98 protein-coding genes, 1 tRNA gene and 1 other RNA gene (1 of these 100 cut by a window edge) are annotated in these 98,910 nt (G+C 28.7%); 82 read left to right on the forward strand and 18 right to left on the reverse strand.

Annotated elements, in window-relative coordinates; translation table 11 throughout:
- Positions 1 to 91 carry the 3' portion of a hypothetical protein gene (locus QX51_RS12055; protein ID WP_039680160.1) on the forward strand. 89 nt of this gene lie to the left of the window's left edge, so only the last 91 of its 180 coding nucleotides appear in the window; its start codon lies beyond the left edge, outside the window; its stop codon occupies positions 89 to 91.
- Between the two features lie 192 nt (positions 92 to 283).
- On the opposite strand, the gene QX51_RS20035 is transcribed toward QX51_RS12055, so the two are convergent.
- Positions 284 to 457, reverse strand: coding sequence for a ribbon-helix-helix domain-containing protein (locus QX51_RS20035; RefSeq protein WP_082007836.1), 174 nt, complete (start codon positions 455 to 457; stop codon positions 284 to 286).
- A 110-nt stretch (positions 458 to 567) separates the two neighbouring features.
- Here QX51_RS20035 and QX51_RS12060 point away from each other — a divergent pair, with 110 nt between their 5' ends.
- Entirely contained in the window at positions 568 to 1,563 is a 996-nt protein-coding gene (locus QX51_RS12060; protein ID WP_152607238.1) for a PDDEXK family nuclease, read from the forward strand.
- 482 nt (positions 1,564 to 2,045) lie between these two features.
- Here QX51_RS12060 and QX51_RS12065 read toward each other — a convergent pair whose 3' ends face one another.
- Complete coding sequence (locus QX51_RS12065) at positions 2,046 to 2,354, reverse strand: nucleoside triphosphate pyrophosphohydrolase (RefSeq protein ID WP_039680162.1); 309 nt, start codon at positions 2,352 to 2,354, stop codon at positions 2,046 to 2,048.
- 105 nt (positions 2,355 to 2,459) lie between these two features.
- On the opposite strand from QX51_RS12065, the gene QX51_RS12070 reads away from it, so the two are divergent.
- Both QX51_RS12070 and QX51_RS20700 read left to right on the forward strand, forming a co-directional pair.
- Positions 2,460 to 4,964 (forward strand): DEAD/DEAH box helicase family protein, encoded by a 2,505-nt coding sequence (locus QX51_RS12070; RefSeq protein ID WP_052233033.1) that lies wholly within the window; start codon positions 2,460 to 2,462, stop codon positions 4,962 to 4,964.
- A 145-nt stretch (positions 4,965 to 5,109) separates the two neighbouring features.
- Positions 5,110 to 5,790 carry an HI_0552 family protein gene (locus QX51_RS20700; protein WP_039680163.1) on the forward strand — a complete coding sequence of 227 codons (681 nt, stop codon included), beginning with the start codon at positions 5,110 to 5,112 and terminating at the stop codon, positions 5,788 to 5,790.
- 515 nt (positions 5,791 to 6,305) lie between these two features.
- Here the strand turns inward: QX51_RS20700 and QX51_RS12080 are convergent.
- Both QX51_RS12080 and QX51_RS12085 read right to left on the reverse strand, forming a co-directional pair.
- A complete protein-coding gene (locus QX51_RS12080) occupies positions 6,306 to 6,719 on the reverse strand; it encodes a MarR family winged helix-turn-helix transcriptional regulator (RefSeq protein WP_052233034.1) in 414 nt (137 codons plus the stop codon).
- 15 nt (positions 6,720 to 6,734) lie between these two features.
- On the reverse strand, positions 6,735 to 7,298 hold the full coding sequence (locus QX51_RS12085) for a hypothetical protein (RefSeq protein ID WP_039680164.1): 564 nt from the start codon (positions 7,296 to 7,298) through the stop codon (positions 6,735 to 6,737).
- A 178-nt stretch (positions 7,299 to 7,476) separates the two neighbouring features.
- On the opposite strand from QX51_RS12085, the gene QX51_RS12090 reads away from it, so the two are divergent.
- The 17 genes from QX51_RS12090 (at position 7,477) to QX51_RS12170 (ending at position 23,529) form a co-directional block, all read left to right on the forward strand.
- Positions 7,477 to 7,992 carry a hypothetical protein gene (locus QX51_RS12090; RefSeq protein ID WP_052233035.1) on the forward strand — a complete coding sequence of 172 codons (516 nt, stop codon included), beginning with the start codon at positions 7,477 to 7,479 and terminating at the stop codon, positions 7,990 to 7,992.
- Between the two features lie 18 nt (positions 7,993 to 8,010).
- A complete protein-coding gene (locus QX51_RS12095) occupies positions 8,011 to 8,394 on the forward strand; it encodes a DUF4430 domain-containing protein (protein WP_039680165.1) in 384 nt (127 codons plus the stop codon).
- Positions 8,395 to 8,503: 109 nt separating this feature from the next.
- A complete protein-coding gene (locus QX51_RS12100) occupies positions 8,504 to 9,688 on the forward strand; it encodes a cytochrome c biogenesis protein/redoxin (RefSeq protein ID WP_039680166.1) in 1,185 nt (394 codons plus the stop codon).
- 251 nt (positions 9,689 to 9,939) lie between these two features.
- Positions 9,940 to 10,308 carry an HIT family protein gene (locus QX51_RS12105; protein ID WP_039680167.1) on the forward strand — a complete coding sequence of 123 codons (369 nt, stop codon included), beginning with the start codon at positions 9,940 to 9,942 and terminating at the stop codon, positions 10,306 to 10,308.
- A gap of 181 nt (positions 10,309 to 10,489) precedes the next feature.
- The gene (locus QX51_RS12110) at positions 10,490 to 10,996 is read left to right on the forward strand and encodes an RNA polymerase sigma factor SigV (protein WP_039680168.1); all 507 of its coding nucleotides are present in this window, start codon (positions 10,490 to 10,492) and stop codon (positions 10,994 to 10,996) included.
- Positions 10,993 to 11,859, forward strand: a complete 867-nt coding sequence (locus QX51_RS12115; protein WP_242842738.1) for an anti-sigma-V factor RsiV — start codon at positions 10,993 to 10,995, stop codon at positions 11,857 to 11,859. Before QX51_RS12110 ends, QX51_RS12115 begins: the two co-directional genes overlap by 4 nt.
- A gap of 278 nt (positions 11,860 to 12,137) precedes the next feature.
- On the forward strand, positions 12,138 to 13,019 hold the full coding sequence (locus QX51_RS12120; protein ID WP_039680170.1) for a polysaccharide deacetylase family protein: 882 nt from the start codon (positions 12,138 to 12,140) through the stop codon (positions 13,017 to 13,019).
- Positions 13,020 to 13,304: 285 nt separating this feature from the next.
- Positions 13,305 to 14,249, forward strand: coding sequence for an L-lactate dehydrogenase (locus tag QX51_RS12125; RefSeq protein ID WP_039680171.1), 945 nt, complete (start codon positions 13,305 to 13,307; stop codon positions 14,247 to 14,249).
- Positions 14,250 to 14,392: 143 nt separating this feature from the next.
- On the forward strand, positions 14,393 to 15,694 hold the full coding sequence (locus QX51_RS12130; RefSeq protein WP_039680172.1) for an SH3 domain-containing protein: 1,302 nt from the start codon (positions 14,393 to 14,395) through the stop codon (positions 15,692 to 15,694).
- 347 nt (positions 15,695 to 16,041) lie between these two features.
- Complete coding sequence (gene xylB / locus QX51_RS12135) at positions 16,042 to 17,511, forward strand: xylulokinase (RefSeq protein ID WP_039680173.1); 1,470 nt, start codon at positions 16,042 to 16,044, stop codon at positions 17,509 to 17,511.
- A gap of 340 nt (positions 17,512 to 17,851) precedes the next feature.
- A complete protein-coding gene (locus QX51_RS12140) occupies positions 17,852 to 18,388 on the forward strand; it encodes a flavodoxin family protein (protein ID WP_039680174.1) in 537 nt (178 codons plus the stop codon).
- A gap of 21 nt (positions 18,389 to 18,409) precedes the next feature.
- Positions 18,410 to 18,796, forward strand: coding sequence for a MerR family transcriptional regulator (locus QX51_RS12145; protein ID WP_039680175.1), 387 nt, complete (start codon positions 18,410 to 18,412; stop codon positions 18,794 to 18,796).
- Positions 18,797 to 18,934: 138 nt separating this feature from the next.
- Positions 18,935 to 20,056, forward strand: a complete 1,122-nt coding sequence (locus QX51_RS12150; RefSeq protein WP_039680176.1) for an aldo/keto reductase — start codon at positions 18,935 to 18,937, stop codon at positions 20,054 to 20,056.
- Between the two features lie 69 nt (positions 20,057 to 20,125).
- A complete protein-coding gene (larC, locus tag QX51_RS12155) occupies positions 20,126 to 21,475 on the forward strand; it encodes a nickel pincer cofactor biosynthesis protein LarC (RefSeq protein ID WP_039680177.1) in 1,350 nt (449 codons plus the stop codon).
- 241 nt (positions 21,476 to 21,716) lie between these two features.
- Positions 21,717 to 22,238, forward strand: coding sequence for a hypothetical protein (locus QX51_RS12160; RefSeq protein WP_039680178.1), 522 nt, complete (start codon positions 21,717 to 21,719; stop codon positions 22,236 to 22,238).
- A 204-nt stretch (positions 22,239 to 22,442) separates the two neighbouring features.
- On the forward strand, positions 22,443 to 22,763 hold the full coding sequence (locus QX51_RS12165; RefSeq protein ID WP_039680179.1) for a PadR family transcriptional regulator: 321 nt from the start codon (positions 22,443 to 22,445) through the stop codon (positions 22,761 to 22,763).
- A 13-nt stretch (positions 22,764 to 22,776) separates the two neighbouring features.
- Complete coding sequence (locus QX51_RS12170; RefSeq protein ID WP_039680180.1) at positions 22,777 to 23,529, forward strand: hypothetical protein; 753 nt, start codon at positions 22,777 to 22,779, stop codon at positions 23,527 to 23,529.
- Between the two features lie 43 nt (positions 23,530 to 23,572).
- Here the strand turns inward: QX51_RS12170 and QX51_RS12175 are convergent, their stop codons facing one another.
- Positions 23,573 to 25,492 (reverse strand): FUSC family protein, encoded by a 1,920-nt coding sequence (locus QX51_RS12175; protein WP_039680181.1) that lies wholly within the window; start codon positions 25,490 to 25,492, stop codon positions 23,573 to 23,575.
- Positions 25,493 to 25,739: 247 nt separating this feature from the next.
- Between QX51_RS12175 and QX51_RS12180 the strand changes: the two genes are divergently transcribed.
- The 6 genes from QX51_RS12180 to QX51_RS12205 all read left to right on the forward strand — a co-directional run bounded on the left by QX51_RS12180 (position 25,740) and on the right by QX51_RS12205 (position 33,520).
- A complete protein-coding gene (locus tag QX51_RS12180) occupies positions 25,740 to 26,753 on the forward strand; it encodes a LacI family DNA-binding transcriptional regulator (RefSeq protein WP_039680182.1) in 1,014 nt (337 codons plus the stop codon).
- 205 nt (positions 26,754 to 26,958) lie between these two features.
- Positions 26,959 to 28,542 carry a histidine ammonia-lyase gene (hutH, locus tag QX51_RS12185; RefSeq protein ID WP_039680183.1) on the forward strand — a complete coding sequence of 528 codons (1,584 nt, stop codon included), beginning with the start codon at positions 26,959 to 26,961 and terminating at the stop codon, positions 28,540 to 28,542.
- A 60-nt stretch (positions 28,543 to 28,602) separates the two neighbouring features.
- Positions 28,603 to 30,645, forward strand: coding sequence for a urocanate hydratase (locus QX51_RS12190; RefSeq protein WP_039680184.1), 2,043 nt, complete (start codon positions 28,603 to 28,605; stop codon positions 30,643 to 30,645).
- Positions 30,646 to 30,688: 43 nt separating this feature from the next.
- The gene (ftcD, locus tag QX51_RS12195) at positions 30,689 to 31,582 is read left to right on the forward strand and encodes a glutamate formimidoyltransferase (protein ID WP_039680185.1); all 894 of its coding nucleotides are present in this window, start codon (positions 30,689 to 30,691) and stop codon (positions 31,580 to 31,582) included.
- Between the two features lie 6 nt (positions 31,583 to 31,588).
- Positions 31,589 to 32,854: an imidazolonepropionase gene (hutI, locus tag QX51_RS12200; protein WP_039680186.1), complete on the forward strand. Its 1,266-nt coding sequence runs from the start codon at positions 31,589 to 31,591 to the stop codon at positions 32,852 to 32,854.
- Positions 32,855 to 32,878: 24 nt separating this feature from the next.
- The gene (locus QX51_RS12205) at positions 32,879 to 33,520 is read left to right on the forward strand and encodes a cyclodeaminase/cyclohydrolase family protein (RefSeq protein ID WP_039680187.1); all 642 of its coding nucleotides are present in this window, start codon (positions 32,879 to 32,881) and stop codon (positions 33,518 to 33,520) included.
- A gap of 39 nt (positions 33,521 to 33,559) precedes the next feature.
- Here QX51_RS12205 and QX51_RS12210 read toward each other — a convergent pair whose 3' ends face one another.
- On the reverse strand, positions 33,560 to 33,937 hold the full coding sequence (locus tag QX51_RS12210) for a Fur family transcriptional regulator (RefSeq protein WP_039680188.1): 378 nt from the start codon (positions 33,935 to 33,937) through the stop codon (positions 33,560 to 33,562).
- A gap of 81 nt (positions 33,938 to 34,018) precedes the next feature.
- Entirely contained in the window at positions 34,019 to 34,825 is an 807-nt protein-coding gene (gene hdhA / locus QX51_RS12215; RefSeq protein WP_039680189.1) for a 7alpha-hydroxysteroid dehydrogenase, read from the reverse strand.
- Between the two features lie 283 nt (positions 34,826 to 35,108).
- Here hdhA and QX51_RS12220 point away from each other — a divergent pair, with 283 nt between their 5' ends.
- From QX51_RS12220 to QX51_RS12230, 3 genes are all read left to right on the forward strand, one after another.
- Entirely contained in the window at positions 35,109 to 36,803 is a 1,695-nt protein-coding gene (locus QX51_RS12220) for an FAD-dependent oxidoreductase (protein WP_039680190.1), read from the forward strand.
- A 142-nt stretch (positions 36,804 to 36,945) separates the two neighbouring features.
- Positions 36,946 to 37,509 carry an alkyl hydroperoxide reductase subunit C gene (ahpC, locus tag QX51_RS12225; protein ID WP_039680191.1) on the forward strand — a complete coding sequence of 188 codons (564 nt, stop codon included), beginning with the start codon at positions 36,946 to 36,948 and terminating at the stop codon, positions 37,507 to 37,509.
- A 154-nt stretch (positions 37,510 to 37,663) separates the two neighbouring features.
- A complete protein-coding gene (locus tag QX51_RS12230) occupies positions 37,664 to 38,494 on the forward strand; it encodes a hypothetical protein (protein WP_039680192.1) in 831 nt (276 codons plus the stop codon).
- A gap of 66 nt (positions 38,495 to 38,560) precedes the next feature.
- Here the strand turns inward: QX51_RS12230 and QX51_RS12235 are convergent, their stop codons facing one another.
- From QX51_RS12235 to QX51_RS12245, 4 genes are all read right to left on the reverse strand, one after another.
- Complete coding sequence (locus QX51_RS12235; RefSeq protein ID WP_039680193.1) at positions 38,561 to 38,950, reverse strand: hypothetical protein; 390 nt, start codon at positions 38,948 to 38,950, stop codon at positions 38,561 to 38,563.
- A 229-nt stretch (positions 38,951 to 39,179) separates the two neighbouring features.
- Entirely contained in the window at positions 39,180 to 39,728 is a 549-nt protein-coding gene (locus QX51_RS12240; protein WP_039680194.1) for a biotin transporter BioY, read from the reverse strand.
- Between the two features lie 149 nt (positions 39,729 to 39,877).
- On the reverse strand, positions 39,878 to 40,045 hold the full coding sequence (locus tag QX51_RS21815; RefSeq protein ID WP_079768056.1) for a helix-turn-helix domain-containing protein: 168 nt from the start codon (positions 40,043 to 40,045) through the stop codon (positions 39,878 to 39,880).
- Between the two features lie 160 nt (positions 40,046 to 40,205).
- Positions 40,206 to 40,997, reverse strand: a complete 792-nt coding sequence (locus QX51_RS12245) for a zinc dependent phospholipase C family protein (RefSeq protein ID WP_039680195.1) — start codon at positions 40,995 to 40,997, stop codon at positions 40,206 to 40,208.
- Positions 40,998 to 41,260: 263 nt separating this feature from the next.
- On the opposite strand from QX51_RS12245, the gene QX51_RS12250 reads away from it, so the two are divergent.
- The gene (locus QX51_RS12250) at positions 41,261 to 42,175 is read left to right on the forward strand and encodes a hypothetical protein (RefSeq protein ID WP_039680196.1); all 915 of its coding nucleotides are present in this window, start codon (positions 41,261 to 41,263) and stop codon (positions 42,173 to 42,175) included.
- A gap of 149 nt (positions 42,176 to 42,324) precedes the next feature.
- A non-coding RNA gene (gene ssrS / locus QX51_RS20045) (6S RNA) lies at positions 42,325 to 42,509 on the forward strand.
- Between the two features lie 55 nt (positions 42,510 to 42,564).
- Here ssrS and QX51_RS12255 read toward each other — a convergent pair.
- Entirely contained in the window at positions 42,565 to 43,581 is a 1,017-nt protein-coding gene (locus QX51_RS12255; RefSeq protein WP_039680197.1) for a hypothetical protein, read from the reverse strand.
- A gap of 174 nt (positions 43,582 to 43,755) precedes the next feature.
- On the opposite strand from QX51_RS12255, the gene QX51_RS12260 reads away from it, so the two are divergent.
- Positions 43,756 to 44,940, forward strand: a complete 1,185-nt coding sequence (locus tag QX51_RS12260) for an exosporium morphogenetic protein CdeC (protein WP_039680198.1) — start codon at positions 43,756 to 43,758, stop codon at positions 44,938 to 44,940.
- Between the two features lie 161 nt (positions 44,941 to 45,101).
- Here the strand turns inward: QX51_RS12260 and QX51_RS12265 are convergent, their stop codons facing one another.
- Genes QX51_RS12265 through QX51_RS12275 form a run of 3 tightly spaced genes read right to left on the reverse strand, consistent with a single transcriptional unit; the run spans position 45,102 to position 47,932 of the window.
- Complete coding sequence (locus QX51_RS12265; RefSeq protein ID WP_039680199.1) at positions 45,102 to 45,749, reverse strand: hypothetical protein; 648 nt, start codon at positions 45,747 to 45,749, stop codon at positions 45,102 to 45,104.
- Positions 45,750 to 45,766: 17 nt separating this feature from the next.
- Positions 45,767 to 47,086, reverse strand: a complete 1,320-nt coding sequence (locus QX51_RS12270; RefSeq protein WP_039680200.1) for a polysaccharide biosynthesis protein — start codon at positions 47,084 to 47,086, stop codon at positions 45,767 to 45,769.
- Positions 47,087 to 47,137: 51 nt separating this feature from the next.
- Entirely contained in the window at positions 47,138 to 47,932 is a 795-nt protein-coding gene (locus QX51_RS12275; RefSeq protein ID WP_039680201.1) for a histidinol-phosphatase HisJ family protein, read from the reverse strand.
- 102 nt (positions 47,933 to 48,034) lie between these two features.
- Here QX51_RS12275 and pdxR point away from each other — a divergent pair, with 102 nt between their 5' ends.
- The 12 genes from pdxR (at position 48,035) to QX51_RS12335 (ending at position 58,790) form a co-directional block, all read left to right on the forward strand.
- Entirely contained in the window at positions 48,035 to 49,456 is a 1,422-nt protein-coding gene (gene pdxR / locus QX51_RS12280; protein WP_039680202.1) for a MocR-like pyridoxine biosynthesis transcription factor PdxR, read from the forward strand.
- A 25-nt stretch (positions 49,457 to 49,481) separates the two neighbouring features.
- Complete coding sequence (locus tag QX51_RS12285) at positions 49,482 to 49,694, forward strand: DUF896 domain-containing protein (protein WP_039680203.1); 213 nt, start codon at positions 49,482 to 49,484, stop codon at positions 49,692 to 49,694.
- 32 nt (positions 49,695 to 49,726) lie between these two features.
- On the forward strand, positions 49,727 to 51,121 hold the full coding sequence (locus QX51_RS12290; protein WP_039680204.1) for an aminopeptidase: 1,395 nt from the start codon (positions 49,727 to 49,729) through the stop codon (positions 51,119 to 51,121).
- 352 nt (positions 51,122 to 51,473) lie between these two features.
- On the forward strand, positions 51,474 to 52,211 hold the full coding sequence (locus QX51_RS12295; protein WP_039680205.1) for a hypothetical protein: 738 nt from the start codon (positions 51,474 to 51,476) through the stop codon (positions 52,209 to 52,211).
- An 80-nt stretch (positions 52,212 to 52,291) separates the two neighbouring features.
- The gene (locus tag QX51_RS12300; RefSeq protein ID WP_052233036.1) at positions 52,292 to 53,101 is read left to right on the forward strand and encodes a metallophosphoesterase; all 810 of its coding nucleotides are present in this window, start codon (positions 52,292 to 52,294) and stop codon (positions 53,099 to 53,101) included.
- 363 nt (positions 53,102 to 53,464) lie between these two features.
- Positions 53,465 to 54,286, forward strand: a complete 822-nt coding sequence (locus QX51_RS12305) for an alpha/beta hydrolase (RefSeq protein WP_052233037.1) — start codon at positions 53,465 to 53,467, stop codon at positions 54,284 to 54,286.
- A 198-nt stretch (positions 54,287 to 54,484) separates the two neighbouring features.
- Entirely contained in the window at positions 54,485 to 55,360 is an 876-nt protein-coding gene (gene pdxS, locus QX51_RS12310; protein ID WP_039680206.1) for a pyridoxal 5'-phosphate synthase lyase subunit PdxS, read from the forward strand.
- A gap of 1 nt (position 55,361) precedes the next feature.
- Positions 55,362 to 55,937: a pyridoxal 5'-phosphate synthase glutaminase subunit PdxT gene (gene pdxT, locus QX51_RS12315; RefSeq protein ID WP_039680207.1), complete on the forward strand. Its 576-nt coding sequence runs from the start codon at positions 55,362 to 55,364 to the stop codon at positions 55,935 to 55,937.
- 51 nt (positions 55,938 to 55,988) lie between these two features.
- Positions 55,989 to 56,168, forward strand: coding sequence for a hypothetical protein (locus tag QX51_RS12320; RefSeq protein WP_039680208.1), 180 nt, complete (start codon positions 55,989 to 55,991; stop codon positions 56,166 to 56,168).
- A 434-nt stretch (positions 56,169 to 56,602) separates the two neighbouring features.
- Positions 56,603 to 57,376, forward strand: a complete 774-nt coding sequence (locus tag QX51_RS12325) for a hypothetical protein (protein WP_039680209.1) — start codon at positions 56,603 to 56,605, stop codon at positions 57,374 to 57,376.
- Positions 57,377 to 57,529: 153 nt separating this feature from the next.
- Positions 57,530 to 57,787, forward strand: coding sequence for a phage holin family protein (locus tag QX51_RS12330; RefSeq protein WP_039680210.1), 258 nt, complete (start codon positions 57,530 to 57,532; stop codon positions 57,785 to 57,787).
- Between the two features lie 76 nt (positions 57,788 to 57,863).
- Positions 57,864 to 58,790: a DUF1848 domain-containing protein gene (locus QX51_RS12335; RefSeq protein ID WP_039680211.1), complete on the forward strand. Its 927-nt coding sequence runs from the start codon at positions 57,864 to 57,866 to the stop codon at positions 58,788 to 58,790.
- A 49-nt stretch (positions 58,791 to 58,839) separates the two neighbouring features.
- Here QX51_RS12335 and QX51_RS12340 read toward each other — a convergent pair.
- Positions 58,840 to 58,925 (reverse strand) — tRNA-Leu (locus tag QX51_RS12340).
- Between the two features lie 276 nt (positions 58,926 to 59,201).
- Between QX51_RS12340 and polA the strand changes: the two genes are divergently transcribed.
- The 10 genes from polA to QX51_RS12390 all read left to right on the forward strand — a co-directional run bounded on the left by polA (position 59,202) and on the right by QX51_RS12390 (position 69,528).
- Positions 59,202 to 61,856 (forward strand): DNA polymerase I, encoded by a 2,655-nt coding sequence (gene polA, locus QX51_RS12345; RefSeq protein WP_079764668.1) that lies wholly within the window; start codon positions 59,202 to 59,204, stop codon positions 61,854 to 61,856.
- A gap of 8 nt (positions 61,857 to 61,864) precedes the next feature.
- On the forward strand, positions 61,865 to 62,467 hold the full coding sequence (coaE, locus tag QX51_RS12350; protein ID WP_079768044.1) for a dephospho-CoA kinase: 603 nt from the start codon (positions 61,865 to 61,867) through the stop codon (positions 62,465 to 62,467).
- On the forward strand, positions 62,460 to 63,017 hold the full coding sequence (locus QX51_RS12355) for a lytic transglycosylase domain-containing protein (RefSeq protein ID WP_039680214.1): 558 nt from the start codon (positions 62,460 to 62,462) through the stop codon (positions 63,015 to 63,017). The genes coaE and QX51_RS12355 overlap by 8 nt, the downstream gene beginning before the upstream one ends.
- Positions 63,017 to 64,696, forward strand: a complete 1,680-nt coding sequence (locus QX51_RS12360; protein WP_039680215.1) for an ABC transporter substrate-binding protein — start codon at positions 63,017 to 63,019, stop codon at positions 64,694 to 64,696. Before QX51_RS12355 ends, QX51_RS12360 begins: the two co-directional genes overlap by 1 nt.
- 29 nt (positions 64,697 to 64,725) lie before the next feature.
- Complete coding sequence (locus tag QX51_RS12365) at positions 64,726 to 64,938, forward strand: heavy-metal-associated domain-containing protein (protein ID WP_039680216.1); 213 nt, start codon at positions 64,726 to 64,728, stop codon at positions 64,936 to 64,938.
- 179 nt (positions 64,939 to 65,117) lie between these two features.
- On the forward strand, positions 65,118 to 66,167 hold the full coding sequence (locus QX51_RS12370) for a branched-chain amino acid aminotransferase (protein ID WP_039680217.1): 1,050 nt from the start codon (positions 65,118 to 65,120) through the stop codon (positions 66,165 to 66,167).
- A 183-nt stretch (positions 66,168 to 66,350) separates the two neighbouring features.
- Complete coding sequence (locus QX51_RS12375; protein WP_039680218.1) at positions 66,351 to 67,067, forward strand: LytR/AlgR family response regulator transcription factor; 717 nt, start codon at positions 66,351 to 66,353, stop codon at positions 67,065 to 67,067.
- An 89-nt stretch (positions 67,068 to 67,156) separates the two neighbouring features.
- Positions 67,157 to 68,377, forward strand: a complete 1,221-nt coding sequence (locus QX51_RS12380) for a sensor histidine kinase (RefSeq protein ID WP_161791925.1) — start codon at positions 67,157 to 67,159, stop codon at positions 68,375 to 68,377.
- An 18-nt stretch (positions 68,378 to 68,395) separates the two neighbouring features.
- Complete coding sequence (locus QX51_RS12385; RefSeq protein ID WP_052233039.1) at positions 68,396 to 69,133, forward strand: YhfC family intramembrane metalloprotease; 738 nt, start codon at positions 68,396 to 68,398, stop codon at positions 69,131 to 69,133.
- Between the two features lie 2 nt (positions 69,134 to 69,135).
- Positions 69,136 to 69,528, forward strand: coding sequence for a DUF3887 domain-containing protein (locus tag QX51_RS12390; RefSeq protein ID WP_039680220.1), 393 nt, complete (start codon positions 69,136 to 69,138; stop codon positions 69,526 to 69,528).
- Between the two features lie 129 nt (positions 69,529 to 69,657).
- Here QX51_RS12390 and alr read toward each other — a convergent pair whose 3' ends face one another.
- Positions 69,658 to 70,806: an alanine racemase gene (gene alr, locus QX51_RS12395; protein WP_039680221.1), complete on the reverse strand. Its 1,149-nt coding sequence runs from the start codon at positions 70,804 to 70,806 to the stop codon at positions 69,658 to 69,660.
- 321 nt (positions 70,807 to 71,127) lie between these two features.
- On the opposite strand from alr, the gene QX51_RS12400 reads away from it, so the two are divergent.
- From QX51_RS12400 to mgsA, 27 genes are all read left to right on the forward strand, one after another.
- Positions 71,128 to 71,682, forward strand: coding sequence for a helix-turn-helix domain-containing protein (locus tag QX51_RS12400; protein WP_039680222.1), 555 nt, complete (start codon positions 71,128 to 71,130; stop codon positions 71,680 to 71,682).
- A gap of 66 nt (positions 71,683 to 71,748) precedes the next feature.
- On the forward strand, positions 71,749 to 72,513 hold the full coding sequence (locus QX51_RS12405; protein ID WP_039680223.1) for a DeoR/GlpR family DNA-binding transcription regulator: 765 nt from the start codon (positions 71,749 to 71,751) through the stop codon (positions 72,511 to 72,513).
- Positions 72,514 to 72,750: 237 nt separating this feature from the next.
- Positions 72,751 to 74,019, forward strand: a complete 1,269-nt coding sequence (locus tag QX51_RS12410) for an MFS transporter (RefSeq protein WP_039680224.1) — start codon at positions 72,751 to 72,753, stop codon at positions 74,017 to 74,019.
- Between the two features lie 185 nt (positions 74,020 to 74,204).
- Positions 74,205 to 75,452: an MFS transporter gene (locus QX51_RS12415; RefSeq protein ID WP_039680225.1), complete on the forward strand. Its 1,248-nt coding sequence runs from the start codon at positions 74,205 to 74,207 to the stop codon at positions 75,450 to 75,452.
- An 11-nt stretch (positions 75,453 to 75,463) separates the two neighbouring features.
- Positions 75,464 to 76,771: an alkaline phosphatase family protein gene (locus tag QX51_RS12420; protein WP_242842739.1), complete on the forward strand. Its 1,308-nt coding sequence runs from the start codon at positions 75,464 to 75,466 to the stop codon at positions 76,769 to 76,771.
- A gap of 294 nt (positions 76,772 to 77,065) precedes the next feature.
- Positions 77,066 to 77,674: a hypothetical protein gene (locus QX51_RS12425; protein ID WP_039680227.1), complete on the forward strand. Its 609-nt coding sequence runs from the start codon at positions 77,066 to 77,068 to the stop codon at positions 77,672 to 77,674.
- 139 nt (positions 77,675 to 77,813) lie between these two features.
- Positions 77,814 to 78,503, forward strand: coding sequence for an endonuclease/exonuclease/phosphatase family protein (locus tag QX51_RS12430; protein WP_278246229.1), 690 nt, complete (start codon positions 77,814 to 77,816; stop codon positions 78,501 to 78,503).
- Between the two features lie 112 nt (positions 78,504 to 78,615).
- Positions 78,616 to 78,987: a VOC family protein gene (locus tag QX51_RS12435; protein WP_039680229.1), complete on the forward strand. Its 372-nt coding sequence runs from the start codon at positions 78,616 to 78,618 to the stop codon at positions 78,985 to 78,987.
- A 26-nt stretch (positions 78,988 to 79,013) separates the two neighbouring features.
- The gene (locus QX51_RS12440) at positions 79,014 to 80,354 is read left to right on the forward strand and encodes a C40 family peptidase (RefSeq protein ID WP_052233041.1); all 1,341 of its coding nucleotides are present in this window, start codon (positions 79,014 to 79,016) and stop codon (positions 80,352 to 80,354) included.
- A gap of 153 nt (positions 80,355 to 80,507) precedes the next feature.
- Positions 80,508 to 81,422, forward strand: coding sequence for a hypothetical protein (locus QX51_RS12445; RefSeq protein WP_039680230.1), 915 nt, complete (start codon positions 80,508 to 80,510; stop codon positions 81,420 to 81,422).
- Positions 81,423 to 81,659: 237 nt separating this feature from the next.
- On the forward strand, positions 81,660 to 83,000 hold the full coding sequence (gene rsxC / locus QX51_RS12450; protein ID WP_039680231.1) for an electron transport complex subunit RsxC: 1,341 nt from the start codon (positions 81,660 to 81,662) through the stop codon (positions 82,998 to 83,000).
- Positions 83,001 to 83,018: 18 nt separating this feature from the next.
- Positions 83,019 to 84,005, forward strand: a complete 987-nt coding sequence (locus tag QX51_RS12455; protein WP_039680232.1) for an RnfABCDGE type electron transport complex subunit D — start codon at positions 83,019 to 83,021, stop codon at positions 84,003 to 84,005.
- On the forward strand, positions 83,998 to 84,564 hold the full coding sequence (locus QX51_RS12460) for an RnfABCDGE type electron transport complex subunit G (protein ID WP_039680233.1): 567 nt from the start codon (positions 83,998 to 84,000) through the stop codon (positions 84,562 to 84,564). The genes QX51_RS12455 and QX51_RS12460 overlap by 8 nt, the downstream gene beginning before the upstream one ends.
- 17 nt (positions 84,565 to 84,581) lie before the next feature.
- Complete coding sequence (gene rsxE, locus QX51_RS12465) at positions 84,582 to 85,175, forward strand: electron transport complex subunit RsxE (RefSeq protein WP_039680234.1); 594 nt, start codon at positions 84,582 to 84,584, stop codon at positions 85,173 to 85,175.
- A 16-nt stretch (positions 85,176 to 85,191) separates the two neighbouring features.
- Complete coding sequence (gene rsxA / locus QX51_RS12470) at positions 85,192 to 85,767, forward strand: electron transport complex subunit RsxA (protein ID WP_039680235.1); 576 nt, start codon at positions 85,192 to 85,194, stop codon at positions 85,765 to 85,767.
- A gap of 17 nt (positions 85,768 to 85,784) precedes the next feature.
- Positions 85,785 to 86,780 (forward strand): RnfABCDGE type electron transport complex subunit B, encoded by a 996-nt coding sequence (locus tag QX51_RS12475; protein WP_039680236.1) that lies wholly within the window; start codon positions 85,785 to 85,787, stop codon positions 86,778 to 86,780.
- Between the two features lie 243 nt (positions 86,781 to 87,023).
- On the forward strand, positions 87,024 to 87,629 hold the full coding sequence (locus QX51_RS12480) for a Maf family protein (protein WP_039680237.1): 606 nt from the start codon (positions 87,024 to 87,026) through the stop codon (positions 87,627 to 87,629).
- Between the two features lie 7 nt (positions 87,630 to 87,636).
- Positions 87,637 to 88,308 (forward strand): RadC family protein, encoded by a 672-nt coding sequence (radC, locus tag QX51_RS12485; RefSeq protein ID WP_039680238.1) that lies wholly within the window; start codon positions 87,637 to 87,639, stop codon positions 88,306 to 88,308.
- A gap of 29 nt (positions 88,309 to 88,337) precedes the next feature.
- Positions 88,338 to 89,405 carry a rod shape-determining protein gene (locus QX51_RS12490; protein WP_039680257.1) on the forward strand — a complete coding sequence of 356 codons (1,068 nt, stop codon included), beginning with the start codon at positions 88,338 to 88,340 and terminating at the stop codon, positions 89,403 to 89,405.
- Between the two features lie 8 nt (positions 89,406 to 89,413).
- Positions 89,414 to 90,310 carry a rod shape-determining protein MreC gene (gene mreC / locus QX51_RS12495; protein ID WP_242842740.1) on the forward strand — a complete coding sequence of 299 codons (897 nt, stop codon included), beginning with the start codon at positions 89,414 to 89,416 and terminating at the stop codon, positions 90,308 to 90,310.
- Between the two features lie 14 nt (positions 90,311 to 90,324).
- Positions 90,325 to 90,813 carry a rod shape-determining protein MreD gene (gene mreD / locus QX51_RS12500; RefSeq protein ID WP_039680239.1) on the forward strand — a complete coding sequence of 163 codons (489 nt, stop codon included), beginning with the start codon at positions 90,325 to 90,327 and terminating at the stop codon, positions 90,811 to 90,813.
- Positions 90,814 to 90,824: 11 nt separating this feature from the next.
- A complete protein-coding gene (locus QX51_RS12505) occupies positions 90,825 to 93,872 on the forward strand; it encodes a penicillin-binding transpeptidase domain-containing protein (protein WP_039680240.1) in 3,048 nt (1,015 codons plus the stop codon).
- Between the two features lie 62 nt (positions 93,873 to 93,934).
- Positions 93,935 to 94,645 carry a septum site-determining protein MinC gene (locus tag QX51_RS12510; RefSeq protein ID WP_039680241.1) on the forward strand — a complete coding sequence of 237 codons (711 nt, stop codon included), beginning with the start codon at positions 93,935 to 93,937 and terminating at the stop codon, positions 94,643 to 94,645.
- A 4-nt stretch (positions 94,646 to 94,649) separates the two neighbouring features.
- Positions 94,650 to 95,447 carry a septum site-determining protein MinD gene (gene minD, locus QX51_RS12515; protein ID WP_039680242.1) on the forward strand — a complete coding sequence of 266 codons (798 nt, stop codon included), beginning with the start codon at positions 94,650 to 94,652 and terminating at the stop codon, positions 95,445 to 95,447.
- Positions 95,448 to 95,462: 15 nt separating this feature from the next.
- A complete protein-coding gene (minE, locus tag QX51_RS12520) occupies positions 95,463 to 95,747 on the forward strand; it encodes a cell division topological specificity factor MinE (protein ID WP_039680243.1) in 285 nt (94 codons plus the stop codon).
- A 96-nt stretch (positions 95,748 to 95,843) separates the two neighbouring features.
- Positions 95,844 to 96,959, forward strand: a complete 1,116-nt coding sequence (gene rodA / locus QX51_RS12525; RefSeq protein ID WP_052233042.1) for a rod shape-determining protein RodA — start codon at positions 95,844 to 95,846, stop codon at positions 96,957 to 96,959.
- 49 nt (positions 96,960 to 97,008) lie between these two features.
- Positions 97,009 to 97,422, forward strand: a complete 414-nt coding sequence (gene mgsA / locus QX51_RS12530) for a methylglyoxal synthase (protein WP_039680260.1) — start codon at positions 97,009 to 97,011, stop codon at positions 97,420 to 97,422.
- A gap of 81 nt (positions 97,423 to 97,503) precedes the next feature.
- On the opposite strand, the gene QX51_RS12535 is transcribed toward mgsA, so the two are convergent.
- On the reverse strand, positions 97,504 to 98,697 hold the full coding sequence (locus QX51_RS12535) for an FprA family A-type flavoprotein (RefSeq protein WP_039680244.1): 1,194 nt from the start codon (positions 98,695 to 98,697) through the stop codon (positions 97,504 to 97,506).
- Positions 98,698 to 98,910 lie beyond the last annotated feature (213 nt).

A 98,910-nucleotide genomic window follows, 5' to 3' on the forward strand; every position in this document is an offset into this window, starting at 1 on the left:
AGAAAGATATAAAAATATAAATAACCTAAAAGTAGCAAATCCAATACATAGAAATACATTGGATAACTGTGCCCTGGTGTACGAAATATGACACTAAGTGTCATATTTTGCTAACTCAGATTTTAAAGAAAAAAGGAAGAATATTTACAATCAAGAATAGATGCATTTAAAGCAAATAAAATATTTATTGAGCAAAATGATGTTTGTACAGTAAATATTTTGAAAAATAGACAGGATAAAATAGTAAATAATATTAATAAAAAGGAGAACATAATTTAAAATGTTACTCCTTTTTCTCATGTTCAAAATCCAAGTTATCATCCACATATGAATACAAAGCATTAACAATAAGATTATTAACACTTCTACGTTCCTTCTCAGCTAAAACTTCTAACTTAGACTTAAGATCCTTAGGTAATGTAAGAGAAGTTCTAATATTTACATCTTTATTAATCATAAAATCACCTCATTTTGTATTATAACCAAAATATTTCCGTGAATAACTACTCAAATATAACTAAATATAATAGTAGTATTACATATGCATCACTGTTACATGGAGGTAGAATGATGCCAGCACCACGATTAATAATTAAAAAAGAAATACTAGAAGATCTAATAAACAAAGGCTATAACCAAAAAGAGATGATGAAAGAATTGAATATAGCTAAAGGAACATTAGTTAAATTGCTTAAAGAAAATGATTTAAAAATAAAAGGAAAGCCAGATGAACTAATAGGTAAGGTATTTGGAAAGCTGACTATAATAGAAAGATTAGAAAACACTAAAGATAGGAGAAGGCTATACAGATGTAGTTGTGAATGTGGAAATATAACAGAAGTAAAAGCTAAGTATTTAAATAATGGTGATACTAGAAGTTGTGGATGTTATAAGAAGAACTTTGATGCTTATAAAGTGAAAAACTATAAAAATGCTTTGGAAAGAGTAGGAGAAAGGCATGGAAGATTAACTATTATAGATGTAGCTATGAGAAATAATAAAAAAGCTTATGATATGGTTTGTAGATGTGAGTGCGGAACTATTTGTAGGAAGAAATATTCTCAAATTTTAAAGGGTGAGATAGTATCTTGCGGTTGTTATGCAAAGGAGATAGCAAGTATTAAGGCAACTACAGTTCTTTTAAAGAGTAGAAAAAATAAAAAGGAATGGTACTTTATAAAGGACAATGAAAAGGTGTATTGTAGGTCTGGATATGAGGTTATTTATGCTAATTATTTGATTTGTAATAATATTAAATTTGAGTATGAGCCAATTACTTTTAAGATTGATAATAAGAGAAGGTATACACCAGATTTTTATTTGAAAGATGAAGATAGATATGTTGAGTTAAAAGGTATGCCCTATGATGTTAAGGATAGTTCTAATCAAAGAGAGAAGATAGAAATACTTAGAAAGGATTATATAATAGATATTTATTACTGGAAAGAGATTCACAATATATGTGAGCTATCCTATAAGCATTATACATATTATAAGATAAGGGCAGAGAGATTGGGCGTTAGGGTGGAAGATTTTTTAGGACAAATGATGTATATAAAGTAATGAAAAATACATAAAACAGGAATTAGTTTAATTTATATTACTTTTATTTTTTATGCAGAGTAATTAAAAAATAGACAGATAAAAGGACAGAAGAGACTTTTAAAAAACTAAATTTACTTACTAATATGAAATTCCTTCTTGGGCGACATGCATATGCGTGCACCCCCGTAAGAAAAAGTTGTTAATTGTTAATAAACTGTGCCCAACACAGATCGGAGCAAAGATAAGAACACTCCTAAAGTAAGGCAAATACTAGATTTCAAGGCCTTTTGTGCCTGAAAAGAAGTGTGCCTATACCTCAAAACCCTATACGCGCGCATATATGTGCATATGCGTATATACTATATTATAAAATAAAGTTACTATATAGTATATTTATAGGCACATAGGCACAGGGTGGGATGTAACCTAGTATTTAACTGGGTTACCAGCTGTGCCTATACCGTGCCTATCTCCGTGCCTATGATAGATAGGAACAGATTTTACCAAGTTTTCTTCAACACAATATTATCCTCAAACCCACCAGACTTAGCCTTCTTCTCAGCTCTCCTATTCAAAATATCCTCTTCAGAATACCCATACTTACCACCAATAGCAAAAAGAACCTCAACAACATCAGCAATCTCTTCAAGACTCTTATCCTCTACAAGTTCATCAACTTCCTCTTGAAGTTTCTTATACAAATACTCCAAAGCCACTTCATCGCTCACAACTTCAACCTCACAGTGATTACCACTATTTTCAATAATCTCAGGAATTCTATCTCTAACTAATTTATCAAAAATTTTCATATTTAACCTCCAAATATAATCATAAATAAAATTATAAAACCACCTAGAGAGAATGTCAAAATATGATAAACTATATCATATAACAAAAGATAAAGGGGACAGGGCATGAGGTTAAATTTAAACTGTATAACAGGTCACAACGACCATTTATATAAAAGAATACAGCAAAGCATTCATACAGCCACTTCAATAGATATAATAGTATCCTTCTTGATGGAATCAGGTGTGAAACTTTTACAAAAAGACTTAGAAGCTATTAAGGATAAAAATATTCCTATCAGAATTTTGACAGGAAATTATTTAAATATAACTCAGCCATCAGCACTATACTTACTAAAAGATATTTTAGGGGATAAGGTTGATTTAAGATTTTATAATGACACTAAGAGAAGTTTCCATGCCAAGGCATACATATTTGAAAATAATGAAGAAGGTGAGATTTTCATTGGATCATCTAACCTTTCCAGATCAGCTTTAACAAGTGGAATTGAGTGGAATTATAGAATAGATAAGAAAACAAGTGAAGATGATTACAACTATTTTAAAGCAATGTTTGAAGAGTTATTTTTAAATGAATCAATCATAGTAAATGATGAAGAACTGGAAAAATACTCAAAGAATTGGAAAAGACCAAAGGTATTTGCACAAATAGAAGAAAAGAAAGAGAAGATAAATTACTCTTATGATGAAGACAATAATATTACTAGCTTGTTTGAACCTAGAGGAGCACAGATAGAGGCACTGTACGAGCTTAAAAAGACTAGAGAAGAGGGAAATGACAAGGCACTAGTGGTAGCTGCTACAGGCATAGGAAAGACTTATCTAGCAGCTTTTGACAGTAGAGAATTTAGCAGAGTTTTATTTATAGCTCATAGGGAAGAAATTTTAAAACAAGCTTATGAAAGTTTTAAAAATGTTAGAGTAGATAAGTTTAACAACCAGAATGATGTAGTTACTAAAGTTGCGGAGTCAGTAACTACAACTAAAAATAATTATAACGAAGACGGATATAACATGGGATTCTTTATGAACTCAACCAAAGACACTGACAAAGACATAGTGTTTGCATCAGTTCAAAGTTTAGGAAAAGAAAACTATCTTAATGAGCAATATTTTACTAGAAATTACTTTGATTATATAGTAGTGGACGAGTTCCATCATGCCGTGTCTAAGAACTATCAGAATATAATAAATTACTTTACACCTAAATTTATGCTGGGATTAACAGCCACACCAGATAGACTAGATAACAAAGATGTGTTCAGTGTATGTGACTACAACACTGTTTATGAGGCTACTTTGAAAACAGCTATAGATAAAGGTTGGTTAGTACCTTTTAGATATTATGGTATTTATGATGAAAGTGTAAATTATGAAGAAGACGTTGAGTATAAAAATGGAAGATATAACGAAAAGCAACTGGAAGAAGCTTTAAGTATAAATAAAAGGGCAGAACTTATTTTTAATCATTATAAAAAATACAAGTCATCAAGTGCTCTAGGATTTTGTACAAGTAAGAATCATGCTGAGTTTATGGCAAAATACTTCAATGAACAAGGCGTAGTTGCATGTGCTGTTTATAGTGGTAGTGAAGGTGAATACAATGAGGAGAGAAGCATAGCCCTTAGCAAACTAAGAAAAGAAGAGATAAAAGTTATCTTCTCAGTAGACATGTTTAATGAAGGCTTAGATGTGAAAAGTATCGACATGGTTATGTTTTTAAGACCAACAGAGTCGCCAACAGTGTTCTTGCAGCAGTTAGGAAGAGGACTTAGAAAAGATAAAAATAAAAAATATCTAAACGTTTTAGACTTTATAGGGAATTATAAAAAAGCTAATTTAGTGCCATATTTGCTTACTGGGGAAAGTAAGAAAAGAGAAAGGGTTACTGGAGTTATACCAAGTGAAGAAGATTATCCAGAAGATTGTTTTATAGATTTTGATTTTAGGTTAGTTGATATATTTGAGAGAATGGAAAAGGCTAATAAAAAATTGGAAGAGCTTATAGCAGATGAATATTTTAAGATTAAAGAAGACTTAGGTCATACCCCATCTAGAGTGGAGATGTTTACTTATATGGATGATGATTTGTACGAAAATATGAAAAAGAAACCTAAGTTGAATATATTTAAAGATTATCTGAAATTTTTAAAAGAACAAAAAGAAATTGATGAGAATGAGGTTATAATAGATTCTTTAGCTCATGAATTTATTAAATGTATTGAAAATACTCGCATGGAAAAGTCATATAAAATGCCATTACTATTAGCATTTTATAATAATGGTCATATAAAATCAGTAATAGATAATGATGATATATATGAATCATTTGAAGCATTTTTCAATAAAGGATCTAATAAAGTGGATGTACTAAAAGAATATCCTAACTTTGGTAGCTGGGGCAAGAAGGATTATATAGCTAGATCAAAGCAACCAATTAATGCACTATCGAAAACTCATAGTGAGTTTTTCACTAAAGATCCTGATTTTGTTTTTTTAAGTAAAGATTTAGAAAAGTATTATTTAAATGACTTATTTATAAAACATTTTAAGGATGCTATAGATTTTAGAACTAAAGAGTATTACAAGAACAGATTTGATAACAAATAATAGTATGGGAAGATACTATGGAAATTAAAAAATAAATATATAATTATAAAAGGTATCTGATTTCTATTAATTCTATTCCAATCTTGTTCCAATGAGAAATCGGAACAGAAACTTATAAAAAGTCATTATTAAAAGGAGATTCAAATTGAACAAATTCAAAGAAGTATTTCAGTTTTTAGATCAATATGGGGGAACTAGCTTTATAGCAGATGAAAACAAGAATAATTACGATGAAGAAAGATACAATAACATAACTAATTTAAAAGCAATAGCATATGATGAATTCTGGAAAAGCCTATTTTCACAGATATCACCATATCTAAAAGATAGAGATAAAAAACAACTATATAAGATCCAAAATTGGAAAAATAGAAACAAGATATGCAATTATTTCACCATACAAATAAAGGATGCAGAGAAGTTAAATTATGCCTCAAGTATATCCATCGTGGCAGGTAAAGAAGGCATATACGTAAAGATTGAATATGAATACACAAGTAAAAATACTGTAAATCCAGTGTCTAATCATAACAAATATATTTTGAGTTTAGATAAATGGAAAGAAATTTATAATGTAAAGTTAGATAAATACTACATAAACTATGAAGATGAATCTGGAGACCAAAGAATAAGTTTAAATAACTTCATGGAATATAATGAATTAAGAACATCTTTAGAAGAAAAAATCAAAAATAATGAAAACATTAAAATTGTTATACAAAAAGAATTTGATAAAGATTATATATTAAGCTCTAATAATTTTGAACTAGAAATAGCACAATCTATAAATGAACTAAATTTTTTATATGAAAAATCAATAGAGTAAAATGGGAGAGTGACTATTACACTCCTGGTTACGCCACGTGAAAGAGTGTCAAATAGTGTAGACAAACTGAAAAGTATCACCTAAATGGGATTTGAAAAACTGGAAGACAAAAAAGAACAACAACAGGAAACTCTTCAAATAATATAGTTGACTAAAACTTATCAGATGAAACATTGAAGGAGCTAAAAATAGGAAAGTTAGCCCAAACAACAACGAAATTTTTATTTGAAGATAAAATTTATAAACAAGAAAATTCTTGTTTATAAACCTGTTTATTCAAAAAAGTAAGTATATAGCTAGTATACAAGGCTATATTAAACAAGAAAACAAGAAATTACCTATAGAGCATGAAAAAATAGGTAATAGATAAGCCCATGCGCCTATATGCACGCGCGCATAGGAAAAACGTGTTTTCTTGTTTGCTTGTTTATATGAAAAGACGTGATATATCTTAAAAATGCTAAAAAATAAGCTAATTTCTATATATAATAGTAATTAGCTTACTTTTGTTAAATCTATATATTATCACAAAGCTTTTTAAGAAGGCCAATCAGCTCTTCACATTCTTCTTCCTTAAAACCATTCATTACCTTATCATACCAATTATCCTGATATTTATTGATGGACCTAAGAATGGACAAGCCTTCCTCTGTAAGACATAGACTGAAAAATCTATTATCATCATTTCTTTTTATTTTTGTAACATAATTAAGCACTTCCAGCTTTTTTATATTTCTAGTAACTATGGCTCCATCCACATTTAATAATCTGGCGATATCTTTTAGATTGCAGTTTTTATTGTTATCTATTAACATCATACATCGCCACATGTTAAGGGTTATGCCGTATTCCAATAGTTTTGTTTCGGAGTGTTTAATAAAATCTCTATTTAAATCTGATAAATATTTACCTAATATTCTATATGACAATTATATTCCTCTTTTCTAAATACTCTTTTTTTCATAGATTATAGGATCAACGAAACCAAAAGTTATTTTACCATTTTTTCTAAACACTTCACTTACATACATTTTACCATTTTCAATTCGTTCATTTAACGTAAATTCTGTTTCAGCAGAGAAGTTACTTACGCTGCTACCCTCATAAACTCCATCTTTATACTTGTATATCATAGGTGTAAATTTAGAAGAAACCTTAAGTTCTTTATAGTCCATAACTAAATCTTCATTATCATTTCTAAAATCTGCTTTTGAGATATTTTCTGGAATATCATAAGATGTTAATACCACATCATTATCTTCGTTTAATGTAAATAAGAATAAATGAGGAAGAACGTTTTTAAACTTTCCTTGTTCATAATAACTTTCCTCAATAACAAAATATCCATCAAAATCATCTGGTAAGTTATTTATTTTATTATTACAAATACCATTTATATGTTTTGCTTTAGGATGTATCTGTTTTCCTGATTCTAACTCTTGATTTATTTGGTTTTCGTTGTCAAATACTCCACATAAGTCATTTATAAATATTTCTAATTTGTTCATAAAAATCACTCCTTAAATAGTTGATATTGTCAATTATATACCTGTATAATTGACATTGTCAAGTAGTTAATGTTTTTATTTTTAGTACCTATAATAATAAACCTAAGCTCTTTTATTTGACACGACAATACTTGACTAATAAAATTATATTAGAGTATGACAAGAATAGGAGAGATGTATGAATACAAAAGATATAGTACTTATAGGTTTACTAGCTGCACTTTTAAAATCAGTACAAGCTATATTAAGTTTTTTACCAAACATAGAAATAGTAAGTTTACTAATACTTATATTTGCTATAAGATTAGGCACCAAAAGAACCATATATATAACAGTACTATTCTCAACATTAAATATAATGATTTGGGGCTTTAATCTGGCTACCATAGGTTACTTTTTTGTATGGAGTGGATATGCAGTTGTTTGTGGATTTTTAAAAAATTTACTTAAAAAGGACATAAATGTAGCCATTTTTCTAGGAGTATATGGACTTGTGTTTGGAGGTTTATTTGCATTAATATACTTACCAATGGGATATTCCTATGCACTTTCTTACTGGATAAATGGATTTATATTTGATTTGGTACATGGAGTGTCAAACTTTATAGTAGGTCTTTGGGCATTTACTCCTGTATTAAATGGATTTGATAGAGCTATGAAAACAGTTTATAAAAAATCATATTCAACACAATAGTTTTAGGAGGAGATATTTATGAATAAGAAAATAACAGTAACTTTAGTTGCAGTACTTGTACTTTTATTAGGAGCGTTTGGAATAAAATCTATAAATAATAAAAATGTACAAGATGGAGAAAAAACAATAACTATAGAAGTTTTATCAGAGGCAGACAATATAAATAAAAAAGAAGAAATAAAAACATCTGAAGAAAAACTAGGAGCAGTCATATCAAATAAAGAAGGATATGAAATAAAAAGTGATGGAATGTTAGTGAAGGTAGAAAATATAGACTTAAGTAAAAGTACTAATGAATACTGGCATGTGTCTGTGAATGGAGAAGATGCTCAAGTTGGTGTAAATGACCAAGTAATAAACGATGGTGATACCATAAAATTTGAAAGAATTAAATTTAAATAAAAATAATATATACTGACTATAAAAAGGAAGATTGTTAATATATAGAAAAATGGGTATAAATTAAAGAATAACTAAAAGTTGAATAAATTTAACAATAAGGGAGAATCTGATGGAAAAAATAAACTTTATTGTAGTATTTATAGAAGGTCTAGTATCATTTTTATCACCTTGTGTACTGCCAATACTACCCATTTATTTAAGTATGCTATCTAATAGTAGCATAGAAAACTTAAACCAAGGAAGATTTACAAAAAGTTCATTATTTAGAAATACTTTATTCTTTACACTGGGTATTTCAACTACTTTCTTTATTCTAGGGACTTCAGTAAATGCTCTAAGCTCATTTTTCAATGACTATAAATATATGGTCATGATAATAGGTGGAATTATTACAATAATCATGGGACTATTCTACATGGATAGCATAAAATCTAATTTTTTAAATAGAGAAAAAAGATTTGAGATGAAATCTAAGGAAATGAATATATGGACATCATTCTTACTAGGTTTTACATTTAGTTTTGGGTGGACTCCATGTATAGGACCAATCCTTGCATCCGTACTTATAATGTCGTCTAATGCAAATAGTACAGTAGTGTCTTATTTATTAATAGCAGTGTATACCATAGGATTTATTGTACCATTTTTACTGGTTTCATTATTCTACAATAAATTAGTAAAAAGCATAGATAAGATTAAAAAGCATATGGATAAAATAAAGAAAATTGGTGGAATTATTATTGTAATATCTGGGATGATAATGCTATCAAATGGAATTAAAAGTAAAAGAGAAGCAGAGTGGGTGGAAAATCAAAATAAAGTTGAAAGTAGTCAAAATACTGATACTAATTCTGAGGAAGACAAAAAAATCGAAGCCCTAGATTTTACTTTATATGACCAATACGGAAAAGAACATAAATTAAGTGATTATAGAGGTAAGAAAGTATTCTTAAACTTCTGGGCAACTTGGTGCCCGCCATGTAGAGCAGAAATGCCTCATATAGAAGATTTATATAAGGAATATGAAAAGAATAGTAAGGATGTAATCATATTAGGTGTGGCATCTCCAAATGTGGGAAAAGAAGGAGATCAACAATACATAGAAGATTTCCTAAAAGAAAATAATTATACTTTCCCTGTGGTATTTGATGATGGAGGAATGCTTAGTTATCAATATGGATTTAGCTCTCTACCATCAACGCTTATAATTGACGAAGATGGATATATAACAAAATATATACCAGGTGCCATGAATAAAAGTACAATGAAAAGCTTAATAGAAAGCAAGAATTAATTATAATTTAATGTCAAAAGGAGGTATCAAAAATGATACCTCCTTTACTTAGGTTGAAATCCTAATGTTTATTAGAAAATAAATTGACTTTTCAAAGATATATGCTTCTAATAAATAAGAGTTTCTATTTATATTTTTCCACAAGAGAGATATTATAATACTATGGTAAAATCTTTAAAAGAGATTACTGATTTTTATTATAATTTAGGAAATAAATTAGGTTTATAATAAATAATTAAGGAGGCAGTAAAATGAGCTGTATATTTTGTGAAATAAAGGATTACATACTTGAAAATGACCTTGCATATGCTATTTTTGATAAATTTCCAGCAACAAAAGGTCATATGTTAGTAATACCAAAGCGCCATGTTGCAAACTTTTTTGATATAACAAAAGAAGAAAGAGAAGCAATTTTTGATTTAGTAGACAAAGGAAAAGAATTACTAGATGAAAAATACAATCCAGATGGATATAACGTGGGAGTGAATGTAAACCAAGCTGGAGGACAAACTGTTTTTCATGTTCATGTGCATTTAATGCCGAGATTTGAAGGAGATGTTGTTGATCCAACAGGAGGAGTAAGAGGAGCTATCCCAAAATATATGAAATATAGCAAATAATAAATGAAAAGACCATATTCAAGTATGGTCTTTTATAATTTGAATATATACTTGATAAATTTTAATATTCTAGTTTTAATTGGGAATAAAGATAATAATGAAAAAATTTAAAAAAATTATATAAATATAAAACTTTTTAAACTATATAAAACGTCCTATATATGAGAGGTGAAAAAAAGAAATGAAATTACTAAGCTTAGTAGAAAGAAAAAAAGAAAAACAAATAAAAAAATATATAGTTGAAAATAAAGAAGCCTTATATAGGTTTGCCTACAGCTATGTAAAAAATGAAGATGATGCGCTAGATATAGTGCATGATGCTATCTGCAAATCACTAGACAATGTAAACACTCTCAAAAATATAGATAGCATTAAATCTTGGATTTATCAAATAGTATCAAATTGCGCAATTGATTATATTAGAAAAAATAAAAAATACGTAGCAATAACTGATGACTTACAAGAAGAAAATACAATGAGGTATGATACATATGAAGATATAGACTTGCAAGAAGCTTTGGAGAGATTACCTGAAAAGTATAGAATTGTAGTCATACTAAGATATTTTGAAGATATGAAAATAGGAGATATAGCCCAGGTACTAAATGAAAATGAAAATACCATAAAAACCAGGTTGTATAATGGATTATCAAAGTTAAAAATAGAACTTATTGAAGAAGAGGAGTGAATATTTTGAAAAAAAATAATAAGTTGGAAAATTTGAAAAAAAATTACAATAATATAGAAATACCAGATAGATTGAATGATGTGGTAAATGATGCTTTAAACGGCAATCAAAAGAAATATAAAAGAAGTAGAATAGCTAGGTGGTCTTCTGTAGCCGCATCCATATGTGTAGTAATTGGTGCTGTTAACTTGAGCCCAGCCTTTGCAAGTACTCTTGAAGATATACCAGTAATAGGCAATATGATAAAAATTATAAACTTTAAAAATTATAGTGTAAATGAAAACGGATATGATGTTTCTATTGAAGTACCAAAGGTGGAAGGCTTAAAAGATAAAGACTTAGAATATAAGCTAAACAAAGAGTTTGAAGCAGAAGGCGAAAAGTTATATGATGAATATTTAAATGAAATAAAAGACTTAAAAGAGCTAGGTGAAGAAGGTAGAAAGTATGGCAAGTCTTGGTATGAAGTATTAAATGAAAATGATGATGTTTTATCACTGGTAATTTATAATTATTATGCTCAAGGTTCATCTAACACAACTAGAAAGTTTTATAACATAGACAAGAAAAATCAAACAGTTTTAACATTGGAAGGAATGTTTAAAGGCAGTGACTATGTGGATGTTATAAGCAAAAATATTATAAGTCAAATGAAAGAAAGAACAAAAAAGAATCAAGAGGATACGTACTGGATTGATGGTGAAATGGATAATTTTAAAAAGATAAAGAAAGATCAAGGTTTTTATATAAATGATAAGGGTGAACTAGTTATATGTTTTGATAAATATGAGGTTGCACCAGGTTCATCTGGATTAGTGGAATTTGTAATACCTAATAATGTTACTAAACAGCTTATGAAGTAATATAAATATATTAACTTAATAGTTTTTTATAAATAGAAAAGGGCATAATTGCCCTTTTTTTGATGTGAATTTATTTAAATAAAAATTAAAGATTGTGGATAACTCATATTACTCAGATTTTAAAAAGTTTTAAAAAAATTAAAGTTTTTTATTTCAGATTTGTAATAAAAAATCTATTGAATGGTAGGGCCTTACTGGTTTATACTTAATGAGTCGACAAATTTATACGAAAAGGTACTAAAAGTGATAAAAATTTATTGAGGTAGGAGTTGAGAGATATGAGTAGGAAAAGAATAAATAAAAAAAGGGCAGCATTAGTTTTAGTTTTAGGTATGACTATATTTGGAGTATTAAATAGGACATTGGCTTATGTGGATAATCAAAGACAAATTAAAGCGGAACAACAAAGAATTGAAGAAGAAAAAAGAAAAGCAGAAGAAGAAAAGAAAAAATATGTAGTTGGTGTTAGCCACGAGGGGAAAAAATATTCTTATGATGCAAGCAAAGTTGCAGAGAAACTTAGTAAATATGATTACACTAATGATGGTAAAAAGATAGTATTTTTAACTTTTGACGACGGAACATCAAAAACTAATACACCAAATGTGTTAGATATTTTAAAGAAAGAAGATGTAAAAGCTACATTTTTCTTAACTGGACAAAATATAGAAAATGGTGGGAATGAAGCAAAAGAGCTTGTAAAACGAGAGTTTAATGAGGGGCATGCTATAGCAAATCATTCATACAGCCATGATGTTAGAAAATTATACCCAGGAAGGGTTTTAGACATAGAAGCATTTAAAGCTGATTTTGAAAAAAATGATAAATTACTAAAAGATATTTTAGGTAAATACTTCTCAACTAGAGTAATAAGATGTCCAGGTGGATATATGTCTTGGAAAGGTATGGAGCCTTTAGATAAGCATTTAGAAAAGAATAAACTGGTTTCAATTGATTGGACATCTTTAAATGCAGATGCTGAGGGAAAAAGAAAAAATGCTAAAGAATTAACTGATTATGCAATTAAAACTTCTGAAGGAAAAGAAATGGTAGTTCTATTAATGCATGATACTTATGGAAAAGAAGAAACAGTTAAAGCTTTACCAAGCATAATAAAATATTTTAAGGATAACGGATATGAGTTTAGAACTCTTTCATAAATATAAAAAAAACCTATAAATAGATTTATATAAATCTATTTATAGGTTTTTTTTGCATACTAAGCAATAAGTCCAAAGACAGCCCCAAAAAATCTAGATGAACCAGAATTACTTGAGAATTTCAATGATAATTCAGAAACTGCTGAAGGAGGATTATTCCATGTCCATATAATTGATAGTTAAAAATCAAAAAACAAAAACCATACTGTATACAATTGTGCTATCATTAACTTAAATATTTTTTATATTGTAAAAATTTACATTCTATAAAGGGGGACAATATAAATGGAAATAAGATTAAGAAAAGTTGGGATAATAGGCGTTGGCCATGTTGGGGCTCACGTAGCATTTTCACTAGTAACACAGGGGATAGTAGATGAACTAATTTTAGTTGATATAAACAAGCAAAAGGCTATTAGTGAAAGACAAGATTTACTAGATGCAGCTACATACTTACCACATAGAATAAATGTAACTGCAGGAGAATACGAAGACTTGGCAGACTGCGACATAATAGTAAACAGTGTGGGAAAAATTAATGAGTCTAGGGATAGATTAGCAGAACTTCAAGAAAGTGTTGATGCAGTTAATTCATACATAGAAAGAGTTATGGATGCTGGTTTCAATGGAATAATAATAAATATCACAAATCCTTGCGACATAATAGCTAATCATATTCAAAAAGTTACAGGACTTCCACAGAATCAAGTTTTTGGAACAGGAACAGGTCTTGATAGCTCTAGATTTAGAAATGTGATGGCTGAGTGCACAGGAATAGATCATAAGTCAATAATAGGATATTCTTTAGGAGAGCATGGTGATTCTCAAATGATTCCTTGGTCAGCTGTAAATTTGGGAGGAAAACCTCTAAGTGAACTTGAAAAAGAAAGACCAGAAACTTTTGGAAGTTTAGATAAAAAAGATATAACATATAGAACTATAAAAGGCGGATGGTTTACTTACGAAGGTAAAAAATGCACAGAGTTTGGTATAGCATCCACAGCAGCTAGACTTATAAAAGGAATTTATCATGATGAAAAATTCGTAACAACTGCATCAACTTTATTAGAAGGTCAGTATGGAGAAGAAGGATTCTATATAAGTATTCCAGTAGTCATAGGTAAAAATGGTATAGAAGATAAATATGAGCTTAATTTAACTGAAGAAGAATTGAAAGAATTTAAACATTCTTGCAGAGTAGTAAAAGAAAATATAGCTAAAATAAAATAGATAAGAAAACCTTCGTTGAAGTTAATTCAATGAAGGTTTTTATATGTTTTATAAAGTTAATTTTTAAAATCTTACTTAAAACATATATATTTATATAAGGTATATATATAATATACCTATATAGGAATAATACGGGGGTAAAAATGATAAAGAAAAAATTTAAAAAATATTCAATTTCTTTTTTAGCAGGAGTTATGATAAGTAGCTTCTTTGCAATATCATCAACAACTAATGCTAAGGAAATAATCAATACAAAAGCATCATATGAAAAAGTAATTTCAAGAGGAAGAGCCACTATAGATGGTGTTAGTGTAAGAAGTATCAACTCTGCCAGTGGAAAATACTTAGGCAGCCTTTACACTGGTGACAAGGTGGAAATATTACAAAAAACAAGTAATGGTTGGTACAAAATCAAGTACAAAAATTCTTATGCCTATGTAGGTGATGATTTTATAAAACTTAATGGGACAAAAGCTATAGACAATGTTTTAAATACAGGAACAGTTTATAATGCAACAAAATTAACAGTAAGAGAAAGTTGCTCAACCAATTCAAAGTTTTTAGGATATTTACCAAAAGGGACAAAAGTGGAGATTGTAAGATCCACTTCAACAAACTGGCACAAAATAAAATATAAAAACTCTTATGCTTATGTAAAAGGCAATTATATAAAACTTACTTCAAGCTCCAAAGTAACTAATAGAGGAACTGTTAGTTCTACTACTTTAAGTGTGAGAAAAAGTGCATTAACTTCATCAACTAAATTGGGAACCTTAAGTAAGGGTGCTAGAGTTCAAATAGTACAAAAACAGTCAAATGGATGGTATAAAATAAAATACAAAGATTCATATGGATATATCAGTAGTAAATATGTGAAGTTAAGCAATTCAAACACAAATGATAGAAAAAATTTAAATGACTTCTTATTTGTAGGAGATTCCTTCACTGCAAGAATGGAAAATACAATAAAGAGTAAAAATGAAATAGTTTATGTTCATGCCCAAGGGGGGAGTAGACCATCTTATTGGCTAGACAAAGTAGATGAAATGCCTGATAAAAATAATATAGATAGTGTATCTCTGTTAATTGGAGTAAATGGGATAACTGTACCCACAAACATAAGGGATACAAAGGCGCTTATAAATCAATTAATAGTAAAATATCCAGACAAAACCATTTATGTTCAAAGAGTATTCCCTGTGGGAAAAAACTTTACAGGTGGGAATAGTACAACATACAACAAAGCTATTAATGAGTACAATAAACAACTAAAAGAGTTTTGTTCAACAAAGTCGAATGTAAAAATCATAGATGCTACGAAAGGTTTTATTGATAGTAAAGGATACCTTACTAGCACTACTGATGGATTACATATAGATAACTCTAAAGGAATCCAATTTTATAATAATATTTTCAGTGCTATAAAAAGTGCAGAGAAAAAGTAAATAAAAAACTAGTTTGTTCTTAGCGATGGAACTTCTTGCAATGCAATAGCATTTTTTTAATTGTAAGGAAATTATATGTTATCTGTTCTGTGGATAACGTATAATTTCTAACTTTGTTATTTAAGCAACGGGCGAAGCCGTTGGCGATATGAAGTGTTTCGCCGACACGTCGCTCAGGCGAAGCGAATTTTTTATGCAGTATCTTAAATCAATACATAATGGAAACTAAATAATAAAGTTTTTTTAGTATGTAATAAATATTGCTTACGCTTTCTTTACTACATCCTTTTTATTACAATAATAGATAAAGTGTAAGTTAGATAAAATCAACGCACAGGGGGAGAAATATGTATTACATAGGTATAGATTTAGGGACTTCAGCAGTAAAATTATTATTAATGGATGGTAGTGGAAAAGTGTGTAACATAGTATCAAAAGAATACCCACTATACTTTCCACAACCAGGATGGTCAGAACAAAAACCAGAAGACTGGTATGCACAAACTATGACAGGTTTAAAAGAATTAATAAAAGATGTAGATAAAAGCCAAGTAGCTGGAATAAGCTTTGGTGGTCAAATGCACGGACTTGTTATATTAGATGAGAATGATGAAGTAATAAGACCTGCACTTCTTTGGAATGATGGAAGAACAAAAGAAGAATGTGATTATTTAAATGAAGTAATAGGTAAAGAAACCTTATCAAAATATACAGCCAATATATCTTTCACAGGATTTACAGCACCTAAAATTTTATGGATAAAAAATAAAGAGCCAGAAAACTTTGCAAAAATTAATAAGATAATGTTACCTAAGGATTATATTGCTTACAAATTAAGCGGTGTTCATTGCACAGATGTATCGGATGCTTCAGGAATGTTAATTTTTGACGTGGAAAATAGATGCTGGTCAAAAGAAATGATAGATATTTGTGGAATAAAAGAAGAACAACTAGCAAAAGTGTTTGAAAGTTATGAAATTGTTGGAAATATAACTGATGAGATAGCAAAAGAATTAGAAATACCTAATACAGTAAAAGTTGTGGCAGGAGCTGGAGACAATGCAGCAGCAGCCATAGGTACAGGTACTGTAGGAGATGGAATGTGTAACATATCTCTTGGGACTTCGGGAACAATTTTCATATCTTCTAAGAAATTTGGTGTTGATTCAAATAATGCTCTTCATTCATTTGATCATGCTGATGGAAACTATCATTTAATGGGATGTATGCTAAGTGCAGCATCTTGCAATAAATGGTGGAGTGAAGAAATTTTAAATACAAAAGACTATGCAAAAGAACAAGAAAATATAAATAATCTAGGAGAAAATAATGTTTATTTCTTACCATATTTAATGGGAGAAAGATCACCTCACAACAATCCAAATGCTAGAGGAACTTTTATTGGAATGAGCATGGACACTTCTAGGAGCGATATGACTCAAGCAGTACTTGAAGGTGTTGCGTTTGCTCTTAGAGATTCTCTAGAAGTTGCAAAATCACTTGGCATAAATATTCAAAGAACTAAGATTTGTGGTGGAGGTGCAAAAAGTCCTCTTTGGAAAAAGATTATAGCAAATGTACTTAATTTAAAAGTAGATATGATAGAAAGTGAAGAAGGGCCAGCACTAGGAGGGGCAATACTTGCAGCTGTTGCTTGTAAGGAATTTAAAAGTATAGAAGATGCAGTTAACAAATTAGTAAAGGTTACAGAAACGATAGAACCAGATGCAGAGTTAGTTGAAAAATATGAGGAAAGATATAACAAGTTTAAACAAATATATCCAACGGTTAAAAACTTATACAATAAGTTACTATAAGTAAAAATATATTGTAAAACTTATTCACATTATGTGTTAATTGGTAAGATATATAATTGTACTACTAAATATATAATGTGATATATTATGTCTAAGAAAAAACAAATGTATATTATAATAGATTTTTAATAAACCCGCCCAAGTAGACAATATATAGTTTACTTAGGTGGGTTTTAAATTTTTCTATCTTTCTATATGTAATAATATAAAAAATTTCTTGACCTAGAGTTAACTCCAAGTACTATTATTAAATTGAAAGTAAGTTATGCATAATTTATATAACTTGAAAAGAATAATAATTTAAATTAAATAGAGACAAATTTTAGGGGGAAAAATAATTATGAGTAAAAAAGTTTTGATTTTGTCAGGAAGTCCTAGAAGGAATGGAAATTCAGATATACTATGTGATGAATTTAAAAAGGGTGCTGAAGCAAGTGGAAATGAAGTAGAAAAAATTTTCATAAGAGATAAGAATATAAATCATTGTACAGGGTGTTATGCTTGTAGTAAAGGTGGAAAATGTGTTCAAAAAGATGACATGGCAGAGGTTCTACAAAAAATGATTGATGCAGATGTAATAGTTATGTCAACACCTGTATATTTTTATACAATGGATGGGCAGATGAAAACTTTAATTGATAGAACTGTTGCTAGATATACTGAAATAGCTAACAAAGAATTTTATTTTATAGCTACTGCAGCTGTAAATAATGAAAAATTAATGGAGAGAACAATTGATGGATTTAGAGGATTTACTGATTGTTTAGATGGAGCGAAAGAAAAAGGAGTTATTTATGGAAAAGGTGCTTGGGAAGTGGGAGAAATAAAAGTAACTAAAGCAATGAAAGAAGCTTACGAAATGGGAAAAACGGTTTAATGAAATGGAAGGAAGATATTTATGACAATTACTGAAGTAAGCAAAAAATATGGTTTATCTGCAGATACATTGAGATATTATGAAAGAGTAGGTTTGATTCCCAAGGTGAATCGTAATAAAAGTGGTGTAAGAGATTATACTCAGGAGGATTGTAACTGGGTAGAGTTTATAAAGTGTATGAGGGGTGCAGGGCTTCCTATAGAAGTTTTAATAGATTATGTTTCGATGTTCCAACAAGGAGACTCTACTATTGATGCTAGAAAAGAATTGCTAGTAGATCAACGAAAAGTTTTAGCGAAAAAGATTGAAGATATGAATAAGACTTTAGCACGTTTAGATTATAAAATTGATTTATATGAAAAAGGCTTGATGATGAGTGAAAAAGATTTAAGAGAAAAACATAAATAAGTAATCAGGTTTTAAAGTGTCTAGTTATTAAGTAATTAGACACTTTATTCATGCTTATTTACAATATATTTTGAATTCATATTTACTTAAAAGAATAGTATCTATTATGTGAAAATAAATAATTAGGGGGAAAAAAGAATGAAAAAATTAGGATTTGGTCTTATGAGATTACCACTTATAGATGAAAATGACCAAGGGAGTATAGATATAAGTAGATTTACGTATATGGTAGATGAATATTTAAAAAATGGATTTACTTACTTTGACACAGCATATCCTTATCATAATGGAAATAGTGAAACAGCATTTAGAGAAGTAGTAGTAAAAAGATATCCTAGACAAGCTTATACAATTACAAACAAATTACCAATGTTTAATATTAATGATGCATCTCAAATTCCAGAAATATTTGATAATCAGTTGGAGAAATGTGGAGTAGATTATTTTGACTATTATTTACTTCATGGTCTTGATGAAAAGACTTATTTTCAATCAGAAAAAATGAAAGCATTTCAATTTGTTTTGAAGAAAAAATCAGAAGGTAAAATAAAACATATTGGACTGTCTTTCCATGATAGCGCTGACGTGCTTGATAAAATTCTTACACAACACCCTGAAATGGAATATGTTCAACTACAAATTAATTATATAGATTGGGAAGATGATGTGGTTCAATCAAAGAGATGTTATGAGGTGGCAAAAAAACATAATAAACCTGTAATTGTGATGGAACCAGTTAAAGGTGGCTCATTAGTCAATATTTCAAAAGATGCAGAAATGCTATTTAAAAAGGAGAATGAACAGTATTCAATAGCATCATGGGCAATAAAATATGCAGCATCTCTTGATAATGTAATGGTGGTTCTAAGTGGAATGAGTAATGAAGAGCAGCTTATGGACAATATGAGTTATATGAAAGATTTTCAACCTCTAAATGAAAAAGAATATGAAGTGATTGAAAAGGCTAAGGAAATAATAAAATCTAATATAGCAATTCCTTGCACTTCATGTCATTATTGCACTGAAAATTGTCCTAAACAAATTGCCATACCAGAATATTTCTCGATTTATAATAATTATAAAAGATTTGGAGAGTCTCAGTATAAAATGGGTGTATATAATTATGAAAATTTAAATGATAAATTTGGAAAGGCATCTGATTGTATAGAATGTAAACAATGTGAGGTACATTGCCCACAACACCTTACAATCACAAATTATTTAAAGGAAGTTGCAAAAGTATTAGAGGTTAAGGAATAAAAGAGGTGGAAAAAACTTTAGAAAAATTATAAAATGACAATAGAGACTAACAATACCAGGGGGAAGAGAATGAGTAATAATTTATATTTAGAATGTTACAGTGGAATTAGTGGAGATATGATGGTAGCATCATTATTAGATTTGGGGGCTAGTGAAGAAGTTTTAAATAAAGCTTTGAGCAGTTTACAAGTTGATGGTTTTAAAATAGCAATAAGTAGAGTATCAAAAAATGGATTAGATGCTTGTGATTTTAACGTGATTTTAGATGAGAAACATGAAAATCACGATCATGATATGAATTACCTTTATGGAGAAGAGGAACATAACCACAATCATGAAGTGCATGATCAACACCACCATGACCATGACCATAATCACGATCATGAGGATCATCACCATAATCACGATCATGAAAATAAACATGACCATGACCATAATCACCACCATGAACATCGTGGATTATCAGATATAATTTCAATTATTGAGAAGGCTAATATTACAAACAATGCAAAGAAAATAGCAATAAATATCTTTAATATATTAGGAAAAGCAGAAGCCAAAGCCCATGGAGTCAGTATAGATGAAGTGCATTTCCATGAAGTTGGAGCAGTAGATTCTATAGTAGATATTATTGCTGTGGCAGTTTGTTTAGATAATTTACAAATAGAAGAGGTAATAGTACCAGTATTATATGAAGGTAGTGGATTTATTCGTTGTCAACATGGATTAATACCAGTACCAGTGCCAGCAGTTTCACATATTGTGGCAAATAATAATTTAAAACTTCATCTTACAAATACACAAGGAGAATTAGTAACTCCTACTGGTGCGGCTATTGTGGCTGCTATAAAAACTAATGATAAGCTTCCTGGAGAGTTTTCTATTAAAAAGATAGGATTAGGAGCAGGTAAAAGAACATATGAAAATCCAAGTATATTAAGAGCAATGCTTATAGAAAGTAAAGATGAAAATAAAGACTTTGTAGTTAAGTTGGAAAGTAATGTAGATGATTGTTCTGGAGAAGCTTTAGGATATGTTATGGATCGTTTACTACAAGCAGGGGCTAGGGATGTTCACTACATGCCAGTATTTATGAAGAAGAACCGTCCAGCTTATCAACTAAATGTTATTTGTAATGAAGAAGATGTAACAAAATTAGAAAATATTATATTCGAAGAAACTACAACTATTGGAATTAGAAAACAAAAAATGGAGAGAAGTATTTTAAAAAGAGAAATTAAAAAAGTGAAAACTTCATTGGGAGAAGTAGTAATAAAAGAATGTTACTTGAACAGTGGAAAGAGAGTTTATCCTGAATATGATAGTGTTATAGAAATATGTAAAAAACATGATAAATCATATCAAGATGTATATCAAATTATAATAAAAGAATGTGGTGAAGGGGTAAATTTATGTTAAAAGAATATTACTGTCCGTACTGTAAAAGTAAACTAGAAGTTTTAGATGGATGAGGCAGTATTAGTTATTATTGCCAGGAGTGCAATATGGTTGTGTCTAGGAAAAAAATTTTAACTGAAGAAGAGATTTTAGAGGACGAATAGAAGTTGCATAAAATACTTTATATAAATAAAGGGATTTATAAACATCTATAGAATAATATGTCTAAAGAACTTATTCTGTAGATGGAGGAAAAATAATAGTGGATATTAAAGCAAAGTATACAAATGAAGAGTTAGATTTTACTTCAAAAAAAGAATATATAAATGAAAATATATTGACACAATATGGGCAACTAGCAGCCCAAAAGGCATCTACTCCCATATCTATATCTGATTCTTCAATACTTATGGATTTGGAAATGGAAATGTGTTTAAAAATATTAAATATTTGGGAAGTTTATAAATACAACTTAGATGGTAAGCAAATATTAAATGAAAATATATTTGTGGATAGAGAAAAGTTTATTTATAAAATATTACTTGGTAAAATATTAAGGTTAATACCTGGAGGTGTTACTATTATATCCATAGGTATAAACGATTCGCTTGCAAGAAGGCTTACTCAAGCATTAGGATATGCCATTTCAGAATTATGCTCATCATACATTAAATTAGTAATCGATAAAGATTGTGTCAATTTAGAAAAGGTTTTTACAAAAGAAGCCCTAGAAGATTTAATGGAAAGTTATTTAATGGAATATAATAAAACAGTATTAAATTAGATAAATATAAAGCAGAAGATTAAAGTTATAATCTTCTGCTTTTTTATATATGAGGAAAATTATATTTCTCTCAAATCTATGGAAAAATCAAATAAATATTAATTACTATGTTGCAAAACAAGATAGGTTGGAGTATATTATAAGTATAGTAGGTTGTAATACAAGTTACATTTCTATCTTGTATTGCAATATAGGAGGTACAAAATGAATTCAACACAAATGTTAAAGGGCATTTTAGAAGGGTGCTTGTTGGTGGTTATATCAGAAGAAGAGGTGTATGGATATGAAATGACTAAGAAATTAGAGTTATATGGATTTAATATGGTCAGTGAAGGAAGTATATATCCTTTATTGATAAGAATGAAAAAAGAAGGATTAGTTACCACAACAACAAAAGCATCAGAAAGTGGACCAAAGAGGAAATATTATTCTTTAACAGATAAAGGACAAGAGCAGCTAGCTGAATTTATGAAAATATGGAAAAACATATCTATGAGTGTAAATAAATTATTGGAAGGGAAGTAAGGAGGAGTAGACTATGAGTGAATGTTATAATAATAAAATATCTAAAGAAGGTGAAGAATTTATTTTAAGCTTGAATATGTATTTAGTAAGTACAGGAAAAAGTGAAGTTGAAATAAAAGAATTTATAGAAGAAGCTGAGCAACATTTAATTCTAGGTGAGCAAGAAGGAAAGAGTGTGAAAGATATTTTTGGAAATTCTCCTGAAGAATATGCAAAATCTGTGGCAGATGAATTATCATTTAGCAAAAAGGATTTAATCGAAACAGTTTTAATGTTTATTATAGGTTTTGGAACATGGATATTTTTAAGTGGAATAAAGAATGGAATAGTTACTATGTCTGTTATGGAAGTCATATCAGTACCATTAGTTTATTTGCTTACTATAATTATATTAGTTATTTTGGCTAGAAAATTTGCATTTAAAGATAAAAAGTTTTCAGTAGGAATATTTGTATTATTTTGTGTAAATATCTGTGCTTTAGTTATTATAGGATTAATAGGAAGAAATATGGACCAATCAATAGTTATTAATAAACTATTAGTAAGTATAATTATTGGAGCACTTTTTTTATTATCTTTAATAGCATCGAAAAAAATAGATACATGGTTTCTAATGTTACCTTTTATATTCTATATTCCTGTCATAATAGAGAGTTTTACAAATATTAATTTTGGAGAAAATGTTTTAGTTAAAATTATACCTCTAATATTATGTGTAATTTTAGGTATAATTGAATCTAAAAGAATGATTAAATCAAATGATTAATAAATAAAAAATCTTAAGCCATTTTTAGCTTAAGATTTTTTATTTATATTGATTTATTTAATTCACCTAAATGACATAATTCTTTTAGTATAACTATAATGCTACTTAATATTATTTTTGTGTTAATATCTTTTGCTACAGTTATACCGTACTCAATTTTAGCAACTTTTGAACTAATATCCTCGTTGGAGTAATTAATTAAATCCTTCAAATCATTTAGAATTTCTTTTTGACTTTGGGATTTTATTTCTCCTCGTAATATCCAAATATAAAGCTCATAAATATTTGCAACTAAGGATCTTCTTTCACTAATTATTTTGCTATAAGAAGGTGAATTTGCTATTTTTTCATCGCCTCTTGCTTTGGCATCTATCAAAGAAGTTAAAACAATTAAATTTTTCATAGTAGTTGGTTGCTTATTTCCCTCTACTAAATTTTTTACTTCTTTAAGCATATTTATAATAGTTTCATGATACATATTTTTAAGCTGTATCATAGAATCCTTTACTTTGTAAGGAAAAATGTATTTGTTAGCTAATATGGCCATCACTATACCAACAAAGACAAAGAAAATCCTATTTATTGTAAGTATTCCTACATCTCCAAGTAAAGCAGCTGAACCTATGGCAGAGACTGTAACAAATATGGTAGAGTATCTGTATTGATTAGCATATCCATTTAGATATCCCGTAGCAAGTATTATTAGCATTCTTAATGTTGGATCTTTAAAAATACTAAATAGTATAAATATAATAATAGAACCAATTATGGTAGCAAATACTCTATCCTTAGTTTTAGATTTTGATGCTTCATATAAAGGTGTTATTAAAGAAAGCAGGGTAAATAAAATCCATCTACCTTCTGATAAATTAAAATATTGCATAATAAAGGTAGCAATAGTTATAGATATGGCAACTCTCATAGCATAACAAAACCTTATGGATTTCTTATCCATAAAAAAGGATTTAATTCCACTATCTGAGAAAAGTTCAGATATTTCGTGAGATCTATCTACAATATTGTATTGTTTCTCATCTAGTGCTCTTAAAGATTTTATAGTATCAGATAACAAAAGCATACTATCTAGTAATTGAAGATTTAATAAATCATCAATATCTTTTTCTTCACAGATTTTAAATAGTTTTTGCATATAAAGGGTTACATCATGCCCACCAATATTATCTTTAGAATTATTAAGAAGTAGTTTGACTTCTTTTATTAAAAGTTCTAGAGTTTTTAGTATGTCATTATCAATGGAGCCTAGATTAGTATCATGAATCATAGAGTGTATATTCTCCAATGCTACTGACAAATTTAATTTTAGTCGGCCTTCTTCTGTTAAATAATAATTATATTCTCTTTTGTCATAAACCATAGTTCTAAAAGCATCTATGGATTGATTAACTTTTTCTACACCATCATCAACTAAATCATATTGTTCTTTATATTCAATTTTATTTACTATAGAATCACATACATTTTCGAGTAGTTTATTTCCTGATTTAGCTAGCCTATTTTTATTAACTAAAATTTGAGCCAGCATAATTACTATAGCTCCAAAAACTAATGAAAAAATTCTAAGAAGTAATTCCTGATTGTCTACAGGATTTGCTAATAAGAATAAATACTGTAATGTAAATGGCAGATATAGTGGGTTTCTTAAATTGTAACAAAAATTGTAGCTAATTAAGAATAAGGTGAAAAAATTAACTATAATTCCTAAGTACATATTTGAAATTACTAAATAAGAGCTAATACCAATTAACAAATTTATAAGTATAAGTTTGATTGTATTTCTAACAGGAGACAGACTTAAATCTCTTTCTAAAAACATTAGTGTAGCTGTTACAGTAGTAACACCGATTAAAGTATTTTTTTCACCAAACATTAATTTAAATACAACTATAAATGCAATTATTGCAATGAAGGTAACTGTTTTTGATACTATTAGTTTTTTGTCCATTATTTTTCTCCTCCTAATAGTATTTTTCATATTTTTTGTCTAATTATACTTTTAATTGCTCATATTTATAATATTAATAAATATAAAGTAAATAATAAGTATAAGTTGGGAATTATAACATAAAAAGCTTTTTATTGTTTTTAGATACAAATAAATTACAATATGTATTTATAAAAGGTGTAAGTTATGATAAAATGTAGAGATTAGATGCATAAATCGTACTGAGAGTAATAATAGGAGGCACGAAATGAAAAACAACGTAACTATAAAAGATGTTGCAAAACTGGCTGGTGTTTCTATATCAACAGTTTCAAGAGTTATAAATGATTCAAAACCAGTAACGGACGAAGTTAAACAAAGAGTTTTGGATGTAATCAAAGAAACAGGTTATGTACCAAACCCTCTTGCTAGAAGTTTAGTTACTAAAAAGAGTAAATTAATAGGAGTTATAGTTCCAGAAGTATCAGATTCTTTTGTTAACGAAATATTGAACGGAATAGAAGCAGTTGCTAAGATGTATGATTACGATATACTTCTAGTAAATACTTATTCAGATAAAGAACAAGAATTAGACAGTATAAGACTACTTAAAACTAAACAAGTTGAAGGTATAGTAATGTTATCTTGGATATTAGATGAAGAACATGTAAACTTTATGAAAGAAAGTCGTATTCCAGCAGTATATATAAGTAAAACAGCAAGAGAGTATGATGTATACTGTGTAAGTACAAGTAACGAAAATGCTACTTATGACATGACAAAGTACTTAATAGAAAGTAACCATAAAGATATAGCGTTAATCATGACTAGTAAAGAAGATACAATACTAGAAATGGAAAGAAGAAGAGGCTATGAATCAGCTTTAAGAGATAACAACATATCAGTAAGAAATGAATTAATTAAATATGGAAACACTGATTATGAAGGCGGATATAACTCTATGAAAGAGCTTATAGATGAAAAAATAATACCATCAGCAGTATTTGTTACAGGTGATGAAGCAGCTGTTGGAGCAATAAATGCAATCTTTGATTCAGGATACAGTGTTCCACAAGATATTTCTGTAGCAGGATTCAATGATACGAAACTTGCAAAAATATATAGACCAAAATTAACAACAGTTTATCAACCATTATTCGATATGGGTGCAGTTTCAGTAAGAGCTTTAATCAAACTTATAAACGGTGAACCTGTTGAAGAAAAGAAAATAGAACTTCCATATCAAATTATGGAAAGAGAATCTGTTACAATTAAAAAATAATAGACAAATATTATGGGCATATCCTTATGGATATGTCTTTTTTGTATATATTTTAATTTATATTTTAAATAAAAATATTATGGTAATATATGGAAGGGTAATCCTCAGAATATGTAGAATATTTATGAATGAGTAATTTTTAACAATTTTTAACAATTTTTGATATGTAGTATAAACAATAAAAATTAGTTTTGGGGAGGTTTATATGAAAAAAATAATAATTGATGGAAATAGCCTTACGTTAGATGATTTAGTGAATGTTGCTAGACATAATTTTCCTGTAGAAATAAGCAAAGATGCTCTAGAAAAAGTAAAAATTTCTAGAGGAATAGTTGACGACATAGTTGAAGCTGGTCAAATATCTTATGGTATAACTACTGGATTTGGAAAATTTTCAGATGTGGCAATATCAAAAGATGAGTGTAGACAATTACAAAAAAATTTAATTATGTCTCATTCATGTGGTGTTGGTAATCCTCTAAGTGAAGAAATTGTAAGAGCTATGATGCTACTTAGATCAAATGCGTTATCTAAAGGGTATTCAGGAGCAAGATGTGAAACTTTAGAAGTATTAACTGAAATGCTAAATAAAGGTGTTCACCCTATAGTTCCAGAAAAAGGGTCCCTTGGTTCATCAGGAGATTTGGCACCATTATCTCATATGGTACTTACTATGTTAGGTCTTGGAGAAGCAACTTATAAAGGAAAAAGAATGGAATCTAAAGATGCTATGGAAGAAGCAGGTATTAAACCTCTTGAATATTTAGGTGCGAAAGAAGGTTTAGCACTAATAAATGGTACTCAATGTATGACTGCAGTTGGTGCAATAACTGTTTATGATGCCATGAATTTAATGAAAACAGCTGACATCTCTCTATGCTTAACAATGGAAGCATTAAATGGTATAACTTGCGCTATGGATGAGAGAGTAAATTTAGTAAGACCTCACAAAGGACAATTTAATACTGCAAAAAATGTGTTAACAATGGTTGAAGGTAGTGAAATGGTTACTAAACAAGGTGAACTTAGAACTCAAGACGCATATTCTCTAAGATGTTCACCACAAATTCATGGAGCTAGCAAAGATGCTTTAGAATATGTAAAAAATAAATTAGAAATAGAAATGAACTCAGTTACAGATAACCCTATAATATTCCCAGGAGAAGACCAAAAGATAATTTCAGGTGGTAACTTCCATGGACAACCAATGGCATTAAGTTTTGATTTCCTTGGAATTGCTTTAGCAGAAATGGCAAATATAGCTGAAAGAAGACTAGAAAAGATGGTAAATCCAGCTTTAAGTCATGGACTACCTGCATTTTTAGTTAATCATGGTGGTTTAAATTCTGGATTTATGATAGTTCAATATTCTGCTGCATCACTTGTTTCAGAAAATAAAGTACTTGCTCATCCAGCAAGCGTAGACTCTATTCCTTCTTCTGCAAACCAAGAAGATCATGTTTCTATGGGAACAATTGCAGCTAGAAAAGCTAGAGATATTATGGATAATGTGAGAAAAGTTATTGCTATGGAGATATTAACTAGTGTCCAAGCAATAGATTTAAGAGGAAAGAAAAAGTTAGGAGTAGGTACAGAAGCTGCTTATAACATAGTTAGAGATCATACTCCATTTATAGATAAAGATAGAATAATGTACAAAGATATAAACATTTGTGAAGATATAATAAAAGATAACTTATTAGTAGAAGCTGTTGAGGATGCATTAGAAGAAGAAATATTATTATTTGAAGATATAGAAGCAAAAAGACAGCTATCAGAAAATTTATAATCGATATTAGATTTATAAATTTATTCTGAATAAAAATAAACTTTTAAAGGAGAAATCAAAATGGAAAAAGTTTTAAATTTTAATAATGAAGATATTAAAAATGCTATGACTATTAAATTAACTGACATTCCAAGTGAAATACCTAAATTTGAAAAGGGAATAAGAAGGGCTCCAAGAAGAGATTCAAAATTAAGTAATGCAGATGTAAAATTAGCATTAAAAAATGCTTTAAGATATATACCAGAAGAATATCATGAAGAGTTAGCACCAGAGTTTTTAGAAGAATTAATGACTTATGGAAGAATTTATGGTTATAGATTTAGACCAGAAGGGAAGCTTTACGGAAAGCCTATAGATGAGTATGTAGGTAAATGTACAGAAGGAAAAGCATTTCAGGTTATGATAGATAATAACTTAGATTTTGATGTAGCGCTTTATCCTTATGAACTTGTTACTTATGGTGAAACAGGTCAAGTGTTCCAAAACTGGATGCAATATCAACTTGTAAAGAAATACTTGGAAGCTTTAACTGAAGACCAGACTTTAGTAATACAATCAGGTCATCCTGTAGGACTTTTTAAATCTAAACCAGATGCACCTAGGGTTATACTTACAAATTCACTTATGATAGGTATGTTTGATAATTTAGATGACTGGAAAAGAGCAAGTGCAATAGGTGTTGCAAACTATGGTCAAATGACTGCTGGAGGATGGATGTATATAGGACCACAAGGCATAGTCCATGGTACATATTCAACTATATTAAATGCAGGAAGATTAAAACTTGGAATACCTCAAGACGAAGACTTAGCTGGAAGGCTATTTGTTACTTCGGGACTTGGAGGAATGAGTGGTGCTCAAGGTAAGGCTGTTGAAATAGCAGGAGGTGTAGGAATAGTTGCAGAAGTTGATATTTCTAGAATAAAAACTAGATTTGATCAAGGATGGGTAAGTGAAGTAAGTAATTCTCCAGAAGATGCATTCAAACTTGCTAAGGAAAAAATGGATGCAAAAGAACCTTGTGCTATAGCTTTCCATGGTAATATAGTTGATTTACTTGAATATGCAGTAGATGAAAATATTCATATAGATTTATTATCAGATCAAACTTCTTGTCATGCAGTTTATGATGGAGGGTACTGTCCAGTTGGAATTACTTTTGAAGAAAGAACAGAATTATTAGCTCATGATCCAGAAAAGTTTGCTCATTTAGTAGACAAAACTTTAAGAAAACACTTTGAACTAATTAAGACTTTACATGATAGAGGAGTTTACTTCTTTGATTATGGTAACAGTTTTATGAAGGCAGTTTATGATGCTGGATGCAAAGAAATTTCTAAAAATGGTGTAGATGAAAAAGATGGATTTATATTCCCATCTTATGTTGAAGATATATTAGGTCCTCAGTTATTTGACTATGGATATGGTCCATTTAGATGGGTTTGCTTAAGTGGTAAGCATGAAGATTTAGTGAAAACTGATGAAGCTGCTATGAGTTGTATAGATCCAGAAAGAAGATATCAAGATAGAGATAACTGGATATGGATAAGAGATGCAGTTAAAAATAATTTAGTTGTAGGAACTCAAGCAAGAATATTATATCAAGATGCTATGGGAAGAACTAATATAGCTCTTAAATTTAATGATATGGTAAGACGTGGAGAAATAGGACCAGTTATGATGGGTAGAGATCATCATGACGTATCAGGAACAGACTCTCCATTTAGAGAAACTTCTAATATAAAAGATGGAAGTAATATAATGGCTGATATGGCTACTCATTGCTTTGCAGGAAACTGTGCAAGAGGAATGAGTTTAGTTGCTCTTCACAATGGTGGGGGAGTAGGTATCGGTAAATCTATAAATGGTGGATTTGGTATGGTTCTTGATGGATCTCAGAGAGTTGATGATATACTAAGAACTTCTATGCCTTGGGATGTTATGAGTGGTGTTGCTAGACGTGCTTGGGCTAGAAATGAAAACTCTATAACTACAGTTATGGAATACAACAAAATGTGTGAAGGAAAAGATCATTTAACACTTCCATTTATAGCAGATGATGAAATGATAGATGATTTAGTTGGAGATAAGATATTTGAATAGTTTATTAACAAAATTAATTAACATAAATTAAGGGGGATAAAACATGGCAATAGTACAATGCGTACCAAATTTTAGTGAAGGTAAGGACTTAGAAAAAATAGAAAAGATAGTTAGTCCTTTAAGAGGAAAAGAAGGAGTAAAATTACTTAATTATGAAGCTGATAAAGATTACAACAGAGTTGTTGTTACTGTAATTGGAGAACCTGAGGCAGTTAAAAATGCAGTTTTTGAAGCAATAGGTGTAGCAAAAGAAGTAATAGATATGAATGTTCACAAAGGTCAACATTCTAGATTTGGAGCTTGTGATGTTTGTCCATTTATACCAATAAAAGATATGACTATGGAAGACTCAGTTAAGATAGCCAAAGAACTTGGGGAAATGGTAGCAGATAAGTATGAAATACCAGTATTTTTATATGAAGCAGCTGCCAGCAAACCAGAGAGAGAAAATCTTGCTACTGTTAGAAAAGGTGAATATGAAGGTTTAGATAATAAGTTTGAAGATGAAAACTGGGCACCTGATTTTGGAAAAGCTAAAAAACATCCAACAGCTGGTGCTATAGCAATAGGAGCGAGAAAACCTCTTATAGCTTACAACATAAATTTAGATACACCAAATATAGAAATAGCTAGTAAGATTGCAAAAACTATAAGACATTCTAGTGGTGGATACAGATATATAAAAGCAGGACCGGTGGAAGTACCAGAAAGAAATATAACACAAGTTACTATGAACTTAACTGATTATAGCAAAACTGCTATGTATAGAGCTTTTGAAGCAGTAAAAATGGAAGCAAGAAGATATGGAGTTAATGTAACAGGAAGTGAAGTAGTAGGACTTTGCCCAATGGAGGCTTTAGTAGATACAGCAGCTTATTATTTAGGTTTGGAAAATTTCTCTTTAGATAAAGTACTAGAATCTAGTTTAATGGAGTAGAATAAAATGAAAATGGATTTAATTATAAAAAACATAGGCAAATTAGTTACCATGGAAGGTTCATTTCTACCTAGGATAGGTAAGCAAATGAATGAGTTAACTATTTTGGAAAATGCTTATATTGCAGTTGTAGAAGGTAAGATTTTTCAAGTGGGTACTGGTGAAGATTATAAGGAATTAGTTGGAGAAAATACTATAATAGATGATGCAAGTGGAATGCTTGTAACTCCAGGACTTGTTGATTCTCACACTCATTTAGTTCATGGAGGTTCTAGAGAAAATGAATTTTCAAAAAAATTAAATGGAGTACCTTATATTCAAATATTACAAGAAGGTGGAGGTATTTTAAGTACAGTAAATGCTACAAAGAATTCTACCTTTGATGAATTATATAATAAAGCTAAGAAGAGTCTAGATAGAATGCTAGAGTTTGGTGTAACTACTGTGGAAGAAAAAAGTGGATATGGCTTGGAATTGGAAATAGAAGTTAAACAACTGGAAGTAGCTCATAAATTGGATAAAGATCATCCAGTTGATTTAGTACATACATTTTTGGGAGCACATGCTGTACCAGTGGAATATAAGTCAAACAATGAAGCATATATTAAACTATTAGTGGAAGAAATTATGCCTAAGGTGAAAGAATTGGACCTAGCTGAATTTTGTGATGTATTTTGTGAAGAAGGAGTATTTTCAGTGGAAGAAAGTGACTACATACTTAGCAAAGCAAAAGAAATGGGTTACAAATTAAAGATTCATGCTGATGAAATAGTACCTATAGGTGGAGCAGAACTTGCTGCAAAACTTGGTTGTATTTCAGCTGACCACCTAATGGCTGCCAGTGACGAAGGTCTGAGAGATATGGCAGAGAAGGGTGTAATAGCAAATATTCTTCCAGGAACATCATTTAACCTGAATAAACCTTCTGCCAATGGTAGAAAAATGATAGATTTAAATGTTCCAATAAGTTTATCTAGTGATTACAATCCAGGAAGTTGTCCAAGTGAAAACTTGCAATTTGTAATGCAGCTTGGGTGTTTAAACTTAAAAATGACTCCAAATGAGGTACTAACAGCAGTAACAATAAATGCAGCTCATTGTGTAGATAGATCTACAGAAATAGGTTCTATTGAGGTTGGCAAAAAGGCTGATATTGCTATTTTTGATGCACCAAATGTGGAATATTTAATGTATCACTTTGGAATAAATCATATTGACAGGGTTTATAAAGAAGGGAGACTTGTGGTTAAAAACAAGCATGTAATTTATTAAAAATATGTATGCAGGGGGATATATATGAAATTAATTAATATGACAGTAACTGACTTTGCAAAAGAGGTAGATTCTAATTCGCCAGCACCTGGGGGTGGCTCAGTAGCAGCCCTTGCTTCTGATATAGGTGTAGGACTATCTAGAATGATGGCTCATTTAAGCTTTGGGAAAAAGAAGTATGAAGCCTTAGATGAGAAAATTAAAGAAGAATTTGAAGTTAAGTTTGATAAACTTGGTCAAATAAGAGAAGAGTTAAGTAAACTTGTTGATGAAGATACAAAATCTTTCAATGAATTTATGAAAGCTTTAAAAATGCCAAAAGATACTTTTAAACAAATAACAGAAAGACAACAAGCTATGGCTGATGCAACATTGTATTCTATAAAAGTTCCATATAAAACGGCTGCATTGTCACTAGAAGCAATGAAAGAGCTAGAATTTTTAGTAGACAATGGTAACCAAAATGCAATTACAGATATAGGTGTTGGAACATTAATGCTTTGTACAGGACTAGAAGGAGCTATATTAAACGTAAAGGTTAATCTTATGAGCTTAGAAAATAAAGAACTTGCTAAAAAATATGCTGATAGCTGCTCAGAAATGTTAGAAGAAGGCAAAAAAATAAGAGATAAAATATTAAATAAAATACACAGTTCAATAGAATAATACAGAAAACCCATCCTTATTTAAGGATGGGTTTTTAGGTTAATCTTCTTTACAATTTTTGCAAATACCTTGTAAAACTATATCATAATTTAAAATAGATAAGTTTTGCTCATTAGATAAATCATTAATAAACTTACTTATAGTTTCTGACTCTATATCGTAAATATTATTGCATCTTTCACAAATTAAATGAGCATGAGGTTTTATGTTTTTATCATATCTATCTGATTGGTTAGGAATACTTAACTTAGAAATATATCCATTTTCTGTTAACTGAGATAAGTTTCTATATACAGTACCCAAACTTAATCCAGGGTTATCTTTTTTTAGACTAGTATAAATGCTATCAGCAGTAGGATGAAGATGACTATTCATGACTTCGTTAAGTATAATTTCTCTTTGTTTAGAAAATTTCATTTTACACCTCCCGCTTTATATAATAATAATTATTATTACCCAAAACTAGTTTAAAAAAAACTTATTATATATTAAAATATTCTATTTGTCTTCTACAGCTTTACGTCCAACAAAATCAGCGTATTGAGGAGTACCTAAATGATATCCGCCAGATACTTCCATTATGCAACCTGTAATATAAGATGATTCTTCACTAGCAAAGAATGATACTGCATTTGCTATATCTTCTGGTGTACCCATTCTATTTAATGGTATGTGAGATAAAAATGATTTTTGGAATTCTTCAGGCATATTTTTAGAAACCGCTTCTGTTGCAGTCATACCTGGTAATACAGCATTACATCTTATATTATTTTTTGCATACTGCATAGCGATTTGCTGAGTTATATTATTAACTCCGGATTTAGACACACCATACCCAATTCTTGATATATCTGGAACAGTTCCTCCAATAGAAGATATATTGATTATACTTCCACCTCCATTTTTTATCATGTGAGGAATTACAAGTTTAGATATACGATAAACACTTCCTATATTACTTTCTAAAAGTTCAAAGAAAGTGTTTTCATCACTATTGATTAAATCAAGATCTTTGTCAGGCCTTCCTGTACCAAAGTTATTAACTAATATATCTAATTTACCTTCTTTATCTATTACTTCTTCCACCATAGTTTTATAACTATCTATTTTGTATGCATCGAAGAATACTGGTTTCATAACTAAACCTTCTTCAGCATATTTATCACAAATTTCTTGAGTTGCTTCTAATCTTCTAACACCCATATAAACAGTAGCACCTTCTTTTGCTAGTTTTACAGCTGTTGCTAATCCGATTCCTCTAGTAGCTGAAGTTACTAAAGCAATTTTTTCATTTAAGTTCTTCATACAAATCCTCCTGTTGTCGAAATGAATAGTACTAATTACTATTATCAACACTTTATATTTTTTGTTTAAATTTGTCAAATGTTTTTATTTATATAAAGTAAATAAAACAAATCTATTATCTTATATATTAACAATACCCATTTATCATTAAAATAAAGAGAATTTAAAAAGATGTTTAAATTAACAATATAGGGGAATATATGTAATATGATTGAAAATAGTAATCATTACTAAAATTGTTATAAAAATAGAAATTAATTCTTATAGGAGGAAATGAAAATTTATGATATATGATTTAATAATAATTGGAGGCGGTCCAGCTGGTATATCTGCTGGAATTTACGCAGGAAGAGCTAAACTTAAGACTTTAGTTATAGAAAAAGAAAATATGGGTGGGCAAATAAAAACTACTCATGAAATGGTTAATTATCCTGGTATCTTACAAACTACTGGAATTGATTATATGGATACATTAAGGCAACAAGCTTTATCTTTTAATGTTAATTTTAAAGAAGATGAAGTTTTAGATTTAAATTTAGAATCAGATATAAAAGTGATCAAAACTAAAAAAGAAGAAATACAAGGTAGAGCAATAATATTTGCAACAGGAGCATCACCAAGAAAATTAGGATTTAAAGGTGAAGAAGAATTTACTGGAAGAGGAGTTGCTTATTGTGCAACTTGTGATGGAGAGTTCTTCCAGGGATTGGATGTATTTGTTATTGGAGGCGGATATGCAGCAGCGGAAGAAGCTTTATTTTTAACTAAATTTGCTAAAAAAGTAAGGGTTGTCGTAAGAAAAAGTGAATTTGGTTGTGCAAAAACTATAGCAGATAAGGTTAAGGCTCATGCCAAAATAGAAGTATTATTTAATACAGAACTTGAAGAAGTAGGAGGAGAAGGTGTTCTACAGTTTGCTAAATTTAAAAATAATAAAACTGGAGAAATTTTTGAGTACAAAGCAAGTAAAGAAGATGGAACTTTCGGATTATTTGTATTTATAGGTTATAAACCTCAAACAGAATTGTTAAAAGGAAAAGTTCAACTAGACGAACAAGGATATATAGTAACGAATGAAGTAATGGAAACTAATTTGCCAGGAGTATATGCAGCAGGAGATTTACGCCCAAAACTATTAAGACAAGTAGTTACAGCTGTGGCTGATGGAGCTATAGCAGCTACTGTTGCAGAAAAATATGTGGAAGAACAAAAACACAGACTTGGTATAGAAGATGAAGAAGAAATAGTAGTAGAAAATAAAGTTGAAGAAAAAGTAATAGAAGAAAAAGTAATAGAAGAAAAACCAGTAGAATTATTAAATATAAATGATAAAAATAGAAAAAGTAAACTTTTAAATGATGTTTTAAGAAATCAAATAAAATCTATTTTAGCAATGATGGAAAAAGAAGTTACTTTAGTATCTATTGTGGATGAAACTATGGAAAAATCTATAGAATTTATGGATTTAATATTAGATATGGCTTCTTTAGGTGAAAAATTAAAAGTAGAAATCTATAAAAAATCAGAAAATCCAGAAATGGAAGCAAAAATAAATGCAGATAAGTTACCAGTAGTTGCTTTATTAGATGAAAACAAAAATTACAGTGGAGTAAAATTCCATGGGGTACCAGGTGGTCACGAGCTAAATTCATTTATACTAGCAATATATAACTTAGCAGGTCCAGGTCAAGCGATTGATCAATCTTTACTAAAGGAAATAAAAGCATTTGATAAAAAAACTAATATAAAAGTAGTTGTATCTTTATCTTGTACTTTATGCCCAGATGTGGTTGTAGCATCACAAAGACTTGCAATGGAAAATGAAAACATAGAGGCAGAGATGGTAGAGTTATCATTATTCGAAGATATAAAGCGTAAGTACAGAATAATGAGTGTCCCAGCCATAATTGTTAATGATGATAAGATTCATTTTGGAGCTAAAAAAATAAATGAAATATTAGATTTAATAAGCAAATAAGTTTAATCTAAAAACTATAAAAAAATTAAAAAATATGTTTAAAGTGAATTTTACTGGGAATATATAATATCAAGATGATGAAAATAGTAATCATTACTAAATTTAAAAAAATAAAATAAGGTTAAATAAAGGAGAAAAAATTATGTCATTAATAAATAAAAAGGTATCAGAATTTAAAGTTCAAGCATATCAAAACGGAGATTTCAAAGAAGTAACACTTGAAGATGTAAAAGGTCATTGGTCAGTGTTCGTATTTTACCCAGCAGACTTTACATTTGTTTGCCCAACTGAATTAGGGGATTTAGCTGATAACTATGCTAAATTCCAAGAAATAGGATGCGAAGTTTACTCAGTATCAACAGATAGCCACTTTGTTCACAAAGCTTGGGCAGATGCATCAGAAACTATAGGAAAAATACAATACCCAATGTTAGCAGATCCAACTGGAAAATTAACTAGAGATTTCGATGTTATGATAGAAGAAGATGGAATGGCTTTAAGAGGAACATTCATAATAAATCCAGAAGGTGAAATCAAAGCTTACGAAGTACATGATTTAGGGATAGGAAGAAATGCAGAAGAATTATTAAGAAAAGTTCAAGCTGCACAATTCGTAGCAGAACATGGAGATCAAGTTTGTCCAGCTAAATGGACTCCAGGAGCTGAAACTTTAGTACCAAGCTTAGACTTAGTAGGAAAATTATAAGAGATAAATAATTAATTCTTTAAGATACTATGATAATTCATAGTATCTTCTTTCGTATTAAGAGATTATAGTTACAACTATGTAACTTGGTATAATTTTAATGTTATGTATATAATTATATTAAAATTAACTTTAAGTAGATTGGGAGAATTGAATGAAAAAATATATAATACCTGGGGTTTTAATAATACTTTCTGGAATGCTTATTTATCAAACATATAGTTTAAATACTATAAAAGAAGAATTAGAAAATATAAAAAATACGAATGCATCTTTACAAGGGGATATAGGTTCTTTAAGTGATGAGCTAAGCAGTCAAATTCAATCCATAATACATGAAGAATTGGGAAAATCTTATTTGACTAAGGATATAAGTTTTAAACTGAATAAGAATACTGATAAGGGATATGATTTAACAGCTAGAGTAGAGCTCAGTGAACTAAAAGGAAATTCAAATGTTCTATTTATGTATAAAGCTGTAAACTCTAATGAATGGAAAGAGTTAGAGTTGAAAAAGGATAAAGAGTTATCTTATGCGGGAGAGTTCACTTTATTATATGACAATGACTATGAATATAAAATTGTAATCAAAGGTGATAAAACGGAAAGTAGTGATGTAGAAGAGTTGGCAAAATATATGTTTATGCCAGCATCACCTGATGTTAGCTGGAGTTATAATGATGATGGGATATATCTTAATGCTTATCCTTATGTGGAAGATGAGCTAGAGCAAACATCTGATGAAAATAAAATAAAAACTATTGAAATAATAGTTAATAATAATAAAGAGAAAACTTATAAATGTGAATATAAAGAAGAATCTATGTATGATGAAAATGATGAGGTTATGGATGAAAGTAAATATTATGAAGCTAATATACCAAAAGAAGCTTATAATGATAAGGTAAATTCTATAAAAATAAAAGTAACTTATGAAAGCGGGATAGTTAATATTGAAGATGTGACTAATAAACAAGCTGAATAATGTATGATAAAAATAGACTTATATCAATTAAAATATAATTGATATAAGCCTATTTTATTTGAATTACTATTGATTTTTCGGTGTTTTTTTGACCTTCTTAACTTTTTTAACTTTTTTCTTAGTAGTAGGTGTGCTTTCTTCAATTTGAGTCTTATTATTTTTATTTATAGACTTAGTTTTTTTAGCATTTTTCTTAACCTTTTCTTGTACCTCTGCATCAGTTATTTTATTCATTATACTATCAAGTTTTTGTTGTTGTGCTGGATCTAAGAAGGTTTTGAATTTAGATACTACTTCATCTTTTCCTTTTAAATTTTTACCGATTTTAACAAGTTCATCGATAAGTTCATCTTCTGATTTTCCTTTATAACCATCTGCTATTTTTTCAACTTTGTTTTTATCAATATTTTTTTCTTTTGCAAACTTTTCAAGGGTTTTTGGATCTACTTTTTTCATAGCAAACTCCTTTCATATTACTATTTTTACATTATAGAATTTGTAATTTATATGTTTAAATAGTTCATATTTAACTAAATATTGATTAATCTATTATTTAATATATGCATAAGAATTTTAATAGTGTTAAACTTCTAAAATCTTTCTAAAATAAATCCTTAATATAAATATATTAATAAGTAATAAAAAAATTCTATTTGAATAAGTAATATGTCGGTGAAATAATTAATTAGTTTTCATTATAAATAAGAGTAGACGACACTCTTTTTGAAACAGTTGAGCCCACTATGTAAGCTAGTATTAATTTTATAAAATCTACCAATACAAAAGGAGCGACACAATATAAAATACTTTGATGAATTGTATTTCCTGTTATTAATGCAAACATTAATGTTCCTGTTATGTATACGATAATTAATCCTGCTATTAGTGATAAGAAAATTATTATAGTAGATGAAGATTTATCTTTAGCAAGACCTATTATATAAACCATTAAAGGAAGTCCTAGTAAATATCCTCCCGTTGGACCGAACAAAATACCAACTCCTCCTGAAAATTGAGCAAATACAGGAATACCAATGCATCCTAATAATAAATAAATTAAAACAGAAATAGTACTTAATTTAGAACCAAGTATTAATCCTGTTACAGCTACAGCTAAAATTTGCATAGTAAGTGGAACGGTTGTAAATGGTAATGGTATTGAAATTTGCGACAAAATTGCAACTATAGCAGCAAAAATAGAACATAATATAAGTTCTTTAGTTGAAAGTTTCATAATAATCCTCCTTAATAATATATAATTAGGTTAACTCGTAAGAGCGATTAAGTTAACTTAATTATATATGAAAAAATAAAAAAATCAAGAAATAATTGTAAAATATAAAAATGAATATAAACTATTTATTCTCTGAGGGAATAAATGATTTATTTCTTTGAATTGAAAATGAAGCCATCAAAATATAGTATATGAGTATGAAAATTTTTATAAATAAAAAGTACTAAGCTAATGCTACGAGTAGTTCTATTAAATAGTAAAATATTTAATTCGTTTTCCCATGCTTTTATTTGCTTAGATAAAGAAGATTGAGATATACATAATTCTTATTATGCTAAAGAAAAACTTTTATATTTATTTAGTGATAAAAAATACTTAACTTGTTCTATAGTAATAAAAAACACCTTCTTTATGTCAGATTATCTATGATATACAATAGAAATAATATCATGTAGAGGAAGGTGTAAATTTTCATATTTACTCAAAATTTCTATTTAGTCTTTGTGGTAAAGGAGAGTTATTTTTGATAGAAGTATAAAAATCTTCAAGTATATTAGCTGCTTTATTAATAGAACAATCATATAAATTTTCAATATTTAAGCATATGTTTTTGCATCTTGGATTCTCATCTAAATTAAAAAATATTCCGTGTAATTTATTATAAAGAGCTGAAATTTTAAGCCCAGAAAAAATAATAAACCTACTTATTTTATTTGGGGTATTGAAAATAGAGTTGTAAAATTTCATAGATTTAAGAGCTCTAGTAATTTTTGAGGTATCTGTATCAAAAAATGGTGATATAACTTCAGCTAAAGTACTATCTGCATTAATATGAGTGGTTAAATCTACAGAAAAAGGATTTTTTCCTTCTTTGTTTATTAATAACTTATCAAACTCAGATTCAATTTCAGTATGAGATAAATTCTCATATTTAGTTGTTTTATTGATATAAGGATGACATTCACTGTCTAGCATAAAATGACATAAAAAACCAAATGCATAAGCTAATGATTTTTCTTTATCATTTGATTTTTTTATTATATTTATCGATTTTTCAAAAAATATATTTGCTTTTTCATAGTGAATACTATGTCCTAATTTATTTGTTGGATTATGATATAGTATTGGTTTGTAATAAAAGAAAATATCTGGTCCATGGAGGCCTATGAAAAATAAATCAATATTTTTTGAAATAATTTTAGAAACCTCATCATCAACTTGCTCTAAAACTTTTTTTCCAAAAGCATAATGTGCATAAGTACCAGGCATAGATACTACCTCCATAATAAAATATTATATATAAGATTTAGTATATCAACTTTCAAAGAAAAAAATTAGTTTCTATAATATCTATGGAATTTTTCTCATAGTATTAATATATAGAAGTAATTTGTAAATAAGGTAATTCAATTAGTTAAGATAAATAAATCCTTATAAAAAATATATATTCACTAGTAGATTAAAATGTAACACATATAGTTTAGGATTCATATTTTATTAAGAAGGAGTAGTAATATTAAGGGGTGACTTGTGTGAACAATTTACTGTTAATACTTGCAATGATGGTATTGAGTAATGGTAATGTATCATTATTTGATAATAAAAATAAATCAAATAAGTCTGCAGAGGAGTCAACAAAGATGGAAGTTATTGAACCAAGTCCTAAAAGTAGTCAGAATCAGAGAAGTGGTCCAAAAGTAAGAAAAATTAAAAAGATAAAAAAGAAGACTCGAAGCAAAGATACTACTAGAGAGAAAAAGAATGATCCTATCAAAAATATTTTGAAGTTTGATATGACGGATGTTAATAAAGGTATCAACTTAATGGATTTAAGCGAGGAAGACTTAGATAGAGGAATGGAAATAATAACAAAAACGAAGAAGTATATGAATAAAGAGGAAAGAAGTATACTTATAAAGTTAGAGAGTGTTCTCGATTTAGTAAAAGGAATAAAAAAATTAAATGACATTAATATATTGAGCGAAGAAGATGAAAGTGAATTTTTTAGAAGTATGGATGAAGAAGATAAAAAAAATATGATGATAAAAGAAATAATAGAAGTTTTTCCAGAAAAGAAAAAGCAGTCTGTGGAAAAGGCTCTTGAAATGAAAAAAATGATAGATTTATTTGCTGAATTATTTTTACCAGATGGAGAAGAAGGTGGAGGATTTAGTTTAAGTTCTCTTGCTGATATTAATAACTTAGGTAGTATCAATAACTTGAAATTATTAGGAAGTTTGCTAAGAAGTCTAGATGGTGATGATGAAGACGAAAGTGAAGATAAAGAGTATGAATGTGTTGAAGTAGATGAAGAGGATATAGAAGAAGAAAATACAGTGGATGATTATGATGAATATTTGGAAGTAAACAAAGCAATGACAAATAATAAAAAATATAGTAAAAGTAAATCAAGAAGAAATAAAAACAAAAGAAAAAAAGAAATTTGATGAAATACAGGATTGTAGAAGAAGATTTGATTACTTACATAAGTTGAATTACAAAATATTGTAAAAATATCTTAAATTTAAAAATTTTTACAGAATAAACTACTTTAATTATTTTAACTTTTGTATTATAATAAATATAAATTAAGAAAAAACTCCTGAGACATGCGACAGGTATCCTTTAAATTCAACCGACATGCACTATACGGGAGATCGGGTCTTGCAATAGTAAGATGCCATTATATTTATATAAAGGAATTTAAATTTGCGAGCAGGTCACCCACCTGGGAGATTCTCGGGTCTGAATTTATGGGGCCAACGGTGCCTTGGGAATAAAAAAATGTTGCTATTTTTAGCAACATTTTTATTTTGCAAATTTTTAATTTTAGATGCTAAATTCCCAAAATACCCACATCATTGAGAGTTGAAAAAACATGACTCACATTATATTTCGAATCTTTTTCATAATTAGAATAAAATGCAGATCTAATAAAATCATCTTCTGTAGAAGATTCATCTATAGTAGATTGAGACCAGGTTTTACCTAAGTTATCGGAACTAGAAGTAAATAACTTGTTAAAGTTTACCCAAGATACAGAAATAATGCTATCTGTTTTAACTAAGGAAGGATACATACAAGTGGAAGGCTCGCTTAAATATGAAGAGGTATCAATATTAAACTTATTTTCATTAAGGTATCCACTTATGTGTCTTACAACATATCCATTTTTTATATATTCACAAAAACATAAATGATAAAAATTCATACTGTCTCTAATAATGTCTAAATAGATTTTATTTTTACCAGAGCTTGTAATTTGTATAGGGTCACTCCAACAAAAAGTACCTGAGTTAAATCTTGATGCAAAGATTTCTTCACAACCATTTACTAATTTGAAATAAAATATAGTTGGTACGGATTCATTCCATAGAACAGTAAAACTATCTAATACTAAATGGTTAATAAAGTCAATCTTATTTTCTATCCAATAATCATTGTTTTTATAGTGATGGAAAAGAGCACACGTATTAGTAGAGCTATTATTAAATACATAATAAAAAATATGAGCGTTATTATGTATATATTTTACATAAGGGAAGGCTAATCCAAATTTTTTGAAATTATAAGTTATAGATTCTTTTTGGGTAAAGATTTTAGAGTTATTTTTACATTCTAATATTTGTAGAGATTTATCGCAGTAAATACAGTAAACATTATCATCTTTATCAATGGAAAAGGAATATTTGGTAAAATTTATATCAACATCACTTATTAATTTATTTCTATGAACCAAATTGTTGTTTGTATCATAATAGTTGTAATAAAGTCCGTCATTATTAAGGGATATATAAAACATATCCTTAGTGCTTCTTCTAATTATAGCATAGCATTCATTTATAAAGCTCATTTTTAACCTCCTAAAAATATCCATATTATAATATATTTACAAAAAAAACTTATATTCTATTTTTTTATGTATATGTGTAGTTATGTAACACTTATTCATCCAAACGCATATTATTTATTAGGCTTACAAAGCCAGGACATTTTTATCAATATCAATAAGGGAGGATAATAAAAAATGCAAGATTTAAAAAAGAATAAAAGAAGAATGAATAATAAACAAATGTCTACAATGAGCAATTGTCCTGAAAGGGAAGAAGTAGAATCAGTAGTAGCAGTAGAAGTAGATGAACTTGACAGAGGATGTAAGTGCAACAATGATATGGAATCACACAAAAATAAATGCAATGAAAAGCATGAAAAGCATGAGTGTGAGTGTGAATGTCATTGTGAATGTAAAAAACATGAAGAATGTAAAGAATGTGAAGCTGTATCTGAAGAATGTTCAGTAAATCCATGTAGAGAAGAATGCTGTAATGGAATAAGACCAACTTTTTCAACAAGAAACGCGTCTCCAGTAGCTATAGAAACAAATAGAATATTTGACTCAATACAATTTAGAGCATTTACAGATGCTAAGGGACCTAATGGACAAACTTTATTCTTTGAATTTGAAGTTATAGATGTAAGAGGTAATGTACCATCTAGAGGATCAGCAAAAGTTGTAGTTGACGAAGTTTGTATGAATTTTGAAGAGCTTGAGATAATTCCTGGAGATATAACTGTAGATGACTTTATAGTAACTCCAGTTGAAAATAATTCACCTTGTGATACAGTATTTGAATCTATAGTATGCCCAAGAAGAAACGCTACTTGTTGTGCACAAAATAGAGGACAAAATGTATTATTTAGAGAAAGAGGATTAACTGTAAGAGTAGAGGATTTAGTTCTAGAAATAAGAGGACATTGTGGATGTACTAAAATAGTTGCTCTTGCATTCCCAGCAGTAAAAAGAGGTAATGGACAATTATGTAGAGTAGATTCTGTTGAATTTAATTTTAACACACTAGCTTCTAATATATGTGTTCCATCTAGTGGTAGATCAATAACATTAAGACAAGATTATTTAACTAAGTTAACAGTTGACTGTATATCTAATGCATTTATTTCTGCAGAAGATTGCTTTGACTGTGATAGAAATCATGACTGTGATTGTGACTGTGATTGTAGAAATGATTGTGATTTTGACTTCGATTGTTTCGAGTTTACAATACCAAGTGGAATAGACTTAATACTATGTGTTGAAGAAACAGTTAGTGCTTTACTAGGAGATCAACTAGTAGTTTTAGCTGAAACAAGCTTTAGCCCAAGAGTAGTAGATACTTTTGCAAATGTTTGTAAATTTCCAGGTTGTGGTGAATAATTTAGAGAATTAAAATATATAACAAATGATTAGATAGAGGATTAACCAAATATCTTTATTCTACTAACAAAGAGGACTATCACATAATGATAGTCCTCTTTTAATTGTAAGTAAATTATAGTTCGTTTGATTTTTAAATAAAAAATATAATTCTTAATATATTAACTTTTATAAATGATACTATAACAATATTCAAAAATATCATCTTTAATAGTTGAAGTAGACCTAAAGTCAGAAAAGGATGTGGAGTTTCTAAGTAAACTATTAGTTGGCATCCATTTTTTATTACTATGATTAAAAACTAAAGTATTAGTATTAACGACAGACCTATTATTATTTTCAACAGCATCATAAGTAAAAATCATATTACTCATATTATCAATGTTTAATCTATAAATACATTCATTATTTTTTTTGATATTATTAATATGGTATTTATTGATATGATAATTGCTAGGGCTAAAATTATAATGAGAAACTCTATAGCAACTATCTTTAATAGAAGATTCTTCTACTAAAAAGACATTTAAATAATTTTGAATAATGAAAAGTCTCATATTTTTTATGTTATTTATATTGTTAGATGCCTTGCAAAGAGGTCTCCGTCTGACTTTACCATCTTTGTACATATAGTGAATTAGCTTACCTTTTGTATCAATAGAGCAAATATGAATAAAGTTATTATCATCGAAGTTTGCACAATAAGAAATAATGTTATTTGCAATTTTATCTATTTTTTCATTAATATTTTTTATAAATAAACAATTATTTTCTTCATAAACATAAAACGGTTTTATATTATTAATCAAAATCTCACCTACTTTCTTTACATTTTTTTCAATGCCTTTATTAAAACTATACTGTGAAGAATGGTTGTAAAGATAGCTGTGGCAGTTATAGCATAAATATAGGCATACATATTTAAACTTGGTATAGGTAACAAAAAATAAATAGCAATAACTTGAATAATCATACCAACAATAGTATTTATACTAGATATAACCTCTTTTCTTATGGAGTGAAGTATTCCTGACAAAGTTTGATTTAGGCTAAGAAAAAGAGGAGCTAAAAACATGGTCTTTAGATAAATACCAGCAGTTTTATTGTTAAAGACTATTAAACATAATTCTTCTCCGAAAAAATAAAAAAATAAAGAAGATATAATACCTACACCTACAGTTAAAATAACAGCATAGTATATTTTTATTTTTACATTTTTAATTTTATTTAAAGCAACCTCTTGAGAGATGCTTGGGATTAAATTTACTACTAGAGCAGATCCTATGGTAAAAGGAAGATAAATAAAAGGCATTACCATACCACAAATAACACCATAAAGTCCTATGGACTGGGTATAAGATATCCCAGACAAAACCAGTCTAGAAGGTACTATCATAGAACTTACAGACTGCAAAACAACAGAAGACATTCTATTACATGTAATAGGTAGAGCCATTTTTAAAGTCTCCATGGAAGAATAATAAAAATCTTTCAGTCTAATAGTAAAATTATTGTACAAGGATGATTCTTTATATAAACAAATACTCATATAAATCACATTAGTAGCCTCACCAATGGATATACCAAGAAGAGTTACATAACAAATCATTGCCTTATCACTTATGTACATGGTTAATAAGAATACAAATAAAATTCTTGTTATTTGTTCAATAACTTGACCTACAGCAGGAACCATAACTTTTTTTATTCCATAGAAATATCCTCTTAGCACATTTGAAATAGTAATTATGACTATGGCTGGACATATGGATAGAATAAATAAATTTAAATATTTATCATGTAAAAGTTTAAAGGATAAATATGTACTATTAAAAGATACAAATAATGAAATAAGTAGTGATATAAAAAATGATATATATAAAGTAGATATGAAAAATATATTTGCATCCTTTTTATCTTTCAAGGCGCTTTCCTTTGCAACTAAGCAAGAAAGGGCAGTTGGGATTCCTGTTGTGGTGAGAGCAATACAAATCATTAAAAAGTTAAAAACCATATGATATATACCAAGCCCTATATCGCCCATGACCCGTGACAGAAATATTTTATATAGAAAACCTAATATTCTTACTATTAGGTTCGATATGAACAATATTATTGTTGATAAAACTAAATTAGGAATTCTCAAAAAATCACCTCCACATACTAAAAATGTATTCCTGTGAAGGTGAAAAAATAATTACAATTTTATAAAATTTGGTTTTTGATTATCAAAAGTAGAAATGTATTTAAATCCTAAATCTTTTAAATAAGAGTAAATATAATCAAATTTACAAGAAATAAAAGCTGGAGAGTGAGCATCAGAACCTGTAGTAATAATTTCACCACCTAAATCCTTGTAAAGAGATATTATATTTCTTGAAGGTGTTAAGTCAGGTAGGTTATATCTAAAACAAGAAGTATTTACCTCGATTCCTTTACCCTTATGAATAGCCTCTTTTAGTATAGCTTCTATAATATCCGTAAATAAGCTATCCCTAAGAATATTATCATAATTTCCGTATCTTTTTACTAAGTCTATATGGCCTAAAACACTGTAGCTATTAAAGTTTTTAACTATATCATATAAAGTTTTGTAATAAATTTCATAGGCCTCATGTTGATTTTTATTTTTAAAATATTCGTCGTAGTATAAATCATTTTTATCTATGGCATGTTGAGAGCATAAAATGAAATCAAAGTTATGATTTTTCATGTCATCATTGTATTTTTCTATAAGATGAGGTTGTAATCCTAGCTCGATACCTTTTTTTATTATAATTTTATCTTCATATTTTTTTTGCATTAACTCTAGTTTATGTAAATATTTTTTGTAATCCACAACAAACTTATCTGTTTGGTTAACATCATAGTCCATATGATCTGTAAAGCATATTTCCTGTAATCCTAAATTAATAGAAGTTTCAATCATCTTTTCTATTGGAGTTTTACTATCCGGAGAGAAGTTACAATGCATGTGATAGTCGTAGAACATTATTATTTCCCCTTTCATAAAAAATTTGGTATTATATATATTAATGATAACAAATACATATTTAAACATCAATAAATCTAAAAATAAGTAAGTGGTGATTAAATGAAGAAATATAAATTAGAATTAGATGATAATAATAGTAAATACATTCAAATTTATAATCATATAAAAAAGATGATTGTTGGAGGAAAAATAAAAGAACATGAAAAACTTCCGCCAATAAGGAAGCTAGCCAACTTTATAAATGTAAATAATGCTACTATTGTTAAGGTATATGAGTTGTTGGAAAAAGAAGGTTATGTATATAAGATAATTGGCAGTGGAACTTTTGTTTCTTCCATGAATATCAAGGAAGAAGTAAATTTGGAAAACTATAAAGATATGATACATTTTGATAGTGGTAATCCATCAAAGGATATGTTTCCTTTAGATAATTTTAAAGCAGCAATAAATATGGCATTAGAAAAAGATGGAGCATCTATATTTGAATATGATGAAGGAAAAGGTTCAGAAGAATTAAGAGAAGAATTATGTACATATTTAAGAAAGAAGAAGATAAATACTAATAAAAATAATATACAGATAATATCTGGTGCTCAACAAGGTATAGACATAGTTTGTAAAGGACTTATAAATTATTCAGATGTGGTATTTGTGGAAGAACCTACTTATAATGGTGCTTTAGAAGTGTTCAAAAGTAGGGGTGCAAAAATAATTACTATTCCTATGTTAGATGATGGTATAGATATAGGTATATTAAAACTCAAATTAGAAAAAATAAAACCTAAATTAATATATGTCATGCCTAATTTTCAAAATCCAAGTGGAATATCTTACAGTGAGTATAAGAAAAAGAAGCTGATAGAATTAAGTGAAGAATATGATTTTTACATTTTAGAAGATGACTTTATAAGTGATTTTGATTTTGACAGCAAGGATAGCAGGCCACTAAAAAGTTATGATATGAAAAATAGAGTTATTTATATTAAATCATTTTCAAAAATACTTATGCCAGGACTTAGAATTGGTATAGTTGATATACCAAGGGAGCTGCAAAAGAAAATTCTTTGGGCAAAATACTCATCAGATATATCTACACCAGGACTTATACAAAAATCTATGTACTATTATATGAAGTATTTCAATTGGGAAGAATATTTAAAAAGCATAGATAAAGTTTATACTAAAAAATATAGAAAAACAAAAGTTTTATTAGAAGAAAAATTAGGAGATAAACTAAAAATATATAAATCTCAAGGGGGACTAAATTTCTTTATTGAATTACCAAGAGGATATTCATCCCAAGCTTTCTACAACTTCATGTTAGAAAAAGGAGTTTGTATTACACCAGGAACTTATTTTTTTGATAATATAATGGATGATAGATTTTTTAGGATTAACATAGCAAATGAAACAATTGAGGATATAGAAAAAGGAATAACTATAATAGAAAATAATTTAGAAGAGTTTATTACATCTTATAAAAATGGAGAAGCTATAAGAAGTAATAAAATATTTTATTAATAAATGAAAACACTAGGAGGAAAAAATGTTTGATCAAAAAAAACTAGACAGAATAAATTTTTTAGCAAAAAAAAATAAAGAAGAAGGATTAACAAAGGAAGAATTAGCAGAAAGAGAAGTATTAAGAAAAGAATACTTAGAAAACTTCAGAGCTCATTTTAAATCTAGACTTGAAAATGTAAAAGTTGTACATACTCAAGAGGAGTATGATGAACTAATGAAGAAGAATAATAATTAGCTTATATAAAATCCATAAATAGGGGGCCAAATATGAATTTAAAATATGAATTTGAAAATGGTTGGAAAGTTATAAAAGAAATGAATAATATGGAAAATGCTATGTCATATTCAAAAGAATATATTGATTTCTTAAACAAAAGTAAAACAGAAAGATTATGTGCTAGAGAAATAATTAGACTAGCAAGATTACAAGGCTTTATATCTATTGAAGAAGTTATAAAAAAAGGCAAAATAGAATCTGGAGACAAAATATTTGCAGAAAATAAAGACAAGGGTGTGGCTTTATTTGTAATTGGTGAAAAGGATATAGAAGAAGGTATGAAGATAATTGCTTCTCATATAGATTCACCAAGATTAGACTTAAAACAAAATCCATTATATGAAGATGATAATATGGCATATTTTAAAACTCATTACTATGGTGGAATTAAAAAATATCAATGGGTTTCTATGCCACTTGCATTATATGGCGTAGCATTTTTACAAGATGGTACTAAAATTGATATAGCCATAGGAGATGATGATGAAGATCCAGTATTTTGTATAACTGATTTATTACCTCATTTATCATCAGATCAAAATCAAAAGAAATTACATGAAGCTATTGGTGGAGAAGATTTAAATGTACTGATAGGAAGTATTCCTTTTGATGAGGAAGAAAATGCTACTGTAAAATATAATATGTTAAAGTTATTAAACGAAAAATATAAAATTACTGAAGAAGATTTTTTAAGTGCTGAAATAGAAGTAGTTCCAGCAGGAAAAGCTAAGGATTTAGGAATAGATAAATCAATGGTTATTTCTTATGGTCAAGATGACAGAGTATGTGCATTTGCAGGTGTGAAAGCCATATTTGAAGTTGAAAAACCAGAATATACAGCAGTTACATTATGTGTAGATAAGGAAGAAACTGGTTCTTATGGTAATACAGGTATGCACTCAAAATTCTTTGAAAACACTGTGGCAGAATTAATAAACTTACAAGACAATTACTCTGATCTAAAAATAAAAAGAGCCATGTCTAGATCAAGAATATTATCTGGAGATGTTAATGCAGCTTATGATCCAAATTTCTCTTCAGTATATGAAAAAGCAAACTCGGCTCATATGGGTGGCGGTGTTGCTATAATGAAATATTCAGGCTCAAGAGGAAAAAGTGGAACAAGTGATGCTAATGCAGAATTTGTTTGTGAAGTGAGAAGAATATTTAATCAAGAAAATGTAGTATGGCAAACAGGTGAGCTTGGAAAAGTTGACCAAGGAGGCGGAGGTACCGTAGCATATATATTAGCTAACTATGGGGCTGAAGTTTTAGACTGTGGTGTGGGATTACTTAGTATGCATGCACCTTATGAAGTTGCCTCAAAAGCAGATATTTTTGAAATGTACAGAGGTTACAAGGCTTTCTTAAATATAAATCTATAAAACTGAAGTCCTTCTATTTTTATACAAAAGGTAGAAGGACTTTTTACGTGTAAAATTTAAATTTTTTTATGCTTTTATTATATCTAAAAAGGATAAAGCAATGATTATATAATAATAGATAAAACTTATGATAAAAATATAAGTTGTTGATTGTTGTGGAAGTTTTTGCTATATTAATAATAAGAAAAATTATAGAAATTTAACTTGTATTACAAAAAAATTACAAAATGATATTTAATATCAATTCACGAGTATTATAGGTTATAATTTAAAAATGAGAAAAAGAGATAAAAATCATGTATATAAGACAAAAAATAAACTTATTTATACTTGATATAAGGAGGACTAATTTATGAACCTAAAAAAATCATTATCTAGATTGATTATTTTGGCTATGCTATTTACGGGATGCTCCAATTATCAAGTTCAAAATAAGAGCATATCATTACCAGATGAAGCAACTAAACAGAAAACTATGACTAAAGTTCAAAATGATGTAAATGAAATAATAGGAAAAGATTATGATTATGTCTTAAGTAACTTAGGAGAGCCTAATTCTACTGCATATTGGATAGATAAAAGTAATATAGATAATATAGATAATTTAGAAAATTTAGATGATATAGAAGACATAACAGATATAAATTTGATTTATTTAAAGAACGTATTAAATGAAGGCGTAAATAGTAGTGCACTATATTTGAAATTAAAAGATAAGGTAGTAAAAAAAGCACAAATAGTGGATTATTCTCGAGGAAATAGAATTAAAACTTTGGATAAATCAAAAATACTTATAGATTGTTATAATGATGGAGATATAGTTAAAACAGCAGATTTAGACATGAAAAAACTAGATGATTTTACTGGTATTGATTCTAGTGAAATGGAAAAAATAGTAGGTAAGAAGCAACCATCTTATGATGCATATTTATATGACAAAGCAGAAAAATCTATAAATGTATATTATTTAGACGATGAGGATAAACTACTATCAATAATTACTAAAGATAATAAAATATCAGAAATTAAAATTCTTGATAATAAAAAAGAAGTAATAAATGAAATAAAAAATATAATGCTAGATAATTAATAACACATAAAGTTATAGATTCTAATAAAATCTATAACTTTTTTGTAATAATAAAAAATTGTAGGTGAGCATGATTATAAATGAGCAAATTAGAAATAGCTAATTATATTATAGAAAATAAAAAAATACCGCAGGAATTTAATGATTATGTTATTGTTCAAATTAGTGATTTACATAATAAATCCTTTGGTAAAAATAATATTTATTTAATTAACGAGATTGAAAAAATAAATCCTCAAGTAGTATTTATTACAGGAGACCTAATAGATGGAGAAAATAAAAACTTTCAAGTGGCGCTAGATTTGTTAGGAAATCTAACACAGAAATATAAGGTATATTATATTACTGGTAATCATGAGCAAAAAGCTTTAGTAAAAAGATATAAAGAGTTATATAAACAATATTTTAAAAAATTACATGACTTATCAGCCATCCACTTAGATAATGATCAAATTCAAATAAAAAAAGGAAATAGTCATATAAATCTTTATGGATTAACAATACCCTTTGAATGTTATAAATACTTATTTGATAAGAACAAAAATACAAAATTATATGAAAATTTTTTGCAAGAAAGCTTACCGTTGATAAATAGGAATGAGTATAATATTTTATTAGCTCATACGCCTTTTTATTTTGATGAGTATGAAAAATGGGGTGCAGACCTAATATTAACTGGACATGTACATGGAGGAATAATTAGGCTTCCTTTTTTAGGAGGTTTATTATCACCAAATAGGCATTTTTTCCCTGAATATGATTTAGGGAAATATGATAAAAAGGATTCTACTATGATAGTTACCAAAGGTTTAGGAGGATCTAAGGTACTTGTTAGAATTAACTGTAAGCCAGAAGTGGTTAAGATAACATTAAAATCTAAACATTATTAGGATCAAAATTATAAGGCTAGTCAGTGCATTGTTTATATTAATAATCTTTTTAGTATATACAGCATCAGGTTTTATAAGTGAAGCAAAATTATTCTCTACATTATTTAATATGCTTAAAAGTTTTAAGTGATTAAAGTAAGATTTTACTATTTAAACTTTTGAGAAAATTGTTTTATTATACCGTCATAAAATATATTTACTTGTAATAAGTAAGATAATCATTAGATGAATATTGTATACTTATAAAACTTGATATTGAATTGTAGTTATAAAAAATGAGGTTTGATATACTGAACTTGAGGATATATCATCATGGAGTGTACAAAAACTTATTCTCAATTTATCAAAAATGGGGGTAAAAACATGGGAGAAGCTAAAGTTTTAAGTAAAAACATGATGTTTAGAAATAAGGACAATATAGAGCTTTTTGTTCAAAAAGATTTAGTTGAAGATCCAAAAGCTATTATAGTAATAGTACATGGATTAGCAGAACATCTAGGCAGATATGATTATGTGGTATCTAAACTTAATGATTGGGGATATAGTGTTTATAGATTTGACAATCAAGGTCATGGAAAATCTGAAGGAAAGAGAACTTATATAGATAACTATAAAAATTTCTCACAAGATGTTAATGAAATTGTATCCATGGCTAAAACAGAAAATAATAATGAAAAAGTTTTTGTACTAGGTCATAGTATGGGGGGAATGATAAGTACAGTATATGGCATAGACTATAAAAATACAGTAGATGGAATAATTTTATCAGCAGGACTTACTATTGATGAGGCTAAATTATTGGAAAGTAATAAAGATGTAGATGATGATGCTGAAATACAAAATGCTTTAGGTGATTTAATTTGTACTGATAAAAGTGTTGTGGAGGACTATGAAAATGATCCTTTGGTTTGCCATGTAACAGCAGGTAAAATATATAAAGAGTGCTATAAAGCAGTTAAGTACATATATGATAATATGAATAAATTTGAATATCCAGTATATATATTACATGGAGAAGAGGACAAGATAGTTTCACCAGAAGATTCAAAAATTCTTTACGAACATATATCTTCCCTAGATAAAAGCTTGAAGTTATATCCAGGCCTTTACCATGAAATCATGAATGAATTTGCCAAAGATAAGGTATTGGATGATATACATTTTTGGTTGGAAGATAGAATATAAGTTTTATAATATATAAATCATAGCTAGAAAGTATGTTTAAATTAACATATTTTCTAGTTTTTTTAATATATAGGAAATAAATCAAAAGTGTATCAATACAATTTGTGTAAATATAGAAAAAATTAAAGTTTTATTGTGATACAATTAAAATTGTACTACTATTTACTTATAAAATAAAACAATTAGGAGGTACAATTAATGAGCAGAGAAGTATTAAATAAAAACTTAGCACAGATGTTAAAGGGTGGAGTAATAATGGATGTAACTAATCCAGCAGAGGCAATAATAGCACAAAATGCAGGGGCTTGTGCAGTAATGGCACTTGAAAGAGTTCCATCAGATATAAGAAAAGAAGGTGGAGTGGCGAGAATGTCAGACCCAAAAATGATAAAAGAAATACAAGAAGCTGTAAGCATACCTGTAATGGCAAAGGTAAGAATAGGTCATTTTGTGGAAGCTCAAATACTTGAAGCTTTAGAAATAGACTTTATAGATGAAAGTGAAGTTTTAACACCAGCAGATAATGTTTATCATATAGAAAAAAGTAAATTTGAAGTTCCTTTTGTTTGTGGAGCAAGAAATTTAGGTGAAGCACTAAGAAGAATAGGTGAAGGTGCAGCTATGATAAGAACAAAAGGTGAAGCAGGAACTGGAGATGTAGTAGAAGCAGTTAAACATATGAGAACAGTTACTTCAGGGATGAGAACTATACAATCAATGAGTACAGAAGAGTTAATGAATGCTGCTAAAGAAATGGGAGCACCATATGATTTAGTAAAATATGTACACGAAAATGGAAAACTTCCAGTAGTAAATTTTGCAGCAGGAGGAATAGCAACTCCAGCAGATGCAGCACTAATGATGCAATTAGGATGTGATGGTGTATTTGTAGGTTCTGGAATATTCAAATCAGACAATCCAGCAAAAAGAGCAGAAGCTATAGTAAAGGCTGTTACAAATTACAATAACCCAAAAGTATTAGCAGAGATATCAGAAGACTTAGGTGGAGCTATGAGTGGTGTGGCGGTTAATTCTTTGGAAGACAAAGAATTATTAGCTACTAGAGGTTGGTAATATGAAAATAGGTGTATTAGCAATGCAAGGTGCTTATGCTGAACATATAAGCATACTAAAAAGTTTAGAAGTTTATACTGTGGAAATAAGAAATAAAGAAGATTTAAAAGAAATAGATGGTTTAATAATTCCTGGTGGTGAAAGTACGACTATGGGAAAATTAATTAGAGCTTTAGATATATATGAGGATTTAAAAGAAAAAATAGAAAGTGGGCTACCTGTATGGGGAACATGTGCAGGAATGATTTTACTTGCAAAAAGTATTTATGAAGATGATACAAAACATCTAGCAACTATGGATATTGAAGTGAGAAGAAATGCATATGGAAGACAGCTTGGGAGTTTTGGTACAAAGTCTTTTGTTAAGGGGATTGGAGAAGATGTAGAAATGATATTTATTAGAGCTCCATATATAGAATCTGTGGGAAAAAAGGTAGAAGTACTATCCGTTATAGATGGAAATATTGTTGCAGCAAAAGAAAATAATATGCTTGTAACATCTTTTCATCCAGAGTTAACTGAAGATAATAGAGTACATAAATATTTTGTAAATCTGGTGAAAAATAATATAAAATAAAAGAGCTATTACACAACTAATTATAATTAAGTTGTGTAATAGCTCTTTTGTATGAAAATAATTATAAATATGGAATTTGAAAATAGGGTATATGTACTTCTTGCACCAAATAAATTTTTAATGTATTTAGCGGCATTAAAGGGAATAGAAAAATTAGTTGCCAATGAAAAAATAAAAGAATTATTGAAGCTAGTAGCTCTTGAAGAGGTTGCAGATAAGAAGATGAAGTAGTAGGAGTATAGTTTATGGATATAAAAATAAAAATAGTTTAAAAGAGTTAAATAAAATAACAAAGAAAAAAGTTAATAAAACTTATTCTAGTATAGAAGAATTTGCAAAGAGCAATGAATACTAATCAAATAATTATGAGGGCGGTGTTTTTACTCAGAAAGAGTTGGAATTTTTCAATGAAGTTAACTTATTATATGCTTATTCAAACTTAAGTATTGATTTAATAAAAGATAAGTTTGTAGTATGTGTATTATAATAGGTAGTTGTAAGTTACATTATTTTAGGCGTTACATTACTTGTTTATTTTATAAACTTTGATTACAGTTATTATATGGTCTTTATTTATGAGTTTTAATATAGAGTATTTTCCAAATAGTTCAGATAGACATATCTGTGACGTTAGTGTAAATATATTTAATAAATATGGCATGTAAATGGACGAAGAAGAATTTAAAGATTTGAAAAGTTATAGAGAAAAAAGAGCTGAAGAAGCTACACAATATATATTAACTAAAGATTTATTTGCAAAATCAAGCTGTACTAATTACGATGACTTAGTTAAAGATATAGATCACTATTATGGAGGAGAAGTAGGCAAAAAAGAACTTAATGACTTACACAACAAAATAATGTTTGAGGAAAAGAATTACTTATTTTGGGAATTAGAAAATTTAGATTATGTAATTTATAGATATGAAGATAAAGACTTTTGGATTGGTCTTGGTGGATTGCCAGAAAGTCTAGCACAAAATCTAAGACATGAAGAGATAACAGCAAGTGTTATAGCATCATTTATAATCGCTACTATACAATTAATAATATTGTTTGTAGTATATAAACAAAACAATACTTATATGTTTTGGGATTGTATCATAAACTCAGCCATAAGTGATATGTCATCTTGGTATGATATAACTTTTGGACAGTACATAATACTATCAGTTGTTTTGAATTACATCATAGCCTTTATTACATGTATGATAAGTGTATATGTATCATCAAAAGCAAGTACTTATATAAGTGCCATAGGAATTCAGATACCTATATTATTTACTTTTGGAATATGGTTAAATGATAGAGGAATGAAGTACTTAACTACTACTTTTTATCAAAAATATAGCTTACAAATAATTTATCTTGGATTAATTATTTTATCATTATTTATGATTTTTAAAAGAATAAAAAAAGAAATAATTGCAGATGTTTAATCTGAAATTAAAGATGAGATAAATTAGTACATAAATTATTCAATTAAATTTTACATAAATAAGGCTTAAAAGACTAAAGGGATTAATTCTTTTAGTCTTTTTTTCTATTTTAAGTCGTAAGATATGATGAATAAAAATTTAAGGAGGGATACTATGAACTTAGGATTTTTGAATAATTACTTAGTTTTAGTAATAGTAGGTATATGCATGTGTTTAGGATATATAATAAAAAATAGCCTAGATTTTATACCAAATAAATACATACCATTAATAATGGGAATAACAGGTTGTCTTATAAACATATGGATAAATAAAAGTATAACTGCTGATGTTATTTTAGGTGGTTTATTTTCAGGGCTAGCAAGTACAGGTGTTCATCAAACTTTTGTAAATTTAATTCAAAATAAATAGATTATCAAGTATAAGTAGGGGTAAACTACAAATAAGATTGTTTTGATATGGAGATTATGGAGGAAATAAATAATTTATGATAATTAACACAGGAAATAGAACGGATATACCAGCCTACTTTAGTGACTGGTTTTACAATAGAATAAAAGAAGGATACGTTTATGCTAGAAATCCATATTATCCAAGTCAAGTGACAAAATACAAATTAACCCCCGATGTAGTAGATTGTCTTTGTTTTTGTACAAAAAATCCTGAACCTATGATTGAAAGGTTAGATGAATTAAAAGGATTTGGTCAGTTCTGGTTTGTTACAATTACACCTTATGATAAAGATATAGAACCAAATGTTCCAAATAAAGAAAAAGTAATGGAAAGTTTAAAAAAATTATCATCCGTAATAGGTCCAGAGAAAGTTATATGGAGATATGATCCTATTTTTATTTCGGAGAAATATAGTTTGAAGATCCATTTAGAAAACTTTGAAAAAATGGCATCAAATCTTTCTGGATATACTGAAGAATGTATCATTAGTTTTGTAGATTTATATGAAAAAACAAAACGAAATTTTCCAGGTGTGAGAGAAGTATCAAAAGAAGAACGTGAAATTATAGCAAAAGAGTTTGTATGTATTGGAACTAAATATAATATAAATATAAAAACTTGTGCAGAAGGGTATGAATTATCTAAGTTTGGTATAGATTGTAGTGGATGTATGACACAAGCAGTACTTGAAAGAGCGATCCATAGTAATTTAAAAGTTCCTAAGAAAAAGGGCAGTAGAGAAAGTTGTGATTGCTTGTTAGGTAATGATATTGGTATGTATAATACTTGTTATCATGGATGTTTGTATTGCTATGCTAATTATAGTAGAGATATTGTTAGAGATAATTTTAAGAAGCATGATAAAAACTCACCTTTTTTGATTGGAAATTTCATGGAAGGTGATATTATTAAGGACGCTCTACAAGAGAGCTATATTGATAATCAAATAACATTTTTTTAATAAAAAAGTAGTTACTTGAAGAAAAATTCTTAGTAACTACTTTTTGAATTGGTGCCGGATGTGGGACTCGAACCCACACGGTATTGCTACCAACGGATTTTGAGTCCGTCGCGTCTGCCATTCCACCAATCCGGCATATTTATTTACACTAAATTATAACAAAGGCTTAAATTAAAATCAAGTATAAAGAAATATTTAATTATAATAAAAATATTTTTATGGTATTGAAAAAGTGTAAGGTATATATGAAAAAACACAGTAAACATATATGATTAGTGACATTAAGCTATTGTAATTTTCTTTTTTACACCTTAATATAATTTGATTATTGTGGTATTATTAAATAATAATATATGGGTATATAATAAGATATATAAATATATAATATTGAAAAATATAGGAGTGATAAACTTGGACAAAAGATTAATAATTATAGATGGAAACTCGATAATAAATAGAGCATTTTATGCATTGCCAGATATGACAAATAGTGAAGGATTACATACTAATGCCATATATGGTTTTACTAGAATGTTATTTAAAATAATAGATGACTATAAGCCAACTCACATAAGTGTAGCTTTCGATATGAAAGCACCAACATTTAGGCATAAAGAATTTGCCGAGTACAAAGCAGGAAGAAAGAAAATGCCAGGTGAACTTGGTCAACAATTACAACCTTTAAAAGAATTATTAGATAAGTTTGACATACATAGAATGGAAATGGCAGGATATGAGGCTGACGATTTAATTGGTACAGTTTCAAAAATGGGAGAAGACAACGGCTTTAAAGTTTATATAGTTACAGGAGATAAGGATGCTATACAATTAGCATCAGACAAAATTACTACTCTGATAACTAAAAAAGGTGTAGGGGAAGTGGAAGAATATAACTATGATTCAGTTATAGAAAGATATGAAATGACTCCAACACAATTTATAGACCTAAAAGGACTAATGGGAGATAAATCAGATAATATACCAGGAGTTCCTGGAATAGGAGAAAAAACAGGGATAAAACTTATAAAGGAATTTTCTTCAGTAGAAAACTTAATAGAAAACACTGAACAACTAAAGGGAAGCGTTAAGAAAAAGATAGAAGAAAATAAAGAGCAAGCTATATTTAGTAAAAAACTAGCTACAATTATGAGAGATGTACCTATTGAAATAAGTTTAGAGGAATTAGCTTACGGAGATTATGATAAAAATGCAGTAATAGAGGAATTCAAAAAGTTTGGATTTAACACATTAATAAAGCAAGTTCTATCTATGGATTCAGGTAGTGAAGAGTGTTCAGTGGAAGAAAAGATAGAATTAAACATTGTTCCTTTAGAAAATGTAGAAGAGTTAAAAAGAGAAGTAGAAAAAACTAATAAATTATTTATAAAAACTGTAAAAAAAGTAGGAAACATATTAGATAAAAATATTTTATATGTATTTATAAGTACAAATGGAGAAGATATTTACTATTTAAGTGATGAAAAATTGGAATTAATAAAAGATCTTCTTATAAATGAAGAAATCAAGAAAATCGGCTACAATTTAAAAGATGATTACTTATCATTAAAATCATACAATATAAATATGAACAATATATTCTTCGATATAGCTATAGGTGAGTATTTAATAGATTCAAAATCATCAACTTCTTATGAATGTAGTGATATAGCAATGAAATATTTAACTAAAAAGATTAAATCAGAAGAAGAGATACTAGGTAAAGGTGCTAAAGCTAAGAAATTCCAAGACTTAGATATAGAAGAGTTGAGCACATATTTCGGAGAAATAATAAATATAGTTTATAATGTATACCCAATTATGGAAAAAGCCTTTAAAGATATGGATATGGAATACTTATTCTATGATGTGGAAATGCCGTTAGTAGAAGTATTAGGATCTATGGAATACTGTGGTATGGCAGTGGACAAGAATCAACTTAATGAACTGGGAGATAAGTTCAAAAGTATAATTGCAAACTTAGAAGAAGAAATTTTCTCAATGGCAGGGGAAAAGTTTAATATAAATTCTCCAAAACAATTGGGAGTTATATTATTTGAAAAACTTGAACTTCCAGTAGTTAAGAAAACTAAAACTGGATACTCAACTAATGCGGATGTATTAGAAAAACTTAGAGATAAACATGAGATAATAGACAAGATTACTGAATATAGACAAATAGTTAAGTTAAACTCAACATATGTGGAAGGATTAAGTAACATAATCAACCCTATAAGTGGTAGAATTCATTCTTCATTTAATCAAACAATAACTACTACAGGAAGAATATCTTCTACTGAACCAAATTTACAAAACATACCTGTTAAAACTGAAATGGGTAGAGAAATAAGAAAAGTATTTATTGCAGATAATCACTGTAAATTAGTAGATGCAGATTACTCTCAAGTAGAGCTTAGAGTATTAGCTCATATGAGTGGAGATGAGCATATGATAGAAGCTTTCCAAAATGATATAGATATTCACTCAAAGACAGCATCTCAAATATTTGACGTGGATGTAAATGAAGTTAACTCAAAGCAAAGAAGTGAAGCTAAAGCTATAAACTTTGGTATAGTATATGGAAAAACTGATTTTGGTTTATCTCAAGATTTAAATATACCAGTGCCACAGGCTAAAGCTTATATAGAAAGTTATTTTGCAAATTATGACAAAATTAAAGTATTTATGGATGATGCAATAAAAAATGCAACAGACAATGGATATGCTTTAACTATTTTCAATAGAAGAAGATATATACCAGAAATAAATTCAAGTAATTTTATGGTTAGAAATCAAGGAAAGAGATTCGCTATGAATGCTCCTATCCAAGGAAGTGCAGCTGATATTATAAAAATAGCTATGGTAAATGTCTATAATAGATTAAAAGATGAGCAACTTAAATCAAAACTAATATTACAAGTACACGATGAGCTTATTGTTGAAGCTGTAGATGAAGAGATAGAAGATGTATGTAAAATAGTAAAAGAAGAAATGGAATCAGCAGTTAATTTACAAGTACACTTGGATGTAGATTTAAATGTTGGAGATTCATGGTATGAAACTAAGTAGGTGAAATTATGCTTATTTTGGGATTGACTGGAAATATTGGTTGTGGAAAAAGTAGTTTATCAACAATATTTAGTGAAGAAAATATAGATATAGTCGATGCAGATATTATTGCGCGACAAATTTATGATGATGAAAAATTACTCCAAAAAGTATATTATACTTTTGGAACTGATATAAAAAATGAAGATGGTTCTTTGAATAGAAAAGCTTTAGGAAGAATAGTTTTCAATGATGATGAAAAACTAATTCAGCTTAATAAGCTAACTCATCCGATCATAAGGCAAAATGTAAGTGATCAGATTGATGAGTATAAAAAGCAAAATAAAGAAATAGTAGTATTAGATGCCGCATTACTTATTGAATCAGATTATTTAAATTTTATTGATAAATTACTAGTAGTTACTTGTAATGAAGACATACAAATTGAAAGAATAAAAAAAAGAGATAATTGTTCTACTGAGGAAGCACTTAGTAGAATAAAATCTCAAATGAGTCAAGAAAATAAAGTAAAATATGCAGATTATGTAATAGATAATTCGGGTACAATTGACGAGTTAAAAAACAAGGCTTTTATATTTTTGAATTATATAAAGGAGAAGTGGAGTGTATAAGAAAAGTATTTTAATCTTATCTGTTATTATAATCTTAGGCGGAACAATTTATTTAGAAGGTGGTAGAATAAAAACTTTACTCTACCCTAAAAAGTACTCTGCATATGTAGAAAAATATGCAGAGGAATATAATCTAGATGAAAATTTAGTTTATAGTATTATAAAAGCAGAAAGTAAATTTAATGAAAAAGCATTATCACGCAGAGGTGCAAAAGGTTTGATGCAAATTGCGGATATTACAAGAGATTGGGCAATAGAAGAATTAGAGCTAAATGATGATATAGATATATATGATCCGGAAACTAACATAAGAGTAGGTTGTTGGTATCTGAACACTTTATATAAAGAGTTCGGAAAAACAGAGTTAGTTATTGCAGCATATAATGGTGGTTCTGGAAATGTGAAAAAATGGTTGGGTGATGAAGAATATAGTAATGATGGAGAAAACTTACATACAATACCTTTTTTAGAAACAGATAGATATATAACAAAAGTAAAGAAATATTATGAACAATATAATATGTTATACAGCGAGGAAGGAAGGAACTAATGAAGAAAAAATTAATAAAACTTCTAGCAATAGTTTTAACCATAGTTCTGGGAACTGTAGGATGTGCCAAAGAAAATAAAAATGAAGATAGTAATGAAGAAATAAACGAGTATAATATTCAAGAGTCAAATTATATTCACTTAACAATGTTATTTCCAAAGACTATAAATCCTATATTAAACAGAGATAAATCAGTGGGTTATATAATGAATTTAATTTATGATGGTTTATTCGAAATTGATGAAAACTATAACGTTGAACCAAGACTAGTTGAAACGTATACAAAGTCTTCAGATGGTAAAAGTATAAATATTAAATTAAAGTCAGATGCCACTTGGCATAATAATAAAGAACTAACATCTAGTGATGTTAATTTTACTGTAGACTTAATTAAAAAAATTAAAGATAATCCTTATTCAGACTTAGTTGGAAATATTAAATCTATACAAATAAATGATAGTAAGAATTTTACCATTAATTTGAATGAGAATGATCCTTTTATAATAGAAAAGTTGACATTTCCAATTGTTTCAAAGGATAAATTAAGTAGCTTAAAAACTGATGAAGTAAATAAGTATAAGAATAATCTTTTAGGTAATGGACCTTATAAAATAAAAGAGTATGTAGATAGACAATACATGATACTTGAAAGAAATGAAAAGTACTTTGGAGATTTACCAGAGAATAGAAAAGAAATTTTTGTGAAAATGGTACCTGATAAGGAATCACAAACGGAGATGGTACTTTCATTAGATAGTGATATTGCTAGTGTAACTTTATCAGAATTAAGTAAGTTTGAGAAGAAAAAAGAGTTTAATATAACTAATTATGAAGGTAGAAATTATGAGATGGTTATATTCAATTATGATAATGAGTTTTTGAATGATGTTAATTTTAGAAAGGCTATAATATCAGCAATAGATAGAAAACAACTTTTAAAAGAAGCTTATGTAGATAACGCAACTTTATCACATTTTCCTCTTAATACAACAAGTAAATACTATAATAAAGATATTAAAGATTTAGATTATAATAAAGAAAATGCAATAAAGTATTTAACAGAGGCACTAAAATCAGTAAATGAGTCTTTAGAATCACAAAAACAAACTGATGCTAGTAAACAGAGTTCACAAGATTTACAAGGAGTAATAGAGGATAATTCTACTGGTATTTCTTCTAATTCAGAACTTTCAAGAAAAGACATGAAAGAAATGCTAAAGCAAATAGAGTTAAATATAGTAGTTTCAGCTGAAAATGGTGAGAGAATAAAAGTAGCTAATACTATAAAACAAAACTTATCATCAATAGGAATTAAAAGTGTTGTAAAAGAACTAAATGAGAAAGATTTAGCTAAAGCGCTTAATTCTAAAGAATATGATTTAGCAGTGGTTGGATATTCATTATCAAGCATTCCTGATGCTAGAGGAATATTAGAATCATGTAATATAAAGGATAAACAATTTTTAACTTATATTAAATCTTTAGGAAATTCTAAATCAGAGGATGAAACTAAAAAAGTATATGATCAAATTCAAAAATATGTGGTTGAAAAAGGATTATTTATATCTTTAGGGATATTAGATAATTTTATAGTATCTAATAAAAGACTTGAAGGAAAAATTTATCCAAATGATTTTGATATTTATAAAGGAATTTCAAATTTACAAATGAGTAAATAAGCGAATTTACTAATAGGAGGAATAACTACATGAAAAGAAAGTTATCTATTGAAGGGATGAAATGCAGCCATTGTGTTGGCAACTTAACAGATGTTCTAACAGAGGATATTGAAGGTGTAGAAGTTTTAGAAGTTAATCTAGATGGAAAATATGCTATCGTTGATATGGATGATAGTGTAGATATTGATAAAGTTAAAGCATTAATAGAAGATCTAGGTTTTAACTTAATAGGTGTAGAATAAAATTCAAACTAAATAATCTAAATTAATTAGTATAAATCAACTTATATTTAATTAAAGTAAAAAAAGGAATATTTTTATAATATTCCTTTTTTCTATTTTTAAAAATCTATAAAATTGTATTTGAAAGATAAGTAATTTATAATAGATATAAATTTAAAAATAGATTTAGGAGTGGTAATATGGGAAATACAAATCTAGATTGGGAAAACTTAGGGTTTGATTATAGACAAACCGCTAAAAGATATGTATCTAATTATGAGCATGGTACTTGGGATGAAGGTGTTTTAACAGAGGATTCTAATGTGGTAATTAATGAATGTGCAGGGGTTTTACAATATGCACAAACTTGTTTTGAAGGATTAAAAGCTTATAGAACAGAAGATGGTAAAGTAGTTATATTTAGACCAGATCTTAATGCTGAGCGTTTAGCAGATTCAGCAACAAGATTATATATGCCGGTAGTTTCAGAAGAGAAATTCTTAGATGCAGTAGAGAAAACTGTTTTAGCAAATATTGATTTTGTTCCGCCATATGGTAGTGGAGGAACATTATACATAAGACCATATATATTTGGAAGTGGTGCAGTAATAGGTGTAAAACCAGATACTAAATTCCAGTTTAGAGTATTTACAACACCTGTTGGACCATACTTCAAAGGTGGGGTTAAGCCACTTAGTATATGTGTAAGTGATTTTGATAGAGCAGCACCGCATGGTACAGGTCACGTTAAAGCTGGACTTAACTATGCAATGAGTTTACATGCTCTTCAGGTTGCTCATGAAAATGGATTTGATGAAAATATGTATTTAGACGCAGCAACAAGAACAAAGGTAGAAGAAACAGGTGGAGCAAACTTTATATTTGTAACAAAAGATAATAAAATAGTTACACCGAAATCTGATACTATACTTCCATCAATAACTCGTCGTTCTTTAATGTATGTTGCTAAAGAATATCTTGGACTAGAAGTAGAAGAGAGAGAAGTACATGTTGAAGAATTAAAAGATTTTGTAGAATGCGCATTATGTGGAACTGCAGCTGTTTTATCGCCAGTTGGAAAAGTCACTAACAAAGATGAAGTAATATGTTTTGCGAATGGTACAACTGAAATGGGGCCAATTTGTAAAAAATTATATGACACATTAACGGGAATACAAATGGGTAAAATAGAAGCTCCAGAAGGTTGGATAAGAGTAATAGCAGATACAACAGCTAAAGTTAGTGAATAGAAAATAATTTAAGATACCTAGAGAATTTCTCTAGGTATTTTTTTGTACAAAATAGTAGGTTAGAAATTATTTAATGATTTACTTGTAACTTATGTATAAAAAACTATACCTTAGGCAGAGTTATTGATATTATATTCTTTAAGAATATATAATGAAAATAAGTAAGGGGAGAGAAAATTATAGATGATTAAAATAGCTATTTGTGATGATGATTTAATCACTCTTAATCATACAAAAGAAATAATAGAAAATTACAAAAAAAAAGATTTGCAAGTATACTCATATAAAAGTGGAGAAGGACTATTAAATAGTGAAGATAAGTTTGACATTATATTTTTAGATATAGATATGGATGGAATTAATGGTATAGAAGCAGCTAAAAGAATTAGAGTATATGATAAGAAAGTAAAAATAATTTATGTTACAAACTATACAGATTATACATCTTCTGCATTTAGTGTTCACGCTTTTGGATATTTGGTAAAACCAATTAAAGAATCAGATCTTCATGATCAACTCGATGAAGCTTTATTATATATGAAAGAAGATGAGGAATGCGTTGTAGAGTTCATTACTGAAGAGGGGGTAGTAAGAATAGACATAAAGAAAATATATTACTTTGAATATGTAGCTAGAAAGATATCTATGAAAACAAGCGAAAAAACTTATATAATAAGAGAAAAAATTTCGGTTATAAATGACAAAATGAAAGAATTTGGTTTTGAAATGCCACATAAAAGCTTTGTGGTGAATTTGTATAATGTAAAATCTGTCAAAGGTTATGATGTATATATGATGGATGAAAGTATAGTGCCTTTATCCCAGAAGAAATCAAGTGAATTTAGAAGTGCTCTCAATGTTTATCTTGGTAATCATATTGAGAAACAGATAAGGGGGTAATTGAGATTAATAATTATATTGATATAGTTGCATACTTAATATTACCGATTATAGGAAATATGTTTATTGTTTATGCTTGCTTTGATTTTATGAAAAAAGTAGATAGGAATATATACAGAAAAAATATAATTTATATATCATCATTTCTATTGTTTAACATTGTATTAGTATTGGCTTCCATGTCAGGGAGTTTTATAATCAATACGATTACTTTTCTGAGTGGAATATTGTTAATAGGTTATTTTCTTTATAATAATTCAAAGCTCTATTTATTATATTACTGTATATTTGCACTTTGTTTTCTTTTTGTAGATTTTCTAGTTAGTTATTTTATATCCTTTGCAATAACTTATGGAAAAATTTATTTTGCAAGTTTAGCTTATTTACAAATAACAGTTATATTTTTACTTAGGATTATAGAATATGTTTACATAAAGCTTTTTACAAATTTTATAAATAGATGTGAGGCAAAAGTTATAAATAAACTTCAAAGTTTCACATTTTTAGTTATCCCTTTATTTAGTGTAATTTATATACTTACCTTAGTTTATTTATTACAGTTATATGCAGGTTTTGAAGAAAGTATTTTATTGCTTGTAAACGTGATTTTGGTATTGATTTTAAATATATATGTTACTCATATTTTTGATGCTATATCAAAGAATAATACTTTGAAAAATGAAGTTAAACTGTACCATCAGCAAAGTGAATTGCAGCACAAGTATTATGATAATTTGGAAAGTAAGTACAAAGAATCTAGGAAGCTAATTCACGATATAAGAAATCACTTACAATCCATAGAAAGGTTATATGAAAATAAAGAACAAGATTTGGCTAAAAAGTATACAACAGATGTTCATTTAATGCTTAATGAATTAAATCAAAAATATTATACAAGTAATAGGATATTAAATATTATATTAAATGATAAATATCAAATCATAAAAAGCACTAATATAAGTTTTGATTGTAAAATAGGGGACATAAATCTTGATTTTATGAGAGAAATAGACATAACTACAATATTTGCAAATCTTTTAGACAATTCTATTGAAGCTGCGAAGAAAGTAGAAGACAACCGATATATAAAGTTTCATCTTAATAAATTTAATGATTTTATAGTCATAAATATAATAAACTCCATGAAAGATAAACCAATTATGAAAAATAAAAAAATTAAAAGTACTAAGGTTAATCATGAAGGGTTGGGGATTGAAAATATAAGAAAAACTTTAGAAAAATATGAAGGAAGTTTAGGTATTGATTTTGATGATTATGAATTTAAAGTTAATATTGTAATTCCAAATTAAAAATTGGGAAGTGGGAAAATGATTGAAATAGGGATAAAGATAGGGTTAATATTAAGTGCTGTTATAGCCTTTGTAATTCCGTTATTAATGCTTTTTTACTATATATTTAACAAAAAAGAAATGTTAAAACCTTTTATAGTGGGTGTTTCAGTATTCTTTATATCTCAAATATTATTAAGGCTACCTTTATTAACATATGTTTTAGCAAATCAAAATTGGTACATGAGGTTAAGTTTAAATCCTTATTTATATAGTATTTTTTTAGGGTTGACAGCAGGAATTTTTGAAGAAGTTGGAAGGTATATAGGATTTAAGTATTTCTTGAAAAATAATAAAAAATACAACGATGGACTAAGCTTTGGTTTTGGACACTGGGGTGTAGAAGCATTTATAATAGTAGGAATTAATGCAGTAGTACTTTTATTTAGTCCTAATTTAATAGAACTCTCAAATATAAGCACAATAAATGCTTTTTTAATGGGACTAGAGAGACTATTTGTACTAAGTGTACATGTAGGTTTTTCAATGATTGTGTTATATGGAATAAGATTAAATAAGATTTCATATTTATTTGTGGCTATTATACTTCATGGCATATTAGATGCAGGAGTAGGCATTTTACCACAGTTGTTTAATATGGGAGCAATAAGTATGGAAATATATGTACTTATTTGGAGTTTAGGATTCTTATACTTAATATATAAATTCAAAATGAAATTTAATAAATTAGAAAATAAAACTATGATGGAGGAATAGAAATGAAAAAAATAAAATTATTTTTAATGGTGGCACTAGGTTGTGCAATGTTAGTGGGATGTTCTTCAAAAAAATTAAGTGAAGATTTCAATGAAGAAGAATTAAAAACTACTACAGAAAGTGTTATTCAAATGTTGTGTAATGAAGAATATGACAAAATAAAAGAAATGTCAAGTCAGGAATTTATAGATGCAGGGGTTGCAGACAAAATAAAAGAAGTATGGGAACCTATGGCTAAAGATTTAGGGAAATTTGATTCTTATGATAAAGAGGCAGTAGTGGGAAATGGTGACCAAGCAACAGTTGTAATTATAGCTAAATTTGAAAATGGGAATGTTAAATTTACTATAAGCTACAATAAAGATATGAAACTTACAGGATTTTATATTAAATAAATATAACTAATTTCTATAATATTGAGAATGACCTTAGATTTGTATAAATATAAAATGACGCCCAATAATTAGGATATGTAACTCTAATTATTGGGCTTTGCCTTTGTAATGAAAATTTTAAATTGCTATTTAATCTAGAACATAATTAACTGTATATTTATCTTCATTAGTTAAATAAACTCTATTTACTCTTCTATTTATATTACATAAAACTTCATGATCTATAGTATCAACATTTCCAGAAATATTGCCTATTTTTATACCATCAATATCTCCAATTAGGATAACTTCATCTTCCATATTTACAGTAAGATCATTTGGTATCTCTAACATTGTTTGGTCCATACATATTCTGCCTACTATATTAACTAATCGACCATTCACAAAAGCTTTTGGATTTTTTTGAGTTCTAGGGAAACCATCAGCATAACCAACAGGTATAGTAGCTATTTTAGTATCTTTATCAACTGTGTAAGTACCAGCATAACTAACGCTAGTTCCTTTTTCTATAGTTTTAATATTACTTATCTTACTTTTTAATTCAAGACAAGTTTTTAAATCTATTTTTCTACTAACATCATCTGAAGGATAACAACCATATAAAGAAACTCCTAATCTGACCATATTAAAGTCACAATCTCTTAGATCTAGTATTGCAGCACTATTAGAAACGTGCTTTATAGGAATATTTAAATTTGCAGATTCTAATGCTTTAATAACTTTTTGATATTTTGATATTTGTTTAAAAGTAGCCTCTTTGTTATCCTCATCTGCTTTTGCAAAATGGGTATAAATACCTTCTACTATTATATTTTCAAGAGAGAATATATTTTTTATATCTTTGATAGAATAATCATTTACTAAGAAGCCAATTCTGCTCATACCTGTATCCAATTTAATATGAATATAAGCTTTTTTATTTATTTTTTTAGCTAAATCATTAATATTTTGTACCATTTCTAGTGAATATACTGTAATTCTTATATTGTTATCTATGGCATAGTGAATTTTACAGTTATCAATATAACCCATACATAAAATAGGTGTTTTTATATTATTTTTAACAAGTTCTAAAGCCTCTTCTAATCTAGCTACAGAAAAGAAATCTACATTTTCTTTTTCTAAGAATTTAGAAACTTCTACAGCACCATGACCATAAGCGTTTGCCTTTACTACGCAGCAAAGGTTTGTACCTTTGTTTAATGCTTTTTTTACACTATTTACATTGTATTTGATATTTTGTAAGTTTATTTCTGCCCATGTACTTGAATTTATCATATTTAATTAACCTCTCTATTTAATAAAATTTAATTTAAAGTTAAAATATTTAATTATATTTAAGAATATACTATGAGGAAAATAAAATGTCAATTATATTTAATTAATATGAATAAAATTTAATAAAATTTAACTTAATTGCATAATATATTTATAATTGATATAATTACTTGTGAATCTATTAAGTTTTAACAATTAATAGTATTCTCAACAATGGAGCTACCAAAAGCAATAGTAATGATATCTTACAGGAAATATAAAGTATTTCGTCTAGCATTGCTAAGAAGAAGTGAATTTTTATAATAAAATGAGGTAAAATTAATGAATGATGTACAAATTTCAAAAAATATTTGTGAATATAGAAAAAGAAAAGGATTAACTATAAAGGAGCTTGCACAGCTTACAGGTGTAACATCTTCTTTACTTAGTCAAATAGAAAAAGGAACTGCAAATCCATCAATAAATACTATTAAGCAAATTTCAAATGCATTAGAGATTCCTTTGTTTAATTTTTTTATTGATGATAGCTATACAGAAAATTTAGTTGTAAGAAAAGATAAAAGAAAGAAAATGGTATTTAGTGAAGATGATAATTTTGCATATGAGTTACTAACACCTAATCTACAAGGTGATATAGAATTTGTTCTTATGACAATACCAGCTAATGAATCTTCATCAAGTGAGCAATTTAGTCATAAAGGAGAAGAGGTTGCATATGTAATGAAAGGGAAAGTGGACCTTCATATGATGAACACAGTTATAGAATTAAACTGTGGAGATAGTGTTAAGATTCCAACATTGTCACAACATAAGTGGGAAAATAGAAGTAATGAAGAGTGTCAGGTAATATTTGCAGTTACACCACCATCTTTTTAATAAAAAATTAATATATTGCTAAAGTGAAATTATTAAAAAGTAAATTTAATAAAATAGGAGATTTAAATGTTAGCTCAAGAAAGATATGAATACATAATAGAAACTCTAAATAGAGATTGTGCAGTTAAAGTATCCAAATTAATTAAAGAACTAAATGTATCAATAGAAACAATTAGAAGAGACTTGGAACATTTAGAAAAAGAAGGAGTATTGCAACGAGTTTATGGGGGAGCCATTCTCAAAAAGGTTTCAGTTGATAAACTTAGCTTTGATAAAAGAGAAGAAGAGTTTAGAAAAGAAAAAATAGAAATAGCCAATATTGCAACAAGGTATATAAGTGAAGGGCAATCTATAGCACTAAATGATAGTACAACAAATGTAGAAATTGCAAAAAATATTAGAAATAAATTTACTAATTTAACAGTAGTAACTAATTCGTTAGTTATTGCAACGGAATTAGCAAATAATAAAGGTATTAAAGTTATATTAGCTGGTGGGATTTTAGATAATAAAGAATATGCTTTTTATGGTCAATTAGCTCAAAATATATTAGAAAACTTTGTAGTGGATAGATCATTTATAGGTGTAGGGGGAGTATCTTTAAATAGAGGTATTAGCGATTATGATTTTGATACGGCACAAATACAAAAAATTATGATGAAAACATCAAAAGAAGTAATTATTTTAGCAGATAGTAGTAAAATAGAAAATGTTTCTTTGACAAAGGTAGGACATATTGATGATGTTAATTTAATAATAACTGACAGCAATATAAATCAAAATATTTTAGATAAATATTTAAAAAATGGTATAGAGATAATTTGTAAATAATAAAAACATGCACAGAAAAGCAACTCAAATCATTGGTGAGTTGTTTTTTTGTGCATGTTTTATGGAAATAACACATAAAAATACACATAAATACAAAAAAATACTTGAAATCGCACAAAACACTTTATATAATAAAAAAAGAAAATGATTTCTTAAAAAACTAACTATAAAGATATCTTAAATAAATAATAGTTGCAGGAAAATAATCATTAATAAAATTATGAAGGAGTTAGAACATTGAACAGTAAAAAAGAAAATATTAAAAAATGGATTACATTTATAATCTTAACACTAGGCGCGGGAACAATATATAAGTTATGTTTCTTAAAAGATGCATTTTATGGTCCAATGCAAGAATATTTAGGTCTTACACATACACAATTAGGCAATGCAATGTCTATAAGTGGTGCTGTAACTACTGTAGGATTCATACTAGCCGTATGGTTGTCAGATAGAGTATCTAAAAGAATTTTATTACCAGCAGGTCTTATAGGATGTGGTCTTTTAGGTTTATGGTTAGCTACTTTACCAGGTTACAATGAAGTATTAATAATTTGGGCATTATTTGCATTAACAAATGATATGGTATTCTGGCCAGTTTTACTTAAATGTGTTAAATCGCTAGGAAGTAAAGAAGAACAAGGTAGAATGTTTGGATACTTTGAAGCAAGTAGAGGTCTTGTAGATACAATAGTGGCTTTTTCAGCTTTAGGAATATTTGCTTATTTTGGTTCAGGTAAATTAGGATTTGTAAATTCTATATTATTCTACTCTATAACAGTTATAGTTGTAGGTGTATTAGCATTCTTCTTCATTGAAGATGATAAAAAAACAGAGTCAGTTGATGGAAAAGAAACTAAAAAAGTTAAAGTTTCTCCTATAGTTGCATTAAAAACAAAAGAAATATGGTTAGCAGCATTTACTACATTCTTTGTTTATGCAGTATTCTGTGGAATAACTTATTTCATACCTTTCTTAGAAAATATATATGCTTTACCAGTTGCTTTAGTTGGAGCATATGGAGTTATAAATCAGTATGGTTTAAAAATGGTTGGTGGTCCAATAGGTGGATACTTAGCAGATAAGAAGTTCCATTCACCAGCAAAATACTTAAGAGCAGCATTTATAGCATGTATAGTTGTTTTAATAATAATGGTTATAGCACCACATAGTTCATTAAATGTTTACTTAGGAATGGCTATGACATTGACTTTTGGAGCAATAGTATTCTCAATGAAAGCTACATATTTTGCACCAATGGGTGAAATAAATATATCAGATGATATAACAGGGGCAGCAATGTCTATAGGAAGTTTCATAGGATATGCACCAGGTATGTTTGCTTACTCATTATATGGAAGTGTATTAGATAATAATCCAGGACTTGCAGGATATAGAATGGTATTTATGATGATGATAGGATTTGCCCTATTAGGAGTTGTTGTAAGTACATTATTAATAAATGCAATAAAGAAAAATAATAAACTAGAAGAAAAAGTTGCTTAAAATATAAAAAATAGCTTTGGTTTATTTAACCGAAGCTATTTTTAATAAAATATACACTAATAATAGTCTTGTAAAACTTGCCAAATAACAAGTGATGTATATTAAATATTTAACTGTATAATGTTAATAATCTATACTATAATATTTTAGATATTTTATTTTAAGAATGAAGAGGAAAATGATTTATGAAGTCTAAAAGAAAAATTAAGAAAAAAATTATATTTTTAATTTTAACAATGGCTACAGGAGTAGTATATAAACTACCTTATATACAAGATGTATTTTATGTTTCTATACAAGAAAGCTTGAATTTAAGCCATACTCAATTAGGCAATATATTGTCTATGGCGGGTTTATTTAGCACATTTGGATTTCTTTTATCAATATATTTTATAGATAGAATATCTAAAAGGATATTAATACCTTGCGCGCTTATAGGTGTTGGATTTACGGGTATATATTTATATACTTTACCAAGTTATTATGGACTTATGTTTATATGGGTTTTATTTGCTTTATTTAGTGATATGGTTTATTGGGCAGTATTGGTAAAAAGCGTAAACGAACTTGGAAATGATGATGAACAAGGGCGTATATTTGGATTTTTTGAAGCTGGAAGAGGTTTATTTGATACATTAATAGTATTTATAGCTCTATCTATATTTTCTATATATGGCTCAATTAAATATGTAATTTTATTTTATTCAATTACTTGTATATTAATGGGAGTTCTAGCTTTCATCTTATTAGATAAAGATGAAAAAGTTAATGCAAAAGAGAATAAAAAAAAGATGAGCTTTCCAATAGAAGTTATTAAAGTAAAAGAAGTATGGTTAATTTCAGGAAACATATTCTGTGCATATGCTATTTATTGCGGATTAACCTATATGATGCCTTTTTTACAAAATACATTCGGAATAGGTGTAGTAGTGATAGGTATTTATGGGACGGTAAATCAATATGGAATTAAGATGATGGCAGGTCCTTTAGGAGGATACTTAGCGGATAAGAAGTTTAAATCAACATCTAGATATTTTTGTTTTTGTTTTAAATTAATAATAATTGCAAATATAATTATGATTTTATTAGCAAAATCAAAAATTAGTATCATAGTAGGCTTTGTTTTTGTCATAGTATTTTCTATTTTGGTCAATTCTATGAAAGCGTTATTATTTGCACCGATGCAAGAAGCTGGAATATCTGAAGAATTATCAGGTGCAGCCATATCATTGTCTAGTTTTATTGGATACTCGCCATTGATATTTTGCTATTCTTTATATGGAAACATCTTAGATAAATTTAATGGACTATTAGGGTATAGAATATTGTTTCTTATATTAATAGTATTTGGAATAATAGGTCTTATAATTAATAAGAAGTTAAGAGAAATAACTGTAACTAATAAATTAAATGAAGATAAAAAAGTAAGTTAAGGAGAATGAAAATGAATAATAAACCAAGCGTTTTATTAATATCAATAGATGCTCTAAAACCAGAGTTTGTATTTGAATCAGAAAAAATAGGAGTTAATCTTCCTAATATAAAAAAATATTTTGTAGAAAATGGAACTTATGCATCAAAGGGTGTTAAAAGTGTATTTCCTACTTTTACTTATACATGTCATCACTCTATAATTACAGGAACTTATCCTGTAACACATGGAGTTCATACTAACAAGGTGTTTGATCCAACAGGAAAACATATGGATGCATGGAACTGGTATGTAAGTGAGGATGCTAAAAATTTATGGGAATGTGCAAAGGAAAATGGATATATATCTTCTAGTGTAGGATTTCCAGTATCTGTTGGAGCAAAATCAGACTACCATATACCAGAAATTTGGAGAGATGGAAGTCATCTTGATAGCAAACTAATAGATGCCGTAAGTAGACCACAAGGTATGGTTAGAGAAATGGAAAAAGAAATAGGAAGATTTGCAGGTGGAACAGATTTAACTATTGAGGGTGATACTATAAGACAAAAAGCTGCTTTATGGATATTAGATAACAAAATAAAAAAACACTTAGAAGAAAAACCATTCTTTATGTCATGCTATTATGCAGCTTATGATGAGACAGCTCATATAAATGGAGTATATAGTAGAGAAGCTATAGAGGATCTTGAAAAAATAGATGCATTAGTTGGAGAATTAATAGAAAAAGCACATGAAATGACTAATAATAATGTGGTAGTATGTGTAGTTTCAGATCACGGAACTATAGATAACAAATACGATATAAAACCTAATATAATATTTGTTAAGAATAATTTAATAGAAATTGATACAAATGGCAAATTAATTAATTGGGATGTATGGTGTCAACGTTCTGGAGGAACAGGACAAATAAGATTAAGAGATAAAGAAAATCAAGAAATAAAATCTAAAGTAGAAGCAGTGCTAAAGGAACTTCTAGAAGATGAAAATAGTGGTATTAGTGAAGTAATAACAGGTGAAGAAGCTAAAGAAATTAGAAGAGGATTCCCTGATGCTGATTACGTTATAATATCTAAACCAGGATATGAAGTAAGGGAAGATACTTTAGGTGAATATTTAGATAGTAATACAGCTCAAAAGGCTCAACATGGATATTGTGAAAACTTAAAAGATATGAGAGCATCATTCTACATTGAAGGAATAAATATAGAAAAAAATAGAGATATAGAAGAATTAAGATTAGTTGATATTGCACCAACATTAGCAAAAATTATGGGATTTGAAATACTTACATGTGAAGGTAAAAATATTTTATAAGTTAATATTCGACAATGATACTATAAAGAAGGGCTATTATAAATAGTCCTTCTTTATTTTTATATAAAAAAAGGCTTCTATTTATGGGGGAAAATAGAAGCCTAAATGGGGGAGATTGAGTATGTTTGATTTTATAGTACTAGTTTTTCCACAACAACTTACTTTATACATTAAATTCAAAATCATATAATTAATTAAACCATAAAGAAGAAAATATTTATCAAATTCACCAATTTAAAATTATATGAATATAATAAGTAAGGATAAAATTGCTAATAATAAGGGGGAGGTATCATGGAATCTAGATATTATAAAGATGATTTGAAAGATATGATACTTGATATGGCCCACAAAGAACTTGAAAATTATGTATCTCAAAAAGGCGCACAAAAATACTTTGAGGGAAATATAGATAAAGTCATAAATGATTATATAAAAAAAATAAGTAAAGACTCTAATGTTAATAAAACTTATTTAAAAGTATTAAAAAAAGGTGCATATCAAGAAAATATGGTTTCAGTAGCTAAAATTCTTAGAAGTCAAGAACTGTTTAAGTCAAAAGGAGAGTTAATAAAATTTGCCAATTATTTGGGTGTGAAAGTGAATAAAAAAAACTCTTATAGTCAAATATTAAAGAAAGTTTCAAAGCATATTTATACCAATAGAGGTTCATACTCTAAAAAATATGTTTTTTATAAAAGAAATAGTCAAGAATATGTGCTAGAGCCTGAAAAAATTAAAAAAGATTTAATTGAAAGCTATAAGTCTAAAACTAGAGAAGATATGAAATCAATAGCAAAACTTTTAGATATAAAAATAATTGAAGAAGATTCTGCAGAAGATATAAGAAAAAAAGTCATTAATTATATAATTAAAGAGAAGGTCGTAAAGAAAAATCATTAAAATTAAAGGCGCTATTAGCGTCTTTAATTTTTGGACAATAATATATAATAATGTGTGTAAAAGGAGTTGATGAAATATTAAATTAAAAAAACTTTTTTTATCAGTATTAATTATAATTTCTAGTTTAGTAATATGTAATATTAATGCAAATGAAGGTAGTTTAAATACAGATATTAAAATTGTAAGTTACAATATACATAGTGGGGTAGATAAGGATATGTTTCCAACGCTTTTTGATATTATAGACTTCTTAAAAAACTGTGATGCAGATATTATTTGTTTGCAAGAGGTGAATGAATCTGCAAAAGTGGGATTTCAGGTAAGTAGTTTAAAGGAAGAGCTAGGAATGAATGCACATTTTGGTGCCAACGTAGTAAATTTAAATTCAAACTATGGGCTAGTGACTTATTCGAAATATAGAATAATTAGACAAAATCATGTGTATTTAAGTAGTTCAAAAGAACAAAGAGGTATGTTACATACAGTTATTGATGTTAGAGGAAAACCTGTAAATATAATTAACGTTCACTTAGGAACAGATAAAGATGAGCAAGTAGGACAATTGAGGGAAGTACAAGAATTTGTAGATAAACTTGGCGATGAGCCATATATTATTGCAGGAGATTTTAATGCGGCAGATATAAATCTTGATAGTAATTGTATAGATGTAGCTAAAAAATTGGATAAATCAAATACTTTGACATTTTCCTTAGGTATAGAAAGAATAGATTATATTTTTGTATCACAGGATATTGTTCCTATAAATTATAGGGTAATTATTAAAAAATTATCAGATCATTATCCAATTATTGCAAAATTAAGGATATAATAAAAAAATGTTGTAGTAATGTACAAAAAAATGTAATAATATTTAATTATACAAAATAATAAAATTTGCTATATGAAAGTATTATATTGTAACACAGAAGGAGAGAAAAGATATGAAATTTACATTTTGTCATAATAACTTTAATGTATTAAATTTAGAAAAAAGCTTAGAATTTTATGAAAAAGCATTAGGATTAAAGGAAGTTAGACGTAAAAATGCAGAAGATGGGAGTTTTACATTAGTGTATTTAGGTGATGGAGTAACATCTCATCAGCTAGAATTAACTTGGTTAAGAGATTGGGATAGACCTTATAATTTAGGTGACAACGAGTTCCACTTAGCATTAGAAGTAGAAGATTTCGATAAAGCTTACGAGTTACATAAAGAAATGGGATGTATATGTTTTGAAAATAAAGCTATGGGAATTTACTTTATAGCAGATCCAGATAATTACTGGGTAGAGATATTACCAAAGAAAAAATAGAATGATAAAATTTGGGGGATATAACTGTGAAGACCAAAATAATTACAGCTATTGGAGTTGGCACATTAGCGTTATCTTTAGGGCAGTCTAGTGTTGGTGCACAAGAAAAAGGGACAGTTACAGCTAGTGCACTAAATGTAAGGAGTGGACCAGGAACAAATACTAGTATAAAAGGTTGCTTATACAAAGGTGATACTGTAGCAGTATTAGAAAAAGTCAATGGATGGTTAAAAGTTCAGTTATCTAATAAAACTACAGGATGGGTCAGTGATAAATATATTAAAATAGGAATTACTAGCGTAAATACAAAAATTAAATGTAAAGCCAACTTAAATGTAAGAAGTGGACCAGGAACAAATTATTCAATTAAAACTACTGTCAAAAAAGGAACTATACATAAAATAATTGATAAATCAAAGTATTGGTATAAAATACAATTATCTAATGGAACTAGTGGTTGGGTATATGGTTATTATGTTGAAGAAACAATAGAGGATATATCTGATGACTCTTCTTCTGATAACAATACAAGCAAACCTGAGGATATTATAGAAACAGAAGTGAATTTAAATGGTAAAGTAACTAGCAGTGTAAGACTGAATGTAAGAAGTGGACCAGGAATAAATTATTCTGTAAAAACTTCTCTAAGTCCAGGTCAAGTAGTAGTTTTACTAAGTCAATCTAATGGATGGTACAAAGTAAAATTATCCAATGGAACGACAGGATGGGCTTCATCGTCTTATGTTGAAAAAACAGATACTTATGGAAAGTCTACAGCTAGTCTTAATGTAAGAAGTGGACCAGGGACAAACTACTCTATTAAAACAGCATTGAAAAATGGAGAAATAGTAACTATAACTAAAAGTTCTAACTCTTGGTACCAAATAAAAACAAACTTTAATATTACAGGGTGGGTAAGTTCTAAGTATATAAATATTACAACAGAACTACCTAGTGATAACACAAATAATGATAATTCACCAAGTGAATCTAAAAATGAAGCTGTGGTAAATCTTGCTAGGGCTCAGCTAGGTAAGCCTTATGTATGGGGTGGAAATGGACCTAATTCATTTGATTGTTCAGGATTTACAAGATATGTGTATCTGAATGCTATAGGAGTATCTTTACCTAGGGTTTCTTATGAACAAGCAAAAGCAGGAACTGCTGTGGGAACAAGTAACTTAAAAAAGGGAGATTTATTACACTTTGCTACAGTTACACCAGGAAGAACTACGCATGTAGGTATATATATCGGCAATAATCAATTTATCCATGCTAGTGGATCTCAAACAAGACCAGATAAGGTAAAGATAGATTCTTTATCTGGATACTATGGAAGAGTATTACTAGGTGCAAGAAGATTTTAATCATATTAATAAATAAAAAGCTATGAAATTAGAAGTTATCTAAATTCATAGCTTTTTTTATTGTAAGTATTTTATATTTATTAATAAATTAATTCATAAATTAGAGATCTTTCCAATATATATTAGTAAAAACTATTTAGGAGGGGACAACTTATGAGCAAAAGAAAATTATACAAAAATTTCAATAAGAGAAAAAGATTTAATGGAACTAGGATAGTAACCGTTACCTTATGTTTATGTATTGTGGGGTCATATGCATACATAAACTTAAAGGACAAGGATTTTATGGACAAGTTAGGGAAGGTCAATGTTGTAAGTTCAATAAAAAATGCATCAATATGGGATAGGTTTAAAAACTTATTTGATAAAAGTAATGTTATTACCTCATCAACAATTGAATCTCAGTTGGAGGAAATAGAAAAAAATGATGGACATAAAAAAGAAGAAAATTCGCAAGTGGCCACTGTAAATGAGATGGTAGTTTATACAATACAAGTAGCATCTATAGAAGACAAAAATGATCTTAAAAAAATAGAAGACGTTATGAATGAATATAAAATTCCATCATCAAGTATGACTATAGATAATTCAGAAAAAATCCAAGTATACTCATCTTTTGATGAAAGTAAGGTAAGAAATAGCTTAGAAAACACAAGAACTTATTTTTCAGATGCCTTCTTAACAAAAATAGATGTACCGATGTTGTCCTTAGAATATACAGATAGATATTCTTATATGAAAGATATAGCAAAAGGGTTAAATGACTTGATTGAAAATTATCAAAAAGAAGGAGAATATTGGGATAATAAAAAAAATGATTTAGAAGCTTATAATGAAATTTTAACAAATCGCAAGTCTATATTAGAAAATTTAGAAAAAAATACACAAAAAATTGACTATTCGAAAATGGATAAATTTAAAAATAATTTAATTTCATATATTGATGAGTCACAAAACAACATTTTAACTTCTTCTAAAAATGCAAATGAAAATAAAGGTTATGTAAGTCAAGGTTTGTTATTATCTTCAATTCAGCAGTATTACATATTTGTACAATCAATGAAATAGTAATTATTAAAAGGTTGTTGTATCAACCTTTTTTTATATTATAAAAATAAATGATGTCTAAACTAAGTATTTTATAAATACTTAATTTTTTAAATTGATATATTAATAACAGTTTAAAATGAGTGTTATAATTACTAAAATTAGGATATTTTTTTAACAATTATTAACTTTTAAAAAATTTATAGTATACTATAGTTAATAGCAGAAAAGTTAAAAACAGTTTGGGGAGGTAGTAAAATGAAGCTCTTAACATTTAAAGGAGGAATACATCCTCCATATAATAAAGAGTATACAAATCAAATAGCTTTAAGAAAAGCAGAGGCTCCGAAAGTAGTCTATATACCTCTACAACAACACATAGGAGCGCCAGCAAAGCCTATAGTTGAAGTAGGAGATGAGGTAAAAAAAGGACAAAAAATTGGTGAACCTCAAGGGTTTGTATCAACTTATATACATTCATCTGTTTCAGGAAAAGTTACTGGTATAGAACAACATGAAATTCCAGGAGGAAAAGGACTTTGTGTTGTAATAGAAAATGACTTTAAAGAAGAATTAGATGAAAGTATATCACCAAAAGGGAATTTAGAAACATTAGACTCAAAGGATATTATAAAATATATCCAAGAAGCAGGAATTGTTGGAATGGGTGGAGCAACATTCCCAACTCATGTTAAATTATCACCACCACCAGATACAAAGATTGATGTTGTTATTTTAAATGGTGCGGAATGCGAACCATACCTTACAGCTGACCATAGACTTATGGTAGAAAATCCAGAAGACGTTGTTCTTGGCATTAGAGTAATAATGAAAGCGTTAAATGTCAAAAAAGGTTATATTGGTATAGAAGTCAATAAACCAGATGCTATAGAAGCTGTAACATCAGCTGCTAAGGAATTTCCTGAAGTAGAAGTTGTAGGACTTGAAATAAAATACCCTCAAGGGGCAGAAAAACAATTAATATATGCTTGTACGGGAAGAGAAGTTCCATCGGGGGCTTTACCATCAGCTGCAGGGGCAGTGGTTGATAACGTTGGAACAGCAGCTCAAATAGCAAAAACTATTAAGACAGGACTACCGTTAATAGAAAGAATTACAACAGTAACAGGAAGTTGTATAAAAGAACCTGCAAACTTAATAACAAAAATAGGTACAGTAGTTTCTGAAATAATTGATCAATGTGGCGGATTTAAAGAAGATGTAAAAGTAGGTAAATTTATAATGGGTGGACCTATGATGGGTATGACTCAATATACAACAAATATAGTTACTAACAAAGGTTCTTCAGGGATACTATGTATATCGGAAGAAGAAGCCAAAATAGATGAGCCAAGTAACTGTTTAAGATGTGGTAGATGCACAGATGTATGTCCAGCATTTTTACAACCGTTATATATAAGTGCTAATTCTTTAAAAGGTGACTTTGAAAGAGCGGCTGAACACAGAGCCCTTGATTGTATAGAATGTGGATCTTGCTCATTTATATGTCCAGCAAGAAGACCGTTAGTAGAATCTATAAGAAATGCTAAAAGACAAATTCAAGCTATGAGAAGAAAACAACAAGCGGCTAACAAATAATAGTTAGGGGGAAATAATATGGAAAACAAATTTATTGTATCATCATCACCTCATATTAGAAGCAATGAAGATACGTCTTATATAATGAAACAAGTAGTACTTGCCCTTGTACCAGCAGCGCTTGCTGCAGTGTATTTTTTTAGAATTAATGCATTATTTGTAATGTTCTTTTGTATACTGGGTACAGTTGGGTCAGAATTTTTATGGCAAAAAATAACTAAACAAAAAAGTACTGTAGGAGATTTTTCTGCAGTAGTAACAGGATTATTACTTGCATTTAACGTTCCAGCAGCACTTCCATGGTGGATGTGTATATTAGGTGGGGCATTTGCAATAATAGTTGTAAAAATGGTATTTGGAGGAATTGGGAATAACTTTGTTAACCCAGCCCTTGCAGGTAGAGCTTTCTTACTTGCATCATTCCCAGTAGCTATGACAGCTTGGACAAAAACAGGAGTAAACTGGGTGAGTAGTGGAAGTTTAGATGCGGTATCAACTGCAACACCACTTAGCTTTTTAAAAGCAGGAGCAGCTGGGCTTGAACCATTAAAAGAAAGTGGAGTGTCGTTAGTAGACATGGCACTAGGTAATATAGGTGGCTGTATAGGTGAAACATGTGCGATTTTAATACTTCTAGGTGGGGTTTATCTAATTTATAAAGGAATAATTTCATATATCATGCCAGTATGTTATTTAGGTACAATATTTATATTAAGTTTCTTATTAGGTGGATTCAATCTTGAGTTCGCAATGTTCCAAATTTTAGCTGGTGGTGTTATGTTAGGTGCATTCTTCATGTTAACTGACTATACTACATCACCAATGACGAAAAAAGGACAAATTATATATGCTGTTTTAGCAGGTGTAATTGCAACAGTAATCAGATTATATGGTGGATATCCAGAAGGATGTTCATATTCAATATTATTAGCTAACGTTGTTACTCCATTAATAGATAAATTTGTAAATAACAGAGTATTTGGGGAGGTGGCTAAGAGTGAATAGCATATTAAAATTAGGATTAAACTTATTTGTTATTTGTGCAGTTGCAGCAGGTCTTTTAGCTGGAACAAACCAAATTACAGCTCCTTTGATAGAACAAAGAAATGAACAAGCTAATAATGAAGCAAGAAAAACTGTACTTTCAGATGCTAGTGAATTTAAACTTTTAGATAATAGTAAATATAAAAGTGTTTCTGATGTAGAGGTAGTAGAAGTTTATGAAGGATTAAATGGTTCTGATGTATCAGGATACACTATCAAAGTTCTTCCAAAAGGATATGGTGGAGAAATTGAACTTATGGTAGGTATAAAAGCAGATGGAAGTATATCAGGAGTTAATATAGGAAACATGACTGAGACTCCAGGCCTTGGTGCTAAAGCTCAAGAAGAGGCTTTTTATGGTCAATATGCAGGAAAACCAGCTACAGAGCTTAGTGTTATAAAAAGTGGGGCTGCAGGAGAAACAGAAATACAAGCAATATCAGGAGCTACTATTACATCTAAGGCTGTAACAACTGGAGTTAATGCAGCAGTAGAAGTATATGATAGCATCAGTAAATAGGATAGGGGGAAAATATTATGAGTCTAGGAAAGATATTTAAAAATGGTATTATAGACGAAAACCCAACCTTTGTTCAAGTTATAGGTATGTGTCCGACTCTAGCTGTAACAAGTTCTGCAATAAATGGTATAGGTATGGGTCTTTCAACAGCAATAGTTTTAGCATGTTCAAATATAGCTATATCATTACTTAGAAAAGTAATACCAGATAAAATAAGAATACCAGCATTTATAGTTGTAATAGCAACTTTTGTTACAATAGTTCAAATGGTCTTAAAAGCTTTTGTGCCAGCACTAGATCAAGCTCTTGGATTATATATTCCGTTAATAGTTGTTAACTGTATAATATTAGCTCGTGCAGAAAGTTTCGCATCTAAAAATGGACCAATGGAATCTGCAGTTGATGGTATAGGAATGGGACTTGGATTTACTTTAGGCCTTACAATATTAGGGGCAGTTAGAGAATTATTAGGGGCAGGATCAATATTTGGTTTAAGTATATTTGGTGCTTCTTATCAACCAGCTTTATTATTTATACTACCTCCAGGTGCATTCTTAACTTTAGGTTTCTTAATGGCACTATTTAATAAAGTAGTAAAGAAAAAAGCGTAATTAAGGGGGAAGTCATATGAATTATATATTATTATTTCTAAGTATTGTACTTGTTAATAACGTTATAACATCACAATTCTTAGGTATATGTCCTTTCTTAGGTGTTTCTAAGAAAATAGATACGGCAGTAGGTATGGGGGTTGCAGTTACCTTTGTTTTAGCATTAGCATCTGTAATCACGTATTTTATACAAAAAATACTTAATATAACATCAACTGGATATTTACAAACGATTGCTTTTATTTTAGTAATTGCTTCCATAGTTCAGTTTGTTGAAATGGTTATAAAAAAGATGAGTCCGGCATTATATCAAGCACTTGGTGTATATCTACCACTTATAACAACTAACTGTGCTGTACTTGGTATTGCATTAGTCAATGTACAAAATAATTATAATTTAGTAGCTACATTGATTAATGGTACAGGTGCAGGTGTTGGTTTTACGCTAGCTATAGTATTGTTCGCAGGAATAAGGGAAAGACTAGAATTAGCTGATATACCAGAAAGTTTCCAAGGGTACCCAATAACATTAATAGCAGCAGCTTTAATGTCAATAGCTTTCTTAGGATTCACAGGATTAATACAATTATAAAATAGGGGGGTGATTTTGTGAGTATAATAAAAGCAATTTTACTTTTAGGTGGATTAGGATTAATATTCGGAGCAATACTAGCCTATGCATCTAAAAAATTCGCCGTTGAAGTAGATGAAAAAGAAGAAAAAATACTTGCAGTACTTCCTGGAGCAAACTGCGGTGGTTGTGGATTCCCAGGATGTGGAGGATTAGCAGCTGCAATAGCAAAAGGAGATGCGCCAGTTAATGGATGTCCAGTTGGTGGAGCAGATGTAGCTGCCAAAGTTGGAGAAATAATGGGTGTAGCGGCAGATAGTGGAGAAAGAATGGTAGCAGCAGTAAAATGTAGTGGTACATGTGACAAAGCAAAAGATAAATATGAACATCAAGGTTTAAAAGATTGTAGAGCGGCAGCAGCTTTAATTGGCGGATCAAAAGCTTGTAGTGCAGGATGTTTAGGATTTGGAACATGCGTATCTGTATGTAAATTTGATGCTATTAAAATAGAAAATGGTGTAGCAGTAGTAGATGAAGAAAAATGTGTAAATTGTGGGAAATGTAAAGAAGTATGTCCAAAAGCTTTAATAGTAGAAAAACCAGCTAGTAAAGAAGTATTTGTAAAATGTAATAGCCATGACTTTGGTAAAGCAGTAAAAATAAACTGTTCGGCAGGTTGTATCGGATGTGGCGCTTGTGCAAAAGTTTGTCCAGTTGATGCTATAACTTTAGATAACAAGCTTGCAGTAGTAAATCAAGAAAAGTGTATAGGGTGTAAAGTTTGTGTGGAAAAATGTCCAACAAAGGTTATATCAGGTGATGTTAGCGACAGAAGAAAAGTTACTATAGATGAAGAAAAGTGTATAGGATGTACTGCTTGTGCAAGACAATGTAAGTTCGGTGCAATAGAAGGTGAAAAGAAACAACCACATAAAATTGATCAAGATAAATGTAAGGGCTGTCACTTATGTTTACCGAAATGTAAAAAAGGTGCAATGAGTTTAGTTGATGAAGAAGTTAAAGCAACAAACTAGTTAAACATGCAATATAAAATAGATATTAAAATAATCTAAATATGGTTAGAATAAAGGTATGGAAATAATCCATACCTTTATTTTTATTCAAAATCAAACCATAAAAGCTTTAGAATTATTTAAAAGAAAAATTCTAAATATAACAATTATGTAATTAAAAGACTCGACATTAACATTGAAATTTTTACAATATAATGATAAACTTAATTAGTACAAAAATAAAGTACGAGGTGAGGTGAGATAATGGATATAATATTAGCATCGAAATCACCTAGAAGAAGAGAAATCTTAGAAAATACTAAGGTGAGATTTTCCGTAAAAGAAAGTCAAATTGATGAAATAATCAAAGTAAATGAATCACCAAAAGAAACAGTAATGAGGCTCGCATACGAAAAAGCATTAGAGGTAGCAAATAGTAATAAGGACTCACTAGTAATTGGTGCAGATACAATTGTTGTCATAAATGAACAAATTTTAGGAAAACCTAAAAATGAAGAAGAGGCATATAATATGATTAAATTATTGTCGGGAAAAACTCATTATGTAATTACTGGTTTCGCTTTGATAAATTTAAGTTTAAACAAGAAAGTTATTGATTGTGAGGTTAGTCAAGTAACTTTTAAAGAATTATCCGAAGAATGTATAAAAGATTATATAAATACAAAAGAGTCTTTAGATAAAGCTGGAGCTTATGGAATACAAGGGTATGGAGGATTATTAGTTAAAAATATTCAAGGTGATTATTTTAATATAGTAGGACTTCCAATATCAAAAATAAGTGACTGCTTAAAGGACCACTTTAAAATAAATCTTTTTACGGAGGGTGATTTATCTGAAAAAGTCTTCTAATTCATTAATGACAATTAGAGATATGACATTAGAAGAAAGACCAAGAGAGAAAATGATTCTAAATGGAGTAGGTTGTTTATCTGATGCAGAATTGTTAGCGATACTTATAAGAACTGGGACCAAAGAATTAAATGCAGTTCAACTAGGTCAAGCTATAATAGATAAAGCTGATAATATTAGATATTTACAAGACTTAACTTTTGAAGAATTAAAAAGTATTAATGGTATAGGTCAAACTAAAGCACTTCAAATCAAGGCAGCTTTAGAATTATCCAATAGGATAGCATCTTATAAGCCATTAAAATACAAAATCAAAAATCCTTGGGATATATATAAATACTATATGGAGAGTTTAAGATATCAATATAAAGAAATTTTTAAGGTAGTTCTTTTAAATACAAAAAATGAAGTAATAACTGATGTGGACATTTCTATAGGAACATTAAATTCATCCCTCGTTCATCCTAGAGAAGTTTTTAGGGAGGCTATAAGAAGAAGTAGTAATAAAATTATTTTGCTACATAACCATCCCTCTGGAAATGCAGAACCTTCAAAAGAGGACAAAAATATAACGAATAGGTTGAAAGATTGTGGTGAGCTTGTGGGTATAGAAGTTATAGACCATATTATAATAGGGGACGGAGTTTATTTTAGTTTTAAAGAGAATATGTTAATTTAATAAGAATAAAGTAAGGAAGGTGTATGAAAATGACTAAAGAAAAAAAGGAAAAAAAAGGTTTTAAATCTTTATTTGGATTTGGAAAAATGACTAAAGATATGGGTATCGATTTAGGTACTGCAAATACATTAGTTTATATAAAAGGACAAGGAATAGTAGTAAGAGAACCATCTGTTGTTGCTATAAGAGATGACAGTAAGGCAGTTTTAGCAGTTGGTGAAGAAGCAAAAAGAATGATAGGTAGAACACCAGGAAATATAGTAGCTATAAGACCGATGAAAGATGGAGTTATAGCTGATTTTGATGTTACTCAATCAATGTTAAGCTACTTTATACAAAAAGCTGCAGCTAAAAAAGGTGTAGTATCTCCAAGAATAGCTATATGTGTACCTTTTGGTGTAACGGAAGTTGAAAAAAGAGCAATAGAAGAAGCTGCAAGACAAGCTGGAGCAAAAGATGCATTCTTAATAGAAGAACCAATGGCAGCTGCAATCGGAGCTGGACTTAGAATAGAAGAACCAGAAGGAAATATGGTAGTAGATATCGGTGGTGGGACTTCAGAAATTGCTATAATATCACTTGGAGGTATAGTTACTGCTAAATCAATAAGACTTGGTGGAGACGAATTAGATGAAGCTATAGTTAGCTACGTTAAAAAAGAATATAGCTTAATGATAGGTGAGAGAACTGCCGAGGATGTAAAAATTAGAATAGGTTCTGCGTACAAAGAAGGCGAAGAAGTTGAAATGGAAATAAGAGGTAGAGATTTAATATCAGGACTTCCAAAAACTATGCAAATATCTTCATCAGAAGTAAGAGACGCTTTAAGAGAACCAGTTAATTCTATAGTAGATGGAATCAAATCAACATTAGAAAAGACTCCACCAGAGTTAGCTTCAGACATTATGGAAAACGGAATAATGTTAACTGGAGGAGGAGCTCTACTTAAAGGACTTGACAAATTAGTTAAAGAAGAAACTGGAATGCCAGTTAAAATAGCAGAAAATCCATTAGATTGTGTTGCTATAGGTACAGGTAAGTCAGTTGAAGATGTAGAAATATTTGAAAAAGTATTAATGATGAATAATAAAAAGTAATGAAGTAGGTGCTGACCTTGAAGTTTGAAAATAATAATAAAAACAAGAAAAAGGTTAATTTTAAAGTGATAGCAACAGGTGTAGTTGCTATCACTTTAATTGGAATTGTAGGCATGTCTATTGGAAGAAGTGGAGGAAGCAACCCTCTAGGAGCCAATGTAGGAATGACTGCAATATCTACCATAGGAAGTAGTATTAACAGTGGATTTACCTTTATAAAAAGTGGATTTGAAAATGTGATAAATTTCCAAAAAAATGCTAAAAAAGCCGAGAGTTTAGAAAAAGAAAATAGCAGATTACAACAGGAAGTAATTGATCTACAAAATAAATTGGATGACGTTCAATCACTGCAAAGCTTAAAAGCAGCATTAAACTTTGTTGATGAAAAATATGTTGCTAAAACTTTATCAGCAAAAGTAGTTAGTAAAAATGACGGGAATTGGTATTCAAGCTTTGTTGTGTCTGCTGGAAGTAAAGATGGTGTGAAAAAGGACAGTTTAGTCATGAATGGTAATGGACTAGTAGGTATAGTATATGAAGTGTCTGAAAACTATTGCAAAGTTATTTCCTTATTAGACACAAAATCATCAGTAAGTTTTAAGTTAGCAAAGAATTCTGAATTTAAGGGTATTATTACGTATGGTGAAAATATAGACGAAAAAGCAGACTATAGAGATAGTGGGTTATTACAAGGATACATGTTTGACTCTAACTATGATGTATTACCAGGTGATGTGGTTACAACATCAGGCCTTGGACTATTCCCAGAGGGAATTGTTATAGGAAAAGTAGGAAAAGTAATAGAGGACAAAAATAACTCATTAAAATATGTAATAGTAAAACCAAATGTTGATTTCAAAAATATAGACGATGTTGTAATCGTTGAACCAAGAAATATAAACTAAAGGGGATATCAACAATGAAAAAAGTTTACCTTTGTCTTTTGGGAATAGCTATACTGATATTAGAAAATAGTATAACTAATTATATAACTATATTTGGAGTAACAATAGATTTTCTTTTGATATTTTTAACGATTATATCTTTGTACCTAGATGACCTAGAAAGTAGTATTATAGGGGCAGTATTAGGATTATTAAAAGATATAAGCGTAGGTGGAATATTTGGAGTAAATGCTCTAATTTACTTTTTGATATGCTATATAATTAGTTATTCAAGAAAAAAAATATACAAAGAAAGTAAGGTTACTATATTTACATTAATTTTAGCAACAACTATATTTAGTTCTGTGTTAAATATATTAGCATCTATTGTTGTTTATAGTAGTTTTACTGCTGTAAGATTGATGATAAGAGGTATAGTAATATTACCAATTTTAAATAGTATAATGGCCTTAATCTTATATAAGGCTTTTGATAAATCAATATTAAAACTTAAAGAAGATTAGTTGGTGATTTAATGGATGAAAAGAAAATTAATGATAGATGTAGGATAATAAAAAATGTATTTCTTTTTGCCTTTTTAGCTATAATAATTAAAATTTTATATATGAATATAATAAAATATGATTATTATACAAGTTTAGCCGATAATAAAACATATAAAGAAGTTACTATAAAAGCGGCTAGGGGGGAAATTAGAGATAGATATGGAAGATTACTGGCTGGAAATGAAAATCAGTTTACTGTTCAAGTATCAATAAATGAATTAACAAAAAATGATACAAAAGAAGATAAGTCACAAGGAAATAATATTTCACTAAAGCTGATTAATTTACTAGAAAAAAATAAAGAAAAGTATATAGATGAGTTCCCAATAGTAATAGAAAATGGAAAATATTATTATACCTATGATGAAAATATAAAAAAATATAAAACTGACAATAACATTCCACAAGATTTAAATGCTAAAGAATCATTTTATTATTTAGTAGATAAATTAATATCAGAAGGAAAATTATCAGAAGATGATAGAAACTTAAAACCGGCTGAGTTACAAAAAAAGGTTAATGAAGCTGGATACTATCCACCAATACTTGTATCAAAATGGACATTTACAGAAGATAGGGAAAAAAATGACTGGCTTGAAGGATATAAAGTAGATAAATGGATGAAAGAAAATAAAATAAAATCTAATAAAGCTGATGCCCAGTTAGCTTTTAAAGCAATAAGAGACTATTACTTGATAGATTCAAGTTTAAGTGATGAAGAGGCTAGAAAAATACTTATAGTGAGAGATCTTATCAAGTCTCAAGGTTATACAAAATATAAACCAGTAACAATAGCAAAAGATATAAGTGAAACTACAATAGCAACTATAAAGGAGATGGCACTTGAACTTCCGGGAATATCTGTATCTAATGAACCAGTTAGAACATATCCTAACGGAAAACTAGCATCTCATATTCTTGGATATTTAGGTAAAATACCTTCGACTCAAGAAAAACAATACCTAGAGAACACAGAAGAAAAATATTCTAAAGATGATATAGTAGGACTTTATGGAGTTGAAAAAACTCAAGAAAGTAAATTACATGGAACGGATGGATATAAAAAAGTTAAAGTTGATGCCGTAGGTAATATAACAGAAAATTTAGAGGTAACTGAGCCTATTTCAGGAGATACAGTATATCTTACATTAGATAAAGACCTGCAAGAAGTGACAGAAAGTGCACTGGAGAGAGCTATAAAGGCTGCTCGTGAAGGTGGAGTTTATGAAAGTAATTATGGTAATGTAGCTGTATCAGGTGGATCAGCGAATGCAAAATCTGGGGCGGCCATAGTGGTAGATGTAAATAGTGGTGAAGTTTTGGCTTCAGCATCTTATCCTTCTTATGATCCAAACTTATTTGTATCAGGCATATCATCAAAGGATTATAGTAATTTACAACCTGAAAATACAAATGACTTACTTGCACCATCACCACTGTTAAACTTAGTTACACAAGGTGTGTTCCAACCTGGTTCAACATTTAAAATGATTACAGGTATGGCGGCGTTAGAACATGGTTTAAACCCAGAATATAGTATAAATGACCCAGGTGTAATTTGGATGGGTTCTGGTTCATCGAAGAAATCTTATGGTGATGCCGTATGGAATAAAAGTAGATCTAACCATGGAATTACAAACCTTTATAAAGCATTGCAAGAATCTTGTAATATTTACTTCTACACTATAGGTACAGGCGAAAATAGAGTAGGTGGAGCGGATCCTAATGCTAAAATAGGGCCTGACGAAGTAATGGAATATGCTGAGTTATTTGGGTTAGGTGACTATACTGGATTAATTGAAGATTTAGGTAGTGAAAGCAAAGGTAAGGTACCTAGTGAAGAAGCTAAAATTGAATCTACAAAATCAATGTTAAAAACATATTTAAATAAAGTTATGAAAAATAGTTTTACTGATATAACTAAGGATAAAAATCCTGAAGAATTTTCGGCTAGAATTCAGCAGATTGCAAACTGGTGTGAAGAAGAAACTACGCCAGGTAAAGCTGAAGTGTTGAAGCGACTAGAAAAGCTAAAAGTAAAAGAAGACGATTTAGAAACTTTGGCTGATCAAATAGTATATACTTACTTAAACTTTTCTAAATGGACAGTATCAGATGCATTTAACTTAGCTATTGGACAAGGAGAAAATGCTTATACTCCAGCGCAAATAGTTAGGTATACTTCAGCAATAGCAAATGGAGGGATTTTAAATCAACTTTATGTTGTTCAAAAATCCATATCATCTGACTATAGTAAAGTAGATGTAAAAGAAACTGAATCCGAAAAAATAGACTTTAAAGATGATGATAATTTAAAAGATATAATTATAGGTATGAAAAGAGTTGTTACCGAAGGTACAGGTAAAAAAGTGTTAGGAGACTTAAGTGTACCTGTGGCAGCTAAGACTGGTACGGCACAAAAGAGTACAAAAATACCAACAAAAAATGAATACGAATATTTAATGAGTCATTTATCGTCATACAATGTAGATAAAAATGAGGTATTAAATGTATATCATAAATTAAGAGCAGAAAGAGAAGAAGAATTAACTAAAGCTAGAATTGCTGAAATTAAAGAACAATTAGCAAGCAAAGATATTGATGATGAAACTAAGGCAGAGCTAGAACAAGAGTTAAAGGATGGTGTTTCTGAGAAATTACCTGATAATGATGATAGAATAAATGCAGCTTACTTAAGAAGAGCAATAAAAGAGCTTAATCACAAAATAACGGATGAAGATATAGATGCATTTAAAGAAACATATGGAGATTTTGCATGGGCAGTTTCTTTCGCACCAGCAGATGATCCAGAAATAGCAATATGTGTTATGATACCACAAGGTAATTCAAGTACTTATGCTCTTTTACCAATGAAAGACATCATAGGACAATATATGGGACTGAGTGGTAAATCTTCTAATGATACAAAGAATGATACAACAGGCAATGCAGATAAAGAAGATGACAATAATTCAGAAGAAGATAGCATAAATTTTTCGACACAATTGAAAAAATAAAAGGTGATTAAGATATTTATGAAGAATATAATAAATAAATTAATATCACTCTGGAGGTTGTTATGTCTTTAAGGAAATATTCCACAGAAGAGCTTATAGAGTTTAAAGGAAATAAAAAAGGGCTTATTATTAATATTAAAAAAGTAGCACCCTTTGAACAAGTTAAACAAAGTATAGTAGATAGATTAGAAGAAAATGTTGGTTTTTTTAATGGTGCAAAAATATATCAAATTAATTCTGATTATCTAAATGATATTCATATGATGATGATTAAAGAATCTATTACATCAAGATTTGATATAGAATTTGTTGAAGACGAAAATAAAGAAACTTACATTAATACTTATGAAACAAAGTATGTGGATAGTATGAGATCTGGGGAAAATATAGTCTTTGATGGAGATGTTGTAGTAATGAGTGATATGAACCCTGGTTCACAAGTTAGTTCCACTAGAAATGTTGTTATTATGGGAAATATGAATTCTGGAGCTAAAGTAGTTGCTAATGGGAATATTGTAGTAATGGGTGAAGTGCGAGGTTTTGTTCATGCAGGAGCCAAAGGAAATAATTCGGCTTATGTTATAGCAAATAGTTTATGTCCTAAGATACTGCAAATCGCAGATAATATTGCAGAGGCGCCAGAGGATGATTATGAAGAATCTAAGGATGATAAAAAAATCATTCCTGAAATAGCCTTTGTGAGTAAAGACAGGATTGTTATTGAAAGCTTTTTACCTAAAACTTTAAAAAACAAGGAAATATATAGGGGGTAGTATAATGAGCGAGGTCATAGTTATAACTTCAGGCAAAGGTGGAGTTGGCAAAACAACAACTGTAGCTAACCTAGGTACAGCACTTAGTTTAGAAAACAAAAGAACAGTTGTGGTAGATGCAGATATCGGACTTAGAAACTTAGATGTGGTTATGGGTCTAGAAAACAGAATAGTTTATGATATGGTGGATGTAGTAGAGGGAACATGCAAGTTAAAACAAGCATTGATAAAAGATAAAAGGTTTGAAAATTTATACTTATTACCCGCTGCACAAACAAGAGATAAAAATGCTGTAACTATAGAGCAAATGTCACAGCTTTGTGAAAAATTAAAAGAAAGTTTTGATTATGTAATAATAGATTGTCCTGCAGGAATTGAGCAAGGATTTAAAAATGCAATAGCTGGAGCAAATAGAGCTATTGTTGTTACAAATCCTGAAGTATCTGCTGTTAGAGATGCAGATAGAATAATTGGCTTATTAGAAGCTAATGAAATTAGTGACATTAGATTAATAATTAATAGAATAAGACAAGATATGGTTAAACGCGGAGATATGATGGACAAGCAAGACATAGTGGAAATATTAGCTATAGACTTAATAGGTATAGTTCCAGACGACGAAAGTATAATCATATCAACAAATAAAGGTGAGCCAGCTATACTTGATACAAAGTCAAATGCAGGTAAAGCCTATAAAAATATTGCTCAAAGAATATTAGGTAATAATATCCCAATAATGGAAATTGAGCAAGAAACTAACTTCTTTGGAAGAATCAAAAAAATGTTTGGCGTAGCTAAATAGAATAGGGGGATATTCATGTTTGATCTTTTTAAAGCTTTTTCAAGTGAAAATAAGACTAGTAAGAACGTAGCAAAAGAAAGGTTAAAATTAGTTCTTGTACATGACAGAGTAGACTGCTCTCCACAACTTTTAAATATGATTAAAGATGATATATTAAAAGTGATTTCTAACTATGCTGATATAGAAGAAGATGGTTTAGAGATAAAAATGTCTAAAACAAGAAGTGAGAACGGAGACAGACCAGTATCTGCCTTAGTTGCAAATATACCACTTAAGAATTTAAAAGACAGAAAGATATAAATTGGTCTTAATAAAGGGGGATATACTTAAGGTATATTCCCTATTTAATTCGTGAGAGCTTAATGTTTATTTCTATACTAGAAAGACGGTGACAAATTGGTTAAATATAAAAATAGTTTAAAATTATTAAAACAATTAGATTGGAAGTTAATAGCAACACTTATAGTAATTTTTACTTTTGGTATTGTTATATTAAGTAGTGCTACTCATGTAAATCAAACGGGAGATTATTCAAGATTAATAAAACAAAGTATAGCCTTTGTTTTAGGAATTGGAGTAATTATATTCATACTTCTTTTTGATTATAACTTTTTAGGACAATATTATAAAGAAATGTATGTTGCAAGTGTTGTATTATTAGCTATAGTTTTAACGCCATTAGGAGCGGTTAGAGGTGGGGCGAAATCAACTTTAGACCTAGGACCTCTAGATCTACAAACGGCAGAAGTAGTTAAATTTACATTCATATTAAGTTACGCAAAAATTGTAGAGCTCAAAAAAGGAAGAATGGATAATATAAAAGATATTGTAAAATTATTAATGTATGCAGCACCTATAATTGGGTTATTAATTGCCCAACCAGACTTAGGGACAGCAATAGTATTTTGTTGTATAATTGCAGGTATAATATTCACAGCTGGAATTGATTACAAAATATTGAGAAAAGTAATTATAGCATGCGTTATAATACTACCTCTTGTATACTTAAGTATAGATGAATATCAACAAAACCGTATTTTAGGTTTCTTACACCCGGAAGATACAAGTATTCAAGGTAACTATCAGGTTATGCAGTCTAATATAGCTATAGGATCAGGTGGATTTACTGGTAAGGGACTTTTTAAAGGAACACAAAATCAAGAAGATTTCCTACCTATTCAAGATAGTGATTTTATATTTGCAGTTGTAGGAGAAGAACTAGGCGTAATTGGAATGGTAGCATTAATCAGTTTATATGCATACTTCTTATATAGAATGTTACAAATTTCTTCGGAGTCCAAAGATGAATACGGAGCCTTGGTAGTAATTGGGGTAACATCCATGTTTGCATATCAAATTATTCAAAATATTGGTATGACGGTATCATTAATACCTGTAACAGGAGTTACACTTCCATTCTTAAGTTATGGTGGAAGTTCTGTGTTAACATCTATGGCAAGTTTAGGATTAGTTTTGAATGTTTGTATGAGAAGAAAAAAAATAAATTTTTAGAATATATAGCAAAATAAATTAAAAGGGATATAGGAGTATATTTATTATGATGAATATAGCATTAGTAGCACATGATGAAATGAAAAACACTATGGTAGGATTTTGTATTGGTTATGAACATATTTTAGAAAAGTATGGGATATATGCAACAGGAACTACTGGAAAGAGAATAATGGACGAAACTAGTCTAAAAATAAATAGATTAGCATCGGGGCCACTTGGTGGTGACCAACAAATTGGTTCGCTTATAGTTAATCAAGAAATAGATTTAGTAATCTTTTTAAGAGATCCACTAACTTCTCAAGCTCATGAACCGGATATACAAGCTTTAATTAGGCTTTGTGACGTTTACCACGTGCCAGTGGCAACAAACTTAGCTAGTGCAGAAATTTTTATTAAGGCATTAGATAGGGGAGAGTTCTCTTTCAGAGAAGTAAGAAAAACTACAAGCCAAAGAGTATAAATAAAAAAGGTTAATGTGAAGAATTAATTTTCAACACATTAACCTTTTTGTTTTTATAAAATTTTATGGCGCCATAAAACTTTATTTAAGATAACTAGCAAATTCTACACCGTAATCGAAACATTCTTTGAATGTATCGTCGCTTGGGAAGAATTTCTTTTTAAGTGCTGGTTGAGGTACTTTAAATGCCATAGCTTTAAATAAGTTTTCTGCCATAGAGATACCTTCACCACTCCATCCATAAGAACCAAATACCCCTGCAATAGTTCCTTTGTTAGCCATTGGATCTATTGATGAGAATAAATCCCACATAGGCTTAACCATAGTTCTGTTGATTGTAGGAGAACCAACTAAAACTACTTTTGCATTTAATACAGCTCTGTGCATTTCTTCGAAAGATAATTTTTCTAAATCATATAACTTAACTTTAACATCTTGAGACAATGCACCTTGTTGTATCTTCTTAGCCATATCAAAAGTATTAGTATATGCTGATAAGTAGAATATAGCCATTTCGCCTTGATTAGTTTCTTCTAAAGCAGCTTTTGACCACTCTACATATCTAGTAACTTGCTCCATTGGTCTTTCAGATAAAATTGGACCGTGAGAAGTTAATATAGTATCAAAGTCTAATCCTAATTCAACAACTTTATTTACAGCATCTAAAACATATTTTGCATAAGGTTTAACTATGCAATCATAGTATAATTTTGCTGAATCTAAGTATCCTTCATCATTTATTGCTTTACAATCATATTTTGAATAATGACATCCAAAAGCATCACAAGTTAACAAAACTTTGTCTTCTGGAACATAAGTAAACATTGTATCTGCCCAGTGTAAGAAAGGAGCTTGAATAAACTCAAGATTTCTCTTACCTATGTTTAATTTATCACCAGTTTTAACAGTAGTACATTTGAACTCTCTGTTAACTTGGTCACCTAAGTATAACTTTGCAGCATTTGTACATATAACATGTACATCTGGATTTATATCTAATATATATTTTAAACAACCAGCATGATCTGGCTCTGTGTGATGAATAACTACGTAATCAATATCCTTAATATCAACTAATTCTTGTAAATTACTTAAAAATTCATCCTTAAAACAATCTTTAACAGTATCAAATAACACAACTTTTTCATCTTTTATTAGATAAGAATTGTATGTTGTACCAAATTCTGTTTCCATTATAATGTCAAATATTTTTAAATCCTTATCTACTACACCAGTATAGAATATATCTGGTTTAATTTCAAAAACACTGCTCATTGCAAACCTCCTAAATATAAAAAATCATAGCACAAATTATATATACCCAATCTGATTCGGAATAAAACTAAAAATATGATTAAGATTATTATTTTAGTTATTTATGTTTTTTACTCAGAAAATAAGAAAAAAACTAAATTGGGCATGTATAAATGACTTTATCAATAAATAGTATATTATTATAAGTAATATTTTACAAATTAATATTTATAT

Source organism: Terrisporobacter othiniensis (genome assembly GCF_000808015.1).
GTDB lineage: Bacteria > Bacillota > Clostridia > Peptostreptococcales > Peptostreptococcaceae > Terrisporobacter > Terrisporobacter muris.

Excerpts from the sequence above, each read along its gene's own strand:
- pdxR (WP_039680202.1), top strand. The coding sequence starts at position 48,035 with ATGAAGAAATATAAATTAGAATTAGATGATAATAATAGTAAATACATT.
- QX51_RS12165 (WP_039680179.1), top strand. The coding sequence starts at position 22,443 with ATGAATTCAACACAAATGTTAAAGGGCATTTTAGAAGGGTGCTTGTTG.
- QX51_RS12490 (WP_039680257.1), top strand. The coding sequence starts at position 88,338 with ATGACTAAAGAAAAAAAGGAAAAAAAAGGTTTTAAATCTTTATTTGGA.
- QX51_RS12285 (WP_039680203.1), top strand. The coding sequence starts at position 49,482 with ATGTTTGATCAAAAAAAACTAGACAGAATAAATTTTTTAGCAAAAAAA.
- QX51_RS12320 (WP_039680208.1), top strand. The coding sequence starts at position 55,989 with ATGAAAATAATTATAAATATGGAATTTGAAAATAGGGTATATGTACTT.
- QX51_RS12205 (WP_039680187.1), top strand. The coding sequence starts at position 32,879 with ATGAAATTAATTAATATGACAGTAACTGACTTTGCAAAAGAGGTAGAT.
- rsxA (WP_039680235.1), top strand. The coding sequence starts at position 85,192 with ATGAATTATATATTATTATTTCTAAGTATTGTACTTGTTAATAACGTT.
- QX51_RS12360 (WP_039680215.1), top strand. The coding sequence starts at position 63,017 with ATGAAGAAAAAATTAATAAAACTTCTAGCAATAGTTTTAACCATAGTT.
- QX51_RS12140 (WP_039680174.1), top strand. The coding sequence starts at position 17,852 with ATGAGTAAAAAAGTTTTGATTTTGTCAGGAAGTCCTAGAAGGAATGGA.
- QX51_RS12435 (WP_039680229.1), top strand. The coding sequence starts at position 78,616 with ATGAAATTTACATTTTGTCATAATAACTTTAATGTATTAAATTTAGAA.
- QX51_RS12305 (WP_052233037.1), top strand. The coding sequence starts at position 53,465 with ATGGGAGAAGCTAAAGTTTTAAGTAAAAACATGATGTTTAGAAATAAG.
- xylB (WP_039680173.1), top strand. The coding sequence starts at position 16,042 with ATGTATTACATAGGTATAGATTTAGGGACTTCAGCAGTAAAATTATTA.
- QX51_RS12330 (WP_039680210.1), top strand. The coding sequence starts at position 57,530 with ATGAACTTAGGATTTTTGAATAATTACTTAGTTTTAGTAATAGTAGGT.
- coaE (WP_079768044.1), top strand. The coding sequence starts at position 61,865 with ATGCTTATTTTGGGATTGACTGGAAATATTGGTTGTGGAAAAAGTAGT.
- QX51_RS12455 (WP_039680232.1), top strand. The coding sequence starts at position 83,019 with ATGGAAAACAAATTTATTGTATCATCATCACCTCATATTAGAAGCAAT.
- QX51_RS12245 (WP_039680195.1), bottom strand. The coding sequence starts at position 40,997 with ATGCCTGGTACTTATGCACATTATGCTTTTGGAAAAAAAGTTTTAGAG.
- QX51_RS12085 (WP_039680164.1), bottom strand. The coding sequence starts at position 7,298 with ATGAACAAATTAGAAATATTTATAAATGACTTATGTGGAGTATTTGAC.
- QX51_RS12240 (WP_039680194.1), bottom strand. The coding sequence starts at position 39,728 with ATGAAACTTTCAACTAAAGAACTTATATTATGTTCTATTTTTGCTGCT.
- QX51_RS12380 (WP_161791925.1), top strand. The coding sequence starts at position 67,157 with ATGAAAAAAGTAGATAGGAATATATACAGAAAAAATATAATTTATATA.
- QX51_RS12170 (WP_039680180.1), top strand. The coding sequence starts at position 22,777 with ATGAGTGAATGTTATAATAATAAAATATCTAAAGAAGGTGAAGAATTT.
- QX51_RS12235 (WP_039680193.1), bottom strand. The coding sequence starts at position 38,950 with ATGAAAAAAGTAGATCCAAAAACCCTTGAAAAGTTTGCAAAAGAAAAA.
- QX51_RS12365 (WP_039680216.1), top strand. The coding sequence starts at position 64,726 with ATGAAAAGAAAGTTATCTATTGAAGGGATGAAATGCAGCCATTGTGTT.
- QX51_RS12385 (WP_052233039.1), top strand. The coding sequence starts at position 68,396 with ATGATTGAAATAGGGATAAAGATAGGGTTAATATTAAGTGCTGTTATA.
- QX51_RS12255 (WP_039680197.1), bottom strand. The coding sequence starts at position 43,581 with ATGAGCTTTATAAATGAATGCTATGCTATAATTAGAAGAAGCACTAAG.
- mgsA (WP_039680260.1), top strand. The coding sequence starts at position 97,009 with ATGAATATAGCATTAGTAGCACATGATGAAATGAAAAACACTATGGTA.
- QX51_RS12220 (WP_039680190.1), top strand. The coding sequence starts at position 35,109 with ATGATATATGATTTAATAATAATTGGAGGCGGTCCAGCTGGTATATCT.
- QX51_RS12260 (WP_039680198.1), top strand. The coding sequence starts at position 43,756 with ATGCAAGATTTAAAAAAGAATAAAAGAAGAATGAATAATAAACAAATG.
- QX51_RS12480 (WP_039680237.1), top strand. The coding sequence starts at position 87,024 with ATGGATATAATATTAGCATCGAAATCACCTAGAAGAAGAGAAATCTTA.
- QX51_RS12510 (WP_039680241.1), top strand. The coding sequence starts at position 93,935 with ATGTCTTTAAGGAAATATTCCACAGAAGAGCTTATAGAGTTTAAAGGA.
- QX51_RS12120 (WP_039680170.1), top strand. The coding sequence starts at position 12,138 with ATGAGTAGGAAAAGAATAAATAAAAAAAGGGCAGCATTAGTTTTAGTT.
- mreD (WP_039680239.1), top strand. The coding sequence starts at position 90,325 with ATGAAAAAAGTTTACCTTTGTCTTTTGGGAATAGCTATACTGATATTA.
- QX51_RS12335 (WP_039680211.1), top strand. The coding sequence starts at position 57,864 with ATGATAATTAACACAGGAAATAGAACGGATATACCAGCCTACTTTAGT.
- rsxC (WP_039680231.1), top strand. The coding sequence starts at position 81,660 with ATGAAGCTCTTAACATTTAAAGGAGGAATACATCCTCCATATAATAAA.
- QX51_RS12325 (WP_039680209.1), top strand. The coding sequence starts at position 56,603 with ATGGACGAAGAAGAATTTAAAGATTTGAAAAGTTATAGAGAAAAAAGA.
- QX51_RS12180 (WP_039680182.1), top strand. The coding sequence starts at position 25,740 with ATGAAAAACAACGTAACTATAAAAGATGTTGCAAAACTGGCTGGTGTT.
- hutH (WP_039680183.1), top strand. The coding sequence starts at position 26,959 with ATGAAAAAAATAATAATTGATGGAAATAGCCTTACGTTAGATGATTTA.
- QX51_RS12390 (WP_039680220.1), top strand. The coding sequence starts at position 69,136 with ATGAAAAAAATAAAATTATTTTTAATGGTGGCACTAGGTTGTGCAATG.
- minE (WP_039680243.1), top strand. The coding sequence starts at position 95,463 with ATGTTTGATCTTTTTAAAGCTTTTTCAAGTGAAAATAAGACTAGTAAG.
- QX51_RS12065 (WP_039680162.1), bottom strand. The coding sequence starts at position 2,354 with ATGAAAATTTTTGATAAATTAGTTAGAGATAGAATTCCTGAGATTATT.
- QX51_RS12060 (WP_152607238.1), top strand. The coding sequence starts at position 568 with ATGATGCCAGCACCACGATTAATAATTAAAAAAGAAATACTAGAAGAT.
- minD (WP_039680242.1), top strand. The coding sequence starts at position 94,650 with ATGAGCGAGGTCATAGTTATAACTTCAGGCAAAGGTGGAGTTGGCAAA.
- QX51_RS12425 (WP_039680227.1), top strand. The coding sequence starts at position 77,066 with ATGGAATCTAGATATTATAAAGATGATTTGAAAGATATGATACTTGAT.
- QX51_RS12300 (WP_052233036.1), top strand. The coding sequence starts at position 52,292 with ATGAGCAAATTAGAAATAGCTAATTATATTATAGAAAATAAAAAAATA.
- QX51_RS12445 (WP_039680230.1), top strand. The coding sequence starts at position 80,508 with ATGAGCAAAAGAAAATTATACAAAAATTTCAATAAGAGAAAAAGATTT.
- larC (WP_039680177.1), top strand. The coding sequence starts at position 20,126 with ATGAGTAATAATTTATATTTAGAATGTTACAGTGGAATTAGTGGAGAT.
- rsxE (WP_039680234.1), top strand. The coding sequence starts at position 84,582 with ATGAGTCTAGGAAAGATATTTAAAAATGGTATTATAGACGAAAACCCA.
- QX51_RS12415 (WP_039680225.1), top strand. The coding sequence starts at position 74,205 with ATGAAGTCTAAAAGAAAAATTAAGAAAAAAATTATATTTTTAATTTTA.
- QX51_RS20035 (WP_082007836.1), bottom strand. The coding sequence starts at position 457 with ATGATTAATAAAGATGTAAATATTAGAACTTCTCTTACATTACCTAAG.
- alr (WP_039680221.1), bottom strand. The coding sequence starts at position 70,806 with ATGATAAATTCAAGTACATGGGCAGAAATAAACTTACAAAATATCAAA.
- QX51_RS12105 (WP_039680167.1), top strand. The coding sequence starts at position 9,940 with ATGAGCTGTATATTTTGTGAAATAAAGGATTACATACTTGAAAATGAC.
- QX51_RS12110 (WP_039680168.1), top strand. The coding sequence starts at position 10,490 with ATGAAATTACTAAGCTTAGTAGAAAGAAAAAAAGAAAAACAAATAAAA.
- QX51_RS12100 (WP_039680166.1), top strand. The coding sequence starts at position 8,504 with ATGGAAAAAATAAACTTTATTGTAGTATTTATAGAAGGTCTAGTATCA.
- hutI (WP_039680186.1), top strand. The coding sequence starts at position 31,589 with ATGAAAATGGATTTAATTATAAAAAACATAGGCAAATTAGTTACCATG.
- hdhA (WP_039680189.1), bottom strand. The coding sequence starts at position 34,825 with ATGAAGAACTTAAATGAAAAAATTGCTTTAGTAACTTCAGCTACTAGA.
- QX51_RS12505 (WP_039680240.1), top strand. The coding sequence starts at position 90,825 with ATGGATGAAAAGAAAATTAATGATAGATGTAGGATAATAAAAAATGTA.
- radC (WP_039680238.1), top strand. The coding sequence starts at position 87,637 with ATGACAATTAGAGATATGACATTAGAAGAAAGACCAAGAGAGAAAATG.
- QX51_RS12190 (WP_039680184.1), top strand. The coding sequence starts at position 28,603 with ATGGAAAAAGTTTTAAATTTTAATAATGAAGATATTAAAAATGCTATG.
- QX51_RS12295 (WP_039680205.1), top strand. The coding sequence starts at position 51,474 with ATGAACCTAAAAAAATCATTATCTAGATTGATTATTTTGGCTATGCTA.
- pdxT (WP_039680207.1), top strand. The coding sequence starts at position 55,362 with ATGAAAATAGGTGTATTAGCAATGCAAGGTGCTTATGCTGAACATATA.
- QX51_RS12145 (WP_039680175.1), top strand. The coding sequence starts at position 18,410 with ATGACAATTACTGAAGTAAGCAAAAAATATGGTTTATCTGCAGATACA.
- QX51_RS12095 (WP_039680165.1), top strand. The coding sequence starts at position 8,011 with ATGAATAAGAAAATAACAGTAACTTTAGTTGCAGTACTTGTACTTTTA.
- QX51_RS12150 (WP_039680176.1), top strand. The coding sequence starts at position 18,935 with ATGAAAAAATTAGGATTTGGTCTTATGAGATTACCACTTATAGATGAA.
- pdxS (WP_039680206.1), top strand. The coding sequence starts at position 54,485 with ATGAGCAGAGAAGTATTAAATAAAAACTTAGCACAGATGTTAAAGGGT.
- QX51_RS12070 (WP_052233033.1), top strand. The coding sequence starts at position 2,460 with ATGAGGTTAAATTTAAACTGTATAACAGGTCACAACGACCATTTATAT.
- QX51_RS12175 (WP_039680181.1), bottom strand. The coding sequence starts at position 25,492 with ATGGACAAAAAACTAATAGTATCAAAAACAGTTACCTTCATTGCAATA.
- QX51_RS12370 (WP_039680217.1), top strand. The coding sequence starts at position 65,118 with ATGGGAAATACAAATCTAGATTGGGAAAACTTAGGGTTTGATTATAGA.
- QX51_RS12130 (WP_039680172.1), top strand. The coding sequence starts at position 14,393 with ATGATAAAGAAAAAATTTAAAAAATATTCAATTTCTTTTTTAGCAGGA.
- QX51_RS12400 (WP_039680222.1), top strand. The coding sequence starts at position 71,128 with ATGAATGATGTACAAATTTCAAAAAATATTTGTGAATATAGAAAAAGA.
- QX51_RS12290 (WP_039680204.1), top strand. The coding sequence starts at position 49,727 with ATGAATTTAAAATATGAATTTGAAAATGGTTGGAAAGTTATAAAAGAA.
- QX51_RS12125 (WP_039680171.1), top strand. The coding sequence starts at position 13,305 with ATGGAAATAAGATTAAGAAAAGTTGGGATAATAGGCGTTGGCCATGTT.
- QX51_RS12375 (WP_039680218.1), top strand. The coding sequence starts at position 66,351 with ATGATTAAAATAGCTATTTGTGATGATGATTTAATCACTCTTAATCAT.
- ahpC (WP_039680191.1), top strand. The coding sequence starts at position 36,946 with ATGTCATTAATAAATAAAAAGGTATCAGAATTTAAAGTTCAAGCATAT.
- QX51_RS12420 (WP_242842739.1), top strand. The coding sequence starts at position 75,464 with ATGAATAATAAACCAAGCGTTTTATTAATATCAATAGATGCTCTAAAA.
- QX51_RS12405 (WP_039680223.1), top strand. The coding sequence starts at position 71,749 with ATGTTAGCTCAAGAAAGATATGAATACATAATAGAAACTCTAAATAGA.
- QX51_RS12210 (WP_039680188.1), bottom strand. The coding sequence starts at position 33,937 with ATGAAATTTTCTAAACAAAGAGAAATTATACTTAACGAAGTCATGAAT.
- QX51_RS12535 (WP_039680244.1), bottom strand. The coding sequence starts at position 98,697 with ATGAGCAGTGTTTTTGAAATTAAACCAGATATATTCTATACTGGTGTA.
- QX51_RS12090 (WP_052233035.1), top strand. The coding sequence starts at position 7,477 with ATGAATACAAAAGATATAGTACTTATAGGTTTACTAGCTGCACTTTTA.
- QX51_RS12275 (WP_039680201.1), bottom strand. The coding sequence starts at position 47,932 with ATGTTCTACGACTATCACATGCATTGTAACTTCTCTCCGGATAGTAAA.
- ftcD (WP_039680185.1), top strand. The coding sequence starts at position 30,689 with ATGGCAATAGTACAATGCGTACCAAATTTTAGTGAAGGTAAGGACTTA.
- QX51_RS12230 (WP_039680192.1), top strand. The coding sequence starts at position 37,664 with ATGAAAAAATATATAATACCTGGGGTTTTAATAATACTTTCTGGAATG.